The organism is Pantoea anthophila (assembly GCF_026104315.1).
Taxonomy (GTDB): domain Bacteria; phylum Pseudomonadota; class Gammaproteobacteria; order Enterobacterales; family Enterobacteriaceae; genus Pantoea; species Pantoea anthophila.
Window position 1 is genome coordinate 2,637,590 of the sequence record NZ_CP110473.1, and the last position, 114,239, is coordinate 2,751,828.

Here is a 114,239-nt window from a genome sequence, read left to right on the forward strand (position 1 = left end):
CTGGCAGCCTTTGAGGCGCTGGCTCCGGTCGCGGGCGCCTTTCTGCCGATGTCTCAGGTGACCACCGCGGCTCAGCGGGTCAGTGACATTATCGAACAGTCACCTGCCATCACCTTTCCGGCCCATTCCGCTGCCCGGCCCGGCAGCCTGACGGTCGATATCGATCGGCTCGACTTCAGCTATCCCGATCGGCCAGACCGGGTGCTTGATCAATTTACGCTTAAGGTGGATGCGGGTGAACACATTGCGCTACTCGGGCCCACCGGCTGCGGAAAATCCACCCTGCTGGCGCTGCTGACCCGCGGCTGGAACAGCCAGCAGGGTGATATCCGCCTGAACGATCTGCCGATCGCCGCCTGGTCAGAATCAGCACTGCGCCAGCGCATCAGTGTGGTTACTCAGCGGGTGCATCTTTTCAGTCAGAGCCTGCGCGATAACTTACTGCTGGCCTCTCCCGATGCCAGTGATGAGCAACTGAATCACGTACTGAACCAGGTTGGCCTGCAGCGCCTGCTGGAGAATCAGGAAGGCTTAAATGCCTGGATGGGCGAAGGCGGCCGGCCGCTTTCCGGTGGTGAACTGCGTCGGCTGGCGCTGGCGCGCGCATTACTGCACGACGGCGATCTCTGGCTGCTGGATGAACCCACCGAAGGACTGGATGCCACCACCGAACAGCATATTCTCGCCCTGCTGCAGCAGCTGACCGCCGGAAAAACCGTCATTATGATTACCCATCGCCTGAGCGGTCTGGAAAAGATGGATCGCATCTGTGTGATGGACAACGGGACGATTGTCGAACAGGGCAGCCATTGCGAATTAATCTCAAAAGCGGGTCGCTACTGGCGTTTCCGGCAACGGATTGCGCTATAGTCTTAGCGAAATGCTGATGAGTAACCTATCGCGATGAGACTGATACAACTGTCACGGGAATCTCTGCAATTTCCGCCTCCTGAAATGGCACTGCGTGAGCCGAATGGCCTGCTGGCCATGGGGGGGGACCTCTCCCCTGCCCGGTTACTGAATGCGTATCAGCGCGGCATCTTCCCGTGGTTTTCGTCCGGCGATCCTATCCTGTGGTGGTCACCCGATCCCCGCGCAGTTCTTCTGCCTGAGCAGTTCCATCTCAGCCGCAGCATGAAGCGTTTCCATAACCAGTCGCCCTATCGCGTCACGATGAATGAGGCATTTGCCGAGGTGATCGAGGGTTGCGCCAGCGGACGCGAAGAAGGCACCTGGATCACGTTTGAAATGAAGCGCGCCTGGCTGCGACTCTATGAGCTGGGCCACGCCCACTCCATTGAGGTGTGGGACGCGCATCAGCTGGTGGGGGGCATGTATGGGCTGGCGATGGGGCAGATTTTCTGCGGCGAGTCGATGTTCAGCCGCCAGCAGAATGCCTCGAAAACCGCGCTGTTAGTTTTTTGCCAGCATTTCATCCGCCATCAGGGGCGTCTGGTCGATTGCCAGGTGCTTAACCCGCACACCGCCTCGCTGGGCGCGCAGGAGATCCCCCGCAGTGACTATCTGCACTATGTCCAGAACTTTGCCAGCCAGCCGGTCAGCGAAGGCTGCTGGCAGACCCAGACCCTTTTTTAGTCACGCCGAGATGTTTTGCACACATAAAGACGGTTAAGTGGTATAATAGTCGGGTTTGGTATGTCGTCCGCGCTTCGCAATAACGAGCCGGAATTGCCAGGCTGGGAATCTCAACGCACTCTCGGAACTGTTTTCAATCGTGCGCGTGTAACCGGTTGATACAGATTCTTAGCCCGCTAATCCCCCGCAGACGCCACATAAACACCCTAATTTTACCGGATGCCCGCCACTGACGAGCACCCCCGGCAAAGCGTTGGCAAAATCGCCGACGGTTCTTTACATAAATCGTTGAATTGGGCATTATCTTGCCGGTTCAACTGAAAGGTAGTACACCCAGAGGATTCGATGGCCAAAGAAGACAATATTGAAATGCAAGGTACCGTACTGGATACGTTACCTAACACCATGTTCCGCGTAGAACTTGAGAACGGACACGTGGTTACTGCTCATATCTCCGGTAAAATGCGCAAAAACTACATCCGCATCCTGACGGGCGACAAAGTGACCGTTGAGCTGACCCCGTACGACCTGAGCAAAGGCCGCATTGTCTTCCGTAGTCGCTAACAGACATTAATTTCGCCGCCCTTCAGGTTGCAGCGAAAAAAAAGGCCGGATAATTATCCGGCCTTTTTCACATCTGCAGCAGGCGATTAATGCACCGTGCCTTCAGTTTTCCGTTTTTCCGCACTCAGGAAGTGATAGGTCAGTTCACCTTTTTCACGATCCAGCGCCACGGATACCGAGCCACCATCCACCAGCGAACCAAACAGCAGCTCATTGGCTAATGGTTTTTTCAGGCTGTCCTGCACGGTACGCGCCATCGGACGCGCGCCCATCGCCTTGTCGTAACCCTTTTCCGCCAGCCAGTCGCGGGCTTCATCACTGACTTCCAGCGACACGCCTTTGGCATCCAGCTGCGCCTGCAACTCGACAATAAACTTGTCGACCACCTGATGAATCACCTCTGGTGACAGGTGACTGAACCAGATGATGTTGTCGAGACGGTTACGGAACTCTGGCGTAAAGATCTTTTTGATCTCTTCCATTGCGTCGGTGCTGTTGTCCTGATGAATCAGGCCAATCGACTTACGTTCCGTTTCACGCACACCGGCGTTAGTGGTCATGACCAGCACCACGTTGCGGAAGTCCGCTTTGCGTCCGTTGTTATCGGTCAGCATACCGTTATCCATCACCTGCAGCAGCAGGTTGAACACATCCGGGTGCGCTTTCTCAATCTCATCCAGCAGCACCACCGCATGAGGATGCTTGATAACGGCATCCGTCAGCAGACCGCCCTGATCAAAGCCGACGTATCCCGGAGGCGCACCAATCAGACGACTGACGGTGTGACGCTCCATGTACTCAGACATATCAAAGCGCAGCAGCTCGATACCCAGCGCTTTCGCCAGCTGCACGGTCACTTCTGTCTTACCGACACCGGTTGGTCCGGCAAACAGGAAGGAACCTACAGGCTTGCGATCCTGACCCAGACCTGCGCGGCTCATTTTGATCGCTTCGGTCAGCGCCTCAATGGCGTTGTCCTGACCAAAGACCAGCATTTTGAGACGGTCGCCCAGATTTTTCAGCGTATCGCGATCAGTTGCAGAGACGCTTTGCTCCGGAATACGGGCAATACGCGCAACCACGGTTTCAATGTCGGAGACATTGATGGTTTTCTTGCGCTTGCTGGCAGGCATCAGGCGCGCACGCGCACCCGCTTCATCGATGACATCAATCGCCTTGTCAGGCAGATGACGGTCATTGATATATTTCACCGCCAGCTCCACGGCGGCGCGCACCGCTTTCGCGGTATAACGCACATCGTGATGCGCTTCATACTTGGTTTTCAGGCCATTCAGGATCTGTACGGTCTCATCAACAGACGGCTCCGTGATATCGATCTTCTGGAAACGACGCGCCAGCGCACGATCCTTTTCGAAGATGTTGCTGAACTCCTGATAGGTGGTAGAACCCATCACCCGAATCTTGCCGCTGGAAAGCAGCGGTTTGATCAGGTTGGCCGCATCGACCTGGCCACCGGACGCTGCCCCTGCACCGATGATGGTGTGGATCTCATCGATAAACAGAATGCTGTGTTCGTCCTGCTCCAGCTGCTTAAGCAGCGCTTTGAACCGTTTTTCAAAGTCACCCCGGTATTTGGTGCCAGCTAACAGCGAACCAATATCCAGCGAGTAGATGGTGCACTCTTTCATCACTTCCGGCACGTCGCCCTGCTCGATGCGCCAGGCGAGACCTTCTGCAATGGCGGTTTTACCGACACCGGATTCCCCCACCAGCAGCGGGTTATTTTTACGGCGACGGCACAGCACCTGAATGGTACGTTCCAGCTCTTTATCGCGACCAATCAGTGGATCAATCCCACCGACGCGAGCAAGCTGATTAAGATTGGTGGTGAAGTTTTCCATACGCTCCTCCCCGCCTGCTTGCTCTTCGTTAACCGGATTTTCTGCGCCTGGCGCCTGGCCCGGCTCATCTTTGCGCGTACCGTGAGAGATGAAATTCACCACATCAAGGCGGCTGACTTCATGTTTGCGTAACAGATAGGCCGCTTGCGACTCCTGCTCGCTGAAAATGGCGACCAGCACATTCGCACCGGAGACTTCGCTGCGACCGGATGACTGGACATGGAAAACCGCACGCTGCAGAACGCGCTGGAAGCTGAGCGTCGGTTGGGTATCACGCTCCTCTTCGCTGGCGGGCAGCACCGGCGTGGTTTGTTCGATGAAGGCTTCGAGTTCCTGCCTTAGAGCCACAAGGTCCACCGTACAGGCTTCCAGTGCCTCTCTGGCCGACGGGTTACTGAGCAATGCCAGTAACAGATGCTCGACGGTCATAAATTCATGACGGTGCTCACGCGCTCTGGCGAAAGCCATATTTAAACTGAGTTCCAGTTCTTGATTGAGCATTAGGCACCTCCCCCAATTATCGCCCTTACCAGTTTCCTATATGGAGACGTGTTCAGGCTTTTTCCAGCGTACACAGCAACGGATGATGATTTTCCCGCGCATAGTTGTTCACCTGGGCCGCTTTTGTTTCGGCGACTTCTGCAGTAAATACACCACAGATCGCCTTGCCGTGATAGTGAACTTTCAACATCAGCTGCGTTGCACGTTCAACATCATAAGAAAAGAACTTTTGTACAACGTCAATAACAAATTCCATAGGTGTATAATCGTCATTATTCAGAATGACTTTATACATTGAAGGCGGCTTTAACCCTTCGCGTACTTTGTCTTCGGCCAGATGTTCAAAATTAAGCCAGTCGTTTGTGTTTGCCATAGTGTTCCGTTGAGATTTCGCTTTGAGCTTTTACGTCGCTACATCCTGAGAGTTTAACATGTCTGTCAAGCCGCTGGCCGCTGCTGAAAATTTATTCAGAAATTTCCTCGCGCGACCTGCATCACAAAATTCGCAATAGCGTTAACTGCCTCAAATTTTGATGATTTTTTCCCCACCTGGCCCGGTGGTTTGCTTGACGCCAGCGGCGCTTTCTCTACATTCTACCTGCACAGGCTGATTGAGTTTTAATCAACTCTGACTCACAGCGTCTGAGACCTCACCTACTTATAAAATGTCTTGCGAGGGAAGTAAAAGCATGGAGACGGGCACCGTTAAATGGTTCAATAATTCCAAAGGCTTTGGCTTTATCTGTCCGATCGGAGGCGGCGACGATATTTTTGCGCACTACTCCACCATTCAGATGGAGGGCTACCGAACGCTAAAGGCAGGCCAGCAGGTTCAGTTCGATGTTCATGAAGGTCCGAAAGGCAATCACGCCAGCCTCATCGTCCCCGTTGAGGTGCAGGTTGTGGCCTGACACTTCTCCCCTTATGAACGGTGGACCCAAATGCCAGCCCGTGCCGCTGGCATTTTCATTTAGGGCATTCAGTCTGCCTGCCCCTGTGCCAGCCGGATAACCCGGGCAAACATCTGCCGCATCAGTGGCGGAATCGCCTCTGGCCCGCGCTCTGCCGCCGATGAGGCTACCGCAATCGCCAGCTCAGGTTTGGAACTGCGGTGAATCGCTTTGGTAATAATACGCCTGGAACTCATCGGAACGTTTAACGGCAGGTGCGCCATCTGATGATAAACCTCCTGGAAGCCGTGCTGATAAAGAAAATTTTCCATATCCAGCGCCGGTAGCTGCGTCAGAAAACGCGGCTCCGCGTCACCCGGCTGCAGCTGACTGCGCGCCGTGGCGGCATACTTATGCCCCGCCTGATCGCCATCGGTCAGCACATGCCAGGCGATGCCCATACGCCGGGCAAACTTCAGCAGGGGCTTGAGGCCGGACTGCGCAAACTCAATCACTTTGATCCCTTCAGCCGCAAAGTTGTAGCCACACTGCTGCGCCAGCTCATTCATGATCCAGACTTCGGTCTCCCCCTCCACCAGCAGCCAGCAGCGGGCGAACAGCGCCGCAGGACGGTTGACACGGATATGAAAGCCGATACGCCGACTCTCTTCGGCACTCAGTCCTTCCGGACCGATGCGCCAGGCCGCTACGCGCGACGATTCACGCACCAGACGGCAGACATTTTCCACCGGCACCTGCGACAGCAGTTCAGCGGAATTGGTGGTGGCAATTTTCTGCAGCGGCAGCAGCCTCAGCAGGTTCCACGCTACCGAGAGCATAATCGGGTGCAGCCGGGTTTCCGGGTCTTCAATCAGCAGCAGCGGCCGGGCATCGCGGCAAGAGGCAGATCGCCCCGCGCCGCGATCAGCAGGGTAAAGATCTGCAGCAGGATCAGCTGGCGGCTGCGGGAGTCCGTTCCGGCAATCAGCTGGTTGAGGTGATCCAGCGCCCGCCAGCCCTGCCCGCCGTCGCGCGTCTGCCCATCCCGCGGCCGCGCCGCCTGACCGGTTTCCGGCGTCTGCACCTGAAAGTAGTGCTGCATCAGCTGCTGCATGGTCTTTAGTCCCTGCCGCAGCGCCTCATCGCTGAGCTGCTGTGGATGGCGCGCCAGATCGCGCGCCAGCGACTCCATCCCCGCCAGCAACGGGGTATGCGCAGAATCCAGCGGCGCACTCCCCCGGGTCCGCTTGCTGAAACGCGCATCGCGAAGTCGCAGAACCGGATGACGTTTCAGCAATCGATCGATGGCCCCGGCACAGCCAGGCTCAGGCAACAGCTGACCGTCAGCGTCTGTAAAACGGCGCTGGGTTTCAATACCGCTATCCCGCCAGATGGCGCTGACGCGGTAAAAGAGTCTGCGCTGTCCCTGAGCGTCACGCTGCCAGAAGGGAGCGAACAGCTCATCGGCTTCGTGCTCATCGTCGCGAAAGTGAAACAGAACCGACAGACGGCGCATCGGATCATCCGCCTCGCCCGGGGTAAAGTGAAAATCGGCGGGCGTAAAAATGTGCGCCGGTTGATGCGGCGACAGCAACAGGCTCAGGGCATCCAGCAGGCTGGATTTGCCCCAGGCGTTCTCACCAATCAACAGGTTGGTCCGGGTCAAAGGCAGTGAAAGCTTATTGATGCCGCGGAAACCCCGAATATCAATATGTTCCAGAATCACAGGCGTCCATCCTCAGTTTATAAGAAGAATGGTTGCCGTAAGCCAGCCGGTCAAGCCGCGTTTTCGGGGTTTACTCTGTCACCCTTTTTCGTTAGCTTGTCGCCTCTTTTCCCAGGGATGGAACCTGCTGTTATGTACTCCGGACTTCTGATTATTCTGCTGCCGCTGGTGGCGGGCTGGCTGTTACCCTTCCGACAGACCGCAACCCTGCGCCGGGTCAACCAGCTCCTGGGCTGGATGGTTTACGTCATTCTGTTTTTTATGGGCATCAGTCTGGCCTTTCTCGACAACCTCAGCAGCAACCTGCTGGCGGTGTTTCACACCGCGCTGGTGGCTGCATTCTGCATCCTGATCTGTAACCTGCTGGCACTGCGCGGACTGGAAAAATATGCCCCCTGGCAGCATGCGCATCGCCAGGAGAAGCTGCCGTCGCGGCTGCATATGGCGCTGGACTCGCTGAAGCTCTGCGGCGTGGTGGTGATCGGTTTTCTGCTCGGCCTGACGCAGTGGCCGCTGCTGCATCATGCTTCGACGGCCAGCGAATATGCCCTGATCTTTCTGCTGTTCCTGGTCGGTATTCAGCTGCGCGGCAGTGGGATGACGCTGCGCCAGATTATCCTGAACCGCCGCGGCCTGCTGGTCGCCAGCGTGGTGCTGGTCAGCGCGCTGGCTGGCGGCGTGATCGCCGCGCTGCTGCTTGGCGTGCCGCTGAAAACCGGTCTGGCGTTGGCCAGCGGCTTTGGCTGGTACTCCCTCTCCGGGATCCTGATGACCGAAGCCTTTGGCCCGGTCATCGGCAGTGCCGCCTTCTTCAACGACCTGGTCCGTGAACTGGTGGCGATCATGCTGATACCGGCGCTGATTGGCCGCCATCGCTCGAGCGCGCTGGGCCTGTGCGGCGCCACCTCGATGGACTTTACCCTGCCGGTGCTGCAGCGGGCGGGCGGCAATGAGATTGTCCCGGCGGCCATCGTACACGGCTTTGTGATGAGCCTGCTGGCCCCGATTCTGATCGCCCTTTTCTCTGCCTGATCCCTGTCTGAAATGCGCAGGTCACCATTTACCTGGCCGCGATAAATAAGCGCAACGCGCAGGGAACAGGGTCAGAGATGAAAAGTGGCCCGTCCTCTGCACGCCCCCGGCGCTGCCAGCGCATTTTTTCACGCCTGCTTTTCTGCCGTGTCGTCTACGCTTCTTTTTTCAGTTCTGGTCACGTCATACATCAGGGCGAGCCGACAAAGGAGAAGAGCATGAAACAAACCGTGGCGGCGCTGGTCGCCAAAACGCTGGAAAGCGCGGGCGTAAAACGCATCTGGGGCGTCACCGGGGACTCCCTGAACGGCCTGAGTGACAGCCTTAATCGCATGGGCACCATCGAATGGATGCCGACGCGCCATGAAGAGGTGGCGGCGTTTGCGGCGGGCGCAGAAGCGCACATCAGCGGCGAACTGGCGGTCTGCGCCGGCTCCTGCGGGCCGGGCAATTTACATCTCATCAACGGTCTGTTCGATTGCCACCGCAACCGCGTGCCGGTGCTGGCGATTGCCGCGCACATCCCCTCCAGCGAAATCGGCAGCGGCTATTTTCAGGAAACCCATCCGCAGGAGTTGTTCCGCGAATGCAGCCACTACTGCGAGCTGGTCTCCAATCCGGAGCAGTTACCGCAGGTGCTGGGCATCGCGATGCGTAAAGCGATCCTGAACCGGGGAGTTTCGGTGGTGGTCTTACCCGGCGATATCGCGTTGCAGCCAGCGCCGGAGAGCGCCCGCACCGAGTGGTATCCACCGCAGCTGCCGCAGGTTCTGCCACAGCCTGCCGAACTGGCTCAGCTGGCCAGTACGCTGAACGACGCCAGCGACATTACGCTGCTGTGCGGCAGTGGCTGTGCCGGAGCACACCAGGAAGTGGTCGCGCTGGCCAAAGCGCTGAAAGCCCCTATCGTGCATGCGCTGCGCGGCAAAGAACACCTGGAATATGATAACCCTTATGATGTCGGGATGACCGGCCTGATTGGCTTCTCATCGGGTTTCCACGCCATGATGAACGCCGGGACGCTGGTGCTGCTGGGTACCCAGTTCCCCTATCGCGCTTTCTATCCGGAAAAGGCGCGCATCATCCAGATCGATATCAATCCCGGCAGCCTGGGATCGCATTGCCACGTTGATGAGGCCTATGTCGGTGACGTGAAAACCACCCTGCAGGCGTTGCTGCCGCAGCTGACGCACAAAAACGATCGTACCCATCTCGACAGCGCCGTTAAGCACTATCGTGAGGCGAGGAAAAGTCTGGATGAGCTGGCACAGCCCAATGACAAACAGCCTATCCATCCGCAATATCTGGCGCAGCAGATCAGCCACTACGCCAGCGAGGATGCGATTTTCACCTGTGACGTCGGCACGCCTACCGTCTGGGCGGCGCGCTACCTGAAGATGAACGGCAGACGTCGCCTGCTGGGATCGTTTAACCACGGCTCAATGGCAAACGCCATGCCGCAGGCGCTGGGCGCGCAGTCCATCGATCGGAATCGTCAGGTGGTGGCCCTGTGTGGTGACGGCGGATTCAGCATGCTGATGGGCGATTTTATCTCGCTGGCGCAGCTGAAAATGCCGGTGAAACTGGTGATTTTCAACAACAGCGTGCTGGGCTTTGTGGCGATGGAGATGAAAGCGGGCGGCTACCTGACCGACGGCACCGAACTGGACAATCCCGACTTTGCCGCCATCGCTCAGGCCTGCGGCATCAAAGGGATCCGGGTGGAGAAAGCGTCAGAACTCAACGGCGCGCTGGAGCAGGCATTTGCTCATGACGGGCCGGTGCTGGTCGATGTCATCACCGCCAAAGAGGAGCTGGCGATGCCGCCGCAGATCAAACTGGAGCAGGCCAAAGGCTTCAGCCTCTACATGCTGCGCGCCATTATGAACGGTCGCGGGGATGAAGTGGTAGAACTGGCGAAAACCAACTGGCTGCGGTAAAACAGGGGTTCCATCCAGGCGGGCGCGATGCCCGCCTTTTTTTTGTCTTCCGCTACGTTCAGGAGCATAAGGTGATCGATTTACGCAGTGATACCGTGACCCGGCCCAGCGCCGCCATGCTGAACGCGATGATGTCTGCCGAAACCGGTGATGATGTCTACCGTGACGATCCGACCGTGAATGTGCTGGAGGCGGAGGCGGCACGACTCAGTGGCAAAGCCGCCGCGCTCTTTTTTCCGACCGGTACCCAGGCAAACCTGGTGGCGCTGCTGAGCCACTGTGAACGTGGCGATGAATATATCGTGGGTCAGCAGGCGCACAACTACAAATATGAGGCGGGTGGCGCGGCGGTGCTGGGCAGTATTCAGCCCCAGCCGGTGCTGGCCAGCGAGGACGGTACTCTGCCGCTCGATGTGGTGGCGGCCGCTATCAAGCCGGATGATATTCACTTTGCCCGCACCCGTCTGCTGAGTCTGGAGAACACCCATCACGGCAAAGTGCTGCCGCTGGCTTATCTGGAACAGGCCTGGACCTTTACCCGCGCGCATCAGCTGGCGCTGCACATTGATGGCGCACGGATCTTTAATGCGGTGGTGGCGCAGCAGACCACGCTGGCGGCGATTGCCCGCTACTGCGACAGTCTCACTATCTGTCTCTCAAAAGGTCTGGGGACACCGGTGGGGTCCCTGCTGTGCGGCGACACGGCGCTGATTGAGCGCGCATGTCGCTGGCGGAAAATGACCGGCGGCGGCATGCGTCAGGCGGGCATTCTGGCGGCAGCTGGCCTTTATGCGTTAGAACATAACGTGGCGCGGCTGCAGGAGGATCATGACAATGCGGCCTGGCTGGGTGAGCAGTTGCATGAGCTGGGTGTCAACGTCATTGAGCAGCAGACGAACATGCTGTTTGTTGCCGTGCCGGAGGCGCAGGTCAGGCCGCTGGGCGACTGGATGAAAGCGCGTGGGGTATTAATCAGCGCGGGCACCCGCACCCGTCTGGTCACCCATCTGGATACGGATCGTGCCGCGCTGGAACAGGTGGTCGCACACTGGAAGGCGTTTCTGCAGCAGTAACGGCTACTGCGCCGCGCCATAGCGTTCCAGCAGCGCGGCGGCTATCGCAGCCGTCTCAGCATCGGGCAGCCCACGATAATCTGCGGGCCGGAAATGCATCTGGAAGGCGGCAATCACCTTTTGCTGCTCACGCGCGCTCATCCCGTCACTCACCGGATAGCCGTAGCGGCTTAACAGGGTCAGAACCTGATCTGCGGGCACCGCCGCGTGCGGCGCCTTGCCAGCCAGCCAGAACTGCACCCGACGGCTATCCGGCCAGGCACCGAGTCCGCGCTGCGCCAGCTGTTGCCAGGGAAAGCACGGTCCCGGATCCTGCTTGCGCTGCGGCGCGATATCACTGTGGCCAACGATATTTTCCGGTGGGATCGCGTAACGCCGGGCAATATCCCGCAGCAGCGCCTCCAGCGCCGTCATCTGTGCAACCGTAAAGGGCTGCCATTCGAGACCGGTCGGCGTGCGACGATAGCCCCGGTTCACCAGTTCAATACCAATTGAGGTGTCATTGATACGGGTGGCCCCGCGCCAGAAGCTGGGCCCGGCGTGCCAGGCCAGCTGCTGCTCCGGCACCAGCTGCCAGATGATCCCTTTCCCGGCGCGCTGTGGCGGCTGACGGGGGATCAGATAGTGCGCGCTGACCTCCCGATCCGTCAGCGTTGCCAGCGACGACGAAAAGTCTTCGGCGGTGTAGTGGATCACGATCACCTTCACCCGTGGGCGCGCACCCTGTGCCGGATGCCGCAGGTCGGCCCAGTAGCCGTCGCGGGATTCTATGCCGGTCTGGCAGCCGGCCAGCAGCAGCGCCGTCAGCAGCAACAGCAGGCGTCTCAACGCAGGATCACCGCCGTGCCGGTGACGCTGACCATCAGCATGCTGCTCTCTTTGCCCACCGTTTCGTAATCAATGTCGATGCCGACCACAGCGTTGGCGCCCAGCGCTTTCGCCTGCGCTTCCAGCTCGTCAAAAGCGATCTCGCGCGCCTTGCGCAGCTCTTTCTCATAAGCACCGGAACGGCCACCGACCACGTCGCGGATCCCGGCAAAAAAATCACGGAAGATGTTGGCACCCAGAATCGCTTCACCGGTGACTACGCCGCAATAGTCGCTGATGCTGTGACCTTCCAGAGTTGGGGTAGTTGAAAATTTCATCGCATTCTCCTTGTTGAAAACCGGACTAAGGCTCTATCGACTAAAAAGCATGGCTATACTCTATGCTAAAAAGGCACCTTGCCAGAGAACCATAAGGAAATCGAGATGAGAAACAATGCGTTTGCGCTGATGATCCCGGCTGCCCTGTTGCTCAGCGCCTGTACCACCGTGGAGCCCGTGATTAAGGATAATGGGCCGCGAACCGCGCCCTGCATTGAGGGCGGTCCTGACCAGGTCGCTCAGCAGTTTTATGACCTGCGGATCGAACAGCCGGTGCCGGGACTGCCCGACAGCAACACGCTGGCGAAATACCGTCCCTACCTGAGCGACGCGCTTTATCGTTCGTTACAGGCGGCCAGCGGCAGCAACGCCGGTGCGCAGTGGCGCAATGGCGATATCTTCTCCAGCCTCTCGCAGGGTCCGACAGCCGCCAGCGTGGCCGATGCCTCAACGATTCCGAACCGCGATGCGCGCAACATACCGTTGCGGGTTGACCTGAGCCGTGACAACCGTCAGTGGCAGGATGAAGTGCTGATGATCCATCAGGGCAGCTGCTGGGTGGTGGATGACGTGCGCTACATGGGAAATCCTGCGCATGCCGACGGTGGCAGCCTGAGCCAGATGCTGGAAAAAACGCGAAAATAGATCAGACAGTCATGAGAAGCGCGGCCCATCCCACTGCCGCGCTTTTTTTATCTCTGCATCCTGGCCAGCCCCCCCCGGAGAGGGCATGATTTTGTGCTAAGCTTTTGCTGTTTACCCCCTGTTTTACAAATTTTAACCCGCCTGAATTGCATAACTATTCTGGTGACGTTAAAATCCGCGGCACTAATAGCTATTCAAATCTGGCGCATGAGTATTCAACTAAACGCAATAAACTGCTTCTACGGTGCTCATCAGGCGCTGTTCGACATCAACCTTGAGTGCCCTCAGGGCGAGACCCTGGTGCTGCTGGGCCCCAGCGGCGCGGGCAAGAGTTCCCTGCTGCGGGTCCTCAACCTGCTGGAGCAGCCGCGTTCAGGTCAGTTGCAGATTGCCGGTAATCAGTTCGACTTCAGTCAGAAGCCTTCCGATGCCGCGATTCGGGAGCTGCGTCAGAACGTGGGTATGGTCTTTCAGCAATATAATCTCTGGCCGCATCTCACCGTGCTGCAGAATCTGATGGAAGCGCCCTGCCGGGTGCTGGGGCTCAGCAAGAGCGATGCCCGCGCCCGCGCCGACCGGCTGCTTGACCGGCTGCGTCTGACTCCTTACAGCGACCGCTTTCCGCTCCACCTTTCCGGCGGTCAGCAGCAGCGCGTGGCGATTGCCCGTGCGCTGATGATGGAGCCGCAGGTACTGCTGTTCGATGAGCCAACCGCCGCGCTGGATCCCGAAATTACCGCACAGATTGTCTCAATTATTCGCGAACTGGCGCAGACCCGTATCACTCAGGTGATCGTGACCCATGAAGTGGAAGTGGCACGTAAAACCTCCAGCCGCGTGGTTTACATGGAGAACGGTCATATTGTGGAACAGGGCGATGCCAGCCGCTTTACACAGCCGCAAACCGAGGCGTTTGCTCACTATCTTTCGCACTAAGTCAGGATGCTAAAAATGAAAAAAATGGTACTTGCTGCACTGCTCGCTGGTTTTAGCCTGACCGCTACGGCGGCGCAGACGATTCGTTTTGCTACCGAAGCCTCCTATCCTCCGTTTGAGTTTGTGGATGCGGACAATAAGATTCAGGGCTTTGATGTCGATCTGGCCAATGCGCTCTGTAAAGAGATCGACGCAACCTGCACCTTTACCAATCAGGCGTTCGACAGCCTGATCCCAAGCCTGAAGTTCCGCCGCTTTGATGCGGTGATGGCCGGCATGGATATTACTCCGGAGCGTGAAAAGCAGGTCCTGTTCACCAAGCCTTACTATGACAACTCAGCGCTGTTTGTTGCCCAGAAAGGCAAAGTGGCCAGCGTTGAGGCGCTGAAAGGCAAGCGCGTAGGCGTTCAGAACGGCACCACCCATCAGAAGTACCTGACGGAAAAACACAGCGAAATTACCACTGTGCCTTACGACAGCTATCAGAATGCCGTTCTGGATCTGAAAAATGGCCGTATTGATGCCGTGTTCGGTGATACCGCCGTGGTCAACGAATGGCTGAAGCAGAACCCTGCGCTGGCGGCTGTCGGTGACAAAGTAACGGACAAAGCCTACTTTGGTACCGGCCTGGGCATCGCGGTGCGCACCGGTAACACCGAGCTGCAGAGCAAATTCAACGGCGCACTGGATAAGATCAAAGCTGACGGGACGTACAAAACCATCTACAGCAAATGGTTCCAGCAGTAATCTCTGATGAATGAAATGATGACCCTTGCAAGCGCCGCCGGTATGACCGTCGGCCTTGCCGTTTGTGCTCTCATCGCTGGCCTCGTGCTGGCGATGCTGTTTGCTGGCTGGGAGTCACTGCGCCTCAGACCGCTGGCGTGGATCGGCACCGGCCTGGTGACCCTGATTCGCGGCCTGCCGGAAATTCTGGTGGTGCTGTTTATCTATTTCGGTGCCTCTCAGCTGCTCCTGACCCTGTCCGACGGCTTCACGCTTAACTTCGGCCTGTTTCAGCTGCCGGTGCAGATGCAGATTGAGAACTTCGATGTCAGTCCGTTCCTGTGTGGCGTGATTGCGCTGGCGATGCTCTATGCCGCCTACGCCTCACAAACGCTGCGCGGCGCGCTGAAAGCGGTTCCGGTCGGCCAGTGGGAGTCGGGCCAGGCGCTGGGCATGAAAAAATCGGCCATTTTTTTGCGGCTGATTATGCCGCAGATGTGGCGTCACGCCCTGCCCGGTCTGGGGAATCAGTGGCTGGTTCTGCTGAAAGATACCGCCCTGGTTTCGCTGATCAGCGTTAACGATCTGATGCTGCAGACCAAAAGTATCGCTACCCGCACCCAGGAGCCCTTTACCTGGTTCCTTGTGGCGGCGGCAATCTATTTAGTGATTACGCTGTTCAGCCAGGCGGTACTGCGCCGCATCGAACTGCGCACTACCCGCTTTGAACGGGGGAACAGCTAATGCTGGCCTACCTGCCTGAACTCCTGAAAGGGCTGCACACCAGTCTGACGCTCACCGCGGCCTCGCTGATCCTGGCCCTGCTGCTTGCGCTGCTCTTCACCGTGGTGCTGTCACTGAAAACCCCGCTGTTTTCGCCGCTGGTAAAAGGATTTATTACGCTGTTTACCGGCACCCCGCTGCTGGTGCAGATCTTCCTGATCTACTACGGGCCGGGACAGTTTCCCTCGCTTCAGCAGATCCCCTGGCTGTGGCATTTACTCTCACAGCCCTGGCTCTGCGCGATGCTGGCCCTGTCGCTGAACAGCGCAGCCTATACCACCCAGCTCTTCTACGGTGCCGTGCGAGCGATCCCTGCCGGGCAGTGGCAGTCGTGTGCGGCGCTTGGCATGCGCCGAAAAGATACCCTGCGTATTCTTCTGCCTTATGCATTTAAACGCGCCCTCTCCTCCTACTCCAATGAGGTGGTGCTGGTCTTCAAGGGCACCTCACTGGCCTACACCATCACCCTGATGGAAGTGATGGGCCACGGTCAGCTGCTCTATGGCCGGACCTATGACGTCACCGTCTATGCCGCAGCCGGCCTGATTTATCTCTGCGTGAACGGTCTGCTGACGCTGATGATGCGACTGATCGAAAGGCGTGCGCTGGCCTTTGAAAGGCGCAACTGATCCCCGGGCGAGCTCGCTCGCCCTTCCCGCCTGGAAAATCACAATAATTGCATAATAATTCAATCTGTGGCAGGGTATCGCCTTCTCTGGCTGACCACAACACAGGATTTTTACAATGAAAAAATGGATTATTGCCGCGGCGCTGGCGTCACTGGCGATTACCGCTCAGGCAGCGGAAAAAATTCGCTTCGCCGCTTCCGCCACCTATCCGCCGTTTGAATCTCTCGACGGGGAAAATAACCTGGTCGGTTTTGATATCGATCTGGCTAAAGCGCTCTGTCAGCAGATGAAAGCGGAGTGTACGTTTACCAATAACGCCTTCGACAGCCTGATCCCTTCCCTGAAGTTCCGCCGCTATGACGCGGTCATCTCCGGCATGGATATCACCGCAGAGCGCAGCAAACAGGTCGATTTTACCCAGCCTTACTATGCGAACTCAGCGATCGTGATCGCCCGTAAAGGCCAGTTCAGTCAATTCAGCGACCTGAAAGGCAAGCGCATCGGCGTGGAAAACGGCACCACGCACCAGAAGTACCTGCAGGAAAAACATCCGGAAGTGAAAGTGGTGGCCTATGACAGCTACCAGAATGCGATTCTCGACATGAAGAGTGGCCGGCTGGATGGGGTATTTGGCGACAGCGCGGTGGTGAATCAGTGGCTGAAGAGCAATCCGGAGCTGGCTACGGTCGGTGAGCATGTGACCGACACGGACTACTTTGGCACCGGCCTTGGCATTGCCGTGCGTAAGGGCAATACGGCGCTGCGCGATGAGTTTAACCAGGCGCTCGCCGCGCTGAAAGCCAACGGCAGCTGGCAGCAGCTCAATCAGAAGTGGTTCCCGGAGTAAGCCTCCCGATCGCAGCGCCCGCCTCCGCGATCTACGGCTGCTGGCGGCGGGTTAACAGCGTCAGCACCTCAAAATGGGCGGTATGAGGAAACATATCGAAGAGCTGCACCTTCGTGATCTCATACGCGCTCAGTCGGGCGATATCCTGCGCCATGGTCTGCGGATTACAGCTTGAGTAGAGCAGATAATCGGGTGCCATCTGGCTCAGATAGTCACACAGCGCCTCGCCAATCCCGCGACGGGGCGGATTGACCAGCACCAGCTGCGGCACCGCGTCCCGCCCGGTGGCAAACGCCGTCGAATCCAGCGCCGCAAACTGCACCTTCTCCAGCCCCAGCATTGCGGCGGAGCGCTGAGCGCAGGCAATCGCCTCGGCGCTGATCTCAATCCCGGTCAGCTGCATCGCCGGTGTCGCACAGTGCAGACCGAAACCGCCCACGCCGCAGAAGAGATCCCACATGCTGTTGACCGGCAGTGCGCGGACCCAGTCGCGGGCAGTGGCATAAAGCGTGCTGGCAACCTGCGGGTTGGTCTGAAAGAAACTCTGCGGACGGATCCAGAGCGGCACGCCATTAAAGTTCTCCGCCAGCGACTGATCCGGCGTCAGCGCTATCTCCTCATCGCCCTCCAGAATCGCCATATGTACCGGCTGAATGTTGGCAGAGATGACCGTCAACTGTGGCAGCTGCTGTTGCAGCCACGGCAACGCCGCGCGCAGCTGTTCCAGCTTCGCCGTCGATCGCAGGACAAAGCGCAGCATCATACCGCCCTGCTGACTTTCGGTAATCAGCAGGAACTTCAGTTCTCCACGCTTGCGCGCCACGTTATAGGGCGTCAGCCCGGCACGCGCGATAAAAGGTTTCAGTGCGGCAAAGACGGGCTGAAAACGGTCCGGATAGAGCGGGCACGCACACAGATCGACCGCCTCCCCCTCCCGGGACAACAGCCCCAGCACCGGACGCTCAACGCTGCCGCTGACGACCATTTTCGCTTTATTACGGAACGCCTGCTGCGGTGATACCACCGGCGGCAACCAGGCCGCGACCGGCTGTTCAGCCAGCAGCTGTTCCAGCAGTGACTGTTTGTCGCTGAGCTGAGTGGAATAGGTTTTGTCGAGCCACTGACAGGAGCGGCAACGGTTGGCGTCATAAAGCGCGCAGTGCATGGTAAAGCCTTAACGATCGGGTCGGGCGGAGCGCGATTGTATCACCGCTTTCTGAAAAAAGCGCGGCTGCTGGCAGGCAGAAACAGCAGCATCAGCACCAGCAGATCGGGGATTTTCTGCGTCAGGGTGTGGTGAATAATCTGGACATTGTTGTCGCCGTCGATACTGAAAATCTCAGGGTAGATCCAGCCCAGCGAGGCCACCAGCATGTAGCCCAGTACGAGCACCTGGGTCGCCACATAGCCCCAGCGTCCGGCATTACTGCCGCGCATCAGGGTAAAGGCGCAGCGCAGTTCAAACAGGAAGATCAGCTGGCTGGCGATAAAGATAAGCGTAGAGTCCCAGGACTGAGCACTGCGGTGAACAAAGTTGGCGATTTCGCTGTAGCCCAGCTCATTGGCCAGCATCAGGACGCTCAGGCAGCGGGTGGCAATGATGGCAATGCCCGCCACACTGACCGGCACCGGCGCATCGGAAAGCGTGGCACTGCTTTTAAAGATTTCTGACATAGTCCGTGGCTCCACCCGATCGAAAAACGGGCCGGTTAAACCGGCCCGTTCATATAGTGGCAAAGGTTAACGATTTCAGCCACGTTTAGCTTTCTGAATATCGCTTAAACGCTGTTTTTCTTCGTTCGCCATTACCCGCCAGGCGATAAAACCCACTAAACCGACCACAAACAGAATCAGCGACGCCAGCGCGTTGATTTCCGGATTCACGCCGCGCCGCACGGTGGCAAAGATCGCCATGGGCAGCGTGGTGGCACCGGGCCCGGTGACAAAGCTGGCGATCACCAGATCGTCGAGTGACAGGGTAAACGCCAGCAGCCAGCCGGTCACGATAGCCGGCGCAATCATCGGCACGGTAATCACGAAGAAGACCTTCAGCGGCGTGGCGCCTAAGTCCATCGCCGCCTCTTCAATCGAGCGGTCCAGTTCACGCAGACGCGAGTTGATCACCACCGCCACATAGGCGGTACAGAAGGTCACGTGTGCCAGCCAGATGGTGAGCATGCCGCGTTCGCTGGGCCAGCCAAAGGCGTTGCCCATCGCCACAAACAGCAGCAGCAGCGACAGTCCGGTGATTACGTCGGGCATTACCAGCGGCGCGGTGAGCATAAAGGCAAACCCGTTATGTCCGCGGAACCGCCCGAAGCGCACGATGATGACCGCCGCCAGCGTGCCCAGCACCACAGCCATGGTGGCGGAAAGCCCGGCAATGCTCAGACTCAGCAGCACCGCATCGATCATCGCGCTGTCCTGGAAAAGCACCTTGTACCAGTGGAAAGAGAAATTCTCCCACACCGTCACCAGCGGTGAGCTGTTAAAGGAGTAAACCACCAGCAGCAGCATCGGCGCATAGAGGAACAGGAAACAGCAGACCAGAATACCGGTTCGCCAGGGTGAGCGAATGGTGGGCAGATTATTCATGCCTTCTCTCCCATTTCACGGTTTTGATGCTTATGGAACCAGATGATCGGCAGAATCAGGATCAGCAGGATAATCACCGCCAGCGCAGAGGCCACCGGCCAGTCACGGTTATTGAAGAACTCCTGCCACAGAATACGGCCAATCATGATGCTGTCCGGCCCGCCCAGCAGTTCAGGAATCACATACTCCCCGACCGCCGGGATAAAGACCAGCATCGATCCGGCGATAATGCCGCCTTTAGTCAGCGGCACGATGACGCTGAAAAAGGTTTTAAGCGGACGCGCCCCCAGGTCCAGTGACGCTTCCACCAGCGAGTAGTCGATACGGGTCAGCGCGGTGTAGATCGGCAGCACCATAAACGGCAGATAGCAGTAGACGATACCGATATAGACGGCGGTGTTGGTATAGAGGATCACCAGCGGATGATCGATCACGCCGAGCCACATCAGGAAGCGGTTGAGAATCCCATTATTGTTCAGCAGCCCCATCCAGGCGTAAACGCGCACCAGAAAGGAGGTCCACGACGGCAGGATGACCAGCAACAGCAGAATCGTGCGCATCGACGGCTTGCTGTGTGCAACAGCCCAGGCGAGCGGATAACCAATCAGCAGACAGATGACCGTCGAAATCGCCGCTACCTTCAGGGACTGCAGATAGGCGTCGATGTAGAGCGGGTCGTCGGTCAGCGTCAGGTAGTTGCCAAAGTTGAGTACAATGCTGAACTGATCGTCCGCCCAGCTCACCAGCTCGGTGTAAGGGGGGATCGCCCGCGCGATGTCCGCGAAGCTGATCTTCAGCACCGTCAGAAAGGGCAGCAGAAACAGCAGCACCAGCCACAGGTAAGGCAGCGCAATGACCAGCTTGCGGCCATGCTGCATTTTGACCCGGGTGGCCCAGCGTTGCAGCGGCGTGCCGACCAGCCGGGCGGGCGCTTTGGCGCGTTGGAAAATCTGGCTCATAGCCGCTCCTTAAACCGTCAACACCACGCAGCTGTCGCTTTCCCAGCAGAGGCGGACTTCGTCACCCCAGGTGGGCAGCCCTTTGCGGTAGCGATGCGCGTTCTGCAACTGTGCACTGATCATCTGTCCGCTATGCAGACGGACGTGGAAGATAGAGAGGTCGCCAAGATAGGCGATGTGAACCACCTCACCCACCGCAAAGTTGCAGCCATCGGCAGGCACCTCATCGCACAGCATCACTTTTTCCGGACGCAGCGCGACATGAACCGGGACGTTATCCACCACCGAGACATCGGAGTCGACTTTTAACGGATGCATCAGACCGGGGCTGTCGATCACCAGGCCGTCCGCCTGACGTTCACGCAGCAAGCCTTCGAAGACGTTAACCGAACCGATAAACTCGGCGCTGTAGCGGCTGGTTGGATGCTCATAGATCTCTTCCGGCTCACCGATCTGCACGAACTTGCCGCGATTCATGATCGCGATACGGCCGGCCATGGTCATCGCCTCTTCCTGGTCGTGCGTCACCATCACGCAGGTCGCACCAACCCGCTCCAGAATATCGACCACCTCCAGCTGCATCCTGTCACGCAGCTTCTTATCCAGCGCGCCCATCGGCTCATCCAGCAGCAGCAGTTTAGGCCGCTTCGCCAGGCTGCGTGCCAGCGCAACACGCTGACGCTGCCCGCCGGAGAGCTGGTGCGGTTTGCGTCTGGCAAACTCCTGCATGTGCACCAGCGACAGCATCTCGGCGACCCGGCTGGCGATCTCCCCTTTCGGCAGGCGATCCTGCTTCAGGCCAAAGGCGATGTTCTGCTCCACCGTCATGTGCGGGAACAGCGCATAGGACTGGAACATCATATTGATCGGGCGCTGATAGGGGGCCACGTGCGACAGATCCTGACCATCCAGCACAATCTGGCCGCTGGTCGGTGGCTCAAATCCGGCCAGCATCCGCAGCAGCGTTGATTTGCCGCAGCCTGACGCGCCCAGCAGCGCAAAAATTTCACCTTTGTAAATGGTCAGACTGACATCATCCACGGCGTGCTGGCCGTCAAAGGATTTGGTCAGATTGCGAATCTCCAGCAGCGGCGTTAACGCCTTTGCGGTTTTATTTTGAGGACGGGGAATGGCATCGTTCACTACTATCTCTCTCCGGAGCCAGGCGGAACATCGCGGCAAAATCCGCCGCTAAAATGGCACAACAGAGGCCGACACTGCGCCTCTGTTGCTGTTACGTGACAGGTCAATCCGTTCGGGACGAACTACTTACCACTTTTTACTTTAGTCCATGCACGCGTACGCACACGATCCAGTTTCGGATCCTGGACTTTCAGCACAAACAATTTCGACATCGCTTCCGGCGTCGGGAAGATACCCGGGTTGTTACGGATGTCGGCATTGATCAGCGGCAGTGACGCTTTGTTGCCGTTGGCATAGTTCATTTTATTGGAGACATCAGCGATCACTTTCGGATCCATGATGTAGTTCAGCCAGGCATAGGCGCCGTCGATGTTTTTCGCATCTTTCGGAATCGCCATCATGTCGAAGAAGGCCAGTGCCCCCTCTTTCGGCACGCTGTAGCCCAGGTGCACACCATTTTTCGCTGCATCCGCACGGTTTTTCGCCTGCAGGATGTCACCTGACCAGCCGATCGCCACGCAGATATTGCCGTTGGCCAGATCGTTGATGTACTGAGACGAGTGGAAATAGCGGATATTCGGACGCAGCTTCAGCAGCAGGTCTGTCGCCGCACCGGAATAATCTTTGGCATCCGAAGAGTTAGGATCCTTGCCCAGATAGTTCAGCACGGTAGCGAAAATCTCTTCCGGCGCATCCAGGAATGAGACACCACAGCTTTTCAGCTTCTCAAGGTTTTCCGGCTTCATCACCAGGTCCCAGCTGTTGAGCGGCGCATCGGTTCCCAGCGCGGCCTTCACCTTGTCGACGTTATAGCCGATGCCGGTGGTGCCCCACAGGTAAGGAATCGCATATTTGTTACCCGGATCGTGCTGCGCCACTTTTTCCATCAGCGCCGGATCGAGGTTTTTGTAGTTCGGCAGTTTGCTCTTATCCAGCGGCTGGAATACCCCGGACTGAAGCTGACGCGCCAGGAAGCTGGAGGATGGCACCACGACATCGTAGCCGGTACTGCCCGCCATCAGTTTGCCTTCCAGCACTTCGTTGGAGTCAAAGACATCGTAGACAACCTTGATGCCGGACTGCTTTTCAAAGTTCGGCACGGTATCTGGCGAAATATAATCGGACCAGTTGTAGACGTGCAGCGTTTTATCTTCCGCCATGCTGCTGGCCGACGCGACCATCAGCGAAGCCGCTACCACAGCTGACAGCCATTTCTGACGTGAGTTGAACATGTTTTCCATCCTCCTGAGCGGGTCATAACAACGCTGCAAACCTGAGATCCCTGCATTGCGTTCTGTACAGGACGTCAGTGACACAATGAATCATTATTCAGCGGGAGTTTAATAGCAAAATCCTATATCTGAAGCGCAGTTACGCGCCTGTTACAGCCCCGCAAGCATAGCCCCCCTGCTCATGCTGCACCAGACCCCAGCGTAAAAAACGCCTGAAACCGATATTTTATGCATGTTTGAGCTATGAGGTTCGGCTTTGATGGCATAAACGACGACAGATATCTGGCATTAAAGGGCAAAATGCAGAATAAAAAAAGGTGGCGGCAGGCGGCGGGTATAAAAAAGCCGTCTCAGGGACGGCTTAGTCTGGAGGGGTCGGGCTAGTGCAGCACCGAATGCACGCTGGAGACCGCAACGTGCTCTTCTTCCTCGCCGACAATCAGCAGATTGTTAGCAAAGGCTTCCAGGATCACCATCGAGATCTGCTCTTCGCTCTGTTTCATAAAGTGCGAGAACTGACCAAAGGTTAATCCGGCGGTGGTCGTCATTGACTGGCAGACAATCAGCTTCGGCAGATTGTCATCCTGAATGTCGATAAACGCTTTTACCGTCAGCGAACTGGCGTTGATCTGCGACAGATCGCCGACCAGCGGAATCAGCGCCGTGGGCTTTACTTCCGCCAGCGCCGAGAACAGGATGACGTTGTCGACCAGATCGATTTTGGCGTCAAACACCCCATCAAAGTTTTGCATGTGCGGCAGATGAAGTGCCTGACAGGCATCGCATTCGAACCAGGTGATATTTTGCTGATCCAGCCAGCGACGCAACAGGTCGATATCCGGAACGACAAGAGAATCCATCGTAAAATCCCAGTGGGGTGATAAACAGGCGACTTAGCTTACGGAAAAACGGGCGACGATGCCACGAAAACTGCTGAAAAGCGCGTTTCAGCCTGCGGTTTTAGGACGGAGCCCGGGGATGGTTTGCTGTTCAATCCGCGCGATCATCAGCGCGGCGAGGTTCAGTTCACTGCAGGTTTCAATGCCTTCCAGACCGGGGGAAGCGTTAACCTCCATCACCAGCGGACCGCGATGCGCGCGCAGAATATCGACACCCGCAACCTCCAGCCCAAGCGTAGCGGCGGCTTTCACCGCAATTTCCCGCTCCTGAGGGGTTATCTCCACCGGGCAGGCTTTGCCGCCGCGATGCAGATTGGAGCGAAAATCGCCCTCTTTCGCTACCCGCTCAATCGCCGCCACCACCTGATTGCCGATGACCAGACAGCGCACATCGCGCCCCCGGGCCTCTTTGATAAACTCCTGCACCAGGATATGGGCGTTGAGGCCGCGAAAGGCATCGATAACGCTTTCAGCCGCCTGCCGCGTTTCCGCCAGCACCACACCGATACCCTGCGTGCCCTCCACCAGCTTCACCACCAGCGGCGCGCCGCCCACCATGGCGATCAGATCGTCGGTGTCATCGGGTGAGGAGGCAAAGCCGGTAACCGGCATGTCGATGCCCTCCTGCGCCAGCAGCTGGAGCGAGCGTAATTTGTCGCGGGTGCGGGTAATCGCGGCGGAGGCATTGAGCGTGTAACTGCCGCACATCTCAAACTGTCGCAGCACCGCCGTTCCGTAAAAGGTGATGGCGTTGCCGATGCGCGGGATCACCGCATCAAAATGGCCCAGCGGTTCACCGCAATAGTGAACCGCCGGAGAGGCCGGATTGATATTCATGTAGCAGGAGAGCGGATCGATGATTTGCACCTCATGACCGCGAGCTATCGCTTCATCCTGCAGCCGGCGACTGGAGTAAAGCGTGGCATCACGGGACAAAATGGCGATTTTCATCTCTGCTCTCCGCTCCTGGCTTAGCGTGTTGCCCAGCCCTGCTGATGCAGATAATCCAGCATAAACGGGCGTGTCTCTTTGATGATCAGACGCTGAATCAGCTCACTCCAGGTTTCGCTACGCTGGTTGCTGTCTCGCTGCTGATAATAGAGTTCAGTGCGGCTATCGTATTCGGCCAGCACGTTTTTATCCAGTGGCTGATAGCGGTTTTCATGCACCAGCATGGCGTGTGGCATGCGCGGTTTCACGTCCGGTTTTGACTCCGGATGACCCAGGCAGAAACCAAAGAGCGGCAGCACAAATTTCGGCAGGCCCAGCAGTTCGGTCACTTCTGCGATGTTGTTACGGATCCCGCCGATAAAGACGCCGCCCAGCTCCAGCGACTCTGCGGCCACCATTGCATTCTGCGCCATCAGCGCGGTGTCGACGCAGCCCAGCAGCAGCTGCTCGGCACGACCCAGCTGCGCATCCGGGCAAATCTGCAGATGACGATTGAAGTCAGCGCAGAAGACCCAGAATTCGGCAGCCTCTCCGACCCAGGTTTGTCCGCCCGTCAGCGTGACCAGCTTGTCGCGCAGCGCTTTGTCGGTGATGCGCACAATGGAGGAGCATTGCAGAAAACTGGATGTGGACGCCGATTGCGCCGCAGTAATAATCGCTTCGCGCTGCGCTTCACTGACCGGCTGGTCGGTAAAGGCGCGGATTGAACGGTGGCTGCACAGTAAATCAATGGTCGGTGTCATAAAGTCTCCAGCAACATTATTTTCTTTTATCGGTTTGGTTAAACAGCTGTGGGGCTATCGCTTTTGCGGTGCGCCACATCAACAGCCAGGCGGCGGGCAGCATCAGCACGATCCCGGCGATAAACAGCAGCGTGGCCAGCGTTTTTGGCTCAGCCAGACCTGGCACAGGCAGCCAGTGGTTTATCAGCAGCAGCGCCCCCAGAATTAACAGGCCGCCAGCCGCCTCCATCACCACCACAAACCGCGGTAATCTGGCTACACTCTGCATCACACTCTCCTGCCTTCACGGGCTACTGAGGGTCAATTATGGTCAACAACCCAAAATTTGCGCGGGCTGTGGCCGCCGCACCGGCAAAAAAGCCTCTGTTTCAGACGCTTCCTGACGCTTAACATAGCGTGCGGGCATCAGACTAACAGGCAAATCCTGCTTTCTTTAAGCGATATGAGCGGGCATCATGGTTGCCATTCTCTGTTTAGTTGTGTGACGTACATCACACAACAGTCGCTGCAAGGAGTTTTCTATGATTGCTGTTATTTTTGGTCGTCCAGGCTGTCCCTACTGTGTTCGCGCTCATGAACTGGCTGATAAGCTGACTGCCGAGCGGGATGATTTTAGCTATCAGTATGTCGATATTCAGGCGGAAGGCATCACTAAAGCCGATCTGGAAGCGAGTGCGGGCAAACCGGTTTCTACCGTGCCGCAGATCTTTGTGGATGAAAAACATATCGGTGGTTACACCGAGTTTGCGGCCTGGACCAAAGAGAATCTGGGATTTGCCGCATAAGGCGGAAAGCCTCGATAAAAAAGGCGAGACACTAATGTCTCGCCTTTTTATTTTCGAATGCCAGCAGCACGGCTGAGTTAGTTAAGTGACGCCATCACGATCTGCATCAGCCGCACCAGCAAGGCGCCGCAGCCTGCCCAGAACAGGGCGCTAAGGCTCCAGGCGAGCACAAAAAATCCGTTGCCGTGGATAAAGAGGCTGCTGTTCAGCAGTAGCGCGGCCAGTAACGTCCCCCACAGCCCCATCAGCAGCGTGCTTTTCAACGGGCTCTCCACCTGCAGCAGCGCCATCAGAATGCCGGGAAGCATAAAGAGCAGTAATTCGGGCTGACCGCGAAGCGGGCCGGGTCCCACCTGCCAGGCGTGACAGGTAAAAACAAACACCAGACTGTACAACACCACGCCGCACAGGCGGGTCGTCCAGAGATAAGAGCGCTGCGGCATACCACCCCACTGATTAAAAGTAATCCCGACAATAACCTGCTGATAACCCTGCTGCGTTCAGATGGAAATAAAAAGAAACAGTTCGTTGTGACAACGAATGAAAACAGCCAATGGCTGTAGAAGATATTTGTGATTAGAATAGCGCCGCGGAAAAGGTTGCATTTGCAGTACTGATACAACAGCACCTCAACGGCCTGCTCAAGATAGCGAAAAACAGGCCACTCTTCAACAGGTTACAAGTAAACAAGAAGTTAAACAGTGAATATTAACGTCGCAGGATTGTTAAGCGGAAATGACATTTTGTTATTATTTGTCGTTTTAGCGCTCGGCCTCTGTCTGGGTAAGTTGCGTCTTGGCTCAGTTCAGCTGGGAAATTCGATTGGCGTATTAGTGGTTTCGCTCTTATTAGGGCAGCAGCATTTCACCATCAATACCGATGCATTAAGCCTGGGCTTTATGCTGTTTATTTTTTGTGTCGGCGTCGAAGCCGGCCCTAACTTCTTCTCTATTTTCTTTCGCGACGGCAAAAACTATTTCATGCTCGCCATCGTTATGGTGGTCAGCGCGCTGCTGCTGGCACTGGGACTCGGCAAGCTCTTCGGCTGGGATATTGGCCTCACCGCCGGGATGCTGGCCGGTTCCATGACCTCAACGCCAGTGCTGGTGGGCGCAGGCGATACGCTGCGGCAAAGCATCAGCGATCCTAAACAGCTTGGACTGATGCAGGATCAGCTGAGCCTGGGCTATGCCGTAACCTATCTGATTGGACTCGTCAGTCTGATTTTTGGTGCCCGTTACCTGCCCCGCCTGCAACATCAGGATCTGCCTACCTGCGCCCAGCAGATCGCCCGCGAGCGCGGTCTGGATGCAGACAGTCAGCGCAAAGTTTTCCTGCCGGTAATCCGCGCCTATCGCGTTGGCCCGGAGCTGGTGGCGTGGAGCGGCGGCAAAAATCTGCGTGAGCTCGGCATCTATCGTCAGACCGGCTGCTACATCGAGCGTATCCGCCGCAACGGTATTCTCGCCAGTCCCGATGGCGATGCGGTGTTACAACTGGGTGATGATATCTCGCTGGTCGGCTATCCCGACGCGCATGCCCGGCTCGATCCCAGCTTCCGTAACGGCAAAGAGGTGTTTGACCGTGACCTGCTGGATATGCGCATTGTCACCGAAGAGATCGTGGTGAAAAACCACAACGCGGTGAACAAACGCCTCAGTAAGCTCAACCTGACCGATCACGGCTGCTTCCTGAACCGGGTCATCCGCAGCCAGATTGAGATGCCGATCGACGACAGCATTATGCTGAACAAAGGCGATGTGCTGCAGGTCAGCGGCGAGGCACGCCGGGTGAAAAGCGTCGCGGACCGCATTGGCTTTATCGCCATTCACAGTCAGATGACCGATCTGCTGGCGTTCTGTGCCTTCTTTATTGTGGGGCTGATGATTGGTCTGATTACCTTCCAGTTCAGCAATTTCAGTTTCGGTATCGGTAACGCCGCCGGCCTGCTGTTCGCCGGGATCATGCTGGGATTCCTGCGCGCCAACCACCCGACGTTTGGTTATATTCCGCAGGGCGCGCTGACGATGGTGAAAGAGTTCGGTCTGATGGTGTTTATGGCGGGAGTGGGGTTGAGTGCCGGCAGCGGCATTAATCACAGCCTGAGCAGCGATGGTGCGCTGATGCTGCTGTGCGGCCTGCTGGTCAGCCTGCTTCCGGTCATCATCTGTTTTCTGTTTGGTGCCTATGTGCTGCGGATGAACCGCGCCCTGCTGTTTGGTGCCATCATGGGCGCACGCACCTGTGCTCCTGCTATGGAGATTATCAGCGATACGGCTCGCAGTAATATCCCGGCGCTGGGCTATGCCGGGACCTATGCCATCGCCAACGTGTTACTGACGCTGGCGGGGACGCTGATTGTGATTGTCTGGCCGATATTGCCCCTATAAAAATTTTTTGGCTACGTCCAGAACTTTTTTGTCAGCGGGCAGTCCTAATAAGTGCCACTGCTTTTCTTTGAAATCCCCAGATTGTGGAGCCCGCTGGTCTTTTTCCTGGCGGGTTTTTTTATGCCCTTTTTTCTTGCGCGCCGCGCTGCCGCGTCCGAATCCCGCCATTCCCCTGCCGAACTTAAACCGTTGCACAACTCAGTAACAGATTAAGAGCGCGATGATGGACGAAACGCATCGCAATCAGCAGGATAGAGTGCTGTGAAATTAGCTTTTTGTGCTGATTAACTGGGCGAGCGCGCTGGTGCTGACTGTTTTTATTGCCGCTGTTATCAGAAGGCTGACCGGGTAGCGTCAGCCACTGTTAGCCGGGCTGTCTGCTGAGGAATCTATCCCGGAATGGAAGAACTGAACCACTCACTGTTTACTGCCATTAATGCCACACCAGCGTCACCTGCCTGGTTACTGCAACTGGCGACCTTTATTGCCAAAGATCTGATTGCCATCGTGCCGCTGCTCATCGTGGTGATGTGGCTGTGGGGGCCACGCGATCAGCTCTCTTCGCAGCGGGCACTGGTGCTGAAAACCGGCATGGCGCTGATCTATGCGCTGACGATCTCCTGGTGTGTGGGCCAGCTGCTGCCCCATCCGCGTCCGTTCGCCATTGGTTTCGGTTATCAGTTCCTGCATCATGCGGCGGATGACTCCTACCCCAGCGATCACGGCACCACGATTTTCACTTTTGCCCTGGCCTTTATTTTCTGGCATCGCCTCTGGTCGGGGGTGGTTCTGATGGGTGTGGGTTGCGCTATCGCCTGGTCACGGGTCTATCTTGGCGTTCACTGGCCGCTGGATATGCTGGGTGGATTCCTTGTCGGGCTGCTGAGCTGTCTGGCTTCGCATCTGGCATGGCAGTTCTATGGCGAGCGGATGCTGGCTGTTATCCATCCTCTCTATCGGGCGCTGTTTGCGGTGCCGATTCGCAAAGGCTGGACGCAGGACTAAGCTCCCTGTTTCTTGAGCTCAGAAACGTCAGACAGCGTAATTTTTGCAGCGATAGATAAACCTGAGGCACAGGGAGCAGGGTCAGAAGAGGAAAGCGTCCCGCGCCAGGGATAGCGCGGGCCGAGCAGTCAGGGATGACGGTTTTGCGTCTTTCCGATCTGACCCTGCTTCCTGTGCAGGCACGATCTTACCGCCAGAGGAATTTCTGTTATCAGGGACGCGTCAGCGTCCCGGATAACTTATGAAAACCATTTCCCAAACCAGCCGTTAAATTTCATCATCACGAAGTCAATCATCCGGCTGAAGAATCCGCCTTCCTGCACATCCTGCATCACCACCAGCGGGCGCTGTTCAATGGTTTTGCCATCCAGCTGAAAATCGACCGTGCCCACCACCTGATTCTTCTTCAGCGGTGCTTCCAGCTGAGGTGTGGTCAGTTTAAAACTCGCCTTCAGGTTCTTCATCTGCCCTTTAGGGATGGTCAGCGCCGCATCTTTGGCGACGCCAAGATTGACCTGGCTGCGATCGCCGAACCAGACCCGCTGCTGAGCAAAAGGAGCATCGGCTTTAATGGGGGTTACCGTTTCAAAGAAGCGGAAGCCCCACGTCAGCAGCTTTTCACTTTCGCGGAAGCGGATCGCATCGCTGGTGGTGCCCAGCACCACGGAGATCAGGCGCATGTCACCTTCGGTCGCAGAGGCAACCAGATTGTTGCCCGCCCCGGAGGTGTGGCCGGTTTTAACGCCATCGACCTTGAGATTAGTGCTCCACAACAGACGGTTACGGTTGATCTGGCGGATATTATTGAAGGTGAACTCTTTCTCTTTGTTCAGCGCATACTCATCGGGGACATCGCGGATCAGCGCCTGCGCAATCAGGGCCATATCCCGTGCGGTACTATACTGCCCTTCTGCATCCAGGCCGTGAACCGTCATAAAGTGGGTGTTCTGCAGGCCCAGCGCTTTCACGTAGTTATTCATCAGGCCGATAAACGAATCCTGACTGCCCGCCACGTAATCCGCCAGCGCAATACAGGCATCGTTGCCGGACTGGATCACGATGCCTTTATTCAGCTCATGCACCGGGATGCGGTCACCCGGCTTGAGAAACATCAGGGATGAACCGCGCAGCTTAGGATTGCCGGTCGCCCAGGCATCCTGTCCTACGGTAACCATATCATCCGGTTTAATTTTGCCCGCTTTAATCGCCTGACCCACCACGTAGCTGGTCATCATTTTGGTCAGACTGGCGGGATCGAGACGCTGATCGGCGCTGGATTCAGTTAAGACTTTACCGCTGGCGTAATCCATCAGGATCCACGCTTTTGCGTCAATGCCTGGCGCGGCGGGAGCCTGTTCAGCATAGGCGCTGATCGGGGCGATAATCAGTAATGAGGTAGCAGCGAGAAGCCGCAGGCGTGATGGGAAGCGAGTGTTTGTCATGGGCGTGGCCGGATTGTCCTTGTTAACGCGAAATTCCAGGGGCAGAAAATTCTCACTCAAACGCTAACCGTTGACGGCAGCGAAAAAAACCGCCGAATCGTAAAGTTTTTTAGAGTTTAGTCGATTTACCCTGGCACAACGGCCGCGCGCGTGCCCTTTCGCCTCGCTTCTGTCATCCCTGAAACTGCGTGAAATTCCGATTTTTCGCAGAAGAGTTAAGTCGGTCACAATTATCCGCTAACCTGAAAGCCAGTCAGCCGAGGAGACCGACCATGGACTTAGCCCTTTTTGATCTGGATGAAACACTTATTTGTGAAGACAGTACCAGCCTGTGGCTGCGCTGGCTGGTATCACAGGGGTTCGCCCCCAGCGAACTGATCGATCAGGAACAGGCACTGATGGCCCAGTATTATGCCGGTACGCTCTCAATTGAAGAGTATATGAGTAAAACCCTCTCACCGCTGTCGGGTATGGCTACCCTCACGGTGGAAGGCTGGGTGCGCCGCTTTATTCATCGCGACATCATGCCCCGCGTTTTTCCCGCAGCCCGGGAACGCATTGAGTGGCACCGGGCGCGCGGCGACCGCGTCATGATTATCTCTGCCAGCGGTGAGCATCTGGTGGTGCCGATTGCTCAGCAACTGGGGGCCTGCGGTGCGCTGGCGATTGGCGTTGAAATCGTGGACCAGCGTTACAGCGGCAATACCTACGGCACCATGACCTATAAAGAGGGCAAAGTGACCCGGCTGGGTGACTGGAAAGCGCTGCAGGCGGAGGAGACGTTTGACCGCACCTGGGCCTACAGCGATTCGATGAATGACCTGCCCCTGCTGGAGCAGGCCGATCACGCCCATGTCATCAACCCGGATGAAAGACTGCATCAGGAAGCGGTCAGCCGGGGATGGCAGGTTTATCACTGGGCACGCTGAATCAGCCGCGGGACGCGCCAGCGTCCTGCGCTAATCCCACTTTCAGCAGTTTGCCATTGGCCTCATCGGTCAGCACATAGAGCCAGCCATCCGGTCCCTGCCGCACATCGCGAATCCGCGCATTCTGGTCGCCCAGCAGGCGCTGCTCTTCCACCACCTTTTCACCGTTCACACTCAGCCGAATCAGGTTCTTCTCTTTCAGCGCGCCGATAAACAGCGAATTCTTCCACTGCGGAAAACGGGCGCTGTTGTAAAACGCCATGCCACTGATGGCCGGAGAGACTTTCCAGTGCCAGATCGGCTGCTCGGTGCCTGCAACATGGGTGCCCTTTGACTCCGGCACTTTATCGCCGCTGTAGTCGATACCGTAGGTCGCCAGCGGCCAGCCATAGTTTTTGCCACGACTCATGATATTCACTTCATCGCCGCCGCGCGGGCCATGCTCATTTTCCCATATCATCCCGGTCCAGGGATTCAGCGCCAGCCCCTGCGGATTACGCAGGCCAAGCGCCCAGATTTCCGGCCGCGCGCCGGGCTTATTCACAAACGGGTTATCATCCGGCACGCTGCCGTCGGCATTCAGCCGCAGCAGTTTGCCCTGCAGTTTATCGAGGTCCTGCGCGGCGCTGCTGACAAAATTATCGCCGAAGGCGATCCAGAGATAGCCCTGAGTATCAAACGCCAGCCGGGTGCCGATGTTATTACCGCTGGAGAGCATCGGCGTCTGCCGGATCACCTCGCGGAAATCGCTGAGCTGGCGATTATCCCTGCTCAGTGTCCCGACACCTACCACCGCCCCCGCTTTGCCCTTGCTGTCAGCCTCGGTGTAACTGAGCCAGACACGACGGCTGCTGGCGAAGTCGGGAGCCAGCACCACATCCAGCAGGCCGCTCTGCCGCTGTGCCCAGACCTCTGGCACGCCCTGAATCGGCTGCGAAAGGCCGCTCTCCGGGTTCCAGCTGCGCAGCTGCCCGCTCCGTTCGGTTATCAGCAGCGTTTTGTTGTCGGGCAGAAAGGCAACCGACCATGGATGTTGTAACTTATCCTGTAACACCTCAACCTGCAGGTCAGCGGCAAACAGCGGCGGCACTGAGAGCAGCGAACCGGCCAGCAGCAGAACGGTTGAAAAACGGGACATAGAGTTCTCCTCATGGGATAGCGTGCCTTAAGCGTAGTCAGCCCGCGCGCAGTGAACCTGAGGATTTACAAAAGATTAAACAGGAAAACCCGCCGCAGGACGCAGCGGGTGAGAGGCATTACTCGAAGCAGGTGTCCGGATTCTCAGACAGGGTGATGAACTGCTTGCCACCCTGGGTCAGCGCCATAATGGTGCCGCTTTCGATATCGTAAACCCAGCCATGCAGACGCAGTTTGCCGTTACGCAGCGCGACGGAAACCGAAGGATGGGTTTTCATGTTGTTCAGCTGCGCGATCACGTTCTCTTTGACCATCTCATTCAGCTTCTTCTCCGGTGAGTCATACTCACGCTGCTCGACCACCGCTTTTGCCGCATCGGCATAGCGCAGCCAGTGCTCTACTGCGGGCATGGTGTCCATGCAGGCGCAGGAAGCAATAGCGTTCATAGCACCACAGTTGGAGTGACCGCAGATGATGATGTCGGAGACGCCCAGTGCGACCACGGCATATTCGATAGTCGCGGACACACCGCCAGGCTCCGGGCCAAATGAGGGAACGATGTTGCCCGCGTTGCGGATAACGAACAGCTCTCCTGGCTCCTGCTGCGTTACCAGCTCAGGCACCAGACGGCTGTCTGAACAGGAGATGAACAGGGCTTTCGGATTTTGATTTGACGCCAGGCTTTTGAAAAGATCCTTCCTTTCAGGAAACACATTCTGCTGGAAATTCAGAAATCCTTTGATGATCTCTTTCATTATTTAGCTCTCACATTATCCATTTCATTACCTGAGGGGCATAGCCCCCTCAGTGGGGTTAGCGGGTTTATTATTAATGAAAACAAGTGAATATCAACCCGCGTTTTTCATTCACTGTTCAGCCGGGGTTACGGACAGCGCTTCGCTTATCCGCCAGTCAACGGTCCAGGCGGCGATTTCTTTTTATAGCACGGTGAGTTACCACGACGCGCCCGTTTTTCTCTGAGCCTGATGCGGGTCTGCAAAGCGGACAGGCTTTTACGCGTTTTTTCACTACTTTACGTCGTGCGCCAGGCTGAAATCGTTTTCAGTCATTCACGCTCAGCGGACGCATCGCATCCGGCGGATTGCTGCGCCGTGAGCGTAATCCGCCGGTTTCAGTCCGCCGGCAGGGTTTTGACGGGAAGAAGCAGGAAAGATGAAATAGCGCGGAAAGCGGAGGCACTGCGGCGTGAAATGAATTTCGCCTCCCCGGCGCTACAGACGCGCCGGGCAGAAAAACGGTCATGCTGGTTCAGCGCTTAGCCATAAAGTTGCTGATGCGCCTTTTTCCGTTGCAGATAGTCCTCATCGGCCCGGAGACGGTCCCAGTAAGCTTTGAAAATGGCCGCCGCCGCGGCTTTTTCTTCGTTGACGCCACGCGGCAGCTCCTTGCCTTCAGCGTCATATTTTCGTCCGCCCTTGTGATTGCTGTAGCGGCGGGCACGGGTATAGCCCATCTGGATAAACTTGCGCGCCATATCCATGCCGACAAAATCATCCTGACGCCGGTAATCTTCAAACAGCGCCATGATCTTTTCTGCCGACTCTTCAGCAATGGGAACGGTTCGAAATCGCCAGTGAGGCAGTATTTCGCTCTTATAAGGCTCGACCATCAGCACACCCTGCTCCCCGCGGCCGACCTGATATCGCTCAGGGTGCTTACGGAAGTCGATAGTGCTGAAGTCCTGATCATAATCGAAAGGTTTCATGTCTTTAGTTTAGGATCAAGTGCGTCGCGCAGCCCGTCTCCGAGTAAATTAAATGCCAGAACAGTGAAGAAGATCGCCAGACTGGGGAAAATCGCCACGTGCGGCGCGATAACCATGTCGGCGCGCGCCTCGTTCAGCATGGCGCCCCACTCCGGCGTGGGCGGTTGTGCCCCTAAACCCAGAAAGGAGAGACTGGCAGCGGTGATGATGGAGGTGCCGACGCGCATGGTGAAATAGACCACAATCGGTGAGACCGTCCCCGGCAGGATATGTCGCATCAGAATGGTCCAGTCAGAGGCGCCGATACTGCGCGCTGACTCAATAAAGGTCTGATGCTTGAGTACCAGCGTATTGCCGCGCACCAGGCGGGCAAAAGCCGGGATGCTGAAGATGGCTACCGCCACAATCACATTGCTCATGCCGCTGCCCATAATGGCGACGACCGCTATCGCCAGCAGAATGCCGGGAAAGGCAAACAGCACATCACAGATGCGCATGATGATGCGGTCCCACCACCCTTCATAATATCCCGCCAGCAGGCCAGAGAGGGTGCCAATCAGCGCGCCGATCAACACAGAGAAGAAGCCCGCAATCAGGGAAATACGCGTGCCGACCAGCACCCGGCTGAAGATGTCGCGCCCCAGCGAGTCCACACCAAACAGGTGCATCAGTGACGGCCCCTCGTTGAGCCGGTCATAATCGAAATAGTTCTCCGCATCGAACGGCGCAACCCACGGTGCGATAAATGCCAGTACAATCAGCATCAGCACAAACAGGCCCGCCAGCAGCGCCACCGGCTGCCGTCTGAAACGCCGCCAGAACTCACGCCACGGTGTCCGCACCCGATTCTCCGCGAGCAGCGGCATGCTTTTCAGTGCCGCTTCGCGTCGCCAGTTTTTCATCGCGACTCCTTAAAGCGAATAGCGGGATTGATAACCGCATAGAGCATGTCGGTAAACAGATTGATCAGAATAAACTCCAGTGAAAACAGCAGGACCTCTGCCTGAATCACCGGGTAGTCGCGCATCGTCACAGAATCGACCAGCAGACGTCCCAGGCCAGGCCAGTTGAAAACCACTTCAACCACAATCGAGCCGCCCAGCAGAAAACCGAACTGCAGGCCCATCATGGTCACGACCGGGATCATGGCATTGCGCAGGCCATGTTTGACCACCACCAGCGACTCGCGTACCCCTTTGGCCCGCGCCGTCCGCATGTAGTCTTCCTGCATGACCTCGACAAAGGAGGCGCGGGTAAAACGGGCCATCACCGCCGCGACCGCGGCACCTAAGGTGATCGAAGGCAGGATGTAGTGTTTCCAGCTCTCTGCACCTACCGTCGGCAGCCATCCCAGCTCAACCGAGAAGACCTGCATCAGCAGCATGCCGAGTGCAAAGGCGGGGAACGAAATGCCCGACACCGCCAGCGTCATCCCCAGCCGATCGGGCCAGCGGTTGCGCCAGACGGCAGAGACAAGGCCAATCGCCATGCCAAAAATCACTGCCCAGACCATGCTGACCAGCGTCAGCCAGAGGGTCGGCATAAAGCGCGTGGCGATCTCTTCGGCGACCGGCCGTTTCGACACCATCGACTGGCCAAAATCGCCCTGCAGCGCATTCAGTAAAAAGTGCCAGAACTGCTGCGGCAGCGGCAGATCCAGCCCCAGCTCCTGGCGCACCAGCGCCACCACGGAGGCATCCGCTTCCGGCCCGGCGATCAGGCGTGCGGGATCGCCCGGCAGCAGGTGCACAAACAGGAACACCAGCACCGCCACAATCAGTAGCGTCGGGATCAGCCCGAAAAGTCGTTTAATGAAATAGTTAAACATGCAACATCCTGCAGCTGCGGCCAGCCCGCGGGCTGGCCGGCTCCGTTACTTCAGAGTCGCCTCATCAAAATTGAATGAGGTATCGGGCATCACATAAAAACCGCTGAGGTTTTTGCTGTTAGCAGAGACCAGCTGCTCAACCACCAGCGGGATCCAGGGGTGATCCTGCCAGATGGTATCCTGCGCATCTTTGTAAAGGCGCGCTTTCTCAGTACGGTCGGTGGTTTTCAGCGCATCGGCCAGATCTTTATCGACCTTTGGATTGCTGTAAAACGCGGTGTTGAAAATGGCCGGTGGCCAGGCTGCGGTGGCGAACAGCGGCGTCAGCGCCCAGTCTGCTTCGCCGGTTGAGGCGGACCAGCCGGTATAGAACATCCGCACGCCGCTCTCTTTCTGCCCTTTGCCCTCCACTTCCGCCGCACGCTGACCGGCATCCATCGCCGTGACCTTAACCTTCACGCCCACCTGTGCCAGCTGCTGCTGGGTGAACTGCAGCACCTTCTGCGCAGTACTGTGGTTGTGCGACGACCAGAGCGTGGTCTCGAAACCGTTCGGATAGCCCGCCTCTTTCAGCAGCGCTCTGGCTTTAGCCGGGTCGTAGCTTATCGCCGGATAGCTCTGTGCAAAGTCGATGGAGGGCGGCACAACGCCGGTCGCTGGCGTCGCATATCCGGAGAACGCCACTTTCGCCAGCGCCTGACGGTTGATGGCGTATTCCAGCGCCTCGCGCACTTTCGGGTTATCGAACGGCTTCTGAGTAACGTTGAGGCTGATGTAGCGCTGCATGATGGATGGCGTGCTCACCACATCCAGCTTGCTGTTCTGCTCCAGCCGCTTCGCCTGCTCATAAGGCACCGGGAAAGCGAAGTTCGCCTCACCGGTCTGCAGCATCGCCGCACGGGTGTTGTTATCCACCACCGGACGCCAGGTGATGCTGTCCAGCTTCGGATAGCCCGGCTTCCAGTAGCCATCCCACTTCTTCACCTTCACAAAGTCAGTCTGATTCCAGGTTTCAAACAGAAACGGACCGGTCCCGACCGGATGGAAACCGATCTCTTTGCCATATTTTTTCAGCGCAGTGGGCGAAATCATCGCCGCCGCAGGGTGCGCCAGGATGTTGATAAAGGCGGAGAACGGCTCCTTCAGGGTCACTTTAACCGTGGTCGGATCCACCACTTCGGTGCTGGCGATATGTTTAAACAGGTTGTAGCGCTTGAGGTGATTATCGGGATTGCTGGCGCGATCGAGGTTGACCTTCACGGCTTCGGCATTGAAGTCCGTGCCGTCCTGGAATTTGATGCCGGAACGCAGCTTAATGGTGTAGGTCAGTCCGTCCGGGCTGGCCTGATAGCTTTCCGCCAGCACGTTGGTCAGCTTCATCGCTTTATCAAAGCCGAACAGGCCCTGATAGAAAGATTTGGCGACCGCCTGCGACAGCGTGTCGTTGGCATCATAGGGGTCGAGCGTCGTGAAATTGGACGCGACGGCAATCACCGCATCCTGTGCTGCCCAGGCGGGCAGTGCCATTGCGCTGCTCAACACGCCAGCCGCCAGTAACCCTTTACGCATCGTTATCTGCATCTTGTTCTCCTGTAATCCCTGTCGGGTTGGTCGCCGGGGCGACATCGTCACTGTTCAGGTCGCACTGATAACGTGGCGCGCGACGAAATGGCCCGGAGCCACCTCCATCAGCGGCGCCACTTCAGGCTCATCCCCTAAGGCATGGATCGGGCTGGGGATCTCATCGACCAGTAAGGCTCGTTCACGACGGCGGTGAGCCGGATCGGCTACCGGCACCGCCGCCATAAGTTTGCGGGTATAGGGATGCTGCGGCTGCTCAAAGACCGCCTGACGCGGCCCTATCTCGACAATCTGACCGAGATACATCACCGCCACGCGGTGGCTGATCCGCTCGACCACCGCCATATCGTGAGAAATAAAGAGAAAGGCGATGCCAAACTCGCGCTGCAGGTCGAGCATCAGATTGATAATCTGCGCCTGAACTGACACATCCAGCGCAGAGACGGACTCGTCGGCGATCACCACTTTAGGGTTCAGCGCCAGCGCACGGGCGATGCAGATTCGCTGACGCTGTCCGCCGGAAAATTCATGCGGATAGCGCTGAGCATGCTCCGGCAGCAGGCCCACTTTATCCAGCAGCCAGGCGACGCGCTGCTCCGCCTCGCGTCGCGGCATCACCTTATGTACCAGCAGCGGCTCCATAATTGAAAAACCCACCGTCAGACGCGGATCGAGTGAGGCATAAGGGTCCTGAAAGATAAACTGAATGTCGCGTCGCAGATGGGCCAGCGCGGCACCGGAAAGCGTATCTATCCGCTGTCCGTCGAAGGTCAGCGTACCGCCCTGGCTCGCCACCAGCCTGAGCAGTGAACGTCCGGTGGTGGATTTACCGCAGCCTGATTCGCCCACCAGCGCCAGTGTCTCACCGGCATAGAGGTCAAAACTGACTTTTTCGACGGCGTGAACCCGGCTTTTAACCCGATTAAGCAGCCCGCCGCGAATATCGAAGCGGGTCACCAGATCGCGCACCTGTAAAATCGGGGGCTGCAGACGGCGTACCGTATCCTGCGGCACGTCGTCGGCCGCGTCGCTGTGCAGCAGGGGAAATTTCGCGGGCAACGGCTGGCCCTGCATGGCGCCGAGCTTTGGCACGGCGGCCAGTAGCGCCTGGGTGTAGGGCTGTTCCGGTGCGCTGAACAGCCGGTCGACCGGGGCTTTTTCCACCACCTCGCCGCGGTACATCACCTGAACCCGGTCAGCCATTTCAGCCACCACGCCCATATCGTGAGTGATAAAAATCACCCCCATCTGCATCTCTTTCTGCAGCACGCGGATAAGCTGCAGAATCTGCGCCTGAATCGTCACATCGAGCGCCGTGGTTGGCTCATCGGCAATCAGCAGGGCGGGTTTGCAGCAGAGGGCCATTGCAATCATCACCCGCTGGCGCATCCCGCCTGACAGCTGATGTGGAAACCGGGAGAGGACATTTTGCGCATCAGGGATCCGCACCAGGTCCAGCATCCGGCGCGCTTCCGCCAGCGCGGCGGCATGACCCTGTCCCTGATGCAGACGAATCGATTCGGCAATCTGCTCGCCGACGGAGAAGACGGGATTCAGCGAGGTCATCGGCTCCTGAAAGATCATCGCCATATCGGCGCCGCGCACCCGGCGCATCTGCTGCTTTGAGGCACGCATCAGATCCAGCACCTCCCCATTGCGACGGCGCAGCAGCGCTTCGCCACTGACCTGGCCTCCCGCCTGCTCAATGAGCCGCATCAGCGCCAGAGACGTGACCGATTTGCCTGAACCTGACTCGCCCACCAGCGCCAGCGTCTCGCCGCGAAACAGATCGAGTGACAAATGGCGCACCGCGCGGGTCAGGGTCGCCTCATGCTGAAATTCCACGCTGAGATCGCGCACCGCCAGCACCTGCTCAGGGGCCAGGGTCGGATGCGTTTGCCTGTCGCTCATCTCTGCTCCTTAACTTTCGCGGTAGATAGCGACTTCCGCTGGCTCGCCCACCCGGGCGACGCCGCGGTACATTCCCTCGCTGTTAAACGGCAGGGCCACATTACCCGCACGATCGACAGCAATCAGGCCACCGCTGCCGCCCAGCTCCAGTACGCTGTCATGAATGACATTGACGCTGGCCTGTTGCAGCGTACGACCGGCATAGCGCATCTGTGCCGCCACGTCATAAGCGGCCAGCGTGCGCATAAAGACTTCACCGGTGCCGGTACAGGAGACCGCCACGCTGTCGTTGCTGGCATAGCAGCCCGCACCCGGCAGCGGCGAGTCGCCTACCCGTCCGGCCTGTTTATTGGTCATGCCACCCGTTGAGGTCGCCGCAGCCAGATTGCCCTCCAGGTCCAGCGCCACCGCCCCCACCGTGCCAAACTTGCGGTCAGGGTCGAGCGGGTCGTCGTGGTGAGCCGCGCCATCATGGTCCAGCACCGCCGAATTGCTATTCAGCGCGCGCTGCAACTGTTCCCACCGTTCCGGCGTCGAGAAGTAGTCGGGGCTCACCGGCGCCAGCCCGTTCGCCACCGCGAACTGTTCAGCACCTTCACCGATGAACAGCACATGCTCGCTTTTTTCCAGCACGGCACGCGCCGCCAGAACCGGATTGCGCACCCGCGTCACACCGGCGACGGCGCCCGCCTCCAGCGTGCGCCCATCCATGATGCAGGCATCGAGTTCATGCGTGCCCTGATGGGTAAATACCGCGCCCTTACCGGCATTAAACAGCGGACACTCTTCAAGCAGCCGCACCGCCTCCGTTACCGCATCCAGTGCACTGCCACCCTGTGCCAGGATCTGCTGGCCCTGAGTGACAATCTCCTGCAGCGCCTGACGATATGCCTGTTCTTTTTCAGCGCTCATCGCTGAGCGCGTAATGGCACCCGCGCCGCCGTGAATGGCAATCACTGCTTTAACCATAACGCTCTGCCCTGTTGCATCCGCATGAAAAACACTGATTTAAAATGGTTTTCATCCATTTTTGATGATTTTTGACTATAGAAAGCCTGCTAAGGGTTGTAAAGCGGAAACTGTTCCTGTGGTTATAACCTTTTCTTACCACCCTATATCATTTTGGCCCTTGTCGCGGGCAAGCCCGGGGTGACACCGATGTGACTCAGCGGCCAATTGCCACCATAATAGGCAGCATCTGAATTCACCAGGCTGGACCCTTATGGAAAGTTTTACTGCAGGTTTGATCTCCCTTGAGGAGGCGCAACAAAAAATGCTCGCGCAGCTGACGCCCATCGCCGACGCTGAGAACGTGTCGCTGGCCGCGGCGGCTGGTCGCATCACGGCAAAAGCGGTGACCTCCCCTATCGCCGTACCGCCCTTTGATAACTCCGCGATGGATGGTTACGCCGTCAGGCTGGCAGATATCAGCCACGGTGAGCCGCTGCCGGTGGCCGGTAAAGCCTTCGCTGGCGCACCCTTCAGTGGTGAGTGGCCGCAGGGCAGCGTGATCCGCATCATGACCGGTGCGCCGGTTCCCGCAGGCTGCGAAGCGGTGGTGATGCAGGAGCAGACGGAAACGCGTCAAGGGGCCGTTGTGATCACCGCACCGGTGCGTCCCGGCCAGAATATCCGCCTGACCGGCGACGATATTCAGCCCGGTCATGTCGTGCTGGAAGCGGGCACGCGGCTGGGCGCGGCGGAACTGCCCCTGCTGGCTTCGCTGGGGATTGCGCAGGTCAGCGTAGTGCGAAAAGTGCGGGTGGCGATCTTCTCCACCGGTGATGAACTGCAGCCGGTGGGGGAACCGCTGGCCGAAGGCGCAATTTACGATACCAACCGTTTCGCCGTGTCGCTGATGCTGAATAAGCTCGGCTGTGACGTCATCGACCTGGGGATTATCAAAGACGATCCGGCGGCCCTGCGGGCGGCTTTCGCAGAGGCGGATCGGCAGGCGGATGTGGTGATCAGCACCGGCGGTGTCTCGGTCGGGGAAGCGGACTTTACCAAAACGATGCTGGAAGAGCTGGGGGCAATCAGCTTCTGGAAGCTGGCGATCAAACCCGGCAAACCTTTTGCTTTTGGCCGCCTCAGCCACAGCTGGTTCTGCGGTTTACCGGGTAATCCGGTCTCGGCGGCTGTCACCTTTTATCAGCTGGTTCAGCCACTGCTGGCGAAACTTACCGGCCTGCAGAAATCGGCTCTGCCGCCGCGTCAGCGAGTGCGCTGCGCCTCTGCGCTCAAAAAATCACCGGGCCGGCTCGACTTCCAGCGTGGCATCCTGCGCCAGAACGCGCAGGGTGAGCTGGAGGTGCAGACCACCGGCATGCAGGGTTCCCACGTCTTCAGCTCTTTTGCGCAGGCAAACTGCTTCATTGTGCTGGAGCGGGAGCGCGGCAATGTGGAGCCCGGCGAATGGGTTGAGGTGGAACCCTTCAACGCCCTGCTGGAGGCGTAAATGCTGCCTGAATTAAGCGATGAGGAGATGCTGCGCTACAACCGGCAGATTGTCCTGCGCGGTTTCGATTTTGACGGTCAGGAGCGACTTAAAGCCAGCCATGCGCTGATCGTCGGGCTGGGCGGACTTGGCTGTGCCGCCGCGCCCTGGCTGGCGTCAGCCGGGATCGGCAGCCTGACGCTGCTTGACTTCGACACCGTGTCGCACTCTAACCTGCAACGGCAGATACTGCATCATGACGCCGATATTGGCTGTGCCAAAGTCGAATCGGCGGCACAAAGCCTGGCGGCCATCAATCCTCACTGTCAGCTGCATCCGGTCAACGGCCAGCTGGATGATACGGCACTGCTGGCGCTGATAGCCCGCCAGCAGGTGGTGCTGGACTGCACCGACAATGTTGCGGTGCGGGAGCAGCTCAACCGGCTCTGTCGCCAGCAGGGCGTCCCGCTGGTCTCCGGGGCGGCAATTCGTATGGAAGGCCAGATCAGCGTATTCAACTGGCAGCCCGGCACGCCCTGCTATCGCTGTATCAGCCGCCTGTTTGGCGAACAGACCCTGAGTTGTGTCGAAGCAGGCGTCATGGCCCCGCTGGTTGGGGTGATTGGTGCAATGCAGGCGATGGAAGCGATTAAGGTCCTGACGGCCTTTGGCACACCGGCCACCAGCCGGTTGCTGATGTACGATGCCATGAGTGCAGAATTCCGCAGCATGAAAGTGGCGCAGGATGCGCACTGTGAAGTGTGTGGCGATGGAGCATAGGCTCCCTGAAGGTGGCTTCAGCCTCAGAGTGATTACGTCGCGACCCATTCCGGGCCAAAAAAAGGGGTGGCCTATGCCACCCCCTTTTATCAGACGATTCCCTGACTGCGCAGGTAATCTTCATAGTTGCCGGTGAAGTCCACCACCTTGTCTGTTTTCAGCTCAATCACGCGGGTTGCCAGCGAGCTGACAAATTCACGGTCGTGCGACACAAACACCAGTGTGCCTTCATACATCTCCAGCGCCATATTGAGCGATTCAATCGACTCCATATCCAGGTGGTTAGTCGGCTCATCCATAATCAGGATGTTCGGTTTCTGCATCATCAGCTTGCCGAACAGCATGCGCCCTTTCTCACCACCGGAAAGCACTTTCGCCGGTTTCTTAATATCATCCTGTGAAAACAGCAGGCGACCCAGAATACCGCGAATCGTCTGCTCATCATCACCGGGCTGTTTCCACTGACTCATCCAGTCAAATACGGTCAGATCATTAGCAAAATCTTCGGCGTGATCCTGCGCGTAATAACCAATGCGCGCATTCTCTGACCATTTAACGCTGCCGTTATCGGGCTCAAGTTGCCCTACCAGCGTCTTCAGCAGCGTCGATTTACCAATACCGTTGGCGCCGATGATCGCCAGCTTTTCGCCCACTTCCATCAGCAGATTTAAATTCTTAAACAGCGGACCGTTATCAAACCCTTTGGTTAATCCTTCCACTTCCAGGGCATTTCGGAACAGCTTCTTATCCTGCTCAAAACGGATAAACGGGTTCTGACGACTGGACGCTTTGACTTCTTCCAGTTTAATTTTATCCATCTGTTTTGCGCGCGATGTCGCCTGACGCGATTTAGAGGCGTTGGCGCTGAAACGGCTGACGAACGACTGCAGGTCAGCAATCTGCGCTTTTTTCTTGGCGTTGTCAGATAACAGACGTTCACGCGCCTGGGTTGCGGCGGTCATATATTCGTCATAATTACCGGAATAGACACGCAGCTCGCCATAATCCAAATCCGCCATGTGGGTGCAGACCATATTAAGGAAGTGACGGTCATGCGAAATGATAATCATGGTGCTGTCACGTTCATTCAGCACCTGCTCCAGCCAGCGAATGGTATCGATGTCCAGGTTGTTGGTCGGTTCATCGAGTAACAGAATATCAGGATTGGAAAACAGCGCCTGCGCCAGCAGCACGCGCAATTTAAAGCCCGGCGCAATTTCGCTCATCGGGCCATAATGCTGTTCAACCGGAATACCGACACCGAGTAATAACTCACCGGCGCGGGATTCGGCGCTATAGCCATCCATCTCACCGTAAAGCGCCTCAAGGTCACCGACCTTATACCCCTCTTCTTCGCTCATTTCTGGCAAAGAATAAATACGGTCGCGCTCCTGCTTAACTTCCCATAATTCATGGTGACCCATGATCACGGTGTCCAGCACGCTGAATTGTTCAAAGGCGAACTGATCCTGACGCAGCTTACCGATACGCTCGTTGGGATCGTAAGAGACGTTGCCGGCTGAAGGCACCAGATCGCCACCCAAAATCTTCATGAAGGTGGATTTTCCGCTGCCGTTCGCACCGATTAAACCGTAACGATTACCGCCGCCAAATTTAACGGAGATATTCTCGAACAGTGGCTTACTGCCAAACTGCATGGTGATATTGCTGCTAACTAACACGGCATTGACCTTTGTGAAGAGAGTGGATGAAAAAACGGCGGCTATTATGCCAGATGTGACGCAGCGCACGCCAGCGTCAGGGATGGATTGCCGGCCGGGTGATTGATATCCCGACAGAAATAAAAAAAGCCGGCAGGCCATCATGGCCCCCGGCTCCCACTTACAAGGATTGTGTCGATCAATCGATCAGGAAGCTGTCCAGGCTTTTACCGGAATCCAGCGCTTTTTTAATCGCTGCCGGGGTACGGCCCTGGCCAGTCCAGGATTTCTGCTCACCGTTTTCATCGGTGTAAGTATATTTAGCCGGACGCGGCGCACGCTTGGTGCGTTTTTTTCCGCTTTCCAGGGCACCTAATAATTCATTAGGATCGATGCCGTCAGCCAGCAGCATTTCGCGATATTTAGAGAGCTTTTCTTCTTTTTCGCGATTCTGCGTCTCTTCTGCTTCAGCTTCTTCGCGGCGCTCAGTCACAACAACAGTTAATTTTTCCAGGATCTCTTCAAGATCGGTCAGTGGCAGTTCACGAGCCTGGGCACGTAATGTGCGAATATTGTTCAGTACCTTAAATGCGTCACTCATCACAATGTCCTTGATTAAGGGGGGTTAATAAAACTGTAGCGGCAAGATTACCTAATTCAAATAAAAAAATAAATTATTTTTACGCCCCAGATAATTCTTAAGTATTAATTATGCCGAAATATGGCTTTTAAAATCGGACCCGCCTGAGGTTTATTAACGATGAATTAACAACAAACCGGGCCTGTGTCCCTGTATTGAAAACGATTTCAGCCGGACGATACCGCCTGCAGAGGCATAACCGCATCTGTGAAAGCGTGCAGGTTCAGGCCCGTTATTTCCGGTTTACCGCCCATGCTCTGGCGATAAAAAAAGGCCGGAAAGGCTACCTCTGTCACAATAGTTTACAGTTCATGATTAAAAATTGCCCTTCTCATCGGGCAATAACGTTAAAGAATTATCGCCCTATTCGATTTTATTATGACAGTCGCGACGTTCCCGGCATGTTTTACCGCTGCGTTTTTCAGCAGCGTCAGATTATTCGCAGAGAAGAGCGTTGAACAACAGCGGTCGCGTTCTGCAGACGCTGGCGAATTGTCATGCGCGTTCTGAGTGGCATTAAAAAAGCATCCTGAAATAAACGCAGAAAGGTGATGCAGCTCAAAATCTTAAATTGAACTGATGCCAGCTACATAAATAATAACGCCCTGACCGCTGCGCAGATAATAGCCCTGCTGTCAGGCCTGTTTTATTTTCGGCCATTTTATCCTGACGAATTCCGGCAACGATTGCCGCTGATTCAATGAGTTAGATTATCGGTAAAGGGAGATGGCGGGCTGACCGCGCAGCGGAGAGGGATAAGCAGGCAGTCACGGCAGCAGCGCCGCGACCGCCTGAGAACTAATTGGCCTGAGTGGCCGGACCGAAGACGGAGTAGTGCGGCATCTCAACAGTCTGGTATGTTTCCCAGCCGCCGCCCAGTGCTTTATAGAGCGCCACCAGATCGAGCGCGCTCTGCATCCGTGCCTGGGTTGCCTGCTCCTGTGCCTGTGCCAGCTGGCGCTGTGCATCCAGCACCTCCAGGAAGGTGGAGAGCCCCTGACGATAGCTGTCGCTGGCGAGATCAAAGGCACGCTGAAGAGCACCGGTTGTCTCATCCAGCGCGGTGACGCGCTGCTGATCGGCGCGATAGCTGACCAGCGCATTCTCCACATCCTGCAGCGCCGTCAGCACCGTCTGGCGATAATCCAGTGCGGCACTCGCCTGCTGTGCCCGCGCCAGCTTCACGCTCGACACCAGCTGTCCGCCCTGGAAAATCGGAATCGATAACGAGGGGCCAAAGCTGTAGAAATGGCTGCTCCAGTTATCCAGGTAGCTGACGTCCGTGTTACGCACGCCCAGCTGGCCGGTCAGCGACAGGCTCGGGAAAAGCTGCGCGACAGAGACGCCAATTTCCGCGGTCTGCGCGTGCAGTGTCGCTTCAGCCTGACGAATATCAGGACGACGGCGCGCCAGCGTTGAAGGGATACCCACCTGCACAAACTGAGGCAGCGGCGGCAACGGTTTCGGCGTACTGAGTTCCGCATCCAGCGCGCCCGGCGTCTTGCCGAGCAGCACCGCCAGGCCGTTCATCGCCTGCCGCGCCTGCGACTGATACTGCGGCAGTTGCGCCTGCAGCGTGCTCAGCTGGGCCCGGGCATTCTCTACGTCGGTCAGCGGCGCCAGACCATTACGCTGCTGGCTCTGCGTCAGCTCGGTCGTCTGCTGCGCCACGCTGATCTGCTGCTCCAGCGTCTGGATGGTGCTCTGCGCCCCGCGCAGCTGTAGCCAGGCGCGCGCCACTTCCGCTTCCAGTGAGACCAGCGCATCATTGCGCTGCTCAATCGCCGCCTGCTGCTGGGCAGTGGCAGCCTCAACCTGACGGCGCACTTTGCCCCACAGATCCAGTTCCCAGCTCGCATCGAAGCTGCCCTGGTAGAGATTGACCGGCTGGGTCAGGCCGTTGAGCTGACTGGCTACGTTACTGTCGAGCTGATCGGTGGCCCCATTGGCTTTCAGCAAGCCTTCCAGACCGAGCTGCTGACGCGTCACTTTGGCCGAACCGCTCAGGCTGGGTAACAGGCTACCCTGGGCCTGTGTCAGCTGTTCGCGTGCCCCGGCAATACGCAGTACCGTCTGCTGCAGGCTCAGGTTGCCTGCTACCGCCCGCTCAATCAGGCTGTCGAGCTGCGGATCGTTAAAGCTTCGCCACCAGCGGGAGTTAATCGCGGCGCTTTGGGGTACGGATGCCTCCTGCGACGCCATGGCGTTAAAACTGCCCGGCACGGCCGGTTTTGGCGCCTGATAGTCAGGCCCGACGGCGCAACCCGCCAGGGCAAGAGCCAGCAGTAAACTCACGGGTTTCAGGCGATGAGAGTAAAAAACCTTCATGTTAGTGTGCTCCTGCACTGCCTTCGCTCTTAATCGGCGACAGCAGCCAACAAAATGGAATCAAAATCAGGGCGACAATACTCAGGCCTGAGAAGACATCGATATAAGCGAGAATGCGCGACTGCGCGATCATCTCCTGATAAAGCTGACCGGTTGCCAGCGTAACGGGATCGCCAACCGCCGAAGTAAAGTCGCGTATCGCCTGCGCCCAGTGCTGCAGCGTGATGTTGAATTGCTCGTTCAGCGGCGTCATGTTGTGCACCATGTGCGCCGAGCGAACCTGCTCGCGCTCGGTAATGGCCGCGGTCGAGAGCGAAATCCCGATCGATCCGGCCACGTTGCGGAACATGGTAAACAGCGCCGAGGCGTCCGCATTAAGTCGCTGCGGAATGGTGACAAACGCGATGGTGGTCAGCGGAACAAACAGGAAGCCCAGCCCGATCGACTGCGCGCTGCGCATCATCACCAGCGTGGCAAAATCGACATTCGGTGCCAGGGTGGCGGAGTAGAAAAACGCTACCGCCAGACAGCTGAAGCCAAAGGCGATGATGTAACGCGTCTGAACAATCGGCATCAGCTTCAGCACCAGCGGGATCGTCAGCACGATCAGCACCGCACCGGGCGACAGCACCAGACCTGACCAGGTGGCGGTGTAACCCAGGTCCTGCTGCGCCAGCTGAGGCAGCACGACAGAGCTGCCATAGAGGATCATCGCCATACCCGCCATCAGCAAACCCGCTACCCAGAAGTTGCGATCCTTCATCACCAGGATATCGACCACCGGTTTACGGGCATACATCAGCCAGTAGACGGCCCCGACGATGCCGACCAGCGCCAGAATAGCGAACAGCACGATAAAGTGAGAGGCAAACCAGTCCTCATCTTCCCCGCGATCCAGCATCACCTGCAGGCAACCCAGCCCCAGGGTAATCAGGCTGATACCGATGTAATCGATCTTAAGTTTGCCTTTGGCCCATTTGCGCTCCCACGGTGGATCTTCCAGCAGCTGATAGATTGCCAGCACGGTCAGCACCCCGACCGGGATGTTGATAAAGAACACCCAGCGCCAGCTGTAGTTATCCGTAATCCAGCCACCCAGCGTCGGGCCAATCACCGGCGCAACGATGATGGCGATAGAGGAGAGACCAAAGGCTTTGCCGCGATCTTCCGCTTTAAAGTAGTCGAGCAGCACAGACTGCTGAACCGGCTGTAAGCCGCCGCCGAAAAAGCCCTGCAGGACGCGGAACAGAATGATCTGCCACAGTTCGGTGGCGATACCGCACAGGAACGAACAGATAGTAAACATCACGATGCAGATCAGGAAAAACTGTTTGCGGCCAAACAGACGGCTGAAGAATGCAGAGATAGGCAGCACGATGCCGTTCGCCACCAGATAGGAGGTCAGTACCCAGGTTGACTCATCGTAACTGGAGGAGAGTGAACCGGCGATATGCGGCAGCGCCACGTTGACGATGGTGGTGTCGAGGATCTCCATAAACACCGCCAGCGTCACCGTGATCGCCACTAACCACGGATTGCTGGCAGGTTTCCAGCTCTGCGCCGTACTCATTCCACCGTCACCTTGGGTTCAACAGAGAGACCCAGTGGCAATGGATGGTTGGGATCGAGCCCTTTATCAATCACGATTTTAACCGGCACGCGCTGCACGATTTTCACGTAGTTGCCGGTGGCGTTTTCTGACGGGAAGGTCGAAAAGCGTGAACCGGAGCCCATCTGAATGCTGTCGACATGCCCTTCCAGCTTCATATCCGGCCAGGCATCGACGCTGATTTCAACTTTATCGCCCGGATTCATGCGCTCAAGCTGAGACTCTTTAAAGTTTGCGGTGATCCATATGTCCGGAGAGACCAGCGAGAACAGCGAAGAGCCAGCCTGCACCAGAGTACCCAGCTGAACATTGCGCTTGGTGATGAAGCCATCATAGGGCGCACGAACCTGGGTATAGGAGAGATTAAGGTCAGCCGTGCTGAGCTGCGCTTTTGCCTGCTCAACCTGCTGCTGACGCGCTTCAACATTGGTTTCCTGCTGACGAATCTGCAGGGCAACCTGTGACGCGACTTCAACCTGCGCTTTAGCGCTCTGTAACTGCGCCTGCGCCGAGCGTAACTGCGCCGAGGCGCTGTCGATATTGCGCTGACTGGTAGCACGCGGGTCGACGCCGCGCTGGCGACGGTAATCGGCCTGGGCGTTCAGCAGGTTAGCTTCCGCTTTCGCCTGGTCCGCCAGCGCCTGATCGCGCTGAGCCGGATACTGAACCCGGGACAGGGCCAGCTGCGCCTGCGCCTGATGAAGCTGCGCGACAGCTAAACCGAGCTGCGCCTGCGCCTGTTCACGCTGGGCGCGGTTGTCGCTGGGGTCGATTTCCACCAGCAGATCGCCCTTCTTCACCCGCTGGTTATCGTTTACCAGCAGCTTCACCACATAACCGGACGCTTTCGGCGCAATGGTCACCGCATCGCCTTCGGTAAAGGCGTCGTCGGTGGTTTCAATATTGCGGGTCGTAAACCAGAACCAGAATCCAACGATCAGCATGATCACTACCACGACCGCCAGAATAATCAGCGGCTTTTTACCGGGGCGTTTGCGTTCTGGCTGCTGGTCGTTGTCCTTGTTTTCATCTGACTGACGGTTTTTATCCGTCGCGTTATCGGCATCCTGCTGGTGTTGATCGTGTTGGTTGTTCTCGCTCATAGTTCCCATCACTGGCTAAGGCCCTGATTCCGGGCATAAAGGTCTAGTTAACCTTATATCGGAACCTGACAAAATCCAGCGCAACTTTACGAAACTTGAGAAATGGCGCACGTCCTGCCACCTGATGAGGGTGGCAGGCGGGGTGGGACTAATTGAGCAGCCGCAGCAGCAGCCAGCCGCTGGCCATCGACCAGGCGAGCAGAGGGAGTGAAAACAGGTGGAAACGCCACCAGACGGCCCGATCTTTTGCCATACGCAGCGCAATCAGGTTGGCCAGAGAACCCGGCAGCAGGCCAAATCCACCGATGTTCACCGCCCAGGCGAGCACATCCGTGGGTGGTACCTTTTGCAGCAGCAGAATCGTTGCCGGCACATTACTGATGACCTGTGACAGCCCGATAGCCAGCAGATAGAGCTGTCCATGACCGAAGTGGGAAACCGCATCAAAGTGCGCCTGCATCACCGGCAGACGGGTCAGCAGGAAGACATCAATGAACATGGCGATAAACACCGCCAGCAGGCTCCAGTCAATGCGCAGCAGCACCGGGCGCGCCATGACCAGGAAAGTGGCGAGAATCAGCAGCAGCACCCAGCCGGTGATTTCCAGCTCCAGGCCGGCGATAAACAGCAGGTAGAGCACCACGCTGACAATAAACAGCGGTTTCTGCCACTCAGGCTGTTCAGGATTGTCATGCTTATCAATCGACCGCTTTGGAAAGCTGAACCAGGTCAGAACCATCAGGCTCAGCAGTAGCCATGCCGCCAGCGGCAGCATCTGCACAATAAACGCGACAACGCTGAGCTTGCCGTGACTCCATAACAGAATATTCTGCGGGTTGCCGACCGGCGTCAGCAGCGAACCGGCATTCACCGCCAGCGCTTCAAAGATAATCAACCGCGAGATGGGCAGATGAGAGAATTTGCGCAGCGTCAGGGTCAGCGGCACCAGAATAAACAGCGCCACATCATTGGTCAGAAAGGTCGAGAGCAGCGCAGCGGCCAGCACCATAAACAGCGCCAGCGCGCGTTCATGCCGGAAACGCGCAATCAGCCGTCCCCCCAGCACATCAAAATAGCCGCTGGTTTCCAGCCCTTTGGTCAGGATCAGCAAACCGGTCAGCGTGATGATGGTGTGCCAGTCTACGGCACCTGGCAGATCGCCCCAGCGGAAATCCGCCAGAAAAGCCAGAACCACACCCAACACGATTAATAAATGCAAAATAGAGTCGTGCAAAAAAGATCGAAGCAGTTGAGGCATGATGAGGGTACGCCTTAGCGTTAACGGGTTTCGGAGAACTTCTTAAACACAGCCAGAGTTTCATCACTGACGTGATGCTCAATCCCTTCTGAATCACGTCGGGCAGTTTCAGGACTGATGCCTAACGCCAGCAGAAAACTTTCAACAATATGATGACGGGCACGACTCTCTTCGGCCAGCTTCTCCCCTTCGCTGGTCAGAAAGACCCCGCGATAAGGGACCTGCTCGACCAGTCCGGCACTGCCCAGTCGCTTCAGCATTTTTGCCACGGTCGGTTGTGACACACCCAGGCGGGCTGCCATATCGACCTGACGTGCTTCGCCAAATTCACCAATTAAATCAGAGATTAGCTCAACGTAGTCATCAATTAACTCCCGACGATGCGCTTCACGCACCTGCCGAAAACCTTCGACATGCTCTTCAATATCTTTCAGTGGTCCTTTTGGCGCAGAAACCACGCTTTTAGCACGACGACTCATTCAGCTTCCTCATTATTATTTCCCGTACGGGCACTGCTGTACGGATTTAGCTGCGCTTATTGTAAACCAGCCGCAAAGAAGCTCAAATTTTTCCTCGTTAGCCTTGGCTAAAGGATATAGCCAGTGCTATATTTGTTGATAATGTAAGCAGCACACTGAGGATCCTTTGCGATCCTGGGTGGATCCGGTGATGACGTATCTCACCCCAGGCTGCTGACGACCGCGTCGACAATGATTGGGAGGTGATTCTATGAGCACCCTGAAATGTTGCTTAGATTGCAGCAAATGCTTCCAGGCTGAGAAGAGAACAACCACGGAGATGAAATCCTGGCTGTGCCTGCTGACGCGTTCCCCCTTCACGCTGCGTCTGATGTTGATTGAGAAACTGCTGGGCCAGAAACCCGCCGATCGTCGCTGTCAGAAGCTCATCTGGCGCGGCTGACCCCTTTTCAGCGCCTCTCAGCCCGAGAGGCGCTCTCCCCTTCTGCTTATTTTCTTTTCTCTTATTTCGCCTGACACATCGCGCGCTCAACGGGCATCACGCTGCCGGCTATGAGGGCATAGAGAACCGTCGGTTGGGGAAGAGAAAGGCGGGAGCCTGCATGGCGGAGAGAACATCAGCACAATAAAAAACGGCCCCATAAGGGGCCGTTTTTTGGCGGGTCAGCTAAGCTAAACTTAGAAGCTGTAACCTACGCCAGCGATCCAGGTACCCACGTCCACATTGCGGATGCGGCTCTGCTCGTAGCCAACGTCCAGCGCGACGTCCTGAATTGGGTTAAACTGCAGACCAGCACCGTAAGAGAAACCTACGTCGCTTGAATCAGTTTTAGCGCGTGAAGAAGTATCGTTCTGCTGGAATTTACCGTAGCCGATACCTACAACACCGTAGATGCTCGCCCAGTCGTTCAGACGGTAAGCAGGACCACCGGTCACACCGTAGTACTGACCTTTGTTGTAAACGCCAGCTTCAGTGCGGTCTTTTTCGGTGTAGGTGAATGAACCGATCCAACCCAGTGGGTTAGAACCGTCTTCATAGCGGTATTTCAGGTTGAAGCCGTTAGCTTTGTTAGCCACGCCCTGATAGTCGCTCTGCGCGTAACCACCAGTTACGGTGCTCTGTGCCATTGCTGAACCTGCAGATACTGCCAGTACACAGGCTAATGCTGAAAGACATGCAATTTTTTTCATAACCACCTCAAATGTGAAAATACTTCTCTCCTGACAACGCTGAAAATATAACAAAAAATAGCGAGAAACTCTGCCCGGATTTTGTTGTCTAACAGAAAGTTTGGTGTAACAGGACGTTAATGCGACATCCTATGTCATTCATTTTTCTTATAAAATCCGTCATCTTCCTGCAACAATCATTTTGTGCTGAATTCCCTCTTTAAGTTAAATCCTAAAAAATCCTGACATTTCTTTACCAAAATGGCACTGAATTCGGGCAAAAACTGCGCAACCCGTTCGCATTTAAAACGCAAATTCGTGATTTTTTAGCCGCTCTTTCCTTTACACTGGTCGACTGATTTCGTTGATGACCAGGAAAAGTGAACAGGATGTCTGCCTCTCCCGCTGCTAAAAACCTTACCCCGATTTTATTGCCGGTCGCCGTACTGCTGATTGCGATGCTATCGCTTCAGGGCGGTGCATCCCTGGCGAAGTCACTGTTTCCTGCCGTTGGGGCGACCGGGATCACCGCCCTGCGCCTGGGTTTTGGCACACTGATACTTTGCATAATTTTCAAACCCTGGCGTTTACGCTTCAGCCGCGAGCAGCGTCTTCCCCTTCTGATGTATGGCCTGGCGCTGGGCACAATGAATTTCACGTTTTATCTGGCCATCCGGACGGTGCCGCTGGGTGTGGCGGTGGGTCTGGAGTTTACCGGCCCGCTGGCGCTGGCGCTGTTTGGTTCGCGCCGGCCGCTCGATTTTGTCTGGGTGGTGCTGGCCGTGATTGGCCTGTGGTTCCTGCTGCCGTTTGGCACAGGCATGACCGCCATTGACCCCGTGGGGGCCGCGCTGGCTGTCGCTGCCGGAGCCTGCTGGGCGATCTATATCCTGGCCGGACAACGGGCAGGCGCGGAGCATGGCCCTGCTACCGTGGCAATCGGTTCGCTGATCGCCTCGGTTATTTTTGTGCCACTGGGACTGACCTTTGCCGAGAGTGGCATCTGGAACTGGGCGGTCATGCCCATCGCGCTGCTGGTTGCCCTGCTCTCCAGCGCCATCCCCTACTCGCTGGAGATGGTTGCACTGACCCGCTTACCGGCGCGCATCTTCGGCACCTTGATGAGTCTCGAGCCGGCGATGGCTGCCTTTTCAGGGATGCTCTTTCTGGGGGAAACGCTGAGTGCACTCCAGTGGCTGGCGCTGCTGGCTATCATCATCGCGTCGGCAGGATCGACGCTGACGATGCGGCCGAAAAAGAGCCAGCTGAACAACGTGGAATTATCCGGCGACACTCAGAAATAAGCGCGTCCTGCCCGCTGTTATGGCGGGCTAAATAACAATCATGCTCAACATGAGAATTATTCTTAACCGATTCATTCCGCTGCACTTTCTATTTTGAAACAGTCACTTACCGGTTATTTACAAAATAATTTAACTTACTGATTCATAATAAAATTTTCTTTATTTTATATTTTAACATAGTAGTAACCTTCCTGAACCCGCGCGGCACCAGACAAAGAGAGACACTATTTCATCCATTGATAAAGTCGTTTCTGCAAAGTTAAAAAGCGCTGCTATACTTATCCGGTACTTGATTAGGACAACCATCAAAGAGAGGACTGAAACGATGAGTACCGCTAAATTGGTTAAAACTAAATCTTCTGATCTGATTTACACCCGCAATGACGTAGCCGAAGACGAAAAGAAAGCCACCATCGAGGTGCTGAATCGTCTGGTCGTCGAGTTTATTGACCTGTCATTGATCACTAAGCAGGCGCACTGGAACATGCGCGGTGCTAACTTTATCGGTGTACATGAGATGCTGGATGGTTTCCGCACCGCGATTACCGATCATCAGGATACGATTGCTGAACGTGTTGTGCAGCTGGGCGGCGTGGCACTGGGCACCGCACAGGTCGTGAACGACAAAACCCCGCTGAAAAGCTATCCGCTGAACATCCATAGCGTGCAGGATCATCTGAAAGCACTGGCCGATCGTTATGCCATCGTTGCTAACGATACCCGTAAAGCGATTACCGAAGTGAAAGATGAAGATACTGCTGACATCTTCACCGCGGCCTCTCGCGACCTGGACAAGTTCCTGTGGTTCATCGAAGCCAACATTGAATAAGACTTAATGCAGTGACTGTGCAGTCAATCAGGCGGGGAAACCCGCCTTTTTTACGTCTGTATAACTCCGTTTTATGACCCTGTTAACAGTTCTTCTCTTCTTCGCTTCAAAGCTTCAACAACTGAGGCAAACTACCGCTTGCACCAAAATCGCCACCTGCACCACAATAGAGCACTAAAATGGTGCAAATGCAGAATAACCTGCAAAATCGCTTCAGCTGTGATATTTAACTCACTGATTTCGCGTATCTTGCAAAGTTGGCATAATTTTTTCATATGACAAGCCGAAAACGCAGGTCCTGCCGCCTGAGTGTAAAAAGGAAAAAATGATGAAGTCACTGTTAAAAGTTTCTGTGGCCGCGCTGGCGCTGGCCTTCTCCCTCTCTTCCACCGCAGCAGAAAAGAAGCTGGTTGTCGCCACCGATACCGCCTTTGTTCCATTTGAATTCAAACAGGGTGACAAATATGTCGGCTTTGATGTGGATCTATGGGATGCGATTGCCAAAGAGCTGAAGCTCGATTACACCCTGAAGCCGATGGATTTCAGCGGCATTATCCCTGCCCTGCAGACACGTAATGTCGATCTGGCGCTGGCGGGTATCACCATTACTGAAGAACGTAAAAAGGCGATCGAGTTTTCTGATGGCTACTACAAAAGTGGTCTGCAGGTGATGGTGCGTAACAATGAAAACAACATCAAAGGCATCAGCGATCTGAATGGCAAAGTGGTCGCCGTCAAAAGCGGCACCGGCTCTGTAGAGTATGCGAAAGCCAACATCAAAGCGAAAGATCTTCGTCAGTTCCCGAACATCGACAGCGCCTACATGGAGCTGGGCACTAACCGTGCTGACGCCGTGCTGCATGACACGCCAAACATCCTTTACTTCATTCACACCGCCGGTAAAGGCCGCTTTAAAGCGGTGGGCGATTCAATCGAAGCGCAGCAGTATGGTATTGCCTTCCCGAAAGGCAGCGACGATTTACGCGAGAAAGTCAACGGCGCGCTGAAAACCCTGAAAGAGAACGGCACCTACAATCAGCTTTATAAAAAATGGTTCGGCACTGAACCAAAATAATAATTTGTCCGTGAATTAATTTGAGCAGGGAAACTTTTCCCTGCTTTTTTCCATCGCAACATATCTGGAGTGACACCATGGAGTTTGACTGGAGCGTCATCTGGCCCGCCATGCCAGCGCTGCTCGAAGGCGCTAAACTGACCTTAATTATCTCAATCATCGGCCTGTGTGGCGGTCTGCTTATCGGTCTGGTGGCCGGTTTTGCCCGTGCTTACGGCGGCTGGATCACCAATAACATCGCACTGGTGTTTATCGAAATCATCCGCGGCACGCCTATCGTGGTGCAGGTGATGTTCATCTACTTTGCCCTGCCAATGGCGTTTCCCGACCTGCGAATCGATCCCTTCAGTGCGGCGGTCGTAACCATCATGATTAACTCCGGCGCTTACATTGCCGAGATCACCCGTGGTGCCGTGCTGTCAATCAACAAAGGCTTCCGCGAAGCGGGTCTGGCGCTGGGACTGTCGGGCCGTGAAACGCTGCGCTACGTGATTATGCCGCTGGCGCTGCGCCGTATGCTGCCGCCGCTGGGTAACCAGTGGATTGTCAGCATTAAAGATACGTCGCTGTTTATTGTTATCGGTGTGGCTGAACTGACGCGTCAGGGTCAGGAGATTATTGCCGGTAACTTCCGCGCTCTGGAAATCTGGAGCGCCGTCGCGATCATCTATCTGGTGATTACGCTGGTGCTGAGCTTTGTGCTGCGCCGCATTGAGAAAAGGGTGAAAATCCTGTGATTGAATTTAAAGATGTCTCCAAGCATTTTGGTCAGACCCAGGTGCTGCACAACATTGATCTGAAAATTAACCAGGGCGAAGTGGTGGTCATTATCGGTCCTTCCGGTTCCGGTAAATCAACCCTGCTGCGCTGCATTAACAAGCTGGAAGAGATCACCAGCGGCGAACTGATTGTGGATGGTCTGCGCGTCAACGATCCGAAAGTCGATGACCGCCTGATTCGTCAGGAAGCGGGCATGGTGTTTCAGCAGTTTCATCTGTTCCCGCAGATGAGCGCGCTGGACAACGTGGCGTTCGGTCCAATCCGGGTGCGCGGTGCCAGCAAAGAGTCGGCACGCCAGCTGGCACGCGAGCTGCTGGGCAAAGTGGGCCTCGCCGAGCGTGCGCATCACTTCCCGTCTGAGCTTTCCGGCGGTCAGCAGCAGCGTGTCGCGATTGCCCGTGCGCTGGCGGTGAAGCCGAAGATGATGCTGTTTGATGAGCCGACCTCCGCGCTTGACCCGGAGCTGCGTCACGAAGTGCTGAAGGTGATGCAGGACCTGGCGGAAGAAGGCATGACGATGGTGATTGTGACCCACGAAGTCGGCTTCGCTCAGAAGGTGGCCTCGCGTCTGATCTTTATCGACAAAGGCCGGATTGCGGAAGATGGCGATCCCGACAGCCTGATCAGCAATCCCCCGAGTGAGCGTCTGCGCGAATTTCTGCAGCACGTCTCCTGATCAAAACGGGCCGCTTAGCGGCCCGTTTTGATTGTTGGCAAAGTCTGCCCTGCCCAGCTGTGAGACCGACCCTGCGAAGGGAACATGGGCAGATCGGAAAGTCGCTTAAACCATCCCTGGTCGCTCGGCCCGCGCCGTCCATGGCGCGGGACGCTTTCCTCCTCTGCCCGGGTTCCCTGCGCTATTAGCTAATGTGTTGCTGCAAGAGCAACCCCGATTGGGTTTGTCAGCAGTCTGAAACGGCCGCATCGCAGTACGTCCTTTTTCTCAGCAGATAGACTCCTGCTACCTGCGTAATGAGATGCCTCAGTTCCCCAGGCGACTCAGCAGTTTGCTGCGCTGGGCAGCAGGCATAAAACTCCACGCCAGGAAGCGGCTCTGCTTCTGACCCTGCGCCATGTTGACCACCCGCACCTCAGCCACGTCGAGCGCCTGCAGCTGTTTTTGCAGCGCGGGCAGATTCTCTTTGCGCGATACCAGTGAGGTAAACCAGCCGATCTGACGACCGAAGGCCACGCTCTCGGCGATCATCCTGCCGATAAAGGCTTTTTCACCGCCGGGATACCACAGCTCATTATGCTGACCGCCAAAGTTGAGCGGCGCCGCTTTATCGAGTCCGAGATTGCGCGATTTACGTTGCGACCCCGCCGCGGCCTCCTCCGCCGAGGCGTGGAAAGGCGGGTTGCACATGACAGCACTGAAAAATTCGTTTTTGCTGATCACGCCCGCCAGCACCGCGTCGCTGTTTTTCTGACGACGCAGACGGATCTGGCGCGTCAGGCGCGGATTCGCGGCCAGGATGCGGTTGGCCGCTTTGAGTGCAACCTCGTTGATTTCGGTGCCGGTAAAGCGCCAGCCATATTCCGCCGCGCCAATCAGGGGATAGATACAGTTTGCGCCGCAGCCCACATCCAGGACGTCAGCGGCGGGGATTACGCCGTTGTTATCCAGCGCCAGCAAATCTGCAAGATAGTGCAGATAGTCGGCTCGTCCCGGCACCGGCGGACAGAGTGAGCCGGGGGCCAGTTGCCAGTCGATATCATAAAACAGTTTGATCAGCGCCTGATTCAGCAGCATCACCGCCTCGGGGTCCGCAAAATCCACCGACTGCAAGCCATACCCGTTGGGCCGGACTTTGGCCGCCAGCGGCGGATGCGCGGCGGTTAACGCGGCAAAATCGTACTCGCCCTGATGGCGATTGCGGGCGTGGAAAGGCGAGGTGCTGGCTGACTTTTTCATACGTTCTCTCAGTTATTCAGGCGCGCGTACAATACGCTGTAGGCGAGTGAAAATAAACCCGCACCATCCGCTTACCGCTTTCCGATTCGACAGGCCATGCTGTCGCGCTAAGATTAATCATTATTCCCCGTTGGAGAGGTTATGAGCCAGAAACGCTATTCTTATCAACCCCGTGCCGGTCACGGTCTGCCGCACGATCCGCTGAATGCCATTATCGGCCCGCGCCCGATCGGCTGGATTAGCTCAGTCAGCGCCAGCGGCCAGCGCAATCTGGCACCCTACAGCTTCTTTAACTGCTTCAGCTATCATCCGCCGATTATCGGTTTCGCCAGCAGCGGCTGGAAAGACAGCGTCCGCAATATTGCTGAGACCAGAGAGTTTGTCTGGAACCTAGCGACCCGCCCGCTGGCGGAAGCGATGAATGAAAGCTCAGCGTCGCTGCCTGCCGATCAGGATGAGTTCACCTTCGCCGGTTTAACGCCGCAGGCCGGTTCCCAGGTCAGCGCCAGTCTGGTGGCGGAGAGCCCGGTCAACTTTGAGTGTCGCTTAACACAGCTGATACAGCTGCAGGATGCCGACGGCAACCCGCTTGACAGCTGGCTGGTCATGGGTGAAGCGGTGGCGATCCACATCAGTGAAACACTGCTGGAAGAGGGCATTTATCAGACGGCCAAAGCGGAGCCGATTCTGCGCGCCGGGGGACCCAGCGCCTATTACGGCATCAGTGAAGCCCAGCGCTTCGACCTGGTCCGTCCGGACGCCCGCCGGTCATAACCCGCCTATCCCTCAAGCGCATCGCACCGGTGCGCTCTGATCTGTTCTGCCGCGCGGGCGATATCAGGCGCCAGCCAGCGATCCTGCTGCCAGCACGCTACCACCTGCCGTAACTGCTGCCAGGCACGCCGCGTTCCTGCCGCCAGCTGTGATTCACCGTGAAACTCCAGCGCCTGCGCCGCCAGCAGATACTCAATCGCGAGGATGTGTCCGACATTGCTGACCAGCTTCAGCAGCTTCAGTGCCGCACCGGTGCCGAGGCTCAGATGATCTTCCTGTAATCCCGACGTGACAAAGTTGTCGAGCACCGCCGGCTGAGCGAGCTGGCGGTTCTCCGCGCAGAGCGACGCCGCCACATATTGCGCAATCATCATGCCGGAGTTGACGCCCGGCTCGGCCACCAGAAACGGAGGCAGACCGCTCACCAGCGGATTCACCAGCCGATCAAGCCGTCGCTCTGCGATGCTGCCCAGCTCCGCCAGCGCAATCGCCAGCAGGTCGCAGGCCATCGCCACCGACTCGCCGTGCGGGTTCGACTGCGACACGACGCGCCAGGCGTCGGGGGTGCCCAGAATCAGCGGATTGTCGGTAGAGGCGTTGAGTTCGGTCTCCACCTGACGGACCGCATGGGTAAACTGGTCGCGGCAGGCACCGTGAACCTGCGGCATCGATCGCAGGCTCAGCGCATCCTGTGTCCGGATACCGACGCTCGCTTTCAGCAGCGGGCTGTCACTTAACAACTGGCGCAGACGTTCGCCGCTGCGCTGAATCCCCGGACTGGCTTTCAGCGCCAGCACCTCAGGATCAAACGCCACCAGCTGGCCACGCAGCGCTTCAAAGCTCATCGCGCCCGTGACATCCGCCCAGTCCAGCAGACGCGCCGCATCATCCAGCGCCAGGCAGGCTAAGCCGGTCATGCACGGCGTGCCGTTTACCAGACTCAGCCCCTCTTTCGCACGAGGCCGGTAGGGCGTCAGCCCTGCCTCCGCCAGCGCCTGCTCTGCCGGGACGACGCTGCCCTGCCACTCCACCTCACCGATGCCGATCAGCGTCAGCCCGATATGCGCCATGTGGGTCAGATAACCGACCGACCCCTGTGACGGCACCTGCGGGGTAATCCCCCGGTTGAGCAGCGCCAGCAGCTGCTGCACCAGCGCTACCGAGACGCCTGATTTACCGTGGCTGTAGTTGGCGATCGCCGCACACAGGATGGCGCGCACCTCGGCTCTGGCCAGTTTCGGGCCGACACCACAGGCGTGGCTCAGCAGGGTATTACGCGACAGCTGGCTCAGTTCATCCTCAGAGAGGGTGATGTTGCACAGCGCACCCAGCCCGGTATTGATGCCATAAGCCACCTGCCCCGTCGCCACGATGGTGCCGACGATCTCGCGGCTCTGCGCAATCCGCTGCCAGGCACTGTCGCTGAGGGTCAGAGGGGCATCGTGCCGGGCGACCTGCACCAGCGACGGCCAGGTCAGCGGGACATCGCCCCACACCTGGGGAGGATTCAGCGTGCTGCTCATAACACCGGCTCCACCTGATGATGACGGGAGATGAACTGCCTGAAGCGCGCCGAGCCGCCGTCGCCAAACATCGCTTCTGGCGTGCCCTGACAATCAATCGTGCCCTGATGCATAAATACCACCCGGTTAGAGACGTGGCGGGCAAAGCCCATCTCATGCGTCACCACCAGCATGGTGCGCCCCTCCTCCGCCAGGCTGCGCATCACCTTCAGCACCTCACCGACCAGTTCGGGGTCGAGTGCTGAGGTCGGCTCGTCAAACAGCATCACCTCCGGGTCCATCGCCAGCGCGCGGGCAATCGCCACGCGCTGCTGCTGACCGCCGGAAAGCTGAGCGGGATAGAAATCTTTGCGGTTCAGTAAGCCGACCCGATCCAGCAGCTGTTCCGCCTGGGCGATGCAGGCTTTTTTGTCGCGCTTCAGTACATAGTGCGGCCCTTCAATTACATTCTGCAGCACTGTCAGATGTGACCAGAGGTTAAAACTCTGGAACACCATGCCAAGCCGGGATCGCAGCCGTTCAATCTGGCGCGGATTAGCGGCCAGCTGATGCCCGCGGGCATGGCGCTTCATCTCAATGGTCTCACCACCGACGCTGACCACGCCTGAATCGGGCGTCTCCAGCAGATTAATGCAGCGCAGCAGCGTACTTTTGCCCGAGCCGCTGGCACCGAGAATCGAGATGACATCACCTTTGTGCGCCTGCAGTGAGATGCCTTTCAGCACCTCCATGGCACCAAAAGATTTGTGGATATCGCTGGCCGACAGCGTGACGGGTGACAAATCAGACATATTACTCTCCTCCGGGGATCGGCTTAGCGGACGGTAACGGCTTTTTTTCCGGTTTGTGCACCGGCGTCAGACGCCGCTCCAGCAGGGCATAGAGTTGCACAATGATGAAATTAAGGATCAGGTAGATCGCCGCCGCACAGAGAAAGACCTCCATGGTGCGGTAGGTGCGCTGGATGATCTGCTGCGCCACCCCGGTGACATCCCACACCGTCACCAGACTGGCGAGCGCGGTCGATTTCACCAGCAGAATCGCTTCGGTAGAGTAGGCAGGCAGCGCGTAACGCAGCATGACCGGCGCGATAATGCGCCGCAGCAGCAGCCCGCGTGACATCCCACACGCCAGCCCCGCCTCGACCTGGCCTGGCGGCACCGCCAGCAACGCCCCGCGCAGGATCTCTGCGGTGTAGGCGGCGGTGCAGAGCGAGAGCGCGAGCACCGCACAGGTGAACGGCTCACGCAGAAATGGCCAGAGGAGGCTGTGGCGGATCACGCCAAACTGCCCCAGACCGTAGTAGATCAGAAACAGCTGGATCATCAGCGGCGAACCGCGAAACACCAGAATGTAGCCGCGGGCAAAGCCGCTGAGCAGCCGCCAGCGGCTCATGCGCAGCGCCAGAATCCCTGTCGCCAGCACGCCACCGCACAGAAAGGCGCTGATAAACAGACCGAGCGTCACCGGCAGCGCGGCGCTGAGTTTCAGGAAGGTGTCTGTGAGAAACGCAAAATCGATCATCAATCCCCCTAATGCTGTGCAGCGGTGCGGCTTTGCCAGGCGCGCCCCAGACGGGATTCAGCGCGCAGGAAGGCACGGTTGGACAGCAGCGTCAGCAGCAGATAGCAGCCTCCGCCCACCAGATAAAAGGCGAAGTAGTCACGGGTCGAACCAGCGGCAATCTGGCTCGCCCGCATCAGCTCGACGATGCCGGTGACCGACACCAGCGCCGAATCTTTCAGGCTCATCTGCCAGACGTTTGATAAACCCGGCAGCGCATAGCGCGCCACCTGCGGCAGCAGGATGCGTTGCCGGATGCGCCAGCGGGGCATGCCAATCGCGACCGCCGCTTCGATCTCCCCTTTCGCCAGCGCCAGCCGTGCGGCGCGATAGACTTCCGCCTGATAAGAGCCGGAGATAAGCCCGATGGCCAGCGCCCCGATCAGAAACGGCGGCGCTTCGATAAATCCGTCGGCACCAAACAGCTGGCCGATCTGCGTGATCAGCCCCGATCCCCCGAAGTAGAACAGGTAGATCACCAGCAGCTCAGGAATGCCGCGAAAGATCACCGAGTATCCCTCCCCCAGCCAGCGAACCGGCCGGTGGGGAGATAACTTCGCGGCGGCAACGCCCGATCCGACCACCGCCCCCACCACCAGCGCGGCAAACGACAGCAGCAGCGTGGTCAGCGCGGCACTCAGAATCAGCCGTCCCCAGCCGTCCGGGCCAAAACTCAGCAGGCTTATCATCAGTTACCTCACTCAGGGTGTGACATCCGTTTTGAACCACTTCTCGCTCAGCTTTTTCACTGTGCCATCGGCCAGTGCGGCTTTGATCGCCTCATCCAGCCGGGCTTTCAGATCGTTATCCGCCATGCGCACGCCCAGCGCCTCTCCCTCACCCCAGATCGGGCCGCCCAGCTGCGGGCCGCTGAAGCTGAGATTGCGGTTCTCGGGCCGCGCCAGCATCGACTGCGCGAAGGTCACGTCGTCAAACACCGCATCAATCCGCCCCGTCTGCAGGTCGAGGATGGCGTCGGCCGAGCTGGTGTATTCACGGACATCCGCCACCTCTTTGAAATATTTGTCGATAAAAGGGGTGTAAACCGTGCCGGAGGCGATACCGATCGTTTTGCCCTTCAGCGCCGCTTTCAGACCTGCAATGGCCGGCTCCACGGTTTTTGCGTCATCGGTCAGCTTGATAATCTGGCTGTCAGCGGGCAGCAGGCTCCCTTTCAGGGTGATGAAGGTGGCAGGCGTCGAGGCGTAAGGCAGGGTGAAGCTGACCACTTTCTTTCGTTCCGGGGTAATCACAATCGCATCCATGATCACGTCATATTTTCCGGCATTAAGCCCGGCGATCATGCCATCCCAGTTCTGCACCACCAGCCTGCACTGAATCGCCATACGCTGGCAGAGATTCGCCATCAGTTCCGGTTCAAAGCCGCCGAGCTTGCCGCCTGGCAGCGTCAGGTTCCAGGGTTCATAACTGCCTTCGGTGGCAATGGTGATCGACTTCCACTCTTTCGCCTGGGCGCTGACGCCACAGAGCAGCAGAGAGGAAACCAGGGTCGTGAGACATAAACGACGAAGAGTCAGTGGGTGCGTCATACGGTTCTCCTGAAAGTAGCGGCCTGGTGATCGCCCTGACGAGATTTAACATAAATTTCACAGGATGATATGTCATGTATATACAAGCTAACGCGGCGCAGTTCATTCCCGGCTTTACTGTTTTGTGAGCCAGACAGAATTTATGATGTGATAGATGCGCTGCTGTACTTGTACATACAACCAAGCAAAGGTTATGCCAGCTCTGCAAAAGGGAAAAAGGCGGCCGGGAGCGCCGTGCAGTCAGGCGGCCTGCACCCGCCTGCACCGGTTCAGCGCGGCGATGCACCGGGGTGGCGCATCGCCGTGGTGGGATTATCGGGGCTTGCCCTCCGCCAGCATGGCGTGGATCAGTGCTTTCAGCGTTTTTTGCAACTGCGCGGCGCGCGCCTGCTGCCAGGCGTAAGGCGGGGTTTCATCCATGTAGTTCAGCTGCGCCAGCTCCAGCTGGACGGCCTGAGTCTGCTGCTGCGGCTGACCATAGGCGCGGGTAATGTAACCGCCTTTAAAACGTCCGTTGAACACCCAGCTGTAGTCGTGCTGCGCGGCGCAGACTGCCTCCAGCGCCGCGCTCATCGCCGGGCTGCAGCTGGCACCGTCATTGGTGCCAAGGTTGATATCGGGCAGGCGGCCTTCAAACAGGCGGGGGATTTCACTGGCGATGGAGTGTGCATCAAACAGCAGTGCATAGCCGTGCTCTGCTTTAAGCCGCGCCAGCTCCTGCTGGATCTGCTGGTGGTAAGGCTGCCAGATCTGGTCGATGTAGCCCTGACGCTGAGCCGCATCGGGCGTTTTGCCTGGCAGGAAAGTCGGGGTGCCGTCGAACAGGGTTTCCGGGAACAGACCGGTGGTGGCGGTGGTGTAGAGTGGCTGATTATCGGGCGGGCGATTCAGATCGACCACGAACCGCGAGTAACGTCCGATTAACACACTGGCTCCGAGGTCGCGCACGAAATCATAGAGCAGCGGGATGTGCCAGTCTGTGTCCGGTAAACCGCGCGCGGCGTCGCTCAGTCCGGCGTCCACCTCGGGCGTCAGTTCGGTGCCGGCATGGGGAATACTGACCAGCAGCGGCAGGCTGCCCCGGGTAAATATGAAGGGATTCATTGGGGTTCTCCACGATAGATAACGGTACAGGGCAGCTCACCGCCCAGCCAGTAAACCAGTTCCGCCGGACGGGCCAGCGGCCAGTGAACAAAGTTCGCCACTTTTCCCGCCTCCAGCGAGCCGTGGCTGTCAGCCAGCCCCAGCGCTTTTGCGCCCCACAGGGTCACGCCCGCCAGCGCCTCTTCCGGGGTCATGCCGAACAGGGTGCAGCCCATGTTGAGCATCAGACGCAGCGACAGTGCCGGTGAGGTGCCGGGATTGGCATCGCTGGCCAGCGCCATCGGCACCCCGTACTGCCGGAAGAGATCCACCGGGGGACGCCGGGTTTCCCGCAGCAGATAGAAAGCGCCCGGCAGCAGCACCGCCACGGTGCCGTGTGCCGCCATCGCTTTCGCATCCTCCTCGGTGGCGTATTCAAGGTGGTCGGCAGAAAGGGCACCGTAACGGGCCGCCAGGGCCGCTCCCCCCAGCGACGAAAGCTGCTCCGCGTGCAGCTTCACCGGCAGACCCAGCGCCACCGCCCGATCAAACACCCGCGCGACCTGCTGCGGTGAAAAGGCAAGATGTTCACAGAAGGCGTCTACCGCATCCGCCAGTCCCAGCGCCTGCACCTGCGGCAACAACCGTTCACAGATGAGTTCGACCCACCCCTCCGGGTCATGCTTAAACTCCGGCGGAAAGGCGTGGGCGGCCAGGCAGGTGGCACGGACATCGGCGGCCACGCTCTGCCCCAGCTGGCGAATCGCGCGCAGCATCCGCAGTTCGCTCTCCTCATCCAGCCCGTAGCCGGACTTGATTTCCACCGTGGTGACCCCCTCTGCCAGCAGGCGGTCGAGCCGCCAGCGCGCCGACGCCACCAGCGCCTCCTCCGTGGCGGCGCGGGTCGCCCGTACCGTCGAGAGGATGCCGCCGCCCTGTGCGGCAATGTCGGCATAGCTGACGCCATTCAGGCGCTGTTCAAATTCCTGACTGCGGTCACCGCCAAACACCAGATGGGTATGGCAGTCCACCAGTCCCGGCGTCACGATACCGCCCGGCAGATGATGATGCCGCGCGGCGACGAAGGCGGGCATCTCAGCCGCCGGGCCGACCCACACCAGCTTACCCGCCCGCACCGCCATCGCCCCCTCAGGTATCAGGTGGTACTTTCCGTCCCGCATGGTGACCAGATCCGCCCCGCTCCAGACCGTCTCTACCTGCATCTCTTCCGCCATCGCTGCCTCGTGCCTCCACCGTTTACACTGTCTCTTAAAGTATGTATATGTATATACAACTACATCCGACGAGGATCAACCATGGCGACTTTTTTTGCCCCGCGCGCACTGCTGTCGGAGGGCTGGCAGCAGCAGGTACGTATCACGGTCAATCAGGCCGGTTTTATCGACGCTCTTACCCCGGAGAGCCACGCCGATCAGGCGGTGCTGCTCAACGGCGAGGTGATCCCGGCGATCGCTAATCTGCACTCGCACGCCTTTCAGCGCGCCATGGCCGGTCTGGCGGAAGTGGCGGGCGATCCGCAGGACAGCTTCTGGACGTGGCGTGACCGGATGTACCGCATGGTGCAGCGCCTGACGCCGCAGCAGGCGGGCGACATCGCCGCCCTGCTCTACATTGAGATGCTGAAAGGGGGTTACACCCAGGTCGCGGAGTTTCACTATCTGCATCACGATCCCAGCGGCGCGCCCTATGCGGATGACGCCATGCTGCAGCAGCTAATCGACGCCGCCGAACTGGCCGGTATCGGCCAGACGCTGCTGCCGGTGCTCTACAGCTACAGCGGCTTTGGCAGCCAGCCTCCGGCTGCCGGGCAGAAACGCTTTATTCAGCAGACCGATCGTTATCTGCAACAGCAGACGCGACTGGATGCGTGGCAGCAGCAGCGGCCCCTGCTGAACCGCGGCCTCTGTTTTCATTCGCTGCGGGCCGTCAGTGAAAGTCAGATGGAGACGGTGCTGGCGGAGAGCGATCCGACGCTGCCGGTGCATATCCATGTGGCGGAGCAGCAGAAAGAGGTGAATGACTCGCTGGCGTGGAGCGGCGAACGCCCGGTGAGCTGGCTGCTGAATCGTTTTGCCGTGGATGCACGCTGGTGTCTGATCCATGCCACCCATCTGGATGAGAGCGAGCTGGCGCGCCTCGCCCGCAGCGGTGCGGTGGCCGGTCTCTGCCCCACCACCGAAGCGAATCTCGGTGACGGCATTTTTCCGGCGGTGGAGTATATTGCGCAGGGGGGACGCTGGGGCATCGGCTCCGACAGCCATGTCTCGCTCAGCGCCCAGGAAGAGCTGCGCTGGCTGGAGTATGCGCAGCGACTGCGCGATCAGCGCCGCAACCGCATTACTCTGCCCGGCCAGCCGTCGGTCGGCGATCTGCTGTGGCAGCAGGCGGCGGCGGGCGGTGCGCAGGCGTGCGGCATTCAGCAGGGAACGCTGGCGGTGGGGCAGCGCGCCGACTGGCTGGTGCTGCGTGATGAGGCGTGGCTCGGCAGCGTGGAATCTCAGGCGCTGCTGAACCGCTGGCTGTTTGCCGGTCAGCGCGATCAGATTCGGGATGTCTACGTGGCGGGTAAGGCGGTGATCGTCGATGGCGAGCATCCCCATCAGGCGGCGTGTGCCAGACGCTTCCGTCAGGCCATGGCGGCACTGCAATGATCGCCCGCTTCTCTTACGCTGACCTGGCGGTCAGCCGCTGGCGTAATGGCGGAGGCGAAACCCGCGAAATTGTCAGCTTTCCGCCCGGTGCGGAATCCTTTGGCTGGCGCGCCAGCATTGCCACCCTGGCGCAGGATGGCCCCTTCTCAGCCTTTCCGGGCATCGATCGGATCATCACCCTGCTGCACGGCGACCCGGTCCTGCTTACCGCGCCGGGCGCAGCGCATCGGTTAATGCCGCAGCAGCCCTGGTCATTTGCCGGCGAACTGGCCCTGACCGCGCAGCTAGGGGGCAGCATCAGTGAAGACTTTAACATTATGACGCGGCGGGGGCAGTGGCAGGCCACGGTTGAGGTGGTTACCGCCCCCGTCAGCAGCCTGCACGGGGTTGCCTGGGTGCTGGCAGGCGCGTGGCGGAGCGATGACGGGAAACAGCTGACCGCCCGACAGGGCGCATGGTGGGTCGATGAGGCGTGCAGTTTCATGCCCGACAGCCGGGACGCCCGGCTGCTGTTTACCCGGCTTAGCCGTGTCCCCTGAAGCGGCCCAGCAGTTTGTAACGTGAGCCGGGATAGAGCAGCCGCGCGTAGGTCACGATTTTGTTGTCGCTCCAGGTCTGACGGCGGATCAGCAGGCAGGGTTCGTGCTCATCCAGCGACAGATGTTTGCGCTGACGCACATCGGGCAGCACCGCCTCGACAATGTGCTCGCCCGCCGTCAGCGGCGCGACCCGCATCAGATAGGTATACGGGGTCATCTGCTGATAATCCTGCGCCAGATAATCGGGGGCGACCAGCGGATTGACCAGCCTGTCCTCCAGCTGTACCGGCAGATCGTTTTCGTAGTGCACAATCAGCGAATGATAGAGCGTCTGCCCGGTGGTCAGTCCCAGCACCGCCGCCTGTTCGGGATCGGCTTTGTTCTGGCCGATGGCGAGAATTTTACAGCTGTGCTGATGACCGCGCTGGGCGATCTCGTCGGCGATGTTATGCACCTCCAGCATGGCGGTGTAGCCTTTCATCTCGGCCACAAAGGTGCCGACGCCCTGCATCCGGACCAGAAAGCCTTCGCTGGTCAGTTCACGCAGCGCCCGGTTGATGGTCATGCGGCTGACGCCCAGCTCATTAACCAGTTCACTTTCTGACGGCACACGCTGATTCGCTTTCCACATTCCTTCGCGGATCTGACTGATGATCGCCTGCTTCACCCGCTGATAGATCGGGGCGGGCTCATCGCTCATCGCCGCCGCCAGTTGTGCCAGTGCCGTATGCTCGACCATTTGCTGTTCCTTTTCCTGATAGTGCCTTCAGTTTACTGTCTCACCGCGTGAATGTATATACATCCAGTCCGGCGCGCTGTGCCCCGCTGGTGCAGCGCCCGCCTCCTGATGGTGCAGCCTCCGCCTTCATTTCCTCACCCACCCGCAGCAGGCAGGCATTCCATTTTTGTGATCGGCCTGGCACGCCCCTTGCTACTTGTATAGACAAGAATAGACACTTATGTTTCACTCGCATTATCCCGCTGGTTCAGGGCAGGAAAAACCGCTCAGCCGTGCCAGCACACTTGTATAGACAGGAGTAGACTATGTCAGGTTCGTCTCAGGCATTGCGCCTGGTGCCAGGCGAGGTAGACCTCGCCACCTTACGCGCCATCTATCAGGGTCACGTGACGCTGAGCCTCGATGACAGCGCGCGTCAGGCGATTGCAACGGCGCAGCAGACCGTGGAGGCGATCGTCGCCTCCGGCAACGTGGTGTATGGCATTAACACCGGCTTTGGCAAGCTGGCGCAGACGCAAATTCCGGCCAGCCGTCTGGCCGATCTGCAACGCAACCTGGTGCTGTCTCACAGCGTCGGGCTGGGGGATCTGCTGCCCGACAATGTCACCCGTCTGGTGGTCGCCACTAAAATCGTCAGCCTGGCCCGCGGCCACTCCGGCGTGCGGATCGAACTGGTGGAGGCGCTGCTGGCGCTGTTCAATGCCGGTGTGATGCCCTGCATTCCGGAAAAAGGATCGGTCGGGGCCTCTGGCGATCTCGCGCCGCTGGCGCACATGTCGCTGATGCTGCTGGGCGAAGGCCAGGTGCGGGTCAATGGCGCGCTGATCCCGGCAACAGAGGGACTGGCAGGCGTGGGCCTGTCGCCCTTTGTGCTCGGGCCGAAAGAGGGGCTGGCGCTGCTCAACGGCACCCAGGTTTCGACCGCGCTGGCGCTGCGCGGCCTGTTTGAAGGGGAGAATCTGTTTGCCGCCGGTCTGATGGCCGGTGCGCTGTCGCTGGAGGCGATTAAGGGCTCCCTGAAACCGTTCGACGCCCGTATTCATCAGGCGCGTGGCCAGCAGGGCCAGATTGCGGTCGCGGCCGCCGTCAGCAGCCTGATCGAAGGGAGTGAAATTTTGCAGTCCCACACCCACTGTGGCCGCGTGCAGGACCCCTACTCCATCCGCTGCGTGCCGCAGGTGATGGGTGCCTGCCTGGACAATATCCGCCACGCGGCGCGGATTCTGGAAATCGAAGCGAACGCCGCCTCGGACAATCCGCTGGTGTTCAGCGACAGCGGTGAGGTGATCTCCGGCGGCAACTTCCATGCCGAGCCGGTGGCCTTTGCCGCTGACATCCTGGCGCTGGCGATTGCCGAAGTGGGCGCCATCTCTGAACGGCGGCTGGCGCTGCTGCTGGACAGCGGCTTATCCGGTCTGCCGCCCTTCCTGGTGCGTGACGGCGGCGTGAACTCCGGCTTTATGATCGCCCAGGTCACCGCCGCTGCGCTGGCCTCGGAGAACAAGTCGCTGGCCCATCCGGGCAGCGTCGACAGCCTCCCCACCTCTGCAAACCAGGAAGATCACGTCTCCATGGCGACCTACGCTGCGCGTCGTCTCGGCAGCATGTGCTTTAACAGCGCCGCCGTGGTGGGCATCGAGGCGATGGCTGCCGCGCAGGGTATTGAGTTTAACCGGCCACTGAAAAGTTCTGCGCTGATTGAGCAGGCGTTAGATGAGATCCGTCAGCAGGTGGCCTTCCTGGAGGAAGATCGCCTGCTGGCACCCGATATCGACGCCATGCGTCAGTGGGCAAGTCGCGCTGACTGGCCTCAGGCATTGACCGCGCTGCTGCCGAGCATGCGCTCCACTTCTTGAATTAAGGAATCTGTAATGAGCGAAACTCTTTCTCAGGCTGTGGCACGTGAGATTCGTGCGCCACACGGCACCACGCTGCACTGCGCCAACTGGCTGATTGAAGCGGCTTACCGCATGATCCAGAACAACCTCGACCCCGATGTGGCCGAGCGGCCGGAGGATCTGGTGGTTTACGGCGGCATCGGAAAGGCGGCACGCAACTGGGCGTGTTTCGAGCAGATCCTGCGTTCCCTGCAGCTTCTGCAGCCGGACGAGACCCTGCTGATCCAGAGCGGCAAGCCGGTCGGTGTCTTCCGCACCCACGCCGACGCGCCGCGCGTGCTGCTGGCGAACTCCAACCTGGTGCCGCACTGGGCAAACTGGGATCACTTCCATGAGCTGGATAAAGCGGGCCTGATGATGTACGGCCAGATGACGGCAGGCTCCTGGATCTATATCGGTGCGCAGGGCATCGTGCAGGGCACTTACGAAACCTTTGTCGAGGCGGGACGTCAGCACTACAACAACGACCTGAGCGGACGCTGGATCCTCACCGCCGGGCTGGGCGGCATGGGCGGCGCGCAGCCGCTGGCCGGTGTGCTGGCCGGTGCCTGTGTGCTGGCGATTGAGTGCCAGGAGTCGCGCATCGATTTCCGCCTGCGCACCCGCTACGTCGACTACAAAGCCACCACCCTGGATGAGGCGCTGGCGTTGATCAGCGACGCCACCGCCGTAAAAAAAGCGATTTCTGTCGGTCTGCTGGGCAATGCCGCTGAGATTCTGCCGGAGCTGGTAAAACGCGCCAGGGCGGGCGGGCCGAAGCCGGATATCGTGACCGATCAGACCTCGGCGCACGACCCGATCAATGGCTATCTGCCGATTGGCTGGGATCTGGCGCGCTGGGAGCAGGAGCGTGTTTCCCAGCCGAAAGCGGTAGAGAAAGCGGCGCGCGCCTCAATGGCGGTCCACGTCCAGGCGATGCTCGACTTCTGTCATATGGGCATTCCGACCGTGGATTACGGCAACAATATCCGCCAGGTGGCGCTGGATGAGGGTGTCAGCAACGCCTTCGATTTCCCCGGCTTTGTGCCCGCCTATATCCGTCCGCTGTTCTGTGAAGGCAAAGGCCCCTTCCGCTGGGTGGCGCTGTCAGGCGACCCGGAAGATATCTATAAGACCGACGCCCGACTCAAAGAGCTGTTCCCGCATCACAAAACGCTGCATCGCTGGCTCGATATGGCGCAGGAGCGCATCGCCTTCCAGGGACTGCCTGCCCGAATCTGCTGGCTGGGGCTGGGTGAACGGCATCTGGCCGGTCTGGCATTCAACGAAATGGTGCGCAACGGCGAGCTGAAAGCGCCGGTGGTGATTGGCCGCGACCATCTCGACTGTGGCTCAGTCGCCTCACCGAACCGCGAAACCGAGGCGATGAAAGATGGCTCTGATGCGGTCTCTGACTGGCCGCTGCTGAACGCGCTGCTGAACACCGCAGGCGGCGCGACCTGGGTCAGCCTGCATCATGGCGGCGGCGTGGGCATGGGCTTCTCTCAACACTCGGGTGTGGTGATTGTCTGTGACGGCAGCAAAGAGGCGGATGCGCGTCTGGGTCGGGTGTTATGGAACGATCCGGCGACCGGAGTGATGCGTCATGCCGACGCCGGGTATGAGCTGGCGCAGCAGTGCGCCGCAGAGCACGACCTGAACCTGCCCATGCAGAAGTAACATCCTGACCGGGGCAGGCCGCAGCCTGCCCCGGCTTTCAACCTCACGCTTCGCACCCGGCAGCAGGTCGCTGACATCACTTCCTTATTACTTATTCCATTTTGATTTAGCCTATAGCCCGATTTAAGCCTGACGGCGATAGACGCCGCGCCAGACGACCTCTAAAGTGAAATCTTCTCATTCTGTATGGAGCGCGACTCTGCATGACCCTTTCCCCTGCCCTGCTTGAAGATGCCCTGCGCTGGCGCCGTGAGTTTCATCGCCACCCCGAATTAGGTTACCAGGAACAGCAAACCAGCCAGTTTATCGCGGAGGAGTTAGCCCGGGCGGGATTGCAGGTGTTTCGTGGCCTGGCGGGCACCGGGGTCATCGGCACGCTGGAGAATGGTCCTGGCCCGGTCATTGGCCTGCGGGCGGACATGGATGCGCTGCCGATCACGGAGAAAGGGGAAGCGGCGTGGCGCTCTGTCACACCGGGCGTGATGCACGCCTGCGGCCACGATGGTCACAGCGCCACGCTGCTGGCCGCTGCCCGCCAGCTGGCCGCGACGCGCCAGTTCAGCGGCACCGTGCATTTCATCTTTCAGCCTGCCGAGGAGAACCTCGGTGGCGCACGCAGAATGGTGGAAGAGGGACTGTTCCAGCGCTTCCCGATGGATGCCATCTACGCGATGCATAACTGGCCGGGGCTGCCGCTGGGGTCACTGGCGGTGAATCCCGGTGCCATGATGGCGTCGCTGGACTCGTTTGAGATCACCCTGCACGGCAAAAGCTGCCACGCGGCGATGCCGGAAAGCGGAGCCGATCCGATGGTGGTCGCCGCCGAGCTGATTCTGGCGCTGCAGACAATCCCGTCGCGTCGCCTGTCACCGCTCGCCTCGGCGGTGGTGAGCGTGACCCAGATCCACGGTGGCGAGGCGATTAACGTTATCCCGGAGCAGATCGTGCTGCGCGGCACGGTGCGCTGTCTGCAGACCAGCGTGCGCGATAAGGTGCGCGGACTGATTGATGAGTTTGTGGCGACTCTGCCGCGTCCGTTTGGCGTCAGCGGTGAGGTGCACTGGTTGCCGGGCTATCCGGTGACCGCTAACCATGCGCTGCCCGCTGAGCAGGTGCGCAAGGTGGCGCTGGCGACGCTGGGCGCAGAACAGGTTCACTGGCAGGTGAATCCGTCGATGGCATCGGAAGATTTTGCCTGCATGCTGGAAGCCTGCCCTGGCGCTTACTTCTGGCTGGGCGCAGATGGAGAAACCCCCTCTGCGCCGCTGCACAACGCCCGCTATGATTTCAACGACGCGCTGCTGCCGATTGGCATCCGTTTCTGGCAGGATCTGGTGGAACAGGCCCTGCCGCAATCCTGAGTCAGTAACCGGCAGCGCGGATCTGCTCCTCCGCCGCCGCCAGTGAATCGCACTGACCGCTGGCGCGCAGGCAGCAGGCGATCTGCAGCCGCAGCGACGCGGGCAGCGGGCGCTGCTGATTCAGCACCTCCTCAATCCAGCGCGCCGTCACCTCTGCCGTTTTATCTGCCGGCAGCTCAACGGCCACTTCTGGCTGACGCTCCACCCAGACTTCGGTTTCGGCTCCCGCGCCCTGAATCATGCTGATCGCCGGGCAGCGCTGCGGATTCGCATACACTTCCCCTTCGGTGCCATTAAGCAACAGGGCTGGCGCATCGATGTCGCTGAAGAATTTCGCCACACGTGGCACATACTCCGGATGCGAGACGCTCGACAGACGCAGCGCCGCCCGCTCCGCAAACGGGGTCGCCAGTTTTGCCAGCGTGTGCGCACTGTTACGCACGCCCATTCGCCAGCGCAGAGACAGCTGCTTCGCCATCGGCGGGCAGAGGTGATCGATGGTGATAAAAGCCAGCTCGCCCTGATCCAGTCTGGCCTGCGCCGCCTCTGCTGTAGTAACCGGTGCGATGCCGAGCGCTGCAAACACCGCCTCGCTGGTAATGCGCGTCGCGTCGTCGCTGACGCCATGCACCAGCACCGGAAAGCCGAATTTTACCAGCAGCAGCGCCAGCAGAGGCGTCAGGTTGCCCTGACGACGGGCACCGTTGTAGCTGGGGATCACGATCGGCATGGGCCGGTTTTCCGGCGCACGCAGCTGCATCATCTGCGCCTGCATCGCCTGATAAAAGCCGCGCATCTCCGCTTCGCCTTCGCCTTTGATGCGCAGCGCAATCAGGATAGCGCCCAGTTCCAGATCCGGCACCTCGCCCGCCAGCATCGCGCTGTAGAGCGCCACGGCACTCTCAAAATCGATATCGCGGGCATGATTTTTACCGCGACCAATCTCTTTAATAATTTTATTCAGTTCCATCACTCGCTTCCGGTTAAGTGCGCGGCTCAGCGCCGCGTGGGACGTCGTTTTCGCACGCTGGTTTTGGGCACCACGGCGGCCGGTATCGCTTCCGGCTCGGGCGCTTCCGGCTGCTCAATCGGGAAGACGGGCAGCGCCGCCAGCAGCCGGCTGCCGTAAGCTTTACTCAGCAGCCGGCGGTCATAAATTACGATTTCGCCATAGCATTGGTGGCTGCGAATCAGGCGTCCGACCTGCTGAATCAGGGTAAATGAGGCGCTGGGCAGACTCTGCACCTCAAACGGATAGCGCTTCAGGCTTTTCAGCCACTCGCCTTCGGTCAAAATTACCGGACTGTCTACCGGGGGAAAAGCGATTTTGTGAATATGCACCTGACTCAGCAGATCGCCTTTCAGATCCAGGCCTTCAGCGAAGGATTGCAGGCCAATCAGAATACTGGTTTCGCCTTTAGCAACCCGCTGCCGGTGCAGATCGACCAGGCGGCTGCGCGGCTGATCGCCCTGTACCAGCATCGACAGCCGCAGATCGGGCAGCGAGGTGACAAACTGCTGCATCGCCCGGTTGCTGGCAAACAGCACCAGCACCCCTTTGTGCTTTTTCTCTTTCATCTGCTGGCGGAAGAAACCGGCCATCTCGGCGATATGCTCCGCCTCATGCGACATCAGGGGTTCATAGCGCATCTGCGGGATGACCAGCTTGCCCTGCCCGACGTGGTTGAACGGGGAGTCGAGCGCCACAAAGCGGTCGCCCGCTTTTTCGCTCAGTCCCGACATCTCCTGCAGGCGGTTGAAGCTGTTGAGCGAACGCAGCGTGGCGGAGGTGACCACCACATGCGGGATTTTGCGCCACAGCATCTTCTCCAGCTGATCGCTGACGCGGATACCGGCGCAGTGAAACAGCAGGTGCGCCTGCCCTTCGCGCAGCTCGCGGGTGATCCATTTTGAAACCGGCGCGCCGGAGGCTTTCTCCATTGCCGCCAGCCGCCACAGTTTGCTGATCGATTCGAACCAGCCAAACTGGCGATTGAGCTGCAGCAGATTACGGTGCAGCCGCACGACGTCGACCTTGCCCGTCTGCTCGCTCAGCGCATTGATCAGGCCTTCACTCAGCCCGCGCAGCGCGTCACTGAGTTTAAACAGCCGGGCGCAGAGGTCGAGTAACTCCTGCGGCAGCGCCCCCAGTACAAAGCGATATTCGCCAGGCTGGTTATGGGGCGGCAGCAGCGGATTCAGCGCCTGGGCGGTCACCATAAGCAGTTCGCGCAGCTCATCGCAGTGCGCTTTCAGCCTTTCCGGGTTTGCCAGCGGCGGCGGCGATTTCGGCCGCATCTGGGTCATGATGCCGTCGACCAGCCGGATAAAGAGATCGAGCTGCAGGCTGCTCCAGCCCGGCGTGATGTCGGCGCTCATCTCCAGCGCATCGCGGGCCACTTCCGGCAGATGATGCCCCTCATCCAGCACCAGCATCAGGTTTTTAGCGGGCGGCAGTACCGACTCATTCTCCATCGCGGCCATCACCAGCGCATGGTTCGCCACCACCACATCCACCTGCTCAATCTCACGGCGCGCGACAAAAAAGGGGCATTCACGATACCAGCGGCAGTGCGCGCCCAGGCAGCTCGCCTTGTCGGTGGAGAGCCGCTGCCACAGGCTGTCGCTGACGTTCTCCTCGCTGTGATCGCGCAGGCCATCCCACTGATAGCGATCCAGCGACTTCTGCAGGCGGCCACACTGCGTCTGCTCCTCTTTGGTGCTGCTGACGGCGTCGTCGTCCAGATAGAGCAGCAGATCGCCCTGCTGATCGTCATCGGCTGCCAGCGCGGCCAGATTGCGCGGACAGACATAGCGTCTGCGTCCAAAGGCGGCAGTAAAAGTCAGATCGGGAATGATTTTTTTGAGCAGCGGCAGATCTTTGGTGAAGATCTGATCCTGCAGCGCCACGTTGGCGGTGCTGATCACCAGCCGTTTTTCCTGGGCGCGGCTGGCCGCGATGCCGGGAATAAGATAGGAGAGCGTTTTGCCCACGCCGGTCGGCGCTTCCACCGCCAGGTGGCGCGCATCGTCACCAGCCAGACATTTTGCCACTTCGGCGATCATCTGACGCTGCGGCGCACGCGGAATGAAATCAGGCACCTGCTGCGAAAGCGCTTTATACCACTGCGCTATCTGGCTTTTTACTGCGGCTGTCAGGGCCATGAGTTGCGTTACCACACCGAAAAAATGGCCTGTATTTTTACACAGTATCCCGGCGGCGTCAGCTTTCGTGCTGAATTTTTCGTGCGCCGTCGGAAATTTCAGCGGATAGCGTGGAGGCGTTCAGCGCCGGGTCGTCCGGCGCTGAAGCAGGCTACGCCAGCACCTTATACATATAGGTAGTGGCATCCAGCACGCCCGCTGTAGACTCGGCATAAAAGGGGATCGACCCTGCCACCTGCCAGCCCAGCGAACGATAGAGATCGCTGGCAACGTCACCGCTGCGGGTATCCAGCACCAGCAGCGTTTTTCCCTGCCCGCGGGCCAGCTGCTCAGCGCGCTGCATCAGTTCGCGGGCAATCCCCTGACGCCGCGCCTGCGGATGCACCAGCAGCTTGCTGAGGTCGGCCCGATGGCGGCCATTCGGCATCGCGCTGCGACTGAGGATCACCGTCGCCACAATCCGGTTGTGCTGACGCGCCACCAGCAGTTCGCTCTCCCCGCTGGTCAGACTGGTTACCCGCTGCTGCCAGAAGCGCGTCATCACCGCCACATCGGCGGCATCCACGAATCCGACACTGGCGCCATCGGCCACGCAGGCCTGAAGCACTGCCGTCAGCCCATCGATCTCCTGTTGTGCCTGTTCAGGTGAAAGCCTCTGATAATCGATCATGGTTTTGCCACCGCCAGCAGATAGTGTGCGCCTTCGATCAGATGCGCCTCGAAAGCCGATTTACCGGTGAGGTGAAAACGTAAACAGTCACCGGGCTTAAGCGTCCACTGCTGTTCGGCCACCGATACGGTCAGGCCGCCTGCCTGAAGCAGGATATGTTGCTCCAGTCCCTGGATGGGTGGCGCATCATATTCAATGCGTGCACCAGGCCGTAATTTGCCCTCTACCAGTTCGCATCTAAAATGAAGTGCGGGCGGTGACACATTGCGGCGGATAAAACCGCTGGACGGGTCATGCCAGACCGGTTGCTGATCATAAGGCACCAGCAGACTCGATGACTCCTCAACCTCACTCAGCAGGCGAGACATGGTTAATCCGTAGGCGGCACACAGCCGGTTAAGCAATGCGGCAGTAGGGCTGGTCTCGCTTCGCTCAATGCGCGATAATGACGCGCGACTGATGCCGGTGGCGACAGAAAGTTCATCCAGTGACCAGCCGCGTTGCAGGCGTAATTCTGCCAGCCTTACCGCCAGTCGTTGCTCCGTATTCAGCTCCGGCATGGTATTTTCTCATATAAGGGAAATATTCTCTGAAATGAGATATAGCTGAAAACAGGCGTATCAGTCAAGTTGTACATTGCGAAATGTATTGTACAACTTAACTGGCTTCGTTATGGTAATCGCACTCAGACCAATCGAAAGAGGCATTTATGACCTTATACAGTATCGGTGACGTCGCCGAGCGCTGTGGCATAAACCCAGTCACCCTGCGCGCCTGGCAGCGTCGTTATGGCTTGCTGAAGCCACAGCGCACCGAAGGCGGGCATCGTCAGTTTGATGAAGAAGATGTACAGCGCATCGAAGAGATTATGCGCTGGATTGAAAGCGGCGTGCCGGTCGGTAAAGTCAAGGCACTGCTGGAAGGGGGCGACGTGGATGCCCATGATGGCTGGACAACCCTGCAGGATGAGCTGATCAGCGTGCTGCGCCACGTCAGACCCGCAAAACTTCGTAACAAAATTGCCGCGATTGGCCGCGAGCATCCGATTGATGCGCTGATCGACCACGTTTTTATGCCGGTGCGCCAGAAGCTGAGTCTGGACCAGAACACCGCCCGCACGATGTGCAGCCTGCTGGATGGCCTGCTGATCGACTATGTCGCGTTCTGCCTGACGGGCAGCCGCAAAAAATCGGGCAAGGATGCGCTGATCATCGGCTGGGGTATCGAGGATCGCACCCGCATCTGGCTGGAGGGCTGGCGTCTGTCGCAGCACGGCTGGCGGATTGATGTACTGGCCGAACCGCTGGACGTGCCGCGTCCTGAACTCTTTCCCGGCATGAACATGTTTGTCTTTACCGGTAAAAAACTGACCCGTCGCCAGCAGGAACAGCTGTCACACTGGCAGGAACAGGGCTATTCCGTGCGGTTGCACGAACCCGCCTGATAACAAAAAACGCACGCCGGGCGCTTTGCCTGCTGCCTTGCGCGCGCTATTATCCCCGCCTCACTGTTAACACGCTCAGGTTTTCTCCATGAACTGCAAAAAAGCCTTTTTCGCCACGCTCTTTTTTATCATGGCCGTCGGCGGCACCAGCGGACTGATGCTGGTCGGATACTCTCTCATCGTTCACTCACGCTAAGCCAGCGTTGCAGGCGCTCAAACAGGCGGTCGCTGACGATAGCCAGCAGCGCCACCAGCAACGCCCCCTGAATCACATACGCCGTATTAAAACCGCTTAAGCCGATAATCACCGGTGACCCCAGACTTTTCGCCCCGACCGTCGAGGCGATGGCGGCGGTGCCGATATTAATGATCACCGAGGTGCGTATTCCGGCAATGATCACCGGCGCAGCCAGCGCCAGCTCGATCTGCCACAGCCGCTGCCAGGGGCTCATACCCAGCCCGGTGGCGATCTCCCGGCTGCTGGCGGGCACGCTGTCGAGTCCGGCCAGCGTGCCCTGTAAAATCGGCAGTAACCCATAGAGCAGCAGCGCAACGACGGCGGGCCAGGTCCCAAAGCCCATTACCGGCACGGCAATCGCCAGCACGGCCACCGGCGGAATCGTCTGCCCCGCCGCCACGATCGTCTCCATCAGCGGCCGGAAGGCGCGACCGGCGCGCCGCGTAACCAGCACGCCGCTGCCGATGCCCAGAACGATCGCCAGCAGGCTGGCCGTGATCACCAGCAGCAGATGCGCCAGCGTCAGCTGCCAGAAGCTCTCCTGCTGATAGAGAGGCCGCGCCAATTCGGGAAACCATGTGTGAAACAGCGGCCCGCTATAGGGCATCAGGGCCAGCAGCGCGCCATAAAGCAGCACCAGCCACAGCAGCGGATCTTTCAGCCAGCGCATGCTAATCCCTCGCGCAGTTGCAGCAGATCGCTAAAGTGCAGCACGCCCAGCGGCTGCTGCTGATCGTCGACCACCGGCAGTTTATCGGTGCGCCGGGTGATAAACTGCGACAGGGCGTCACGCAGCGTCAGCGTCGCGGCGATGGGTTCGCCCGTCAGCCACTCGCCGCGCCGGACGGCATCCCCGGCGTGCTCCAGCGACAGCAGTCTTACCCCCATTTCCGTGCGACCAAAGAAGTCGCGGACAAAATCATTTTCTGGCCGGGTCAGCAGCTCCACCGGCCTGCCCTGCTGAACAATCCCGCCGTTATCCATCAGTACAATGCGGTCCGCCAGGGTCAGCGCCTCGTCGATGTCATGGGTCACCAGCACGATGGTCCGCCCCGACAGCCGGTGGATACGCAGCATCTCCTGCTGCAGCGCGCCCCGCGTTACCGGATCGAGCGCCCCGAACGGCTCATCCATCAGCAGCACCTCCGGATCGGCGGCCAGGGCTCGCGCCACGCCGACCCGCTGCTGCTGCCCGCCGGAGAGCTGATGCGGATAGCGCTTCAGCAGCTGTGCGTCCAGATTCAGCAGCGCCAGCAGCGCCGTGATGCGTTCGTTGATCTGCGCGCGGGGCCAGCCCAGCAGTTCGGGCACCGTGGCGATATTCTTCTGCACCGTCCAGTGCGGAAACAGCCCGATCGACTGAATGGCATAGCCCATGCGGCGCCGCAGCGTGCGGGCATTCAGCTGGCGAATTGACTCACCGGCAAAGCGGATGTCACCGCTGTCGAACTCCACCAGCCGGTTGATCATCTTGAGGGTGGTTGATTTACCGGAGCCGGAGGTGCCGAGCAGCACGCAGAACTCCCCTTCCGCCACCTGTAACGACAGATCTTTTACCGCCGTTTTGCCGTTAAAGGCGCGGGAAACGCCCCTGAACTCAATCATCTTTTCTCTCCAGCAGTGAGATCAGCAGGCGGAACAGCGCATCGATCGCCACCGCCAGCGCGATCACCGGGATCACCCCCAGCAGCACCAGATCGAGCGCGCTGCTTAACAGGCCCTGAAAAATAATCGCACCAAAGCCGCCTGCCCCAATCAGCGCGGCGACCACCGCCATACCCAGCGTCTGTACCACCACTACCCGCAGACCCGCCAGCCAGACCGGCAGCGCCAGCGGCACATCGACCGCAACAAACTGCTGCCAGCCGCTCATCCCCGTGCCGCGCGCGCTTTCGCGCACCTCGTGTGGCACCTGCTGCAGCCCCACCACCACACTGCGTACCAGCGGCAGCAGGGCGTAGAGCACCAGGGCGATCAGCGCCGGGGCCATGCCAATGCCGCTAATGCCCCAGGCCCCGAGCCACGGAAAGTGATTTGCCAGTCCGGCCAGTGGCGCAATCAGCAGACCAAACAGCGCCACCGACGGCACCGTCTGGATCACATTCAGCACGCCAAAGACGCCGCTCTGCCAGCCTGGCCGCCGGAACAGCAGGACCCCCAGCGGCAGCGCTATCAGTAACGCCGGCAGCAACGTGCCGACCAGCAGCGTGAGATGGCGTCCCAGTGCGGCATCAAACACCGCATGGCGGTTGGCATACTCTTTCAGCAGGGAGAGGTCGCTGAGCTGACCGCTGAAGAGCAGCAGCAGAGGCAGCAGCCAGACCTGCAGATTGAGCAGCAGCTGAGCCAGCCGGTGACGGGTGATCTGCCGCACCCGATCGGTGATCAGCAGCAGTAGCAGCGCGCCGCTGCACCACAGGCCGCTGGCAAAACTGGTGCGTGCCAGACGACTGCCCTGCTGACTGAGCAGCGTGGCCTGATGACCACTGAGCCAGAGGATCGCGGCCAGCATCAGCTGCGCGGCCAGCAGCGCCAGCACCAGGTTTACCCGCGTCGGCGGCCGCCATAACAGCAGCCAGAGCGTCAGCAGCGGCACAAGCAGCAGCCCGAACCGGCTGATCTGCGATCCCATCAGCGGTTCACCGGCCACCAGCCGGTTCGGGGCGAAGTTAAGAAACGGCAGCGCCGCCAGCGCCAGGCTCAGCAGCGTCAGCAGCAGCAGGGCCACCGGCTGCTGCAGCGGGCGACGTATCGCTTCCCGCGATAACACCATCGGTTACAGCAACTTCTTCTGCTGCAGCCATTCGGTCGCGACGCTGCTGGCATCCTGACCGTCCACGGCGATTTTCGCGTTGAGCTGTTGCAGCGTCTTCTCGTCCAGCGCGCTGAATACCGGCTTCAGCCATTCCGCAATCTGTGGGTACGCTTTCAGAACCGATTCGCGGATCACCGGTGTCGGGGCGTAAATCGGCTGAACGCCTTTCGGATCGCTGAGCGTCTGCAGACCCAGCGCCGCCACCGGCCCGTCGGTGCCATACGCCATCGCCGCGTTCACCCCGGAGGTCTGCTGTGCCGCCGCGCTGATAGTCACCGCGGTATCGCCGCCAGCCAGCGACAGCAGCTGATCCTGCGTGAGGTTAAATCCGTAGGCTTTTTCAAAGGCGGGTAAGGCGTCGCTGCGTTCAATAAACTCTGCCGACGCCGCCAGTTTGAAGGTCCCGCCTTTTTTCAGAAAGGCGCTGAGGTCGGCCAGAGAGGTAAGCTGATTCTTTTCGGCCAGATCTTTTCGCACAGCGATGGTCCAGGTGTTGTTTGCCGGTGCCGGTGTCAGCCAGACCAGATGGTTTTTCTCCGCATCGAGCTTTTTCACCTTCTCATAGCCCTGGGCGGCATTCTTCCAGGCGCTATCTTTTTCATCGTTAAAGAAAAACGCGCCGTTGCCGGTATATTCCGGATAGATATCCAGTTCGCCCGCCGTGATCGCGCCACGCACCACCTGAGTGGTGCCGAGCTGGATTTTATTCACGGTTTTCACGCCATGCTTTTCCAGCACCTGAAGAATCACATTTCCCAGCAGCGAGCCTTCCGTATCAATTTTTGAGCCGACCCGCACCGGATCGGCTGCCTGTGCTACCCCGATGCTCAGCAGTAAGGCGCTGACGCCGATCCAACCCCGAATTCTGACCATGACCTTTTCCTTATCGCATTATCGCGTGTTGTTATAGCGTGATGTTTTCGCGAGGCGTCAATGGTGCGCCTGAGCGATCAGACTGCTCTCCTGCTTTCTGAGTCGATGCTGGCAGGGCGCGAAGCGGTAAATTCTCTGCCTTAAAAGCGTAGCCTGGCGCGGCGGTGATGCCGCTGACTTTCTCGCAAGCTGATAACGATTTGAGATTATAAAATAATTTTATATAACTCAAATGAATTTACGTCTGGGCGTCTAAACGGCTATTCTCGAAAATCTGTTTTTATAATAAAAGACGCATAACATCATGTCCGACCTGACTTCTTCTGCCCATGTGGCGACTGCCGGGCGTTCGCCCGCCGGGGAAACGCAATGGATTCGCAGCGCCGCTGACGTCTCCCGTTTAGTGAACAGCGGCGACAGCGCCCGCAATAATGCCCGCATTGTGGTGGCGATTGCGCTGGGAGGCGTGTTTCTTGACGCCTACGATCTGGGTGCGCTGGCTTTTGGCATCAAAGATGTGACGCGCGAATTTCATCTTACGCCGACCGGCACCGGCATGATCGCCTCCGCGATTACATTCGGGGCGATCGTGGGTGCACTGCTCGGCGGCTACCTCACCGATAAGATTGGCCGCTATCGGGTCTTTATGGCCGATATGTTCTTTTTCGTCGTCGCGGCTATCGCCTGTGCTTTTGCTCCCAATGAGTATGTGCTGGGTGCAGCGCGCTTTGTGATGGGCCTGGGTGTCGGCATCGATCTGCCGGTGGCGATGGCCTTCCTGGCGGAGTTTTCGAAGCTGCGCGGTAAGGGGAATAAAGCCGCCAGCGTGGCGATGTGGTGCCCGACCTGGTACGCAGCGATCAGTATCTCCTATCTGCTGGTGCTGCTGCTCTATGCGGTATTGCCGGAGAGCCATACCGACTGGCTGTGGCGGCTGATCCTGGGGTTTGGAGCCGTGCCGGCGATTGTCATTATCGCTATCCGCAGTCGTTACATGAGTGAGTCGCCGGTCTGGGCGGCCAATCAGGGCGACCTGAAAGGGGCGGCGGCGATCTTACGCAGCGCATGGAATATCAACGCGCAGGTGGCACCCGATGCCGCGCTGACGCCGGTTACACCGGTGCGCAGGGCGAGCTGGCGCAACTATGGTGCGCTGCTGCAGGGCGTCTATCGCCGCCGCACGCTGCTGGCGACCATTACCTCTATCGCCTCATCCTTTGCTTATAACGCCGTCGCGTTTGGCCTGCCGGTGATCATCACCAGCTTTTTTGCCCAGTCGATGCTGACCACGATTCTGGTGTCGCTGGCGCTGAATCTGCTGTTCGCCTTTGTGGGCGGGCTGCTGGCGGTGCGTCTGGTGCCGCGTCTGGGTGCCTGGAAGATGTCGGTGGCGGGTTACAGTTGTCAGTGTGTGGCGCTGCTCGGACTGGCGCTGATTGGTCGCCCGGAAGGGGGGCAGGAAGCAGCTGTCGCGATCGGGATGCTGGCGCTGTTCCTGTTTGGTCAGGGATTCGGGCCCGGCTCGCACACCATGACCTTTGCGTCACTGAGCTACCCCACGTCGCTGCGGGGTGTGGGCGTCGGCTTCAATCAGACGCTGATGCGCGGCAGTTCGACCGTTTCACTGTTTCTGTTCCCGGTGCTGGTTGCGGCGCTCGGCACCGGCGTGTTCTGGGTGATCTTCCTGGCCCCGCTGGCCGGACTGCTGGCGCTGCTGACCATCCGCTGGGAACCATCGGGCTATGATGTGGATGCAGAGGATTTTGAGCTGCCGCGATAACCCGCGCTGCGGGCGTGGACAGATCGCAGGAAAACCGCACCTCAGTGCGGTTTTTTTTATGCCGTAACGGCCGGGAAAGGAAACTGCTCCAGATAATCCGGGATACGCGGGAAGGTATGCAAAAACCACGGCGTGAACTGCTCTGGCTGCTGCTGCATCTGCTCTTCAATCAACGCCATCGGGCGATAATCGAAGGCGTCCGCTTCCTGCGGATTGAGCTGCGGCAGGCTGTCGCAGACGGCAAAAAAGACGTGACCATATTCATGCTCGGTCAGGCCATTACTCAGCTTCAGGTTGTAGCTCAGCTCAAACACCGGCGTCAGCGTCACCACCATGCCCATCTCTTCGCGCAGGCGGCGTTCAGCGGCGTCACGGGTCGATTCATGAGGATACGGATGCCCGCAGCAGGTATTACTCCACAAGCCACCACAGTGATATTTATCGCTGGCGCGCCGCTGCAGTAACAGCTCCTGCCGGGAATTGAAGACGTAGACCGTCACCGCGCGGTGCAGTAGTCCTTTTTCATGCACTTCCAGCTTTTCCATTTTGCCGGTGGGACGATCGAGGTGGTCAACGAGGATAACTTCAATAGCAGACATGGCGTTTCCTTGAGATTATTCTCAACTATTCTGGCACAAGATTCGCGGTTTGGGCGTAACAGAAAGGAATTTTTACCCTTATCGGGCGGAGGTAAGCGGATGACGCCAGACGAAAATCAGGCCAGCAACGCTGGCCTGAGGAAGAATTACAGCCGGAAGCTCTGCACCACCTGCTCAAGCTGGGTACTCTGCGCCTCCATTGCCTGAGCCGCAGCGGAAACCTGCTCCACCAGCACGGCGTTCTGCTGGGTAGTGCCATCCAGCTGCGTAATCGCCACATTAACCTGCTCGATCCCCATGCTCTGTTCCCGGCTGGCTGACATGATCTCGCTCATCAGCGTCGTCACGCTGCTGACGCCCTGCATCAGCTCATCCATCGTCTGACCCGCCTGCTCCACCAGCGCACTGCCGGTATCAATGTTCGCCACGGACTCTTCAATTAACTTTTTAATCTCACGCGCCGAATTGGCTGAGCGCTGCGCCAGGTTGCGCACTTCTGACGCCACCACCGCAAAACCGCGCCCCTGCTCACCGGCACGGGCCGCCTCGACGGCGGCGTTCAGCGCCAGGATATTGGTCTGGAATGCGATGCTGTCGATCACGCTGATGATGTCGACCACCTTACGTGACGAATGGTGGATCTCGCCCATGGTGGTGACGACCTGACGCACTACTTCTGAACCGCGTGCGGCAACCTGCGAGGCATCGCCCGCCAGCTGGTTGGCGTGAGTGGCGTTATCGGCGTTCTGACGCACGGTGCCGGTCAGCTGCTCCATCGACGCCGCCGTTTCCACAATCGAACTGGCCTGATCTTCAGTGCGCGAAGAGAGATTGGCGTTGCCGCTGGCGATCTCGCGCGACGCGGCGGTGATCGCCAGCGCGCTGTCGCCCACCTGCTGGATTAACCCCTGCAGATAGCTGATGAACTGGTTAAAGCTCTGCGCAACGGCGTTGAACTCCGGGCTGTTGCTGGCGGGCAGACGTTGGGTCAGGTCCGCGCCGCCGGTCGACAGCGCTTCGATGTTGCTGTTCAGCACGCTGAGACGCTTCATCATGGCGCGGACAAAGCCCAGCGACACCAGCAGCAGGATCACCGCCAGCGGAATCTGCACCAGGCCCAGACGCGTCAGCATGTTGTGCGACTGCGCTTTCAGCAGGCTGGTCGGCAGGCTGCTGGCGAGAAACCACGGGCTGCCGGGAATGGCCTGCAGAAACAGCGTCTGCTCGCCTTCGCTGCTGTCATAGGTGGTTTCCAGTGGCTGGGTGCCCGCCCCGCTCAGCAGCGCCTTCAGGGGCGCAGCCATCGGCGTCTGCACATCGGCCAGGTTCTCCAGCTTCGGCGCGGCATTCACCAGCGCACCGTTGCCGACAACTTTGCCATCCGCTTCGACGATCAGCACGTTGCCCTGAATGGTTTCGCCCATCTGTTTCGCCAGCTGGTTAAAGAATCCCAGCGTCACGTCGATGGTTGCCACGCCCCAGACGGTGCCGTTGCGGTAGATCGCCATGGCACAGTTGGTTCGCGGCTGTGGGCTGGCGGCATCCTGATAGGCTTTTGCCCAGGCGCACTGCCCTTTTGGGGCGGCCAGGCCATCCTTGTACCAGGGTTGCTCCCAGTATTTGTCGGCGGCATCGGAGTTCCAGTAGGTATTGACCTGCAGTTCGTTGCTGGCATTGCGGGCAAAGAAGCTGCTGTTTTTCTCTTTGGCGGGATCGCGACGATTTGGCAACGGCCAGATGCCGCCGCCGAAGACATTACTGTCCTGATACTGGTTAACCAGCGTCGGTAATAGGGTGTCGATGGTGGCGCTGTCCATGACGGAGGCCGCTTCGGTAATCGCACGCTGCTGAGCCTGAACGCGGTTCATCTGCTCGACGATACCGGAGGCCAGTGAATCGACCTGATAACGCACCAGACGGCTTTCGCTGTCGACCAGCTGCGGTGCGACAAACTGATTGATGACCCAAACTGTAACGAGTAAAAGCGCAACAAAGAACGCGATCATTGTTGCGGTAAAGCGGGATTGTGTTGTTTTAAACATCTTTGTTCCCCTGAACCTGGTATGGCGCGATTGCCTGATCCGGTTTAACGGCTCGCTTACGGGGAACTTGAGGTGAGCGGGATCACAGAATTGATAAATGTTTAATTTTTGTGAAAATTTAATTTCATTGCGGGATTATCACCTCCCCGGCGCGAGCCGGGGAAGGGGCAGAGAGGCCTGGCGTGACTGGCTTAGCCTTCTGAATCGACAACCTCCTGACGCGGACGGAAGATGTGGTTACTGCCGCCAGCGGTTAACAATTCCCGTAACCTCTGACCGCCATGCTCATCCGCCTGGGCGAACTGCCGCTCCGCTTCGGTGATGGGTGTGGTCCAGAGCAGTGTGGGACGATCGCCATCGCGCTTGGGCAGTTTAAACTGTGCCGGTTCGCTGGCCAGCTCATTTGCCAGCAGGAAGCTCTCAAAGCCGACCGGCGCGACTTCCGATGCCAGCGTATGCCCCTCCCCCAGCCAGGTGAGGCGCGCCCACGGCAGATGCACAAACTCCGCCAGAGCACTCGCCATCTGCACCGCATTGCCTTCGGTCATGACCTCGCCATCCACCGCCATCCCCAGCTCGATACGGCGATACTGCGGTGCCAGCTCATCAAACAGGTAGTCGACCTGCGGCATCGGCCGGATGCTCATGCCAATCGTCAGGAAGTACCAGACGCCCTGATGCCAGTGCTGGGAGATCGCCATCGGCGGCCAGCTCCCCTGATCGATCGCGTAATATTTCACCGACTCGCCAAAGCGGCTCTGATAGCAGGCCATGAGATCCTGCTGAACCTTGTCCCACTCGCTGCCATCGTGCCATTCGCGCCAGAACTGACGCTGCTGCTCTGCACGGGCATAGTAGTCATTGGTCGAGGCCGAACCCAGCGGGGCCGTCAGCCGGTTCTTTTTGATGCAGCCCGCTGAGAAGCTGACCTGCTTATCCTGGTAAAGACTCCAGCCGGGGATCACCGCCAGCAGCTGACCGTAATACCAGAGCGCCGCGCCATCATCGCTCGGCTCCCAGAGAACCTGCAGCCCGGCGGGATTCAGTGCAGGCTCCGCTTCCAGGTTACGGCAATACTCGGCGCTGAGCAGCGGCGCAATGCCCTGCTCCATCGCCTCGCGATCTTCCTGCGCCGGTGCGGGCAGCAGGTTGCGCAGCCAGCAGCCGCGCACCGCATACTGACTGCGGAACAGGTCGGTGGGCCAGATGTAAAAATAGGCGGTGCGCGCATCCTGTTCGACAATAGCGGTGAGGGTGCGCTGCTGATTGTGGACTTCAGCAATCAGGGATTTGTACGTCATAGTGCCTCGACAAAGCCTGGAGGAATCCATTTTCCCCGAGAATAGAGCAGGATCGTGACTGCTGCACGCGGAGACAAGGGTAATAGTCTCAAAGTGGGAAGGATGGACGGAGACGACACGAATTTCACTGCGTCGGCGACCTTTCCTGATGCCGGCCCCCAGCTCAGCAGGGTCATAACGGGATTATTCGATGAAGCCACTGCCAGAGTGCCGCAATCGCCCCGTGATCCCGATCAGCAAATCGACATCTTCAGGTGTCAGCCTGTCGAGAAAATGTTGCCTGACACTCTCAGCATGCACCGGTCGCGCTTTTGCGAGCGTCTGACGCCCTGTATCTGTCAGGCTGACCGAAATGCCAGCCGGGTCATGACGATTTCTCAGCACAAGTTGCCGGGAAGCCATACGTGAAAGCTGGTGTGAAAGCCGGGACTTGTCCCACTCCAGGTATTCCAGCAACTCACGCTGAAGCAGTGCGCCCTGCGGACTTTTACTGATTTCCATCAGAATCATGAAATCCGCGCCGGAAAGACCGGTTGCCTCAGTAATATTTTTGACAATACGACCCGTTATGACTTCTGCAAGCCGGCGGTAACCCCGCCATGCCATCCACTCTTTATCTGAAATCCCGGTGCTATCCATCTCTGTCTGACCCTTCAGGTTGATATGTCAACTTTGTGATTATAGAGTATACACTCCACAGCTGAGAGAAATCCCTATGCCGAACAAACCGAATATCGCGATTGTTGGTGGTGGTCCAGCCGGACTCACTGCGGCCGTCATACTTCAGCGCAATGGTTTTAACGTCCAGGTGTTTGAATATAAGTCAGGGGATGCTGAACGAAACCAGGGAGGATCGCTGGATTTGCATCCTGACAGCGGTCAGGAAGCTCTGCGCAGAGCGGGCCTGCTGGAACCCTTCATAAAAATAGCCAGACATGAGGATCAGGAAAGCCGGATGCTGGATTACCGCACCGGTGAGGCAATAGATGACCGCCTGATGCCGGAAGGTGAAATCGATAAACCCGAAATTGACCGCGGTGAGTTAATCAATTTGCTGCTAAGTGCCCTTGCGCCAGAGTCCCTCCAGTGGGGGCATAAGCTTCATCACGTCGATACTGGCCTGAATGGCAGGTACAGGCTGATTTTCGGAAACGGAAGAGATTCTGAGGCAGATATTATCATCGGTGCGGATGGGGCCTGGTCACGGGTAAGAGGCTACCTGACGCAGACGCGTCCTGAATACACGGGCATCACCTTTTTTGAAGGCTGGATAGATCGCCCCTCCCGACGAATCGATGGTATCGCTGGGAAAGGAACCGCTTTCAGCTTTGGCGGGGCGGAGGCTTTGGTCACACAGCGCAACGGGGGCGGAAGGATCTGCGTTTATGTGGCGATGAAAAGAGATATTGAACGCATTGAGCGGGATAGTGCGTGCTGCGATATCACTTCATATGTGCGAGACGCTTACCGGGAGTGGGCTGACTCCCTTCAGGCCGTTGTTAATGCCCCTGCTGAATATGTCAGACGTCCCATCTACAGCCTGCCTGCGGATTTTAGCTGGACACCGCGTCCGGGCATCACGCTCATTGGGGATGCTGCTCATCTGATGCCACCGGTCGGCGTCGGTGTCAATCTTGCCATGCTTGATGCCACTGATGTCGCCCTGGCCATTTGCGCGTCATCAGAACCGTTCGACGGATTACGCAGTGCGGAAAAAAAGATTATGGAACGCGCGCGCGGCATGATGCCTGATGCCCTGTCTGGTTTTCAGAACTGGTTCAGCGAAAAAGAGTAAACCGATGGCCTTATAAAAGCCGTTTGCGCATAAACAGACTTAACGGGTCGGGCATGTAGGGTGGGAACGCCTCGCATAGTGCGTACCCGCATCGGCGATAGAGTGCGATAGCCGGTTGCTGATGAATCCCGGTTTCAAGCCGCAGTTCGCGTAAACGGTTTTCTGCAGCTATCGTCTCGATGGCGGCGATGATCTGCTCGCCGAGCTTCCTGCCCCGGTAGGCCGGCCGGATATAAACCCGCTTGATCTCTGCAAAGCCCGCCTCCTGAAAGAGTAAGGCCCCACACCCTGCCGGCAAGCCCTGCTCATCACGCACGATAATGCACCGCAGCTGCTCATCACCGACGGTTGAGAGATCCAGACAGTGATTGCTTTCTGCCGGATAGAGTTCGCGCTGAAAAGCGTCGAGTTCGCCGACCAGGCGCACCAGGTCGCTATCCCCTTTATCGACTTCTGAAATGCTGAACATCTGTTCTCCCCGTCAAAGGTCGCTTCCGGAACGACTCTGCCCGTTGATTTACTTCAGCTTAACGCCTTTTGTTTCTGGTGCTATCCAGACCACAATCATCGCGGCGACGAAGGCCAGCACGGTGGTGGCCAGCCCGGCGGTGAAGCCGCCAATGCTGGCCACATAGCCGATGAGCAGCGGCGCAATAAAGCCGCCCAGACGCCCCCCGTTGTAAGCCAGGCCCATCAGAAAGCCGCGTGACTGGGTGTCGCCAATAATCTCGGCCAGGAAGGGGCCGGAACCGGCGAAAATACCGTTAACCCCGAAACCGGCCATAAAGATGGCCACCATGAGAATCAGCGGCTGCGTCGTCACCAGATATAATCCGACCGCGACCGCACCGATCAGGAGATAGAGCAGAAACATCGGCCGGCGTCCCCATTTATCGGCCATGAGTGAGAACACCAGGAAGCCAGCAATCGCACCGGTCTGCAGGGCCAGCACAAACTTCAGGCTGTGAAGAAAATCGAGATGCTTCACTTCACGAAGGTAAGTGGGCGTCCAGGTGAAAACCCCCCAGAACAGATACTGAATGAAGAAGATAAAGGTAAACGCCAGCAGCAACCCTTTGATGTTCGTGTTGCCGGCGCTGGCCTTTTTAGTCTGCCGCTGTGCGCGTTCCTGCTGGCGCGCCAGCCATACCGGCGATTCCGGCGTAATGTACGCAATAACCATCATGATAAAAACCGGCAAGGCGCCAATCATGAACAGGTAGCGCCATCCCCCGTGTTCCAGCCCACCGGTCATTGCCGTGACCAGTGCCGTCAGGCCAATCGCCAGGATTGCGCCCACCGGTAGCCCCATCTGCATCAGCGCGCCGCCGCGCGCACGGCGCTCCGGACGCCAGGTTTCAGCGATGAGCGCCGCGCCTGATGTCCACATCCCGCCCATCCCGAGCGCACCGCAGAATCGCAGCAAGGTAAAGATCTGCTGATTGTGGGAAAACGCCAGCAGACCGGAGAAAAGCGAATAGATGGCGATGCAGATCAGGGCCGTTCTTACGCGTCCGATTTTATCGGCCACCAGCCCGAAGAGGATGCCGCCAATAATCTGCCCGCCAGCCGTGGCGCTGATAAACACGCCAAGTTCCGTTTTGCCGAGGCCAAATACCACGCCCAGCACGGGTAAGAGCAGAGAGAGCAAAAAAGAGTCGTAGCTTTCAAATGTCCACCCTAACCCGCCCAGCGCCAGGGTCCTTTTTTCAGCCGATGAATAGGAGAGCACTGAACCGGAGGCGTCCGCATCGAGAGGATGCGCCTCATGCACTTTTGATTTCATATTCATCCATATTCTCCAGGGAGGATAAGCGATAGGTTGATGCCGCGGTGCGCCAGAAGAGATGCGCCTGTTCGGCCGCAGAAGCCTGCTCCGCCAGCCTTTTGCAGGCATTCCAGAACACACCGTAACTGAACATGCCTTTGTCGACCGGGAAGTTGCTGGCAAACATGCAGCGCTGCACGCCAAATGCCTCAACCAGCGTTTCAAACAGCGGTTGCCAGGCCCGGGAGAGCGTCAGGGAGTCAGGTGGTGTGTCGTGTTGTGCAAAGGGATAGCCCATGACCGTCATGCCAAAACCGCTGATTTTGATGCGCACGTTGGGCAGCGCCGCCAGGGCGATAATCGCCTTTTTCCACGCCTGAAAAACGGCATCCTGTTTACCGGCATAAGGCCCCGTTCCAATCGGTCCGCCGCAGTGATCCACAATCACCAGCAGATCGGGCTGCGCGCGGGCCAGTCCGGCAATTTCATCGAGCTGAGTGTGATAAACCCAGACATCCAGCGAAAGTCCGTTGCGGGCAAGGCAGGCTGCCCCGCGCCGGAATGCGGCACTGGCCGCCAGACCGGCCGGCGGCGTGACGGGACTGGAGCTGACGCGGGGATCAGGATGCCAGGCCAGCGGATTCCGCATCCCGCGCAGTCGTCCTCCCGATCGCGCCAGCATAAGTTCCACCACGGGCAGCAGGTCGTCCCCAGCCAGCAGGCTGGCACCGCCAACGATGGCTTCACAACCTGCGGCTTCGCCATAGTGACCGCTTTCAAACATCGCGGCACAACCGCCTGCAAACTCGACCTCTCCGACGGGTCTGAACGCTTCAGGCCCGTGACGGCGCAGCATGGAGCGGCACTGAACATACACCGTCGAGAGAATCCGGTGTCCGGACTGTTCGATATCCTGGCTGAGCTCCGGTGCCAGATAGCGGCCTGACTGGCGATCCCACAAATGATGATGCGCATCCACGACCGGAAGTTCGGGCATCAGCGCCTCTTCATGATGACGCGCGAGCCACGCTTCCCGAACGGGCAGATGCGGCGCATTAACAATCTCCATAACGTCCTCTTAACCTTCTGATTAAAATCAGATCCCGACATTTTTCGCGTGGCGGGCAGGTGAACAGACCCGAACCGCATTGTTTTATCTGATAAAACTCAGTTTTACTGAATAAATCAACTATAGGCTCAGCGGATAAAGTTCAGCCAGCAAAAAAAGGAGGCGCTTAATGTAAATACGATGTTAATCACAAATATTTTACTTTCTGAGTACATCGTGCTTCAGAGCCAGCTGTTGCTCAGCGGCGGTGCACTGATGACCGGGCACGGGAGAGCGGATGCGGTTCGGGGACGCCCCGTTTCGGGAGACGAGAAAGAGAGCGATGAAGAAAAGTCGCGGTGTGAAATCAGTAAAAACCGCGACGTTTCAGAACAGGCACAGATGCGTGTTCTACGCCTGACGGATGATAAATTCTGGTTCACAGGAGACAGGAAAATTCACCGATCTGGCAATAAAACAGACTTTATGGATCTCATGGTGAATAGCCGTGGCTGCATCAAGATTTGTCCCCTCTGCTACCGTGATCGTCGGTCTCAGCACCGCCGAAATAAAGCGCCCCGCCCCGCCTTTTGATATTTCACCTGTCGCTAAGGGAGAATCTTCATAGCCGAGAACCGTAATCCCGGCATCGGAAGCCAGATGCAGATACCAGAGCATATGGCATGCCGAAAGAGAGGATATCAGGAGGTCTTCAGGATTCATTTTACTGGCGTCGCCACCCAGCAGGGGATCATTGGAGCAATGGATGACCTCTTTCCCGCTGATGGCGATATCCCACGTCCTGGCATACGCTTTATAACCCGACGTCCCCGTTCCCAGATTGCCGGTCCAGAAGATGCGCGATGTGTAGTGATGTTCCATTATTCTGACTCCTTTATTGAGGATAAAACGGGGGAAAACAGAGGGAACTTCTGCTGTTTACTAAACCACACTCTGTCGGGTAATAAAATCAGCACAATGAAAACGCGTGCAGGTACGTGTACAACCCTGCTCAATGCTTTCTGAAAATACGTTTCAGCATCCACAAAAGCGCAACAGACATCAGGACAGAAACAACGATATTGGCTGTGAGTACAAAGTCGGGGATTGCCTCATCGCCATTGATATGAAAAACATCTGCAATGGCATAAAAGAACTCTACAGGCACGATGAGAGCAATAGCTTTTGATATGGCGATGACACAAAAAACAAAAATAAAAACAGGTAAAATAAAGCGCATAGTTAGTATACCTATATGTCGTCATCGCTTCCCTGCATTAATCAGAACTGCTCAGGTTGCTGTAATCATATTGCATTCAAATCGAGCCTAAAGTGCATGGCGACTATACAGATGGATGGCCCGTGATTAGACTCGTGAAATTGACACCATAAGTCGCCCAAAGCTGACCATGAAAATAATCGGCTGGGGTGTAACAGCTAAGGTGACATTCGATTTACTCAGCGTAAGTAACCGATGACGCTAAGCCTTTTTCAATCGCCAGTAGCGCCATGACTTCCAGGCCAGGACTGGCGGTTGAATAAATGTCACTAAGACTATCCCGATAAGCAGTGACAGGCCACCGCCTAAGATGTATGGCTTAGTTGAGAAACTGAGAAGAAATATAAATACGAGCGTGCAGGCGGAAACAATCCACAATAGCACTCTGAATCTGTTTTTTAAATCCACTACAGCCTCATCCAGCGTACCACCGTAGCTTTTAAGATTATTTTTGATTTTTTTCAAATCAGCATCAGTAAAGCCCGACTTCAACAGATCTGATTCACTAACTATCATGGTGCACTACCTTTCATCTTTAAAACGTGCAGTCATTCTAACGCAATTATATACGTGTTTGCTTCTCAAGCGGCAACTTGCTCTGTTGGCACAAACGGACATTACTATCTTCCCTATCAGTCTGATGTGGCTAACGCCATTTAATTGACTGTCTGAACGAAAGCCTTTACTTAAAACCTTTTATTAACGACTACGGTTAGATGATCTTATTATAAACGGCAATATCCCACTTTTTTCTGGTGAACCTCTCACCTTACCTCCCGTCCCATCCTCACCATCGCCCGATACCAGGCTCCTCTCTGAATCGACCAGCGCAACCCGACCGCAATCGCATTAATCTTCCGATCAATCATCGCCTGCTGAAAGCGCCCTGTCTCACGGCCGGACATCGCCTGCGCCCATGCCGGCATCAGCCCGAACCCCGACATCAGCATCACTTTCATCACCGGCTTCGCCTGCCAGCTTGGGGCTGGCGCATTCATCAGCAGACGCGTCACTTCAGCGGTGCGCGCATCAAAGCGTAATTCCGGACGCATCTGCTGCAGATAATCCGCCACATCCACGACGCTTTTCGGCACCCGCTCCGCGCCCAGCGACTCAGCAATCAGCGCCGCTTCCTGATAGTACCGATCCTGTTCGGCGCGCGTGAGGTGGGGATTTTTGTAGCGCAGATGGGCCGCCAGGAAACGGCTGGTCTCCGCCACATGCACCCAGGTCAGCAGATGCGGATCGCTGGCGGCATAGGGTTTGCCTTCGCTGTCGACGCCGCTGACTTTAAGGTGAATGCGTTTCACCCGGTCGATCAGCGTCTGCGCATCCTGCTGATTACCGTAGGTGGTTACGGCGATGAACTGACTGGTACGCCGCAGCCTGCCCATCATATCTTCGCGGAAATTGGAGTGATCCCAGACGCCCGCCAGCGCCGCCGGATGCAGCATCTGCAACAGCAGCGCGCTGATCCCGCCGCACATCATGGAGGTGAAGTCGCCGTGAACGCGCCAGATCACGCTGTCCGGGCCAAACAGGCCGGGATCGCCAGGCGGCTGGGAGAGGTCAAACTCATTCATCGACAGGCCGTTAAGGCGAAAGACCTGCTGCTGAATACGGTCTCGCAGATTTATCATGGTGGCTCTAGTGAAATGACGCGGCGCGCCGTAGCAGGACGCTAACGACGCGCCGCACCCCCTTTCTCAGGAGAAAGGGGGGCGGTTACAGATAGTTGAACTGCGCATCCTGAGTACGAACGGAATCGAGTCCAATCATCACGTTGAATTTGCCGGGCTCCGCCACATGCTGCATCTGCTGGTTCCAGAACTTCAGCGCATCGACGTCGATCTTAAAGGTCACGGTCTGAGACTCGCCCGCTTTCAGCATGATGCGTTTGAAACCACGCAGCTCCTGCACCGGACGGCTGATGGAGGCGACCGGATCGTTGAGATACATCTGCACCACCGTCGCACCGTCGCGCTGACCGCTGTTGGTCACCGTCACGCTGGCTTCGATGCTGCCGTTACGCGGCATGGTCGGCGACGACATTTTCACCGGAGACACGGTAAAGCGGGTGTAGCTCAGGCCGTAACCAAACGGATAGAGCGGGCCGTTAACCGCATCATAGTAGTGCGACGTATATTTGTTCGGCTTAGCAAAGTTGTAAGGCCGGCCGGTGGGCAGATGGTTGTAGTAGATCGGAATCTGCCCCACGGAACGCGGGAAGGAGACCGGCAGCTTGCCCGACGGGTTATAGTCGCCAAACAGGACATCGGCGATGGCGTTACCGCCTTCCGTACCGCTGAACCAGGTCTCCAGCATCGCATCGGCCATACGATCTTCATTCACCACCGACAGTGCGCGTCCGTTCATCAGCACAATCACCAGCGGTTTGCCGGTGGCTTTCAGCGCGGCCAACAGCTTCTGCTGGCTTGGCGGGATCACCAGGTCGCTGCGGCTGGAGGCTTCGTGGGCCATACCCTGCGCTTCACCCACGGCGGCAACGATGACATCCGCCTGCTTCGCTTTGGCGACCGCGTCATCGATCATCTGCTGCGGTGAACGCGTGTCGATGGAAACCGCCGGTTCATAGAGGTTCAGGAAGTCCTGAATGCCCTTATTATCGGAAACGTTGGCGCCCTTCTCATAGAGCAGCGTCGCTTTGCCTTCGGTGGCGTTGCGCATCCCCTGCAGCAGCGAGACGGATTGTTTCGCCACGCCGGCCGCGGACCAGCTGCCCATAATGTCGCGCTGGCTGTCGGCCAGCGGCCCGATCAGCGCAATGGTGCCCGATTTCTTCAGTGGCAGCGTTTCCAGCCGGTTCTTCAGCAGCACGATACTCTTGCGCGCTACGTCGCGCGCTTCGGCGCGATGCAGACGGCTCTCCGCGTTGGTGTCCTGCGGGTCGCTCTCTTTCGGCCCTAAATGGCTGTAGGGATCGTTGAACAGCCCCATATCATATTTGACGTTAAGCACATGACGCGCCGCATCATCAATTTCGGCCATGCTGACTTCGCCGCGCTTCACCAGATCCGGCAGATATTTGCTGTAATACTCGTCGCTCATGCTCATGTCGACGCCCGACTTCAGGGCGATGCGCACCGCGTCCTGCGGATCGCTGGCGACGCCATGCTTAATCAGCTCTTTAATGGCGCCGTGGTCGCTGATGGTAATGCCTTTGAATTTCCACTGACCGCGCAGCAGATCTTTCAGCAGCCAGCTGTCCGCCGTCGCCGGTACGCCATTAATGGAGTTCAGCGCCACCATAACGCCACCGCTGCCCGCATCCAGAGAGGCTTTATAAGGCGGCAGATAGTCCTGGAACATGCGCTGCGGACTCATATCCACCGTGTTGTAATCCCGGCCGCCTTCGACCGCGCCATAGAGCGCGAAATGCTTGACGCTGGTCATCACGCTATAGCGATCGGCGGCGCTTTTACCCTGCATCGCCTGCACCATGCTGCGGCCCATCTCGCTGGTGAGATAAGTATCTTCACCAAACCCTTCCGAGCCCCGCCCCCAGCGCGGTTCACGGGTGACATCCACCATCGGTGCCCAGGTCATATTCAGGCCATCGTCGGCTGCCTCATAGGCGGACACGCGCCCGACCTCTTTCACCGCATCCAGATCCCAGCTCGACGCCAGCGCCAGGGGAATAGGAAAAATGGTGCGCTGGCCGTGGATGACGTCGAAGGCGAAAAAGAGCGGGATCTTCAGCCGGCTGAGCTGCATCGCCTGATCCTGCATGGCGCGGATATCCGGGCGGGTCACCGTGTTAAAGATCGCACCAACCTGACTCTTCTGAATCATGTCGCGAATCGCTTCTTTGGGATTATCCGGTCCGACGCTGATCAAACGCAGCTGACCGATCTTTTCGTCCAGCGTCATTTTTTTCAGCAGCTGGTTAACGAAGGCATCCCGCGCCTGTTCGGTCATCGGGTGGTGACCTGGCACGGTCTCAGCCAGTGCCGGTTGCATCGCGAGGGAAACAGCGAGACTAACAGAGTAAATCCATTTCATCAGGTTGGGTTCTCTTAAGTAACTGCGCAATATCGTATTAACAGGCGGCAGTGTGCCACAAGATGAGAATAGCAGGTAGCCTGCCGCTGTCACACTGCGAGGAGATGAGCGGACGTGCTACAGTTAAGGCGCACTGATAAGACAAGGGAATTGCTCATGATACCAACCTCTGCCCTGCTTTCTGACCTGCGCCGCCTCGTCGGCCCCTCTCATCTGCTGACTGAACCTGAACAGACCGCCCGCTATCGCAAAGGCTTTCGCTCCGGCGAAGGGGATGCGCTGGCCGTGGCGTTTCCCGGAACGCTGCTGGAGCTCTGGCGGGTTCTGCAAACGCTGGTCAGGGCGGATGTCATCATTCTGATGCAGGCGGCGAATACCGGCCTGACTGAAGGCTCGACGCCGCACGGCGACGACTACGACCGCCCGCTGGTGATTGTCAGCACCCTGCGGCTGGATAAGCTGCAGCTGATCGACAACGGCCAGCAGGTGCTGGCTTTCCCCGGCAGCACCCTCTATCAGCTGGAAAAAGCGCTGAAGCCACTGGGACGCGAACCGCACTCGGTGATCGGCTCCTCCTGCATCGGCGCGTCGGTCCTGGGCGGCATCTGCAATAACTCCGGCGGATCGCTGATCAAACGCGGCCCGGCCTACAGTGAAATGGCCCTGTTCGCCCGAATCGATGCAGAGGGCAAACTGCGGCTGGTGAACCATCTGGGCATTGAGTTAGGCAGCACGCCGGAAGAGATTCTGGGCCGGCTGGATGACGATCGCTGGCAGCCCGGTGATGTGCAGCACGATGGCCGCCACGCCTCTGACCACGAATATGCTGACCGGGTGCGTGACGTGAATGCCGATACGCCCGCCCGCTACAACGCCGATGCGCGCCGTCTGTTCGAAGCCTCGGGCTGTGCCGGCAAGCTGGCGGTGTTTGCCGTGCGACTGGACACCTTTGCCAGCGAACCCCAGCAGCAGGTGTTCTATATCGGCACCAACGAGCCTGGCGTCCTCACCGATATCCGCCGTCACATTCTGGCGCACTTCACCCATCTGCCGGTGGCGGGTGAATATATGCACCGCGACATCTATGACATTGCGGAGGTCTACGGCAAAGATACCTTCCTGATGATCGACAGGCTGGGCACCGACAAAATGCCGCTGTTCTTCACGCTCAAGGGACGGGTTGATGCCTGGCTGAACAAACTCGCCTTCGTTAAACCGCACTTCACCGACCGCCTGATGCAGCGCCTGAGCCGGCTGTTCCCGGCGCATCTGCCCAAACGCATGAAGCAGTATCGCGACAGATATGAACATCACCTGATGCTGAAGATGTCTGGTGAAGGCGTTGCGGAAGCGCGTAACTACCTGCGCGACTACTTCCGTGAAGGCGGAGGCGAATTCTTTGAGTGTGAAGGCAAAGAGGGGGCGCACGCTTTTCTGCATCGGTTCGCGGCTGCAGGGGCGGCCGTGCGCTATCACGCGGTGCACGCTGACGAGGTCGAGGATATCCTGGCGCTGGATATCGCCCTGCGTCGCAACGATGCTGACTGGTTTGAAACGCTGCCTGAAGCGATCCGCGCTTCGCTGAGCCATCGCCTCTACTATGGTCACTTCTTCTGTCACGTCTTCCATCAGGATTACATCGTCAGAAAAGGTGTCGACGTGCACGCCCTGAAAGCGCAGATGCTGGAGATTCTGCAGGCGCGCGGCGCGGAATACCCCGCCGAGCACAATGTGGGCCATCTCTATCAGGCGAAACCGCAGCTGGCGGCCTTCTATCGCCAGCTCGATCCCACCAACAGCTTTAATCCCGGCATCGGCAAAACCAGCAAGCAAAAAGGCTGGGCAGTAAAGCAGCCGTAATCGGCTAACCGGCCCGCCTGCTCATCAGCGTCGGCGGGCTGATTAAGGCTATTCAGATAACATCCGCATTAAAAACAGTTAACCTCCTTTCTGATATTCTCCCTGATTATTTATAAAGCGATTCTGTTCTGCGTAATATCTCACAAAAGATTGCCCTGCCAATTGATCATCCGCCAGCCGGAAAATAGAGTGCCGCTGAAAAATAACAGAAAAAGAGAGAATGCCTTATTCAGGCAGCGCTAACCCTTACGGGTAGCGCACTATCCGTTTCAGCAGGGATGAATCATGATCTTAAAGCGATACCTTATGGCGCTCACGCTGCTGAGCCTTACAGCCTCAGCTTACGGCAGCGCCTCAGTTCAGCGGGGAGTGAATCCAATCCGTCACTTCAGGCTCACCTGTCAGGTCAACGATAATCAGGCTGCCCTTCATGGCACCGATTGTGCTGCAGTGGGTGGCGACTACGCCGCCTGCAATCGCGCCACCCTTACCCTGACCAACAACGGCCCGGCCCTGACGGACCGGCACTGGGCCCTCTACCTGAGCAACGTCCACCAGAGGCTGCGGGTCGATCATGACCAGTTCAGAATGACCCACCTTGTCGGCGGTTTAACCCGGCTGGAGCCGACAGAGAAGTTCACCGGCCTTGGCGCAGGCGAATCGGTGCAGGTTCCCGTCGTCCATGAATACTGGCAGCCGTTCGCGCACAATCGCCCGGACAGAGCAGAGGATCGCCTCCTCGCCTCGCTGCGCTCGCGGAACGACGATCAGGGCCGGTAAAACCCGGCCCTTTTGCCTTAAACCAGCTTCTCTTCGGGTTCCGCATCCGGCTGCTGACGGCGTTCGATAATCATGGTCTGCGGTGTGGAAAGCAGGATGCCCTCTTTACGCAGGCGCGTCAGAATATCGAACAGCAGATCGCTTTTGGCGCCGGAAATCTGGCGCTGTCCGGCCACGTTACCGGTCACGCTCAGCACAATGCCCTGCTGGGTCAGATCTTTAAACGAAACAGACGGCTCTGGGGTCTCCAGAATGCGTTCGTTTTCGTTGTAAACATCGAGCAGAATATCGCGCACTTTCACCGGATCGATGTTGAGCGGGAAGGTCAGCGTAATTGTCACCACCCCCTGCGCATTGCCCATCGTGGCGTTGCGCACGTTCTGCGAGATAAACTGCGAGTTCGGCACGATGACTGTGGATTTGTCACCCAGCTGGATCTCGGTGGCACGCACGTTAATCCGGCGGATATCCCCTTCGATGCCGCTGATGGTCACCAGATCGCCCACCTTCACCGGCCGCTCGGTTAGCAGAATCAGGCCCGAAATAAAGTTCTTCACGATCTCCTGCAGGCCGAAACCGATACCGACCGACAGCGCACTGACGATCCAGGCCAGCTTGTTCCACTGCAGACCCATGATCGACAGGGTCAGCAGGATGATCAGCACGTAACCGATGTTGCTGAACAGCGTCACCAGCGACACCCGCATCCCCACGTCCATAGTGGTTTTCGGCAGGAAGTCGGTGTCGAGCCAGCGGCGCACCGAGCGCAGCACATAGATGCCGACAATCAGGCAGATCAGCGCATTAACCATGTGTGCCGGAACGATATTCAGGGACTCCAGCCCTTTCCCGCCCCAGAACTCAATCACCTTCTGCAGCAGCTCAATCGGCGTTGAGGAGGCAAACGTCCCGTTGACCAGCGCCAGCGCCACAAACAGCACCAGGATGGTCTTACCAATTGCCGTCAGCAGCGTGGCGGTTTGCTGCAGATGACGCTCATTGATGTTGAGCGAACTCTGAATGCGGCGGCCGGTTGCATTGCTGGTCGAAAAGAGACTCTCGCAGCCATCGTTGAGCAGATGGCTGAGGAAGTAGAAGGAGCCAAACAGCAGGCCACACCAGATCACCTCATAACTCAGGAATCGCGCCAGCGTGACATAACCGACCAGCAGCGAGATCAGGATCGCGAGCGCGGTCAGGGTCAGCCCCAGCTGGATCAGCCCGACCAGCGTAGAGCGGGCTTCCGGCGGCGTGCCTGCCAGCGTCATGCGACGACGAACGCGGTTGGTTCGCATGCTGATGGCCAGCGCGGTACTGCCTATCAGCAGCGCCGTCAGGCCGTTGGCGAAAATGGTGGTATTCAGACTGGTGCCGACGCTGTAGTTAAAGGCCTCCACCGTCTGGAAGATAAACACCAGCACCGCGGTAATGGGCGGGAACGGTTTGAGCGCCAGCGCCACTTCATTGGAGATGGTGGGCAAACGCCAGCTCGGCCGTCGCGTAGAGAGAAACGCACGCCCCAGTCCGGCGATCAGGCCACAAAACACACTGAGCTGAACCAGCCGATCGACAAAGTCCTGCACATTTTCCGAGACCTCATCGCGGCGGGTAAACGCCAGAGCGATAAAGTTAAAGGTGAGCACCACCGCCACCAGCGTGGTCAGGGCAATCGCGGCCGCCAAGAAGCTGCGGCGCAGTTTGCCTTCCGGCATTTTATGAATGCTGACCCAGGCGAGAAACTCCTCGCTGTAGCGACGACCCACCGTCATCACCAGCAGCGCCGCCAGCAGCCAGAGTGTACTGCCTATCCGCCAGCCCGGCTCCCAGGAGAGCGCCGCGGTGTCCTGCAGCTCCTGCAGAAACTCGCCGATCTTCTCACCGTCCAGATCCTGACTGTTGGTCAGGGGAGACCAGAAACGTGCACCGAGTATGGTACCGGAGTTGAGCGCCAGCTGACTTTTCAGCTGGTCACGGCGCAGGTTAACAATCTGCGACGATAGCGTTAAGGCACCATTTTTAATGCCCTCTGCCTGCTTGATCTGATCGTCGAGTTTGCTTTTCTGACTCTCCAGCGCGTTTCGCTTGCGCGTCACCTCCGGCGTCTCTTTTACCCCGCTGTCAGCTTTGGGGGCCGGACCCAGCACCTGCAACTGCGCTTCCAGCTGCTGGCGGTCGGGGATCAGCGCCTGACCCAGCGTGTCGGCATTGCCGGAAAGCTCCAGCGCCATCTCATTCAGCTGATTCAGTTTGTTTTCGCCCGCGTCGCCTGACACCTGGCTCTTAATCTTATCGAGGATCTTCTGCATTTTCGGCAGTTCAACCGAAGCATTCAGCTTCGGCTGGGCATCCTGTTCCTGTTCCTGTGCCGCCGCGGTGATATCATCCGCCGCCTGCGTCACCGCCGGGGCAAACACCACCAGCGTCAGCATTAACCATGCAAAAAAGGATCTTATAAACATATGAGTAAAATTCCGGCAGCTTATATCAGGCGATCGTCCCTCGCCAGTCGCGCGTAGTGTAGGACTTTGCAAGGGATGGCAATATAGGAATAACGGGTATTTTTCGGGCTAATTCCGGGCAGACCGCGCGCGTTACGCCGCTGCCCGGCTCGCCCGGCGCGTCTGCTCAGACAGCAGACAACGCCGGGTAACACAGCAGACGTTCTCTGCTCTCTTTACTCCACGCCGGCACTGCTGTCCCCGTTGCTGGCGACCTGGCCCGACTTCTGCTTTTTGTACGCCAGCGCAGCCGCAGGCACCGGCGCGGCTTTGCCGGTCTCGATCCAGCTACGCAGACGGTTGGCATCCGCGAAATGGGTATATTTGCCGAAGGCATCCAGCACCACCAGCGCCACCGGACGATTGTTGATCATGGTGCGCATCACCAGGCAGTGCCCCGCCTCGTCCGTGTAACCGGTCTTGGTCAGCTGGATATGCCAGTCATTTTTGTAGACCAGATGGTTGGTGTTGCGGAACGGCAGTGCATAGCTCGGATGGGCAAACACGGCCGTCTCTTCTTTAGTGGTGCTGAGGGCGCCGAGCAGCGGATATTCGCGCGTCGCCTTGAGTAATTTGACCAGATCCTGGGCGCTGGAGACGTTTTGCGTCGACAGGCCGGTCGGCTCCACGTAGCGGGTCTGTTTCATGCCCAGCGACCGCGCTTTGGCGTTCATCGCCCGGATAAAGGCGTTGTATCCGCCCGGATAGGCGTGAGCCAGGCTGGCGGCAGCGCGGTTCTCCGAGGACATCAGCGCCAGCAGCAGCATGTTGCGGCGGCTGATCTGGCTGTTGAGCTTAACGCGTGAGAAGACGCCACGCATTTCCGGCGTCTGGCTGATATCGACGGTTAACATCTCGTTCATCGGCAGGTGCGCATCCAGTACCACCATCGCCGTCATCAGCTTGGTGATAGAGGCAATCGGCCTGACCCGATCCGGGTGACTGGAGAAGAGCACTTTATTATTGGTGAGGTCGACAATCATCGCACTGCCAGAGGCAATCTGCGGCTGAGCAATAGGCGTAAGTTGCGACAGGGAGGTGGTCGCCTGAGCCGGAAGTGAAACAATCTGCCCGGAAACGAGCAGTGCCAGCGAAAGCAGGCTGGAACGAATTTTTGCAGACATCGTAGAAAAACCCGGTTGGTGTTATGTACTGTGCCAGAGAGACACAGGCCGCCCGCCTCAGTCACGTCGGCGCGCGGGCTGGCAGCAGCATCATACGCGGAAGGTTGAGAAATTTCCTGGGGAGAGTGTATCCGGGCGTAAAAAGAAAACTGCCGCCAGGCCGGCGGCAGCGGTTGTCTAGAACAGGCGGGGACCATATCCCCACAGCACCACGGTCAGGGCCAGTAACACTTCAAACACCAGCACGCCGATCGCCAGGGTGGAACCGGAGAAGCGCAGGCTCTCTTCGCGGTCGATGTTCAGAAACAGCGGAATGCCGATATAGAGCAAATAGCCGGTGTAGAGCAGCGCCAGCGCACCCGCCAGCACGCAGAGCCAGACCAGCGGATAGAGCGCCACCAGCCCGCTGAGAAACAGCGGTGTCGCCACATAACCCGCGAAGACGGTACAGCGCTGCACGCCGGGCCGCTGCGGATAATCACGTGCCATCCAGTGGATCACCCGCCCCATCACCGCGACGCCACCGAGAATAATCAGATAGAACAGGATGCCGAGCCCAAGCCCGGTCGCCAGATTAAGTTGCACATATCGCCCCTCGCCCAGGTTCCACCCCAGCTGAGTGGTCCCGATGAAGGCGCAGATCACCGGGATCGCCGCCATCAGCAGAACATGGTGGGTATAGTGGTGCGATACACTCTCATTCTCTTGCTTAATATCACGCATTTCCTGATTCGGATGCGCCAGAAGTCCCCAGACATGGTTCATACAGTCACTCCTCTGATGCAGTGGGCCGCCCATGAGCATGCGTCTTTGGGGGCAGCGTCTTCTCAAGTATAAACGGCAGCAAAACTTTCGTGGCGACCGGACAAAAAAACAGCAGAAATAAACGCACCCGCGCGGCCCGGGCGGAAGCGAAGCCAATTCGCGTATAGACTTGAAGAAACAGCCACCGAACAGGGAGTGTCACTTTGCATCTGGATATCAACGCATTAATTACGCAGTACGGTTATCTGGCACTGTTGATTGGCTGTATTGCCGAGGGGGAGACATTTACCTTACTGGGTGGCGTGGCTGCCCATGAAGGGCTGCTGCACTATGCGGGCGTGGTGCTGGCTGCGATGGGCGGCGGGATCATCGGCGACCAGCTGCTCTACTGGGTTGGCCGCCGCTGGGGGACGCGCATCCTGCGCCGCTTTAAAAAGCATCAGGATAAGGTGGTGAAGGCGAACCGCCTGATCAAACGCCGTCCCAGCCTGTTTGTGATCGGCGTGCGCTTTATGTATGGCTTTCGCCTGATTGGTCCCATCATCATCGGGGCCAGCCGCCTCAATCCGATGAAATTTTTTATCCTCAATATCATCGGTGCGGCCATCTGGGCGCTGATCTTTGTCACGCTGGGCTATTTTGCGGGCGGCATTATCGCGCCGTGGCTGCATAAACTCGATCAGCATCTGAAACATCTGCTCTGGCTGGTGGGTGCGGTGGTGTTCGCCTTTGTCCTGCGCTGGGTGATCCGGCGCTGGCATAACCGTCGGGCCGATCAATAAGCGCTGACAGCTGCCCAAACGAAGCCGCATCGGCATGCTCAGCTATAGTTAACAGCACACTGACAGGGAGATGAGCATGAGTAAGGTAAAACGTAAGATTGAAGAGCATGGCGTCATTGGCGATCTCCGCACCTGTGCACTGGTGGCGAATGACGGGACGATTGATTATCTCTGCTGGCCTGAACTCGACAGCCCGTCGGTCTTCTCTGCCCTGCTCGACAGCGACGATGCCGGCCTCTTCTCCCTCTCACCGGACTGGCCCGATGCGCGCCGTCAGCAGCTCTACCTGCCCGACACCAATATTCTGCAGACCCGCTGGCTGGATGAGCAGGGGGTCGCTGAAATTACCGACTATATGCCGATTTGCGATGACAGGGGGAAACTGCCGCGTCTGATCCGCCGGGTCAAAATGGTACGCGGCAGCGCGACCTTTACCCTGCGCTGTTCACCGCGCCACGACTACGCCCGGGCGCAGACGCGCGCCGAGGCCCATCACAGCTGTATCGATTTTCATGCCGAAGGTCAGCCCTCGCTGCGCCTCGCCGCCAGCGTGGTCATGACGCTGGAGGATGAGAGCGCGACCGCCGTCTTTACCCTGCAGCCGGGCGAACATGCGCAGTTTGAATTTGGCAGCGTCGACGATGCGCATATCGAAGCGCTGGCGACCGAACACTGCTTTGAAGATACCCTCAACTACTGGCGCCGCTGGAGCGCAAAGAGCACCTATCAGGGACGCTGGCGTGAAATGGTGCAGCGCTCCGCGCTGGTGCTGAAGCTGCTCACCTCACATCAGTATGGCTCCATTGCGGCGGCGGCAACCTTTGGTCTGCCCGAAGAGCTGGGCGGTGAACGAAACTGGGACTATCGCGCCTCCTGGATCCGCGACGCCTCATTCAGCATGTATGCCCTGATGCGGCTGGGCTATACCGATGAAGCCAAACACTTTACGGAATGGGTGGGTCGCTGCGTCGAGAACAGTCATCACGACGAGATGCGCCTGCAGGTGATGTACCGGCTGGACAGCGGCACCGAACTGCATGAGATGGAGCTGCTCAACCTCTCCGGCTACGGCGATTCCCGGCCGGTGCGCATCGGCAACGATGCCTGGCAGCAGACCCAGCTCGACATCTATGGCGAGCTGATGGATGCAATCTATCTGGCCAATAAATATGGCGAGGCGATCTCTCAGCGCGGCTGGGAGCACGTAGTGAAGATGATCGACTGGCTGAGCGAGAACTGGGATCAGCCCGATGCCGGGATCTGGGAGATGCGCGGTGAACCGGAACATTTTCTGCATTCCCGTCTGATGTGCTGGGTGGCGATGGACCGCGCGCTGCGTCTGGGCATGAAGCGATCGCTGCCGATGCCCTATCAGCGCTGGGATGAGGCGCGGCGTAAGATCCGCGAAGATATCTGGGCCAATTTCTGGAACGAGGAGCGCGGGCACTTCACCTCCACACGTCACGGCGACTATCTCGACGCCTCCATGCTGCTGATGCCACTGGTGCGCTTTGTCGGTGCCACTGACCCGGACTGGCTCTCTACGCTGGACGCGATCAAAAAGGACCTGGTCAGCGATGGCATGGTGCGGCGTTACAATATTCATGAAACCCCGGCCGATGGCCTGCAGGGAGGAGAAGGCTCTTTCGGTGCCTGTTCCTTCTGGTATGTGGAGTGCCTGGCGCGCGCAGGCCGGATACAGGAGGCGCATTTTGAGTTTGAGAAGCTGCTGAGCTACGCCAATCCGCTGGGCCTTTACGCCGAGGAGTTTGACAGCCACGGCCATGCGCTGGGCAATACGCCGCAGGCGCTGACGCACCTGGCGTTAATCAGCGCCGCCTTTTTCCTGAACCGGAAACTCAGCGGCGAACAGACCCAGTGGCAGCCTTAGTCATCGCGGTTTTCAGCGCCCTCTTTTCCCGAAAGGCGCTCATCTCTGCACGGTTTTAGGTAAAGTATTACTGTCAGGTTAAAATCCTGATTCACAACATCAGATCAATGAACATATAATGCGCAGCAGGTCACATTGGCCGGCATGAATTCGATACTTTGACCAGCCTGAAACAGGGCGATAAAGACTTGTAAAATATGAAAATGATTCGCGCTTTCGCTTCAATCGCACTGGCTCTGGCGGCGTTCAGCCAGTCAGCCTTTGCTGTGGTTTACCCGTTACCGCCGGCTAACAGCCGTCTGATCGGGGAAAATATTGAAATTACCGTTCCTGAAGACAGCAAATTGCCGCTGGAAGCTTTTGCGGCGCAGTATCAGATGGGCCTCAGCAACATGCTGGAAGCCAATCCGGGCGTTGACGTTTATCTGCCGAAAGCCGGCAGCAAAATGATTATCCCACAGCAGCTGATCCTGCCGGACGCCCCGCGCGAAGGCATTGTGATCAACAGCGCCGAGATGCGTCTTTACTACTATCCGAAAGGCAGCAAAACCGTGGTTGTCCTGCCGATTGGTATCGGTGAGCTGGGTAAAGATACCCCGATCAACTGGACCACGGCGGTTGAACGCAAAAAAGATGGCCCGACCTGGACGCCAACTAAAGGGATGCACGCCGACTACGCCGCTCGCGGTGAAACGCTGCCTGCCGTCTTCCCGGCTGGCCCGGACAACCCGATGGGCCTCTATGCGCTCTACATCGGTCGTCTCTATGCGATTCACGGCACCAACGCCAACTTCGGTATCGGCCTGCGCGTGAGCCACGGCTGTGTGCGTCTGCGTGCGGATGACATCAAGTGGTTGTATCAGAATGTGCCGGTCGGCACCCGCGTTCAGTTCGTTGACCAGCCGGTGAAAGCCTCGGTTGAGCCAGACGGTTCGCGTTACCTTGAAGTGCATAACCCGCTGTCGACCACCGAAGAGCAGTTCAACTCCCGTGAGCTGGTGCCGATCACGCTGACTCAGGCCGTGACCAAAGTGCTGGCTGATGGCAGCATCAATCAGGATCAGGTTAACGCCGCGATTCAGGGCCGTACCGGTATGCCGGTAAAAGTGAACGGTGTGGAGAACAACGTTCAGACTGCGCCTGTTCAGGTGCCGGAAAACTCACAGGCCGCCCCTCAGGAGCAGCCAATGACTCCGGTGACGCCTCAGGGTGCCAGCAGTGATGCTGCGCAGCCTCAGCAGCCTGCGACAGAAGCGGCCCCGGTGACCCCGGCCGCTCCGGCTGCCGCCACGAATAACAATTCGTAACGGACCGCCTGTTCTCAGAAGCCAGCGCCTGTCGCTGGCTTTTTTATTGCCCGCGCTATACCGCCCGACCCGCCCTCTCCGGCTAAATTTCCTGCCTGCCCATCATTTTTCTGTCATAGAAAGCGCGTATCACACAGCGATAACCCGGTGCAAATCAGCATCCGCTATCCGCCACATGAGGTACACCATGAGCGAAAACAGTCTCCCCTCATCCGTCCGGGGCCGGCCTGATTTCAACGGCAAAGGCAGTCGTTTCAGTAAACCGCTGTTTTTTATTCTGCTGGTCGCGGGTCTCGCGTTCGCCGGTCTCAACCTGATCAGTGACGTTGAAGAGACCAACATGCCGGTCACCAGCCTCCTGCCCTTCTTTCTGCTGGGCCTGGCGCTGCTGATTGCGCTCGGCTTTGAGTTCGTCAATGGCTTTCACGACACCGCCAATGCCGTCGCCACGGTGATTTATACCCATTCGCTGACGCCCGGCGCCGCCGTGGTCTGGTCCGGTTTCTGTAATTTTATGGGCGTGCTGCTCTCCAGCGGCGTGGTGGCGTTTGGCATTATCTCGCTGCTGCCGGTGGAGCTGATCCTGCAGGCCAGCAGCGGCAACGGCTTCGCGATGGTCTATGCACTGCTCTTTTCCGCCATTATCTGGAATCTCGGCACCTGGTATTTTGGCCTGCCCTCCTCCTCCTCCCACACCCTGATTGGCTCCATCATCGGCGTCGGCGTCGCCAACGCGATGCTGCACGGGCGCAACGGCCTGAGCGGCGTGGACTGGGATCAGGCGCTGAAGGTGGGCTATGCACTGCTGCTCTCGCCGGTGGTGGGTTTCGTCTGTGCCGGGCTGCTGCTGTGGGTCATGAAACGCTTTATCCGCAATCGCCAGCTTTACCGTGCGCCGCAGAGCGATCAGCCGCCGCCGGTCTGGATCCGCGGCCTGCTGATCCTGACCTGTACCGGCGTCTCTTTTGCACACGGCTCTAACGACGGGCAGAAAGGGATGGGGCTGATTATGCTGATCCTGGTCGGCACCATGCCGATCGCCTACGCCCTGAACCGATCGCTGCCCGCCGACCAGATCCCGCGCGTGGCCGCGCTGACCGAAGTCACCGCGCATCAGCTGCGCCAGCTGCAACCGGCGGCGGCACACCCTCCGGCGGCCCGCGACGTGCTGACCGGCTTTGTCGGCAGCAACCGGATGAACAGCGAGGTGTTACCGGCGCTGGCGATGACGCTCAATGAAGTGGGTGATGAGATTCGCCGCTATGGCTCGATGGATAACATTCCGGCGCAGGCGGTGACCAACACCCGCAACCAGATGTATCTGGCATCAGAGTCGATCAAGCATCTTCAGACCGCAAAGGTCACGCTGCCGCAGGAGACGGAACGCAATCTGAAAGCCGTGAAAAGCGAACTCGACAGCGCCACCCGCTTTATTCCGATGTGGGTAAAAGTGGTGGTGGCGATTGCACTGGGGCTTGGCACGATGGTGGGCTGGCGCCGGATTGTGGTCACGGTGGGAGAACGCATCGGCAAAACCCATCTCAGCTATGCGCAGGGCGCCAGCGCCGAGCTGGTGGCGATGGCGACCATTGGCGCGGCAGACGGTTTCGGTTTACCGGTTTCCACCACCCATGTGCTCTCCTCGGGCGTGGCGGGCACCATGGCGGCCAATCGCTCCGGCCTGCAGCTTGCCACGCTGCGCAACCTGGCGGTCGCCTGGGTCTTAACCCTGCCGGTCTCCGTTCTGCTCTCCGCCCTGCTCTACTGGCTGTTTACCCGTTTCTGATGACCCGGCGGCTCACCCGCTGGTGAGCCGCTGCTGAGCGCAGAGCCGCAGGGTAATCAGCAGCGCACCCAGGACCATGATCGCCGCCGCGAGGTAGACCGACTGCATGCCCCAGTGTCCGATAAAGAGTCCCGCCACCGGGCCGGTTAAGCCCAGCCCCAGATCGAGAAAGGCGGAGTAGGTGCCGAGCGCCGATCCCTGATCCTGACGCTCAACCCGCTTAACGGCTTCCACCCCCAGGGCCGGAAAGACCAGCGAAAAACCGCTGCCGGTCAGAAACGCGCCCGCCCCCACCAGCCACGCGCTGTCCGCCTGCCAGATCAGCAGCAGTCCCACACACTCCAGCAGAAAGGAGAACAGCGAGACGCGCAGTCCGCCAAAGCGGGTGATAAAGCGCCCGAAGCCGAGACGCACCAGCACAAAACCCAGGCTGAACAGCGTCAGCGCATAGGCCGCGCCCTGCCAGTTGCGGCTGGCAAAGTAGAGGGTAATGAAGGTGGCAATCACGCCAAAGCCGATGGTGCCGAAGCCCAGCGCCAGACCGTAGAGCCAGACGCGGGAAAAGACGCGATGAAACGGAATGCGCTCGCCCAGGCTGACGGTGACGGCGGGTTTGCGGCTCGCCATCAGATAGCCTGCTATCCCCATCACCGCAATCAGGCCAGCAAAGCCGCTCATGCCGAACTGCCCGTTGAGCATCACGCCCAGCGGTGCGCCCACCGCCATCGCCAGATAGGTGGCGACGCCGTTCCAGGAGATCACGCGGGCGGTCTGCAGCGGCCCGACGATGTTCATGCCCCACAGGGTGGAGCCGGTGCTGCTGAAGCTTTCGCCCACCCCAAGAAACAGCCGTCCGACAGCCAGCAGCGTCAGGCTCAGCCATGGCCAGCTGCTCAGCAGGGCGGCGACGATGGTCAGCACCCCGCTCATGCCGCAGCAGAGCAGCCCCAGCATCACCACGCGTTTAGGTCCAAGCCGGTCGGCCAGACGGCCCGACTGAGGACGGCTGAGCAGCGTCGCGAAATACTGAATACTGATAATCAGCCCGGCGATGAATGAGCTGAAGCCGAGGTGATTTTTGACAAAGCCAGGCAGCACAGCCAGCGGCAAGCCGACGGAGAGATAGCAGAAGAAGGTGAAAACGATAACGGAAAGGATACGTTTGTTGAGCTGGCTGTTGCTCAACACGGCGGTGTCAGACATAGCAGAGTTGCGGTGAAGGAAATTTGGCTCACTATACCGTCAGGCCGCTAAGGGGTCGCCTGATTTTTTATCACAAACCATGAACCGTCGCGTGACGATCGATCGCCTGTGCAATATCGCCCGACGATTTTAACGCCCGGATTTCGCTGAACAGGCCATCCGCTTCTGCATAGGCTTTGCGCAGATAGCCAAGCCACTGTTTGATGCGCGCGACGTGATAGAGTCCGGTGTCACCCTGCTTTTCCAGCCGGCTATATTTCTGCAACAGGCGCACCACCTCAGGCCAGGCCATTGGCGGCTCGTTATATTTGACCACCCGGCTCAGGTTAGGGATGTTCAGCGCACCGCGGCCAATCATCACCGCATCGCAGCCGGTGACCGCCATACAGTTCTGCGCGCTCTGCCAGTCCCAGATTTCACCGTTAGCAATCACCGGAATGCGCAGCCGCTGACGAATCTCGCCAATCGCCTGCCAGTTGATCGCCTCGGCACGATAGCCCTCTTCCTTGGTTCGTCCATGCAC

The 114,239-nt window shown here is 58.3% G+C and carries 107 protein-coding genes and 1 pseudogene (2 of these 108 running past the window's edge); 40 read left to right on the top strand and 68 right to left on the bottom strand.

Going from position 1 to position 114,239, the window contains the following annotated elements; translation table 11 throughout:
* The 3 genes from cydC to infA form a co-directional block, all read left to right on the top strand.
* Positions 1-870, top strand: partial view of a heme ABC transporter ATP-binding protein/permease CydC gene (cydC, locus tag OJ965_RS14770; RefSeq protein ID WP_265136662.1) — the 3' portion only. 861 nt of this gene lie to the left of the window's left edge; 870 of the gene's 1,731 nt are visible here — the last part of the coding sequence; its start codon lies off the left edge, out of view; the stop codon is at positions 868-870.
* 33 nt (positions 871-903) lie between these two features.
* On the top strand, positions 904-1,596 hold the full coding sequence (gene aat, locus OJ965_RS14775) for a leucyl/phenylalanyl-tRNA--protein transferase (protein WP_033736359.1): 693 nt from the start codon (positions 904-906) through the stop codon (positions 1,594-1,596).
* Between the two features lie 345 nt (positions 1,597-1,941).
* Positions 1,942-2,160: a translation initiation factor IF-1 gene (gene infA / locus OJ965_RS14780; protein WP_002211347.1), complete on the top strand. Its 219-nt coding sequence runs from the start codon at positions 1,942-1,944 to the stop codon at positions 2,158-2,160.
* An 86-nt stretch (positions 2,161-2,246) separates the two neighbouring features.
* Here the strand turns inward: infA and clpA are convergent, their stop codons facing one another.
* Together clpA and clpS are read right to left on the bottom strand one after the other, a co-directional pair.
* Entirely contained in the window at positions 2,247-4,523 is a 2,277-nt protein-coding gene (gene clpA, locus OJ965_RS14785; RefSeq protein ID WP_009091142.1) for an ATP-dependent Clp protease ATP-binding subunit ClpA, read from the bottom strand.
* Between the two features lie 52 nt (positions 4,524-4,575).
* A complete protein-coding gene (gene clpS, locus OJ965_RS14790; protein WP_003849318.1) occupies positions 4,576-4,896 on the bottom strand; it encodes an ATP-dependent Clp protease adapter ClpS in 321 nt (106 codons plus the stop codon).
* 316 nt (positions 4,897-5,212) lie between these two features.
* On the opposite strand from clpS, the gene cspD reads away from it, so the two are divergent.
* Entirely contained in the window at positions 5,213-5,434 is a 222-nt protein-coding gene (cspD, locus tag OJ965_RS14795; protein ID WP_009091144.1) for a cold shock-like protein CspD, read from the top strand.
* A gap of 68 nt (positions 5,435-5,502) precedes the next feature.
* On the opposite strand, the pseudogene OJ965_RS14800 reads toward cspD, so the two are convergent.
* Positions 5,503-7,139, bottom strand: a pseudogene (locus OJ965_RS14800) (DUF2813 domain-containing protein).
* 132 nt (positions 7,140-7,271) lie between these two features.
* On the opposite strand from OJ965_RS14800, the gene OJ965_RS14805 reads away from it, so the two are divergent.
* The 3 genes from OJ965_RS14805 (at position 7,272) to ltaE (ending at position 11,184) form a co-directional block, all read left to right on the top strand.
* Positions 7,272-8,171 (top strand): LysO family transporter, encoded by a 900-nt coding sequence (locus OJ965_RS14805; RefSeq protein ID WP_140028285.1) that lies wholly within the window; start codon positions 7,272-7,274, stop codon positions 8,169-8,171.
* 218 nt (positions 8,172-8,389) lie between these two features.
* A complete protein-coding gene (gene poxB, locus OJ965_RS14810; RefSeq protein ID WP_265136670.1) occupies positions 8,390-10,111 on the top strand; it encodes a ubiquinone-dependent pyruvate dehydrogenase in 1,722 nt (573 codons plus the stop codon).
* Between the two features lie 71 nt (positions 10,112-10,182).
* Positions 10,183-11,184, top strand: coding sequence for a low-specificity L-threonine aldolase (gene ltaE / locus OJ965_RS14815; protein ID WP_265136672.1), 1,002 nt, complete (start codon positions 10,183-10,185; stop codon positions 11,182-11,184).
* A gap of 3 nt (positions 11,185-11,187) precedes the next feature.
* On the opposite strand, the gene OJ965_RS14820 is transcribed toward ltaE, so the two are convergent.
* Complete coding sequence (locus OJ965_RS14820) at positions 11,188-12,012, bottom strand: N-acetylmuramoyl-L-alanine amidase (RefSeq protein ID WP_046101509.1); 825 nt, start codon at positions 12,010-12,012, stop codon at positions 11,188-11,190.
* Positions 12,009-12,329: a heavy metal-binding domain-containing protein gene (locus tag OJ965_RS14825; RefSeq protein WP_009091154.1), complete on the bottom strand. Its 321-nt coding sequence runs from the start codon at positions 12,327-12,329 to the stop codon at positions 12,009-12,011. The genes OJ965_RS14820 and OJ965_RS14825 overlap by 4 nt, the downstream gene beginning before the upstream one ends.
* Before the next feature lie 105 nt (positions 12,330-12,434).
* Between OJ965_RS14825 and OJ965_RS14830 the strand changes: the two genes are divergently transcribed.
* From OJ965_RS14830 to OJ965_RS14855, 6 genes are all read left to right on the top strand, one after another.
* Positions 12,435-12,974, top strand: coding sequence for a lipoprotein (locus tag OJ965_RS14830; RefSeq protein WP_140924458.1), 540 nt, complete (start codon positions 12,435-12,437; stop codon positions 12,972-12,974).
* 207 nt (positions 12,975-13,181) lie between these two features.
* Complete coding sequence (gene artP / locus OJ965_RS14835) at positions 13,182-13,910, top strand: arginine ABC transporter ATP-binding protein ArtP (protein ID WP_265136679.1); 729 nt, start codon at positions 13,182-13,184, stop codon at positions 13,908-13,910.
* A gap of 15 nt (positions 13,911-13,925) precedes the next feature.
* Positions 13,926-14,657 (top strand): arginine ABC transporter substrate-binding protein, encoded by a 732-nt coding sequence (gene artJ / locus OJ965_RS14840; protein WP_009091160.1) that lies wholly within the window; start codon positions 13,926-13,928, stop codon positions 14,655-14,657.
* Between the two features lie 6 nt (positions 14,658-14,663).
* Positions 14,664-15,380 carry an arginine ABC transporter permease ArtQ gene (gene artQ / locus OJ965_RS14845; RefSeq protein ID WP_009091162.1) on the top strand — a complete coding sequence of 239 codons (717 nt, stop codon included), beginning with the start codon at positions 14,664-14,666 and terminating at the stop codon, positions 15,378-15,380.
* On the top strand, positions 15,380-16,048 hold the full coding sequence (gene artM, locus OJ965_RS14850; protein ID WP_009091164.1) for an arginine ABC transporter permease ArtM: 669 nt from the start codon (positions 15,380-15,382) through the stop codon (positions 16,046-16,048). The genes artQ and artM overlap by 1 nt, the downstream gene beginning before the upstream one ends.
* A gap of 115 nt (positions 16,049-16,163) precedes the next feature.
* Positions 16,164-16,895, top strand: a complete 732-nt coding sequence (locus OJ965_RS14855) for an arginine ABC transporter substrate-binding protein (RefSeq protein WP_140028283.1) — start codon at positions 16,164-16,166, stop codon at positions 16,893-16,895.
* Between the two features lie 31 nt (positions 16,896-16,926).
* Here the strand turns inward: OJ965_RS14855 and rlmC are convergent, their stop codons facing one another.
* The 10 genes from rlmC to OJ965_RS14905 all read right to left on the bottom strand — a co-directional run bounded on the left by rlmC (position 16,927) and on the right by OJ965_RS14905 (position 25,685).
* Complete coding sequence (gene rlmC, locus OJ965_RS14860; protein WP_265136685.1) at positions 16,927-18,060, bottom strand: 23S rRNA (uracil(747)-C(5))-methyltransferase RlmC; 1,134 nt, start codon at positions 18,058-18,060, stop codon at positions 16,927-16,929.
* Between the two features lie 41 nt (positions 18,061-18,101).
* Complete coding sequence (locus tag OJ965_RS14865) at positions 18,102-18,569, bottom strand: YbjO family protein (RefSeq protein ID WP_009091170.1); 468 nt, start codon at positions 18,567-18,569, stop codon at positions 18,102-18,104.
* 75 nt (positions 18,570-18,644) lie between these two features.
* Positions 18,645-19,490 carry a putrescine ABC transporter permease PotI gene (gene potI, locus OJ965_RS14870; protein ID WP_111207963.1) on the bottom strand — a complete coding sequence of 282 codons (846 nt, stop codon included), beginning with the start codon at positions 19,488-19,490 and terminating at the stop codon, positions 18,645-18,647.
* Positions 19,487-20,449, bottom strand: a complete 963-nt coding sequence (gene potH, locus OJ965_RS14875; RefSeq protein WP_009091174.1) for a putrescine ABC transporter permease PotH — start codon at positions 20,447-20,449, stop codon at positions 19,487-19,489. Before potH ends, potI begins: the two co-directional genes overlap by 4 nt.
* A gap of 9 nt (positions 20,450-20,458) precedes the next feature.
* The gene (potG, locus tag OJ965_RS14880; protein ID WP_009091176.1) at positions 20,459-21,592 is read right to left on the bottom strand and encodes a putrescine ABC transporter ATP-binding subunit PotG; all 1,134 of its coding nucleotides are present in this window, start codon (positions 21,590-21,592) and stop codon (positions 20,459-20,461) included.
* A 122-nt stretch (positions 21,593-21,714) separates the two neighbouring features.
* A complete protein-coding gene (gene potF, locus OJ965_RS14885; protein WP_009091178.1) occupies positions 21,715-22,824 on the bottom strand; it encodes a spermidine/putrescine ABC transporter substrate-binding protein PotF in 1,110 nt (369 codons plus the stop codon).
* A gap of 380 nt (positions 22,825-23,204) precedes the next feature.
* A complete protein-coding gene (locus OJ965_RS14890; RefSeq protein ID WP_009091179.1) occupies positions 23,205-23,684 on the bottom strand; it encodes a YbjN domain-containing protein in 480 nt (159 codons plus the stop codon).
* Positions 23,685-23,771: 87 nt separating this feature from the next.
* A complete protein-coding gene (gene rimK, locus OJ965_RS14895; RefSeq protein ID WP_046101504.1) occupies positions 23,772-24,674 on the bottom strand; it encodes a 30S ribosomal protein S6--L-glutamate ligase in 903 nt (300 codons plus the stop codon).
* Between the two features lie 20 nt (positions 24,675-24,694).
* Entirely contained in the window at positions 24,695-25,417 is a 723-nt protein-coding gene (gene nfsA / locus OJ965_RS14900; RefSeq protein WP_009091183.1) for an oxygen-insensitive NADPH nitroreductase, read from the bottom strand.
* 16 nt (positions 25,418-25,433) lie between these two features.
* A complete protein-coding gene (locus tag OJ965_RS14905; protein ID WP_009091185.1) occupies positions 25,434-25,685 on the bottom strand; it encodes a DUF1418 family protein in 252 nt (83 codons plus the stop codon).
* Positions 25,686-25,938: 253 nt separating this feature from the next.
* On the opposite strand from OJ965_RS14905, the gene OJ965_RS14910 reads away from it, so the two are divergent.
* Positions 25,939-26,202, top strand: a complete 264-nt coding sequence (locus tag OJ965_RS14910; protein WP_046101502.1) for a GrxA family glutaredoxin — start codon at positions 25,939-25,941, stop codon at positions 26,200-26,202.
* 77 nt (positions 26,203-26,279) lie between these two features.
* Here OJ965_RS14910 and ybjM read toward each other — a convergent pair whose 3' ends face one another.
* Positions 26,280-26,645: an inner membrane protein YbjM gene (ybjM, locus tag OJ965_RS14915; protein ID WP_150029747.1), complete on the bottom strand. Its 366-nt coding sequence runs from the start codon at positions 26,643-26,645 to the stop codon at positions 26,280-26,282.
* Positions 26,646-26,903: 258 nt separating this feature from the next.
* Between ybjM and OJ965_RS14920 the strand changes: the two genes are divergently transcribed.
* On the top strand, positions 26,904-28,592 hold the full coding sequence (locus tag OJ965_RS14920) for an aspartate:alanine antiporter (RefSeq protein WP_009091191.1): 1,689 nt from the start codon (positions 26,904-26,906) through the stop codon (positions 28,590-28,592).
* On the opposite strand, the gene OJ965_RS14925 is transcribed toward OJ965_RS14920, so the two are convergent.
* Entirely contained in the window at positions 28,587-28,760 is a 174-nt protein-coding gene (locus OJ965_RS14925) for a hypothetical protein (protein WP_158000255.1), read from the bottom strand. The genes OJ965_RS14920 and OJ965_RS14925 overlap by 6 nt on opposite strands.
* 231 nt (positions 28,761-28,991) lie before the next feature.
* Here OJ965_RS14925 and ybjG point away from each other — a divergent pair, with 231 nt between their 5' ends.
* A complete protein-coding gene (gene ybjG, locus OJ965_RS14930; protein WP_046101501.1) occupies positions 28,992-29,597 on the top strand; it encodes an undecaprenyl-diphosphate phosphatase in 606 nt (201 codons plus the stop codon).
* Between the two features lie 239 nt (positions 29,598-29,836).
* On the opposite strand, the gene OJ965_RS14935 is transcribed toward ybjG, so the two are convergent.
* The gene (locus OJ965_RS14935) at positions 29,837-31,039 is read right to left on the bottom strand and encodes a serine hydrolase (protein ID WP_265136713.1); all 1,203 of its coding nucleotides are present in this window, start codon (positions 31,037-31,039) and stop codon (positions 29,837-29,839) included.
* Between the two features lie 272 nt (positions 31,040-31,311).
* Here OJ965_RS14935 and OJ965_RS14940 point away from each other — a divergent pair, with 272 nt between their 5' ends.
* On the top strand, positions 31,312-31,968 hold the full coding sequence (locus OJ965_RS14940; protein WP_058957694.1) for an HAD family hydrolase: 657 nt from the start codon (positions 31,312-31,314) through the stop codon (positions 31,966-31,968).
* Position 31,969: 1 nt separating this feature from the next.
* Here the strand turns inward: OJ965_RS14940 and OJ965_RS14945 are convergent, their stop codons facing one another.
* The 8 genes from OJ965_RS14945 to OJ965_RS14980 form a co-directional block, all read right to left on the bottom strand.
* Complete coding sequence (locus OJ965_RS14945) at positions 31,970-33,106, bottom strand: PQQ-dependent sugar dehydrogenase (protein ID WP_058957695.1); 1,137 nt, start codon at positions 33,104-33,106, stop codon at positions 31,970-31,972.
* Positions 33,107-33,224: 118 nt separating this feature from the next.
* A complete protein-coding gene (locus OJ965_RS14950; RefSeq protein WP_009091197.1) occupies positions 33,225-33,860 on the bottom strand; it encodes a carbonic anhydrase in 636 nt (211 codons plus the stop codon).
* Positions 33,861-34,381: 521 nt separating this feature from the next.
* Entirely contained in the window at positions 34,382-34,831 is a 450-nt protein-coding gene (locus tag OJ965_RS14955) for a DUF4385 domain-containing protein (RefSeq protein WP_009091198.1), read from the bottom strand.
* A complete protein-coding gene (gene gsiD / locus OJ965_RS14960; RefSeq protein WP_009091199.1) occupies positions 34,828-35,733 on the bottom strand; it encodes a glutathione ABC transporter permease GsiD in 906 nt (301 codons plus the stop codon). Before gsiD ends, OJ965_RS14955 begins: the two co-directional genes overlap by 4 nt.
* Positions 35,730-36,659 (bottom strand): glutathione ABC transporter permease GsiC, encoded by a 930-nt coding sequence (gene gsiC, locus OJ965_RS14965; protein ID WP_009091200.1) that lies wholly within the window; start codon positions 36,657-36,659, stop codon positions 35,730-35,732. Before gsiC ends, gsiD begins: the two co-directional genes overlap by 4 nt.
* Positions 36,660-36,704: 45 nt before the next feature.
* Positions 36,705-38,240, bottom strand: coding sequence for a glutathione ABC transporter substrate-binding protein GsiB (gsiB, locus tag OJ965_RS14970; RefSeq protein ID WP_265136722.1), 1,536 nt, complete (start codon positions 38,238-38,240; stop codon positions 36,705-36,707).
* A 54-nt stretch (positions 38,241-38,294) separates the two neighbouring features.
* Entirely contained in the window at positions 38,295-40,151 is a 1,857-nt protein-coding gene (gene gsiA, locus OJ965_RS14975; RefSeq protein ID WP_265136724.1) for a glutathione ABC transporter ATP-binding protein GsiA, read from the bottom strand.
* Positions 40,152-40,160: 9 nt separating this feature from the next.
* Positions 40,161-41,120 carry an isoaspartyl peptidase/L-asparaginase family protein gene (locus tag OJ965_RS14980; RefSeq protein ID WP_265136726.1) on the bottom strand — a complete coding sequence of 320 codons (960 nt, stop codon included), beginning with the start codon at positions 41,118-41,120 and terminating at the stop codon, positions 40,161-40,163.
* A 253-nt stretch (positions 41,121-41,373) separates the two neighbouring features.
* Between OJ965_RS14980 and moeA the strand changes: the two genes are divergently transcribed.
* Positions 41,374-42,609, top strand: a complete 1,236-nt coding sequence (gene moeA / locus OJ965_RS14985) for a molybdopterin molybdotransferase MoeA (RefSeq protein ID WP_265136728.1) — start codon at positions 41,374-41,376, stop codon at positions 42,607-42,609.
* A complete protein-coding gene (moeB, locus tag OJ965_RS14990; protein WP_111208980.1) occupies positions 42,610-43,368 on the top strand; it encodes a molybdopterin-synthase adenylyltransferase MoeB in 759 nt (252 codons plus the stop codon).
* A gap of 89 nt (positions 43,369-43,457) precedes the next feature.
* On the opposite strand, the gene OJ965_RS14995 is transcribed toward moeB, so the two are convergent.
* The 7 genes from OJ965_RS14995 to mntR all read right to left on the bottom strand — a co-directional run bounded on the left by OJ965_RS14995 (position 43,458) and on the right by mntR (position 52,446).
* Positions 43,458-45,050: an ABC-F family ATPase gene (locus OJ965_RS14995; protein WP_265136731.1), complete on the bottom strand. Its 1,593-nt coding sequence runs from the start codon at positions 45,048-45,050 to the stop codon at positions 43,458-43,460.
* 178 nt (positions 45,051-45,228) lie between these two features.
* Positions 45,229-45,630 (bottom strand): H-NS family histone-like protein, encoded by a 402-nt coding sequence (locus OJ965_RS15000; protein WP_009091208.1) that lies wholly within the window; start codon positions 45,628-45,630, stop codon positions 45,229-45,231.
* 837 nt (positions 45,631-46,467) lie between these two features.
* A complete protein-coding gene (locus tag OJ965_RS15005) occupies positions 46,468-47,997 on the bottom strand; it encodes an efflux transporter outer membrane subunit (protein WP_154927923.1) in 1,530 nt (509 codons plus the stop codon).
* 1 nt (position 47,998) lies between these two features.
* Entirely contained in the window at positions 47,999-49,567 is a 1,569-nt protein-coding gene (locus OJ965_RS15010) for a DHA2 family efflux MFS transporter permease subunit (protein ID WP_009091213.1), read from the bottom strand.
* Positions 49,564-50,709, bottom strand: coding sequence for an HlyD family secretion protein (locus OJ965_RS15015; protein WP_009091215.1), 1,146 nt, complete (start codon positions 50,707-50,709; stop codon positions 49,564-49,566). Before OJ965_RS15015 ends, OJ965_RS15010 begins: the two co-directional genes overlap by 4 nt.
* A 148-nt stretch (positions 50,710-50,857) precedes the next feature.
* Positions 50,858-51,967, bottom strand: coding sequence for an SLC13 family permease (locus OJ965_RS15020; protein WP_033736361.1), 1,110 nt, complete (start codon positions 51,965-51,967; stop codon positions 50,858-50,860).
* Between the two features lie 20 nt (positions 51,968-51,987).
* Positions 51,988-52,446 carry a manganese-binding transcriptional regulator MntR gene (mntR, locus tag OJ965_RS15025; protein ID WP_003850512.1) on the bottom strand — a complete coding sequence of 153 codons (459 nt, stop codon included), beginning with the start codon at positions 52,444-52,446 and terminating at the stop codon, positions 51,988-51,990.
* A 250-nt stretch (positions 52,447-52,696) separates the two neighbouring features.
* On the opposite strand from mntR, the gene OJ965_RS15030 reads away from it, so the two are divergent.
* Positions 52,697-52,888 carry a hypothetical protein gene (locus OJ965_RS15030; protein WP_265136744.1) on the top strand — a complete coding sequence of 64 codons (192 nt, stop codon included), beginning with the start codon at positions 52,697-52,699 and terminating at the stop codon, positions 52,886-52,888.
* Positions 52,889-53,124: 236 nt separating this feature from the next.
* Here OJ965_RS15030 and ompX read toward each other — a convergent pair whose 3' ends face one another.
* The gene (gene ompX / locus OJ965_RS15035; protein ID WP_009091221.1) at positions 53,125-53,637 is read right to left on the bottom strand and encodes an outer membrane protein OmpX; all 513 of its coding nucleotides are present in this window, start codon (positions 53,635-53,637) and stop codon (positions 53,125-53,127) included.
* A 368-nt stretch (positions 53,638-54,005) separates the two neighbouring features.
* Between ompX and rhtA the strand changes: the two genes are divergently transcribed.
* From rhtA to glnQ, 5 genes are all read left to right on the top strand, one after another.
* The gene (gene rhtA / locus OJ965_RS15040; RefSeq protein WP_046101495.1) at positions 54,006-54,920 is read left to right on the top strand and encodes a threonine/homoserine exporter RhtA; all 915 of its coding nucleotides are present in this window, start codon (positions 54,006-54,008) and stop codon (positions 54,918-54,920) included.
* Positions 54,921-55,245: 325 nt separating this feature from the next.
* Complete coding sequence (gene dps / locus OJ965_RS15045) at positions 55,246-55,749, top strand: DNA starvation/stationary phase protection protein Dps (RefSeq protein ID WP_009091225.1); 504 nt, start codon at positions 55,246-55,248, stop codon at positions 55,747-55,749.
* Between the two features lie 328 nt (positions 55,750-56,077).
* Entirely contained in the window at positions 56,078-56,824 is a 747-nt protein-coding gene (glnH, locus tag OJ965_RS15050) for a glutamine ABC transporter substrate-binding protein GlnH (protein WP_111208977.1), read from the top strand.
* Positions 56,825-56,901: 77 nt separating this feature from the next.
* Positions 56,902-57,561: a glutamine ABC transporter permease GlnP gene (gene glnP / locus OJ965_RS15055; protein ID WP_009091229.1), complete on the top strand. Its 660-nt coding sequence runs from the start codon at positions 56,902-56,904 to the stop codon at positions 57,559-57,561.
* The gene (glnQ, locus tag OJ965_RS15060; RefSeq protein ID WP_009091231.1) at positions 57,558-58,280 is read left to right on the top strand and encodes a glutamine ABC transporter ATP-binding protein GlnQ; all 723 of its coding nucleotides are present in this window, start codon (positions 57,558-57,560) and stop codon (positions 58,278-58,280) included. Before glnP ends, glnQ begins: the two co-directional genes overlap by 4 nt.
* Positions 58,281-58,586: 306 nt before the next feature.
* On the opposite strand, the gene rlmF is transcribed toward glnQ, so the two are convergent.
* Entirely contained in the window at positions 58,587-59,519 is a 933-nt protein-coding gene (gene rlmF, locus OJ965_RS15065) for a 23S rRNA (adenine(1618)-N(6))-methyltransferase RlmF (RefSeq protein ID WP_265136748.1), read from the bottom strand.
* Positions 59,520-59,660: 141 nt separating this feature from the next.
* Between rlmF and OJ965_RS15070 the strand changes: the two genes are divergently transcribed.
* On the top strand, positions 59,661-60,293 hold the full coding sequence (locus OJ965_RS15070) for a flavin reductase family protein (RefSeq protein WP_009091235.1): 633 nt from the start codon (positions 59,661-59,663) through the stop codon (positions 60,291-60,293).
* A 5-nt stretch (positions 60,294-60,298) separates the two neighbouring features.
* On the opposite strand, the gene hutH (OJ965_RS15075) is transcribed toward OJ965_RS15070, so the two are convergent.
* From hutH (OJ965_RS15075) to hutI, 7 genes are all read right to left on the bottom strand, one after another.
* Positions 60,299-61,816 (bottom strand): histidine ammonia-lyase, encoded by a 1,518-nt coding sequence (gene hutH / locus OJ965_RS15075; RefSeq protein ID WP_265136751.1) that lies wholly within the window; start codon positions 61,814-61,816, stop codon positions 60,299-60,301.
* Positions 61,813-62,607 carry an ABC transporter ATP-binding protein gene (locus tag OJ965_RS15080; RefSeq protein ID WP_009091239.1) on the bottom strand — a complete coding sequence of 265 codons (795 nt, stop codon included), beginning with the start codon at positions 62,605-62,607 and terminating at the stop codon, positions 61,813-61,815. Before OJ965_RS15080 ends, hutH (OJ965_RS15075) begins: the two co-directional genes overlap by 4 nt.
* A 1-nt stretch (position 62,608) precedes the next feature.
* Positions 62,609-63,340: an ABC transporter permease gene (locus OJ965_RS15085; protein WP_046101491.1), complete on the bottom strand. Its 732-nt coding sequence runs from the start codon at positions 63,338-63,340 to the stop codon at positions 62,609-62,611.
* 8 nt (positions 63,341-63,348) lie between these two features.
* A complete protein-coding gene (locus tag OJ965_RS15090) occupies positions 63,349-64,068 on the bottom strand; it encodes an ABC transporter permease (RefSeq protein ID WP_046101490.1) in 720 nt (239 codons plus the stop codon).
* Positions 64,069-64,080: 12 nt separating this feature from the next.
* Positions 64,081-64,929 (bottom strand): transporter substrate-binding domain-containing protein, encoded by an 849-nt coding sequence (locus OJ965_RS15095; protein WP_265136757.1) that lies wholly within the window; start codon positions 64,927-64,929, stop codon positions 64,081-64,083.
* Positions 64,930-65,241: 312 nt separating this feature from the next.
* Positions 65,242-66,033 (bottom strand): N-formylglutamate deformylase, encoded by a 792-nt coding sequence (gene hutG, locus OJ965_RS15100; protein ID WP_265136759.1) that lies wholly within the window; start codon positions 66,031-66,033, stop codon positions 65,242-65,244.
* A complete protein-coding gene (hutI, locus tag OJ965_RS15105; protein ID WP_265136761.1) occupies positions 66,030-67,247 on the bottom strand; it encodes an imidazolonepropionase in 1,218 nt (405 codons plus the stop codon). The genes hutG and hutI overlap by 4 nt, the downstream gene beginning before the upstream one ends.
* An 81-nt stretch (positions 67,248-67,328) precedes the next feature.
* Here hutI and OJ965_RS15110 point away from each other — a divergent pair, with 81 nt between their 5' ends.
* Positions 67,329-68,684 (top strand): formimidoylglutamate deiminase, encoded by a 1,356-nt coding sequence (locus OJ965_RS15110; RefSeq protein ID WP_265136763.1) that lies wholly within the window; start codon positions 67,329-67,331, stop codon positions 68,682-68,684.
* Positions 68,681-69,223: a HutD/Ves family protein gene (locus OJ965_RS15115; protein WP_265136765.1), complete on the top strand. Its 543-nt coding sequence runs from the start codon at positions 68,681-68,683 to the stop codon at positions 69,221-69,223. The genes OJ965_RS15110 and OJ965_RS15115 overlap by 4 nt, the downstream gene beginning before the upstream one ends.
* Here the strand turns inward: OJ965_RS15115 and hutC are convergent.
* Positions 69,207-69,962: a histidine utilization repressor gene (gene hutC, locus OJ965_RS15120; RefSeq protein WP_009091253.1), complete on the bottom strand. Its 756-nt coding sequence runs from the start codon at positions 69,960-69,962 to the stop codon at positions 69,207-69,209. The two genes, OJ965_RS15115 and hutC, sit on opposite strands and share 17 nt — an antisense overlap.
* A gap of 305 nt (positions 69,963-70,267) precedes the next feature.
* Here hutC and hutH (OJ965_RS15125) point away from each other — a divergent pair, with 305 nt between their 5' ends.
* From hutH (OJ965_RS15125) to OJ965_RS15135, 3 genes are all read left to right on the top strand, one after another.
* Complete coding sequence (gene hutH / locus OJ965_RS15125) at positions 70,268-71,818, top strand: histidine ammonia-lyase (RefSeq protein WP_265136771.1); 1,551 nt, start codon at positions 70,268-70,270, stop codon at positions 71,816-71,818.
* Between the two features lie 15 nt (positions 71,819-71,833).
* Positions 71,834-73,519, top strand: a complete 1,686-nt coding sequence (gene hutU, locus OJ965_RS15130; protein WP_265136773.1) for a urocanate hydratase — start codon at positions 71,834-71,836, stop codon at positions 73,517-73,519.
* Between the two features lie 203 nt (positions 73,520-73,722).
* On the top strand, positions 73,723-74,880 hold the full coding sequence (locus OJ965_RS15135) for a M20 aminoacylase family protein (RefSeq protein ID WP_265136775.1): 1,158 nt from the start codon (positions 73,723-73,725) through the stop codon (positions 74,878-74,880).
* A 1-nt stretch (position 74,881) separates the two neighbouring features.
* Here the strand turns inward: OJ965_RS15135 and ybiB are convergent, their stop codons facing one another.
* From ybiB to OJ965_RS15155, 4 genes are all read right to left on the bottom strand, one after another.
* A complete protein-coding gene (ybiB, locus tag OJ965_RS15140; RefSeq protein ID WP_265136776.1) occupies positions 74,882-75,850 on the bottom strand; it encodes a DNA-binding protein YbiB in 969 nt (322 codons plus the stop codon).
* Positions 75,851-75,876: 26 nt separating this feature from the next.
* Positions 75,877-78,045, bottom strand: coding sequence for an ATP-dependent DNA helicase DinG (dinG, locus tag OJ965_RS15145; RefSeq protein ID WP_265136778.1), 2,169 nt, complete (start codon positions 78,043-78,045; stop codon positions 75,877-75,879).
* 151 nt (positions 78,046-78,196) lie between these two features.
* Entirely contained in the window at positions 78,197-78,715 is a 519-nt protein-coding gene (locus OJ965_RS15150) for a GNAT family N-acetyltransferase (protein ID WP_265136779.1), read from the bottom strand.
* Positions 78,712-79,275, bottom strand: coding sequence for a helix-turn-helix transcriptional regulator (locus tag OJ965_RS15155; RefSeq protein WP_265136781.1), 564 nt, complete (start codon positions 79,273-79,275; stop codon positions 78,712-78,714). Before OJ965_RS15155 ends, OJ965_RS15150 begins: the two co-directional genes overlap by 4 nt.
* A gap of 149 nt (positions 79,276-79,424) precedes the next feature.
* Between OJ965_RS15155 and OJ965_RS15160 the strand changes: the two genes are divergently transcribed.
* Positions 79,425-80,159, top strand: a complete 735-nt coding sequence (locus OJ965_RS15160; protein ID WP_009091268.1) for a MerR family transcriptional regulator — start codon at positions 79,425-79,427, stop codon at positions 80,157-80,159.
* 176 nt (positions 80,160-80,335) lie between these two features.
* Here OJ965_RS15160 and OJ965_RS15170 read toward each other — a convergent pair whose 3' ends face one another.
* Genes OJ965_RS15170 through osmF form a run of 4 tightly spaced genes read right to left on the bottom strand, consistent with a single transcriptional unit; the run spans position 80,336 to position 84,085 of the window.
* Positions 80,336-81,067, bottom strand: a complete 732-nt coding sequence (locus OJ965_RS15170; RefSeq protein WP_265136786.1) for an ABC transporter permease — start codon at positions 81,065-81,067, stop codon at positions 80,336-80,338.
* Positions 81,055-82,002: an ABC transporter ATP-binding protein gene (locus OJ965_RS15175; protein ID WP_046101478.1), complete on the bottom strand. Its 948-nt coding sequence runs from the start codon at positions 82,000-82,002 to the stop codon at positions 81,055-81,057. The genes OJ965_RS15170 and OJ965_RS15175 overlap by 13 nt, the downstream gene beginning before the upstream one ends.
* Positions 81,995-83,170 carry an ABC transporter permease gene (locus tag OJ965_RS15180; RefSeq protein ID WP_265136789.1) on the bottom strand — a complete coding sequence of 392 codons (1,176 nt, stop codon included), beginning with the start codon at positions 83,168-83,170 and terminating at the stop codon, positions 81,995-81,997. The genes OJ965_RS15175 and OJ965_RS15180 overlap by 8 nt, the downstream gene beginning before the upstream one ends.
* Positions 83,171-83,173: 3 nt before the next feature.
* Positions 83,174-84,085 (bottom strand): glycine betaine ABC transporter substrate-binding protein OsmF, encoded by a 912-nt coding sequence (osmF, locus tag OJ965_RS15185; protein ID WP_046101477.1) that lies wholly within the window; start codon positions 84,083-84,085, stop codon positions 83,174-83,176.
* A gap of 304 nt (positions 84,086-84,389) precedes the next feature.
* On the opposite strand from osmF, the gene OJ965_RS15190 reads away from it, so the two are divergent.
* A complete protein-coding gene (locus OJ965_RS15190; RefSeq protein ID WP_154927935.1) occupies positions 84,390-85,865 on the top strand; it encodes an MFS transporter in 1,476 nt (491 codons plus the stop codon).
* Positions 85,866-85,921: 56 nt separating this feature from the next.
* Here OJ965_RS15190 and idi read toward each other — a convergent pair whose 3' ends face one another.
* From idi to OJ965_RS15210, 4 genes are all read right to left on the bottom strand, one after another.
* Entirely contained in the window at positions 85,922-86,464 is a 543-nt protein-coding gene (gene idi / locus OJ965_RS15195) for an isopentenyl-diphosphate Delta-isomerase (RefSeq protein ID WP_009091282.1), read from the bottom strand.
* Positions 86,465-86,610: 146 nt separating this feature from the next.
* Positions 86,611-88,506, bottom strand: a complete 1,896-nt coding sequence (locus tag OJ965_RS15200) for a methyl-accepting chemotaxis protein (RefSeq protein WP_046101475.1) — start codon at positions 88,504-88,506, stop codon at positions 86,611-86,613.
* Positions 88,507-88,697: 191 nt separating this feature from the next.
* Positions 88,698-89,807, bottom strand: coding sequence for a suppressor of fused domain protein (locus OJ965_RS15205; protein ID WP_154927936.1), 1,110 nt, complete (start codon positions 89,805-89,807; stop codon positions 88,698-88,700).
* Between the two features lie 183 nt (positions 89,808-89,990).
* Positions 89,991-90,446 (bottom strand): MarR family winged helix-turn-helix transcriptional regulator, encoded by a 456-nt coding sequence (locus tag OJ965_RS15210; RefSeq protein ID WP_009091287.1) that lies wholly within the window; start codon positions 90,444-90,446, stop codon positions 89,991-89,993.
* Positions 90,447-90,522: 76 nt separating this feature from the next.
* Here OJ965_RS15210 and OJ965_RS15215 point away from each other — a divergent pair, with 76 nt between their 5' ends.
* Positions 90,523-91,602, top strand: coding sequence for an FAD-dependent oxidoreductase (locus OJ965_RS15215; protein WP_154927937.1), 1,080 nt, complete (start codon positions 90,523-90,525; stop codon positions 91,600-91,602).
* A 10-nt stretch (positions 91,603-91,612) separates the two neighbouring features.
* On the opposite strand, the gene OJ965_RS15220 is transcribed toward OJ965_RS15215, so the two are convergent.
* The 8 genes from OJ965_RS15220 to bglX all read right to left on the bottom strand — a co-directional run bounded on the left by OJ965_RS15220 (position 91,613) and on the right by bglX (position 99,720).
* A complete protein-coding gene (locus tag OJ965_RS15220; protein WP_154927938.1) occupies positions 91,613-92,071 on the bottom strand; it encodes a GNAT family N-acetyltransferase in 459 nt (152 codons plus the stop codon).
* Positions 92,072-92,119: 48 nt separating this feature from the next.
* The gene (locus OJ965_RS15225; protein WP_265136796.1) at positions 92,120-93,394 is read right to left on the bottom strand and encodes an MFS transporter; all 1,275 of its coding nucleotides are present in this window, start codon (positions 93,392-93,394) and stop codon (positions 92,120-92,122) included.
* Positions 93,369-94,439: an amidohydrolase family protein gene (locus OJ965_RS15230; RefSeq protein ID WP_265136797.1), complete on the bottom strand. Its 1,071-nt coding sequence runs from the start codon at positions 94,437-94,439 to the stop codon at positions 93,369-93,371. Before OJ965_RS15230 ends, OJ965_RS15225 begins: the two co-directional genes overlap by 26 nt.
* A 390-nt stretch (positions 94,440-94,829) precedes the next feature.
* Positions 94,830-95,300 (bottom strand): OsmC family protein, encoded by a 471-nt coding sequence (locus OJ965_RS15235; RefSeq protein WP_140028253.1) that lies wholly within the window; start codon positions 95,298-95,300, stop codon positions 94,830-94,832.
* Positions 95,301-95,430: 130 nt separating this feature from the next.
* The gene (locus OJ965_RS15240; protein ID WP_046101469.1) at positions 95,431-95,658 is read right to left on the bottom strand and encodes a hypothetical protein; all 228 of its coding nucleotides are present in this window, start codon (positions 95,656-95,658) and stop codon (positions 95,431-95,433) included.
* 240 nt (positions 95,659-95,898) lie between these two features.
* Positions 95,899-96,213, bottom strand: a complete 315-nt coding sequence (locus OJ965_RS15245; protein ID WP_046101468.1) for a hypothetical protein — start codon at positions 96,211-96,213, stop codon at positions 95,899-95,901.
* Positions 96,214-96,461: 248 nt separating this feature from the next.
* Positions 96,462-97,337, bottom strand: coding sequence for an oxygenase MpaB family protein (locus OJ965_RS15250; protein ID WP_154927941.1), 876 nt, complete (start codon positions 97,335-97,337; stop codon positions 96,462-96,464).
* An 85-nt stretch (positions 97,338-97,422) separates the two neighbouring features.
* A complete protein-coding gene (gene bglX / locus OJ965_RS15255) occupies positions 97,423-99,720 on the bottom strand; it encodes a beta-glucosidase BglX (protein ID WP_009091300.1) in 2,298 nt (765 codons plus the stop codon).
* A gap of 156 nt (positions 99,721-99,876) precedes the next feature.
* On the opposite strand from bglX, the gene dld reads away from it, so the two are divergent.
* Both dld and OJ965_RS15265 read left to right on the top strand, forming a co-directional pair.
* Positions 99,877-101,580: a D-lactate dehydrogenase gene (gene dld / locus OJ965_RS15260; RefSeq protein WP_046101465.1), complete on the top strand. Its 1,704-nt coding sequence runs from the start codon at positions 99,877-99,879 to the stop codon at positions 101,578-101,580.
* A gap of 285 nt (positions 101,581-101,865) precedes the next feature.
* On the top strand, positions 101,866-102,360 hold the full coding sequence (locus OJ965_RS15265; protein ID WP_261766088.1) for a carbohydate-binding domain-containing protein: 495 nt from the start codon (positions 101,866-101,868) through the stop codon (positions 102,358-102,360).
* Positions 102,361-102,377: 17 nt separating this feature from the next.
* Here OJ965_RS15265 and OJ965_RS15270 read toward each other — a convergent pair whose 3' ends face one another.
* From OJ965_RS15270 to OJ965_RS15280, 3 genes are all read right to left on the bottom strand, one after another.
* Positions 102,378-104,819, bottom strand: a complete 2,442-nt coding sequence (locus OJ965_RS15270; RefSeq protein ID WP_058957733.1) for a DUF3772 domain-containing protein — start codon at positions 104,817-104,819, stop codon at positions 102,378-102,380.
* 215 nt (positions 104,820-105,034) lie between these two features.
* The gene (gene pbpG / locus OJ965_RS15275; RefSeq protein WP_009091304.1) at positions 105,035-105,982 is read right to left on the bottom strand and encodes a D-alanyl-D-alanine endopeptidase; all 948 of its coding nucleotides are present in this window, start codon (positions 105,980-105,982) and stop codon (positions 105,035-105,037) included.
* A 177-nt stretch (positions 105,983-106,159) separates the two neighbouring features.
* Complete coding sequence (locus OJ965_RS15280) at positions 106,160-106,747, bottom strand: Yip1 family protein (RefSeq protein WP_009091306.1); 588 nt, start codon at positions 106,745-106,747, stop codon at positions 106,160-106,162.
* A 203-nt stretch (positions 106,748-106,950) separates the two neighbouring features.
* On the opposite strand from OJ965_RS15280, the gene OJ965_RS15285 reads away from it, so the two are divergent.
* The 4 genes from OJ965_RS15285 to OJ965_RS15300 all read left to right on the top strand — a co-directional run bounded on the left by OJ965_RS15285 (position 106,951) and on the right by OJ965_RS15300 (position 112,513).
* Positions 106,951-107,529 (top strand): DedA family protein, encoded by a 579-nt coding sequence (locus tag OJ965_RS15285; protein ID WP_009091308.1) that lies wholly within the window; start codon positions 106,951-106,953, stop codon positions 107,527-107,529.
* A 76-nt stretch (positions 107,530-107,605) separates the two neighbouring features.
* Positions 107,606-109,420 carry a glycoside hydrolase family 15 protein gene (locus tag OJ965_RS15290; RefSeq protein ID WP_265136811.1) on the top strand — a complete coding sequence of 605 codons (1,815 nt, stop codon included), beginning with the start codon at positions 107,606-107,608 and terminating at the stop codon, positions 109,418-109,420.
* A 197-nt stretch (positions 109,421-109,617) separates the two neighbouring features.
* On the top strand, positions 109,618-110,727 hold the full coding sequence (locus OJ965_RS15295) for a L,D-transpeptidase family protein (protein WP_009091312.1): 1,110 nt from the start codon (positions 109,618-109,620) through the stop codon (positions 110,725-110,727).
* Between the two features lie 187 nt (positions 110,728-110,914).
* Positions 110,915-112,513, top strand: coding sequence for an inorganic phosphate transporter (locus OJ965_RS15300; protein WP_154927946.1), 1,599 nt, complete (start codon positions 110,915-110,917; stop codon positions 112,511-112,513).
* A gap of 12 nt (positions 112,514-112,525) precedes the next feature.
* On the opposite strand, the gene OJ965_RS15305 is transcribed toward OJ965_RS15300, so the two are convergent.
* Positions 112,526-113,716 carry an MFS transporter gene (locus OJ965_RS15305; protein WP_150029438.1) on the bottom strand — a complete coding sequence of 397 codons (1,191 nt, stop codon included), beginning with the start codon at positions 113,714-113,716 and terminating at the stop codon, positions 112,526-112,528.
* 70 nt (positions 113,717-113,786) lie between these two features.
* On the bottom strand, positions 113,787-114,239 hold the 3' portion of the coding sequence (gene dusC, locus OJ965_RS15310) for a tRNA dihydrouridine(16) synthase DusC (protein ID WP_265136814.1). It continues 498 nt past the right edge of the window; 453 of the gene's 951 nt are visible here — the last part of the coding sequence; its start codon lies beyond the right edge, outside the window; its stop codon occupies positions 113,787-113,789.

Bases quoted from the DNA above. Each gene is read 5' to 3' on its own strand.
- OJ965_RS15095 (WP_265136757.1), bottom strand. From the start codon at position 64,929: ATGACGCACCCACTGACTCTTCGTCGTTTATGTCTCACGACCCTGGTT.
- rlmC (WP_265136685.1), bottom strand. From the start codon at position 18,060: ATGCACTGCGCGCTTTATGACGCCAACCGTTGCCGCTCCTGTCAGTGG.
- dinG (WP_265136778.1), bottom strand. From the start codon at position 78,045: ATGGCCCTGACAGCCGCAGTAAAAAGCCAGATAGCGCAGTGGTATAAA.
- OJ965_RS15230 (WP_265136797.1), bottom strand. From the start codon at position 94,439: ATGGAGATTGTTAATGCGCCGCATCTGCCCGTTCGGGAAGCGTGGCTC.
- OJ965_RS15015 (WP_009091215.1), bottom strand. From the start codon at position 50,709: ATGAGCGAGAACAACCAACACGATCAACACCAGCAGGATGCCGATAAC.
- OJ965_RS15300 (WP_154927946.1), top strand. From the start codon at position 110,915: ATGAGCGAAAACAGTCTCCCCTCATCCGTCCGGGGCCGGCCTGATTTC.
- OJ965_RS15265 (WP_261766088.1), top strand. From the start codon at position 101,866: ATGATCTTAAAGCGATACCTTATGGCGCTCACGCTGCTGAGCCTTACA.
- rlmF (WP_265136748.1), bottom strand. From the start codon at position 59,519: ATGAAAAAGTCAGCCAGCACCTCGCCTTTCCACGCCCGCAATCGCCAT.
- OJ965_RS15030 (WP_265136744.1), top strand. From the start codon at position 52,697: ATGAGCACCCTGAAATGTTGCTTAGATTGCAGCAAATGCTTCCAGGCT.
- OJ965_RS15180 (WP_265136789.1), bottom strand. From the start codon at position 83,170: ATGGTGTTATCGCGGGAAGCGATACGTCGCCCGCTGCAGCAGCCGGTG.
- OJ965_RS14910 (WP_046101502.1), top strand. From the start codon at position 25,939: ATGATTGCTGTTATTTTTGGTCGTCCAGGCTGTCCCTACTGTGTTCGC.
- OJ965_RS15170 (WP_265136786.1), bottom strand. From the start codon at position 81,067: ATGCGCTGGCTGAAAGATCCGCTGCTGTGGCTGGTGCTGCTTTATGGC.
- hutH (WP_265136751.1), bottom strand. From the start codon at position 61,816: ATGAGCAGCACGCTGAATCCTCCCCAGGTGTGGGGCGATGTCCCGCTG.
- artM (WP_009091164.1), top strand. From the start codon at position 15,380: ATGCTGGCCTACCTGCCTGAACTCCTGAAAGGGCTGCACACCAGTCTG.
- OJ965_RS14825 (WP_009091154.1), bottom strand. From the start codon at position 12,329: ATGAAATTTTCAACTACCCCAACTCTGGAAGGTCACAGCATCAGCGAC.
- OJ965_RS15005 (WP_154927923.1), bottom strand. From the start codon at position 47,997: ATGAAGGTTTTTTACTCTCATCGCCTGAAACCCGTGAGTTTACTGCTG.
- hutG (WP_265136759.1), bottom strand. From the start codon at position 66,033: ATGAATCCCTTCATATTTACCCGGGGCAGCCTGCCGCTGCTGGTCAGT.
- glnP (WP_009091229.1), top strand. From the start codon at position 56,902: ATGGAGTTTGACTGGAGCGTCATCTGGCCCGCCATGCCAGCGCTGCTC.
- OJ965_RS14955 (WP_009091198.1), bottom strand. From the start codon at position 34,831: ATGAAACCTTTCGATTATGATCAGGACTTCAGCACTATCGACTTCCGT.
- dps (WP_009091225.1), top strand. From the start codon at position 55,246: ATGAGTACCGCTAAATTGGTTAAAACTAAATCTTCTGATCTGATTTAC.
- hutH (WP_265136771.1), top strand. From the start codon at position 70,268: ATGTCAGGTTCGTCTCAGGCATTGCGCCTGGTGCCAGGCGAGGTAGAC.
- OJ965_RS14925 (WP_158000255.1), bottom strand. From the start codon at position 28,760: ATGGCGGGATTCGGACGCGGCAGCGCGGCGCGCAAGAAAAAAGGGCAT.
- OJ965_RS14805 (WP_140028285.1), top strand. From the start codon at position 7,272: ATGTACTCCGGACTTCTGATTATTCTGCTGCCGCTGGTGGCGGGCTGG.
- OJ965_RS14935 (WP_265136713.1), bottom strand. From the start codon at position 31,039: ATGACAAACACTCGCTTCCCATCACGCCTGCGGCTTCTCGCTGCTACC.
- gsiB (WP_265136722.1), bottom strand. From the start codon at position 38,240: ATGCAGATAACGATGCGTAAAGGGTTACTGGCGGCTGGCGTGTTGAGC.
- OJ965_RS15000 (WP_009091208.1), bottom strand. From the start codon at position 45,630: ATGAGTGACGCATTTAAGGTACTGAACAATATTCGCACATTACGTGCC.
- moeB (WP_111208980.1), top strand. From the start codon at position 42,610: ATGCTGCCTGAATTAAGCGATGAGGAGATGCTGCGCTACAACCGGCAG.
- artJ (WP_009091160.1), top strand. From the start codon at position 13,926: ATGAAAAAAATGGTACTTGCTGCACTGCTCGCTGGTTTTAGCCTGACC.
- OJ965_RS15155 (WP_265136781.1), bottom strand. From the start codon at position 79,275: ATGCCGGAGCTGAATACGGAGCAACGACTGGCGGTAAGGCTGGCAGAA.
- ybjM (WP_150029747.1), bottom strand. From the start codon at position 26,645: ATGCCGCAGCGCTCTTATCTCTGGACGACCCGCCTGTGCGGCGTGGTG.
- hutC (WP_009091253.1), bottom strand. From the start codon at position 69,962: ATGGTCGAGCATACGGCACTGGCACAACTGGCGGCGGCGATGAGCGAT.
- OJ965_RS15110 (WP_265136763.1), top strand. From the start codon at position 67,329: ATGGCGACTTTTTTTGCCCCGCGCGCACTGCTGTCGGAGGGCTGGCAG.
- OJ965_RS14855 (WP_140028283.1), top strand. From the start codon at position 16,164: ATGAAAAAATGGATTATTGCCGCGGCGCTGGCGTCACTGGCGATTACC.
- OJ965_RS15280 (WP_009091306.1), bottom strand. From the start codon at position 106,747: ATGAACCATGTCTGGGGACTTCTGGCGCATCCGAATCAGGAAATGCGT.
- OJ965_RS15250 (WP_154927941.1), bottom strand. From the start codon at position 97,337: ATGATAAATCTGCGAGACCGTATTCAGCAGCAGGTCTTTCGCCTTAAC.
- mntR (WP_003850512.1), bottom strand. From the start codon at position 52,446: ATGAGTCGTCGTGCTAAAAGCGTGGTTTCTGCGCCAAAAGGACCACTG.
- idi (WP_009091282.1), bottom strand. From the start codon at position 86,464: ATGTCTGCTATTGAAGTTATCCTCGTTGACCACCTCGATCGTCCCACC.
- dld (WP_046101465.1), top strand. From the start codon at position 99,877: ATGATACCAACCTCTGCCCTGCTTTCTGACCTGCGCCGCCTCGTCGGC.
- osmF (WP_046101477.1), bottom strand. From the start codon at position 84,085: ATGGTCAGAATTCGGGGTTGGATCGGCGTCAGCGCCTTACTGCTGAGC.
- OJ965_RS15150 (WP_265136779.1), bottom strand. From the start codon at position 78,715: ATGATCGATTATCAGAGGCTTTCACCTGAACAGGCACAACAGGAGATC.
- ybiB (WP_265136776.1), bottom strand. From the start codon at position 75,850: ATGGAACTGAATAAAATTATTAAAGAGATTGGTCGCGGTAAAAATCAT.
- gsiC (WP_009091200.1), bottom strand. From the start codon at position 36,659: ATGTTTAACTATTTCATTAAACGACTTTTCGGGCTGATCCCGACGCTA.
- OJ965_RS15115 (WP_265136765.1), top strand. From the start codon at position 68,681: ATGATCGCCCGCTTCTCTTACGCTGACCTGGCGGTCAGCCGCTGGCGT.
- potH (WP_009091174.1), bottom strand. From the start codon at position 20,449: ATGAGCCAGATTTTCCAACGCGCCAAAGCGCCCGCCCGGCTGGTCGGC.
- hutU (WP_265136773.1), top strand. From the start codon at position 71,834: ATGAGCGAAACTCTTTCTCAGGCTGTGGCACGTGAGATTCGTGCGCCA.
- nfsA (WP_009091183.1), bottom strand. From the start codon at position 25,417: ATGACACCGACCATTGATTTACTGTGCAGCCACCGTTCAATCCGCGCC.
- ompX (WP_009091221.1), bottom strand. From the start codon at position 53,637: ATGAAAAAAATTGCATGTCTTTCAGCATTAGCCTGTGTACTGGCAGTA.
- OJ965_RS14980 (WP_265136726.1), bottom strand. From the start codon at position 41,120: ATGGTTAAAGCAGTGATTGCCATTCACGGCGGCGCGGGTGCCATTACG.
- OJ965_RS15175 (WP_046101478.1), bottom strand. From the start codon at position 82,002: ATGATTGAGTTCAGGGGCGTTTCCCGCGCCTTTAACGGCAAAACGGCG.
- OJ965_RS14830 (WP_140924458.1), top strand. From the start codon at position 12,435: ATGAGAAACAATGCGTTTGCGCTGATGATCCCGGCTGCCCTGTTGCTC.
- artQ (WP_009091162.1), top strand. From the start codon at position 14,664: ATGAATGAAATGATGACCCTTGCAAGCGCCGCCGGTATGACCGTCGGC.
- OJ965_RS15235 (WP_140028253.1), bottom strand. From the start codon at position 95,300: ATGGAACATCACTACACATCGCGCATCTTCTGGACCGGCAATCTGGGA.
- gsiA (WP_265136724.1), bottom strand. From the start codon at position 40,151: ATGAGCGACAGGCAAACGCATCCGACCCTGGCCCCTGAGCAGGTGCTG.
- OJ965_RS15270 (WP_058957733.1), bottom strand. From the start codon at position 104,819: ATGTTTATAAGATCCTTTTTTGCATGGTTAATGCTGACGCTGGTGGTG.
- OJ965_RS15190 (WP_154927935.1), top strand. From the start codon at position 84,390: ATGTCCGACCTGACTTCTTCTGCCCATGTGGCGACTGCCGGGCGTTCG.
- OJ965_RS14905 (WP_009091185.1), bottom strand. From the start codon at position 25,685: ATGCAGAGTGTAGCCAGATTACCGCGGTTTGTGGTGGTGATGGAGGCG.
- OJ965_RS15240 (WP_046101469.1), bottom strand. From the start codon at position 95,658: ATGCGCTTTATTTTACCTGTTTTTATTTTTGTTTTTTGTGTCATCGCC.
- OJ965_RS15080 (WP_009091239.1), bottom strand. From the start codon at position 62,607: ATGTCTGATTTGTCACCCGTCACGCTGTCGGCCAGCGATATCCACAAA.
- OJ965_RS15220 (WP_154927938.1), bottom strand. From the start codon at position 92,071: ATGTTCAGCATTTCAGAAGTCGATAAAGGGGATAGCGACCTGGTGCGC.
- OJ965_RS15215 (WP_154927937.1), top strand. From the start codon at position 90,523: ATGCCGAACAAACCGAATATCGCGATTGTTGGTGGTGGTCCAGCCGGA.
- rhtA (WP_046101495.1), top strand. From the start codon at position 54,006: ATGTCTGCCTCTCCCGCTGCTAAAAACCTTACCCCGATTTTATTGCCG.
- aat (WP_033736359.1), top strand. From the start codon at position 904: ATGAGACTGATACAACTGTCACGGGAATCTCTGCAATTTCCGCCTCCT.
- hutI (WP_265136761.1), bottom strand. From the start codon at position 67,247: ATGGCGGAAGAGATGCAGGTAGAGACGGTCTGGAGCGGGGCGGATCTG.
- OJ965_RS15210 (WP_009091287.1), bottom strand. From the start codon at position 90,446: ATGGATAGCACCGGGATTTCAGATAAAGAGTGGATGGCATGGCGGGGT.
- ybjG (WP_046101501.1), top strand. From the start codon at position 28,992: ATGGAAGAACTGAACCACTCACTGTTTACTGCCATTAATGCCACACCA.
- moeA (WP_265136728.1), top strand. From the start codon at position 41,374: ATGGAAAGTTTTACTGCAGGTTTGATCTCCCTTGAGGAGGCGCAACAA.
- potF (WP_009091178.1), bottom strand. From the start codon at position 22,824: ATGTTCAACTCACGTCAGAAATGGCTGTCAGCTGTGGTAGCGGCTTCG.
- OJ965_RS14945 (WP_058957695.1), bottom strand. From the start codon at position 33,106: ATGTCCCGTTTTTCAACCGTTCTGCTGCTGGCCGGTTCGCTGCTCTCA.
- poxB (WP_265136670.1), top strand. From the start codon at position 8,390: ATGAAACAAACCGTGGCGGCGCTGGTCGCCAAAACGCTGGAAAGCGCG.
- OJ965_RS15290 (WP_265136811.1), top strand. From the start codon at position 107,606: ATGAGTAAGGTAAAACGTAAGATTGAAGAGCATGGCGTCATTGGCGAT.
- infA (WP_002211347.1), top strand. From the start codon at position 1,942: ATGGCCAAAGAAGACAATATTGAAATGCAAGGTACCGTACTGGATACG.
- rimK (WP_046101504.1), bottom strand. From the start codon at position 24,674: ATGAAAATCGCCATTTTGTCCCGTGATGCCACGCTTTACTCCAGTCGC.
- bglX (WP_009091300.1), bottom strand. From the start codon at position 99,720: ATGAAATGGATTTACTCTGTTAGTCTCGCTGTTTCCCTCGCGATGCAA.
- OJ965_RS15295 (WP_009091312.1), top strand. From the start codon at position 109,618: ATGAAAATGATTCGCGCTTTCGCTTCAATCGCACTGGCTCTGGCGGCG.
- OJ965_RS14865 (WP_009091170.1), bottom strand. From the start codon at position 18,569: ATGTCAGAAATCTTTAAAAGCAGTGCCACGCTTTCCGATGCGCCGGTG.
- glnH (WP_111208977.1), top strand. From the start codon at position 56,078: ATGAAGTCACTGTTAAAAGTTTCTGTGGCCGCGCTGGCGCTGGCCTTC.
- pbpG (WP_009091304.1), bottom strand. From the start codon at position 105,982: ATGTCTGCAAAAATTCGTTCCAGCCTGCTTTCGCTGGCACTGCTCGTT.
- OJ965_RS15070 (WP_009091235.1), top strand. From the start codon at position 59,661: ATGAGCCAGAAACGCTATTCTTATCAACCCCGTGCCGGTCACGGTCTG.
- OJ965_RS15225 (WP_265136796.1), bottom strand. From the start codon at position 93,394: ATGAATATGAAATCAAAAGTGCATGAGGCGCATCCTCTCGATGCGGAC.
- clpA (WP_009091142.1), bottom strand. From the start codon at position 4,523: ATGCTCAATCAAGAACTGGAACTCAGTTTAAATATGGCTTTCGCCAGA.
- artP (WP_265136679.1), top strand. From the start codon at position 13,182: ATGAGTATTCAACTAAACGCAATAAACTGCTTCTACGGTGCTCATCAG.
- OJ965_RS14950 (WP_009091197.1), bottom strand. From the start codon at position 33,860: ATGAAAGAGATCATCAAAGGATTTCTGAATTTCCAGCAGAATGTGTTT.
- OJ965_RS15245 (WP_046101468.1), bottom strand. From the start codon at position 96,213: ATGATAGTTAGTGAATCAGATCTGTTGAAGTCGGGCTTTACTGATGCT.
- OJ965_RS15020 (WP_033736361.1), bottom strand. From the start codon at position 51,967: ATGCCTCAACTGCTTCGATCTTTTTTGCACGACTCTATTTTGCATTTA.
- OJ965_RS14940 (WP_058957694.1), top strand. From the start codon at position 31,312: ATGGACTTAGCCCTTTTTGATCTGGATGAAACACTTATTTGTGAAGAC.
- OJ965_RS15205 (WP_154927936.1), bottom strand. From the start codon at position 89,807: ATGACGTACAAATCCCTGATTGCTGAAGTCCACAATCAGCAGCGCACC.
- potI (WP_111207963.1), bottom strand. From the start codon at position 19,490: ATGAATAATCTGCCCACCATTCGCTCACCCTGGCGAACCGGTATTCTG.
- gsiD (WP_009091199.1), bottom strand. From the start codon at position 35,733: ATGAAAAACTGGCGACGCGAAGCGGCACTGAAAAGCATGCCGCTGCTC.
- clpS (WP_003849318.1), bottom strand. From the start codon at position 4,896: ATGGCAAACACAAACGACTGGCTTAATTTTGAACATCTGGCCGAAGAC.
- OJ965_RS14890 (WP_009091179.1), bottom strand. From the start codon at position 23,684: ATGGATTCTCTTGTCGTTCCGGATATCGACCTGTTGCGTCGCTGGCTG.
- OJ965_RS15085 (WP_046101491.1), bottom strand. From the start codon at position 63,340: ATGATCGATTTTGCGTTTCTCACAGACACCTTCCTGAAACTCAGCGCC.
- OJ965_RS15090 (WP_046101490.1), bottom strand. From the start codon at position 64,068: ATGATAAGCCTGCTGAGTTTTGGCCCGGACGGCTGGGGACGGCTGATT.
- cspD (WP_009091144.1), top strand. From the start codon at position 5,213: ATGGAGACGGGCACCGTTAAATGGTTCAATAATTCCAAAGGCTTTGGC.
- OJ965_RS15010 (WP_009091213.1), bottom strand. From the start codon at position 49,567: ATGAGTACGGCGCAGAGCTGGAAACCTGCCAGCAATCCGTGGTTAGTG.
- OJ965_RS15200 (WP_046101475.1), bottom strand. From the start codon at position 88,506: ATGTTTAAAACAACACAATCCCGCTTTACCGCAACAATGATCGCGTTC.
- OJ965_RS15160 (WP_009091268.1), top strand. From the start codon at position 79,425: ATGACCTTATACAGTATCGGTGACGTCGCCGAGCGCTGTGGCATAAAC.
- OJ965_RS15135 (WP_265136775.1), top strand. From the start codon at position 73,723: ATGACCCTTTCCCCTGCCCTGCTTGAAGATGCCCTGCGCTGGCGCCGT.
- OJ965_RS15305 (WP_150029438.1), bottom strand. From the start codon at position 113,716: ATGTCTGACACCGCCGTGTTGAGCAACAGCCAGCTCAACAAACGTATC.